Origin of the sequence: Streptomyces sp. NPDC053755 (genome assembly GCF_040677675.1) — a bacterium.
Classification (GTDB): Bacteria; Actinomycetota; Actinomycetes; order Streptomycetales; family Streptomycetaceae; genus Streptomyces.
Window position 1 is genome coordinate 51,992 of sequence record NZ_JBFASK010000012.1, and the last position, 113,860, is coordinate 165,851.

Genomic DNA, 113,860 nt, shown 5'->3' on the forward strand with positions numbered 1-113,860 from the left:
CCCAACGGCTACCCGTACTGCGTCCAGGGCAGCGCCTCCGACCCCGACGGCGACGGGTGGGGCTGGGAGAACAGCCGCTCCTGCGTCGTCCGCGGCAGCTCGGCGGACACGGGCTCCGGTGGAGGAAACACAGGCGGCACGGCGCCCAACGGCTACCCGTACTGCGTCCAGGGCAGCGCCTCCGACCCCGACGGCGACGGATGGGGCTGGGAGAACAACCGCTCCTGCGTCGTCCGCGGCAGCTCGGCCGATCGCTGATCCCGACGCGGCCCTCCCGCACGCGCGGGAGAGCCGCGTCGCCCTTCCGGCCCGTGCGGGCGGATGGGCGACGTCCTGGCGGGACGGCCACGGGCCGCGCCCTCCCGGCCTCCGGAGCCGGGTGAAGGGGACCCCATCCGCAGGCGGCCGCAGGACGCCTCCCGCTCCCCGAATCAGGCGAGTTGGGTCGCCTGCAGACGGGCGTAGGCCGCCCCCTTCGCCAAGAGTCCGGCGTGGGTACCGGTTTCCAGGACGCGGCCCTGGTCCAGTACGACGATCCGGTCCGCGTTCTTGACGGTCGAGAGCCGGTGCGCCACGACGAAGACCGTCCGGCCGGCCACCAGACGGGCCAACGCCTCCTGCACCGACGCCTCGGAGCGCGCGTCGAGCGCGGAGGTCGCCTCGTCCAGGACGAGGACGCGGGGGTCGCGTATCAACGCCCTCGCGATGGCGAGCCGCTGACGCTGCCCTCCGGAAAGCCGCGCTCCCCGTTCCCCCACGACGGTGTCGAGGCCGAGCGGGAGCGCGTCGACGAATGCGGTGGCGTTCGCGTTCCGCAGGGCGCGGCGGACGGTGTCCTCGTCGACGTGCGGCATTCCGTACGTGACGTTCTCCCGCACGCTTCCCTCGAAGAGGACCGACTCCTGGGGCACGACGGCCACGAAACGCCGGTAGGTCCGCAGGTCGAGCTCGCTCATGTCGCGTCCGTCCAGAAGAACGCGTCCGCTCGTCGCCCGGTGGAATCCGAGTACGAGGTTCAGGAGAGTCGATTTCCCGGCCCCGGATCCGCCGACGATCGCCACGGTCCGGCCCGCCGGAACCACCAGGTCGATGCCGCTCAGCGCGGGGCCGTCCTCCCGCTCGTACGACAGGCTGGCGTTCTCGAACCGGAACTCGCCCACCACCTCGTCCACGTCGACCTTGCCGTCGTTCTCCTCGAGGTCGGGGGCCTGGAGGATCTCTCCGACGGACTTCAGCGATTCCACGGACTTGCCGACGACCGGCGCCAGCGTCAGCAGGCTGGTCACCGCGCCCGTAAGCGTGGAGAAGTAGGCGCTGAGCATGACGACTTCGCCGGGGGTGACCGACGTCCACCCGTGGTACGCGACCAGCGCCGCGCCTGTGAGGCAGCCCATTCCGAGGCCGTTGAAGACGACCCACGAGAGCGAGCCGAAGCGGGCGTTGAGCAGGTCGAGCCGGGAGCCCTCGGCCAGGACGGCGTCCAGGTCCCGTCCGACGCGCCCCAGGGCGGTGCGCTCCAGGCCGTGGGCGCGGGTGATCGGGATGAGGGTGGTCATGTCGCTGACGCTGGCCGACATCTGTTCGACGGACCGCCGGTAGGAGGCGTTGCCCTCCCCTAGGCGGGACCTCAGCGCTGCGATGAGGAGCACGGAGACCGGGACGAGGACGAGGAAGACCGGCAGGAACACCGGGGTCACGACGGCGATGACGCCGAGCCCGCCGACGAGTGTCGCCACGGCCGTCAGACCGTTGTCGGCGGTCTGCTGGAGGCCGCTCTCGACGGTCTCCACGTCCCTCACCACCTTGGTGTGGAGCACCGAGGAGTTGGTTCGGCTGTGGAATCCGATGGAGAGCTGCTGCATGCGGTGGACCAGGGCGGTCCGCAGGTCGCGTCCGGTGCGGCGGATCGCTCCGTGCATCCACCGCACGTACACGAGGTGCAGGGGCGGGTTGAGGAGGAGCACGGAGAACATGACGGCGCAGTTCCACCACAGCTCCACGAGGGGGCGGTGTTCGACGACGACGTCGATGACGTTCGCCGTCACCGGAGGCAGCAGCCATACGGGCGCGTGCTTCGCGAAGAAGACCGCGACGGCGCCGGCGATACGCAGCCGGTCGGGGTGGAGGAGATAGGCGAAGGTGCGGAGGGGGTGTTCTCCGCGGTAGCGGTGGTCCAGCGGGTTCTCGGGCATGGACATGATCGACTCTTCCTCATCGTGTCCTGCGTTAACCGGTTCACTGCGCGGCGCCCGGGCACCGTAGCCGAGCCGGACCGTGGCCGGCAACGCACCATCGGCCAGGCCGACTTGTGGTCCGCTCCGCCTCCCCGGCCTCCCGCCCGGCCGAGACGGAAGCGCGCCCGAGGCGCTCCTCGGACACCGCGGGGCGCCCGCCCGCACGGCTTCTCGTGGCGCCGCGGACGGGCGGTAAGGTCTACACCGCCGAGGAACCGGAAAAGGACAGAGGTGGCGCGTGAAGCGACCGACCATGGCGGACATCGCACGCCGCGCCGGCGTGTCCAAGGTGGCGGTCTCGTATGCGCTGAACGACCAGCCGGGAGTGTCCGACGCGACGCGCGCGGCGGTCAAGAGCATCGCCGCGGAGTTGGGGTGGCGCCCCAGCAGCGCCGCTCGCGCCCTGACCGGCGGCCGGGCGCAGGCGGTGGGTCTCGCGGTGCGTCGCCCCGCACGGACGCTCGGCGTGGAGCCGTTCTTCATGGAGTTCATCAGCGGTGTGGAGAGCGCCCTCTCGGAACGGTCCTACGCGCTGATGCTTCAGATGGTCGGCTCGCAGGACGGCGAGATCGAGGTGTGCCGGCGCTGGTGGGGCGAGCGGAGGGTCGACGGCGTCTTCCTGATGGACCTCCTGGGCGAGGACGCGCGTGTGCCGGCGATCGAGGCCCTCGGCCTGCCGGCCGTGGTCGTCGGGCCGCCCGAGGCGGCCGGCTCGCTGCCGGCGGTCTGGTCGGACGACGGCGCGAGCGTCCACGAGATCGTGCGCTATCTCGCGGTGCTCGGCCACCGGCGCATCGCCCGGGTGGCGGGCCCGGCCGAGCTGTCCCACACGAGGATCCGTGACGCGGCGCTGCGCGCCGCCTGCCGGGAGGCCGGGATTCCCGAGGCGGGCGTGGTCCACACCGACTACACCGGTGAGGCCGGGGCCCGTGCCACCCGGGCGCTGCTGATCGCGCCGGAGCGGCCGACCGCCATCGTCTTCGACAACGACATCATGGCCGTGGCCGCGCTGTCGGTGGCGCAGGAGCTGGGTCTGTCCATCCCCGCCGATCTGTCCCTCGTCGCGTGGGACGAGTCTCCGCTGACGCAGGTGGTCCGGCCCGTGCTGTCGGCCGTGACACGGGACATCCCGGCCTACGGCGCGCGGGCGGCGAACGCGCTGCTCGCCCTCATCGCCGGCGAGACGGTCGGCCACATCCGCGAGGGCTATGCGCACTTCGCCCCCCGAGGCAGCACGTGTCCGCCGCCGGGCGGGCAGGCGGAGGCGCTCCAGGGCGCCTCCCCGACGTAGCGCGTCAACCGTAGGCAGGGGTTTTCGCATCCTTTCCCCACCCGGCCCGCCCGCCCCGGAGGACGGCTGTCGCCCTATTTGGTGGCTCCCTGGGAGAAGCCGTTGTAGATCCAGCGCTGGAGCAGCAGGAAGATGACGAGCGTCGGCAGGATGACGAGGATGGCTCCGGCCGAGATGGCCTCCCAGTGCGCCCCGAACGGCCCCTTGAAGCGGAACAGCGCGGTGGAGATCGTCCCGAGATCCTCGGAGTGCATGTAGAGGAACGGGATGTAGAAGTCGTTGTAGGTGGTGATGCCCTTGATGATGACGACGGTGGCGATCGCCGGCTTGAGCAGCGGGAAGATGATCTTCCGGTAGATCGTGAAGGCGTGGGCGCCGTCGAGCCGGGCCGCCTCGTCGAGCGAGACCGGGATGCCCCGGATGAACTGCAGGAAGATGTACACGGAGACGATGTCCGTGCCCATGTACAGCAGGATCGGGGCCCATCGGGTGTCCACCAGGCCGAAGCTGTTGATGACCTGGAAGGTGGCGACCTGGGTGGTGACCGCGGGGACCAGGGTGGCGACCAGGAAGAGCGCCATGACCGGCCTCTTGGCCCGGAAGTCGAAGCGGTCGATGGCGTAGGCCGTCATCGAGCCGATGACCACGGTGCCGCCGATGGAGAAGACGAGGATGAACGCGGTGTTCCAGAAGGCCGTGAGCATGTTGCCGTCGGTGAACGCCGTGACGTAGTTGTCGAGGTTCAGCCAGTCGCCGGGCAGCGACAGCGCGCCGCCGTCGTTGACCTCCTGCGACGTCTTGAGCGACGTGAGGAGGACGACGGCCAGCGGCAGCAGGACCACGGCGCTCGCCGCGAGCAGCGACAGGTACGTCAGCACGGTGCCGACGGGCGGACGGCGGGAGGGCCGGTGGCGGGCCGGGGCCGCGGTGAGGTCGGGGGTCATACGAGGTCCACCTTGTCGTCGGGCACGAGGCGGCGCTGGATCCAGGTGACCAGGAGGATGATCAGGAGCAGCACCACGGCGGCGGCCGAGGCCAGGCCGGTCTTGTTGAACTGGAACGCGAGCTTGACCGTCTGGATGACGAAGGTCGAGGTGCCGGTCGCGCCGCCGGTCATGATGTAGGGGATCTCGAACACGGACAGGGATCCGGAGATCGCCAGGATGATGCTGAGGCTCAGGACGGGCTTGATGCTCGGGGCGATGATGTGGCGGAACTGCTGCCACTTGCCGGCACCGTCCAGCTGGGCCGCCTCGTAGAGCTCGCCCGGGATGGACTGGATGGCGCCGAGGAAGAGGACGAAGGTCAGGCCGGTGAAGCGCCAGACGGAGACCCCGGCGAGGGAGACGTTCGCCGACGTCGGGTCTCCGAGCCAGGGGTGGTCGGTGGTGACGCCCAGCCAGGACAGGACGGAGTCGAGAGTGCCGCCGTCCTGGAAGAAGTAGAGGAAGACGAATCCGATGGCGACGCCGTTGATGAGGTAGGGGAAGAAGAGGATCCCCTTGAAGAAGTTCCGGAACCTGAGGTCGAAGCTCAGGACGGTGGCGAAGTAGAGCGCGACGGCGATCTGCACGACGGAGGCGGCGAGGTAGTAGCCGCTGACGAAGAAGACGCGGAAGAGTTCGGGGCGGGTGAAGATCTGTACGTAGTTGTCGAAGCCGACGACTTCCCGGTCCGGGCTCACTCCGTCCCAGTCGGTGAAGCTGTACGAGACCATGCTCGCCACGGGAATGTAGGTGAACGTGATCAGCAGCGCGAGCGGCGCCGCCAGGAAGAACCAGGGGGTGAGCCGGCGCAGCGGGGAGTGCCGCCAGGAGCGCGGCGTGGCGCCTCCCGGGGCCCCGCGCTCGGCGGGCCGGCTCCTCCCCCGCGGGGAGCCGGCGGGGGATCGCCTCTTCACGGCGGCCCCCCGGGGGACGGTGTCGGTTGTCTCGGTCATGTCGGCCTTTCGTGTCCGCGACTGCGGGGTCCAGGGGCCCCGGCCGGTGTCGTACGGCCGGGGCCCGCTCCGCCGGTCGGTCAGGAACCGGCGGTCTTCGCCGCCTCGTCCCACCTCTTGTCGAGTTCGGCGAAGAGGTCCTCGAGGCTGCCCTTCTGGGCCCCGCGGGCGGTGTCGACCAGCCGCTGCCGGTAGTCGGGCTTGGTGAGGCCGATCTCGGCCGCCTCGTCGATGTCGTTGACCGTGGCGGTCTTCGCCTCGGAACGATCGACCAGTATGACATCGTTGTCAACGAAGTCCTTGAGGGTCGTCGGCATCGCCGCGGCCTTGACCGCGGAGACGACGCCCTCCTTCTCGGAGTAGCCGGACTTCTCGGTGAACCAGTCGATCCAGGCGCGTGCCGCGGGCTTGTTCTCGGAGTAGATGCTGACGGCCTGCTGGTAGTCGGAGGTCACGGTGGAGCAGAACACGCCGTTCTTCTGGGTCGGGAAGGGCATGAAGCCGATGTCCTCGGGAGAGACGCCCTCGTCCTTGGCCGCCCTCTGCATCTGCGCGATGGACCAGGAGCCCAGCATCATCGTGCCGATCTCGCCCTCGGCGAGCAGGGCCTTGGAGGTCTCCCAGTTCGTGGTGGTGGGGTCCTTCTCCGAAAGTCCCTGCTTCACGATGTCGTGGAGCAGGGTGTCGATCGTCCGGAGTTCACTGCCGGCCTTCCAGGGAGAGACCGGGCCGGCCAGCGCGTTGCTCGCCTGCGCGTCGCAGCTGACGGCGCCGTGGTTGGCGCTCCACTGGACGAGCGGCCAGCCGTCCTTGAAGTTCGTGTAGTACGGGATGGCGCCCGTCTTGTCCTTGATCGCCTTCAGGGCGGCGGTGAACTCCTGCGGGGTCTTCGGCCACTCGGTGACGCCGGCCTTCTTCCACAGGGCCTTGTTGTAGACGAAGCCGTTGGCGGTGCCGAACTGCGCGATGCCGTAGGACTTGCCCTCCACCTCGGTCTTGTCCGCGAAGCGGTACTTCTTCCCCAGCTCGGCGGAGGTCCCGAGCGAGGCGAAGAACTTCGGGTAGTCGTTCTTGGCCACGGCCCCGGGGATCCCGAGCACGTCGCCGTAGGACTTCGCGTTGAGGCGGATCTTCACCTCCCCCTCGTAGTCGGTGATGCCCTCGAACTTCACCTTCACCTTGGGGTAGACCCGGTTGAACTCGGCGGCATACGCCTTCATGGCGCCGTTCTGGACGAGGTCGGTCCGGTGCGTGAGGACCTTGATCTCGCCCGAGACCTCCTTCGGGTCGGCGGGAGGGGTGGCCGTCTGGCCCGTGACGGCGCCCCCTCCCCCGCCACATCCGGCCACGGCCAGCATCGCGGCGGACAGGAACACGCCCGTGAGCGCCATCGACTTCTTCCCCATTGCCCAACTCCTTCAGGGTTACGGCTCAGGTCTGCGGTGGGATGACGGAACTATGTCAGGCGGACGTGAACCGGTAAAGTGCAGATTTCCCGCGCGATACTCAATCGTTACCGTGACCGCCGGAAAGTCCCAGGACGACCCGGATCCCGCGCAATGGCGACGACCATCCGCGAGCGGCGGTCTGCTTTACCGGTTCATGGACAGCCACCTCGCGGTGCGGATAGTTTGTCGCCTCGTATCCGCACCCCGCCCCCTGCCAGGCGATTGGAGCCGCACATCATGAAGGACGTCACCCAGCTGACCGAGGGTTGGAGACTGCGCCACGAGGACGCGCTGCTCCCAGCCGCCGTCCCCGGCTGCGTCCACACCGATCTGCTCGCCGCGCAGGTCATACCCGACCCGTTCATCGGCCACAACGAGACGGAGATCGCCTGGGTCGGCCGCCGGGGCTGGTCGTACGTCACGGAGCTGAACCCCGCGGGCGGGCACGAGCGCGCCGAGCTGGTCTTCGAGGGTCTGGACACCGCCGCGGAGGTGGTGCTCGCCGGCGAGAGCCTCGGCACGACGCGCAACATGCACCGCGTCCACCGCTTCGACGTCACCGGCCGCTCGGGCCCGCTGGAGGTCAGGTTCGCCTCCGCCTACGAGGAGGCGGACCGCGTCCGGACCCTGACCGGAGAGCGGCCGAACGTCTACCCCGAGCCCTTCCAGTACATCCGCAAGATGGCTTCGAGCTTCGGCTGGGACTGGGGCCCGACCGTCGTGACGGCGGGCATGTGGCGCCCGGTCCGCCTGGAGCGCTGGTCCACCGCCCGGTTCGCCCAGGTCCGCCCGCTGGTCACCGTCGAGGGGAGGACAGGCCGGATCGAGCTGCGGGTCCGCGTCGCCCGTACCGAGAGCGGCGCCGGCCGCGCGCTCACCCTCCGCGCCGGCGTCCGGGGGGTGGAGGGCGAGGTCTCCTTCGAAGGCGACGAGGCGGCCTTGCGCCTGGAGGTCCCCGAGCCGGAGCTGTGGTGGCCGCGCGGCCACGGAGAGCAGCCCCTGTACGGACTCGACGTCGCCCTCCTCGACGAGGAAGGCCGTCCGCTCGACACCTGGGAGGGCCGCATCGGCTTCCGGACCGTCGAGATCGACCGCTCCGCGGACGAGCACGGCACCGGTTTCACCTTCGTCGTCAACGGCGTGCGGATCTTCGCCCGCGGGGTCAACTGGATCCCCGACGACGTCCTGCCGTCCCGCGTGACACCCGAGCGCTACCGGTCCCGGCTGACCCAGGCAGCCGAGGCCAACGTCGACCTGGTGCGCATCTGGGGCGGTGGCATCTACGAGGACGACGCCTTCTACGACGTCTGCGACGAGCTCGGGCTCATGGTGTGGCAGGACTTCCTCTTCGCCTGCGCGGCCTACCCGGAGGAGCAGCCGCTGCGCGGCGAGATCGAGGCAGAAGCGCGTGACAACGTTGTCCGCCTGATGCCGCACGCCAGCCTGGTCCTGTGGAACGGGAACAACGAGAACCTCTGGGGCTTCCGCGACTGGGAGTGGGAGCCGGCCCTCGCGGGCGACTCGTGGGGGGAGGGGTACTACCTCGGCCTGCTCCCCCGCATCGTCGCCGAACTCGACCCGACCCGGCCCTACACCGCGGGCAGCCCCTGGTCCGGCTCCTGGGACCACCACCCCAACGACCCCGCCCACGGCACCCACCACTCCTGGGAGGTGTGGAACCGTCAGGACTTCGCCGACTACCGGGCGGACGTGCCGCGCTTCGTCGCCGAATTCGGCTGGCAGGCGCCCCCCGCCCTCGCGACGCTGCGGCGCGCCCTGCCCGGCGAGGACCTCGCCCCCGACTCCCCCGGCATGCTGCACCACCAGAAGGCGGAGGACGGCAACGGCAAGTTGAACCGGGGGATCGGGCGCCACTTCGAGCTGCCGGAGGGCGACTTCGACCGCTGGCACTACCTGGCCCAGGTCGTCCAGGCCCGCGCCGTCGCGGCCGGCATCGAGCACTGGCGGGCCAACTGGCCGGTGTGCGCCGGCACCGTCGTGTGGCAGCTCAACGACTGCTGGCCGGTGAGCTCGTGGGCCGCGATCGACGGCGACGGGCACCTCAAGCCGCTCTACCACGAGCTGCGCCGCGTCTACGCGGACCGTCTGCTGACCTTCGTACCCGGCGAGGACGGGCCGGTGCTCGTGGTCGACAACCAGTCCGCCACCCCGTGGCGGACGGCCCTCACCCTGCGGCGCACCGGAGCGGACGGCACCGTCCTGCGCCAGGCCGTCGTGGAGGTCGAGGCGGGCCCGCGCTCGGTCGCCAGGCCGACGCTGCCGGCCGAGGTGCTGCCCCCGCCGGGATCGGCCAAGGAGTTCCTCGTCGCCGACGCCGACGGACTGCGCGCGGTCCACTTCCCCGTCCCCGACAAGGAGTTCGCCTACCCGGCCGCCGCGTACGACGTCCGCCTCGAAACCCTTTCCGGGAGCGACACCGTGGACGTGGTGGTCACGGCCCGGACCCTGGTGCGCGACCTCCTCCTGCAACCCGACCGGCTCGCCCCCGGCGCCCGCGCGGACCGCGGCCTGCTCACCCTGCTCCCTGGCGAAGAGGCGCGGATCGTGGTCAGCGGCTGGAGCGGAACCGACGTGGCAGCCGTACGGGACGCGTTGTTCAGCGTGGAACCGGCGTGACCGCCCCAGCCGCTCGCGTCACCATCAACGACGTCGCCGCACGGGCCGGGGTGTCGAAGAGCGCCGTCTCCATGGCGTTCAACAACCGCCCCGGAGTGTCGCGGGCGACACGCGAGCGCATCTTCGACATCGCCCGGGAGCTGGGCTGGACCCCGCACCAGTCCGCCCGGAGCCTGTCGAACCGGCGCACGGGCATCGTGGGCCTGGCGATCTGCCGCCCGGCCCGCATGCTCGGCCTCGAACCCTTCTACATGGAGTTCATCTCCGGCATCGAGGACGTGCTGGCGGAGCGCTCGTGCTCGCTGCTCCTGCGGCTGGTGCGGGATCTGGACGAGGAGGCGGCCCTCTACGAGGAGTGGTGGCGGGGCCGGACGATCGGCGGGGCCATCCTGGTCGACTTCCACCGCGACGACCCGCGCATCGCGCCGCTGCGGGCCCTGGGCATGCCGGCCGTCGCGGTGGGGCACCCGTCGCTCACCGGAGGCTTCCCCTCCGTGTGGACGGACGACGCGTCCGCGGCCGCGGACGCGGTGCGCTATCTGGCGGCGCTCGGCCACCGGCGCATCGCACGCGTCGGCGGCCCCGCGGGCCTCGGGCACAGCGGCATCCGAGCCGCCGCGTTCGAAGCCACCATGGCCGAACTCGGCCTGAGCGACTGCCGTCAGGTCGCGACCGGCTTCGTGGGAGAGGAGGGGGCCAGGGCGACGAGGAGCCTGCTCCTGTCCCGCGACCGCCCGACGGCGATCGTGTACGACAACGACATCATGGCCGTGGCGGGGGCGGCGGTGGCCTCGGAGATGGGGCTTGTGGTGCCGGACGACGTGTCGCTGCTCGCCTGGGACGACTCGCAGTTGTGCCGGCTCACGCACCCGCCCCTGTCGGCCATGAGCCATGACGTGCACCAGTTCGGCGAGGCGGTCGCGCGCGCGCTGTTCGAGGTGATCCAGGGCACCTACGACGGGAACCACCAGGTGCCGACGCCGGCTCTGGCACCGCGTGGTTCCACGGGGCCGCCACGGCGCGCATGACACCCGGAAACGGCGAAGGGGCTGTACCTCCACGGGGTACAGCCCCTGTCGGTTCCGGCCCCGCCCCTCTACCGCTCCGCGGGGGCGAGCCCGTGCCGACGCAGCCAGCGCAGCTGCTCGACGGCCGTCGCTCCCTTGCCGCCGGCGTGGTCGGCGAAGTGCCACTCCCTGATGTCCTTCTCCCCCGCGTAGTTCCGGTACGCCGCCAGGACGGTGGAGGGGGGACAGACCGGGTCCATGAGGCCGGCGCTGAACAGGGCGGGCGCCGTCGCCCGACGGGCGAAGTGCGCGCCGTCGAAGTGGGCCAGGGTGGCGAAGGCCCGCTCGGCCTCGTAGGGGGCGTGGTGACGCAGATAGGCGACGAGCTCGGTGTAGGGCCCGTCGGTCGCGGTCTCGGCGCCGCGCCGGATGTGACACAGGAAGGGCACGTCGGGAAGGGCGGCGGCGACACGGTCGCCGGCGAGCCCCGCCACGGCGAGGGCAAGACCGCCTCCCTGACTGGCGCCCTGCACCACGATCCGGTCGCCGTCCACGTGAGGGATCGCGCGCGCGGCGTCGACGGCGCGCACGCAGTCGGTGATCAGGCGACGGTAGTAGTGGGCGTCCGGGTCCTCGATGCCCCTGGTCATGAAGCCGTGCACCCACTGGGTTCCCGCGTCCGGATGCGGGTCCGGGGTGTCGTGGCCCTGGCCCCGGCTGTCGACGACGAGGTGGGCGTAGCCGGCGGAGGCGTAGAGGAGATGGTCCGTCACCAGCCCCCGCCCGCCGCTGTAGCCGAGGTACGTGATCACCGTCGGCAGGGGCCCCTCGGCCTCCGAGGGCACGATGAACCATGCGGCGACGGGATGGCCCGCCCAGCCGGGGAACCGTACGTCGTAGGCGTCGAGGGTCTTCAGGAGGGAGTCGCGCACGGGGCGGAGTTCCGGAGCGCCGCCCGCCTGTCGGGCTGTGCGCAGGGTCCCCTCCCAGAAGGCGTCGAAGCCGTCCGGTTCGACGGGGGGCCTGTCCAGGGTGGCCGGGTGGTCGGGGGGCAGATCGGCGTACGGCAAGAGAGGTTCCTCCAGTTCGCGTCCGCCCGCCCGGGGACGCTCGGCCCCGGGCGGGCGGGAGTGCGGTGATGCCTGACACGGGTGGCGTGGCTCCCGGGTCCTGACGAGGCCGCGGGAGCAAGCGGGACGTGCCCGTCGGAGGATCACTCCCGCTGCCGCGACTGCCGGGACCGCCGCGACGGGTTCCGTTCGTCGCTGGGTGACGCTGTCGGAGTGGGAAAGGCGATAGGCGATCGCAGGGGATGGCGCGCGCATTCCTCGGCGGTCGCCCCGACGGACATCGAGATCACAGGGGGCGCACGCCCCGGACAAGAGGCGAGCACGGAACCGCTTAAGCGCGGTCGGCGGTTCGGCTGTCCGCGTACGTTCGGTCCTGCTTCCCGGCGCCGCCCATGCCCACGGTGGCCCGGAAGACCGTCCCCGCGCCGGTGAGCGAGACCTCGGACGCGGCGGGGACGTAGACGGAGCGACCGGGCCCGATGCGCACGGCGCCAGAAGCCGCGGTCACCTCTGCCTCGCCGTCGACGCAGAGGAGGATCTGCGGAGCGCCGGCCGGGAGCCGCCGGGCCGGCTGGTCCGGTCGCAGCCGGAACCGCGACAGGCGGAAGTCGTCGACGGGGGCCGGGTAGGCCTCCTCGCCGTCCTCCTCGCGGGGCGTGAGCACGCGGGTGGGCATCGCCGTGAACCGTACGACCTTGACGAGTTCGGCCGCGTCGACGTGTTTGGACGTCAGCCCGCACCGCAGGACGTTGTCGGAGCTCGCCATGATCTCCACCCCCAGGCCGGAGAGGTACGCGTGCGGGATCCCGGCACCCAGGAAGAGGGCCTCACCGGGCTCCAGCACGATGTGGCGCAGCATCAGGGCGGGCAGCAGGCCCGGGTCGCCCGGGTGGGCGCGGGCGACGCCCGCGTAGGCGACGAAGTCCGCCTGGTACGGGCCGCCGCGGCCGGCCGCCGCCTCGACGGCCCGGGTGACGGCGTCGACGAGACCGGCGGGAGGGGCCAGGAAGGCCGTGAAGACCTCGGCGAGAGCCCGCGCCTCGGGCAGCGCGCGCAGCGTCGAGGCGTGGGGGTCCAGTGCGGGTACGCGGAGGGTGTCGAGCAGGTCGGCGCACTGCCGTGGCGCCCTGAAGCCGCACAGCCCCTGGAACCGGTCCAGGGCCACGAACATCTCGGGTTTGTGGTGGGCGTCCCGGTAGTTGCGGTGGGGGGCGGTCAGGGGGACGCCGAGGGCGTCCTCGAGTGCGAATCCGGCGCGGGCCTGCGCGAGGTCGGGATGGACCTGGACGGAGAGGGGCGCGTCGGCGGCCAGCAGTTTGAGCAGGAACGGCAGCCGGGGCCCGAACCGGCGCAGGGTGTCCGCCCCCAGCTCCGCGAGCGGGTCCGCGGCGATGACCTGGTCCAGGGGCAGCGGTTCGCGGGCGCGGGGGACCCGGGACGGCGCGGCGGGGTGGGCTCCCATCCACAGTTCGGCCTGGGGGTGCCCGCTGGGTGCGGTGCCCATCAGGCGCGGCAGGGCGGTGACCGAGCCCCAGTCGTAGGACTGGACGGTGTTGAGCAGCAGATCCACGATGACTTCCTGGGATGGGGGAGGCGAGGGGGCGGCGCGAGGACGCCGGAGGAGGAAGGCGAGGGAGAGCCCCTCAGGTCACGGGCCCCGGGGCCGGGCCGGCGGGCGCCTGGGCAGCCGGCGGCAGACCGCCGCGCGGCGGCGCTCCGGCCCTCTGCGGCGCTCCCTCCGCATACGACTCTCCCGCCGCCTTCGCCGCTCCGGCCGCCTGCGGCACTCCGACGACCGACGACGCACCGGCCACCTGCCGCACTCCCGCTGCCGCGGCGCCCGCGGCGGCGGCCCCGATCAGGCCCGCGTCGAGGCGGAGGCCGGCGGGCACCACCCGTACACCCCGGGTGAAGTCGAGGACCGCGTACGAGGCCAGGTGATGCCGGAGCGGCCCGAACAGCGTCTCGCCGGACTCGGCGACGCCGCCGCCGACGACCACGAGGTCGAGCTCGACCAGGGCCGTCGCCGCCGCGATCCCCGCGGCAAGGGCGCGGCCCGCGCGGTCGAACGCCGCGAGGGCACGCGGATCGCCCGCGCGGGCGGACGCCGCGACCTCCTTCGCCGTCGCGGGGGCCCCCGCCGGAGGGGTCCAGCCGGATTCCAGGGCGTGGGCCGCGATCGCCGTACCGCTGGCGAAGCGCTCCACGCAGCCCCGTGCCCCGCAGGGGCACAGGGGGCCGTTCTGGTCGACGGTGATGTGCCCGATGTGGCCCGCGTTCCCGGACGCCCCCGCGTGGAGCGCCCCGCCGAGGACCAGCCCGCCGCCCACGCCGGTGGAGACCACCATGCACAGCACGTTGTCGACGCCCCGGGCCGCACCCAGCCAGTGCTCGGCCGCGGTCATCGCCACGGCGTCCCCGACGAGTACGGGCCGTATCCCGGCGGGCATCGCCGGGTGCGCCCGCACCCGGTCCACGAGCGGGAAGGAACGCCAGGCGGGGATGTTCACCGGGCTGACCGTGCCCGCGACCGTGTCGACGGGACCCGCGCTGCCGATGCCCATGCGGGTCAGGGATGCCCACCGCGGGTGCGCCGCGAGGTCGTCCACGACCGCGGAGACGGCGGCCATGAGTTCCTCCGCGGAGCCCTGCGCCGGAGTCGGCCGCTGCGAACGGGTCAGAAGGCGCCCATCGGCATCGACGAGGGCCCCGGCGATCTTCGTGCCCCCGACGTCGAGTGCTCCGTACACCATCGTGTCCAACCTTTCCGTGACAGCTTCGTGGCGGCTTCGTGGCCCCGGCTTCCGGCATCCGCGGCCTTCACTGTGCCCAGCCTTGACAACGTTGTCTAGTAAACTGGTTCAGTAAAGCCCCGGTTCAGTAAAACCACGGGCGAGCCCGGCGCCCGCTCGACCGCCTGTCGCCCACCGCGCCTGCTCCCCTACAGTGCGTGATGCCCGTATGCGGTCCTCGCCGACGCACAGACGCCGATCAGGAGCAGCCCCGTGGCCACCCCCACCACCCCCGGTTCCCTTCCGCCCTCTTCTCCGCCTTCTCCTCCGGCGGCCCGTCCGGTCCCCGAGCTGGACCCCGCGGCCGTCGAGCGGTGGCGGGCCGACGGAGGGGAACCCGTCGACCTCTTCACCCAGGCACGCGAACGGCTCGGCGGCGTGGCCGCGTTCCGGCTCGGGCCGCGGCCGACCGTACTCGTCACCGCCCCCGAGGCGGTGCGACACGTGCTCGCGCTCCACCACGGGCGGTACGTCAAGCGCTCCCACCGCGCCCGGCTGCTCGTCGGCGACGGCGTCCTGGCCGCGACGGGCGAGGCGTGGCAGCGCCAACGCAAGCTCCTCCAAGCCCAGTTCACCGGGCGCGGCATGCTCCGCTACGAGCAGCGGATCATCGGCGCCGCCCGGACCACCGCGGCGCGCTGGGCCGCCTGCGCGCGCACCGGCCAGGTGCTCGACGTCGGTGCCGAGATGCGCCGTTTCGCCCTGGACACCATCTGGCGGTCCCTGACCGGGCACCCTCTCGACTCCGGAACGGAACGCGAACTGGCCGCCGTGGAGACGGTCATGGCCGCGTTGCCCCGTCTGCCCGCCGACGGCGCCGCCCAGGGTCCGGTCGCCGCCGAGTCGGCGGCGATCGACGCCGTGGCGCACCGCGCCGTCGCCGCCGCCCGGGACGGTGGAGCCGGTCCCGACGGCCCGGGTCTCCTGCACGTCCTGCTGGAGGCGCCGGACCCCGAGTACACCGACCGGCTGATCCGCGACGAGCTGGTCACTCTGCTGGTCGCCGGGCACGAGACCACCGCCACGACTCTGACCTGGCTCTTCCTCCTCCTCGACCACAACCCGTGGGCCCGCGAGGAGGCCCTGGCCGCGGGCGCGACGGGCTCCCCCGAGCAGCGGCGGGCGGTGTCGGCCCTCGTCCACGAGACCCTGCGCTTGTATCCCTCCGCCTGGGTGCTGCCGCGCTGCGCCGCGGAGGACGACGTTCTCGCCGGACACGAGGTCAAGGCCGGTACGGACGTCCTCGTCTGCCCCTACCTCACCCACCGGGATCCCGAACTGTGGGAGGAGCCCGACCGGTTCGACCCCGGGCGCTTCACCGTCCCCGGGCGGCGCCCCGCACAGGCAGGCAGCTACCTTCCGTTCGGCATCGGGCCCCGGGCCTGCCTGGGCTCGCAGTTCGCCCTCCGGGAGTCCACGGTCCTCCTCGAGCACCTGCTGCCCGCCCACACCCCTCGCTTCCGATCCCGGCCCACCAAGGCCGTCTACGGCATCACCGTCCGTCCGGACGGTCCGACCCCGGCGACGCTGGACGGTGCGACGGCCGGCAGACCCGCTGACCCGCTGGCGGGCTGACCGGGATCCGGACCCGTGCATCCGCCCATCCGTACGGCGCTCGGACCCGCTCACCCGCCGTCGGACGGAAAACGCGTGGACCGGACGGGCATCGGCACGGGACACTCCCTTTGCTCACCTTTCGGTCCGAGATCATAGGGTTGGGATGGATACAGGACCATCGCGCGACGGCTTACCGAGCAGGGGTTCGGTGCGCCTCGCCCTGCGCCATTACGGGCGCGAACTCCTCCGGCTCCGGTGGCTGACCGCCCCGGCGATGCTGCTCCCGGCGCTGGGCAACATCGGCATCTTCTACATCGCCCCGCTGGTCGTCGCGAAGCTCGTCGGCCGGATCGCCGGCGACGACGGCCCGTCCTCGGGCGCCGGTCCGATGCTCCCGTACGTCCTGGGCTTCGCCGGCGTCCTGCTGCTCGCCGAGGCCCTCTGGCGCGTCGGACTGCACTGCCTCAACCGCCTCGACGCCCGGGGCATCGAGAACCTGTACGTGATCGGCATGGACGAGCTGTATGCCAAGGACGCCGCGTTCTTCCACGACAACTTCGCCGGGTCGCTGACCAAACGGGTGCTGAGCTTCGCCTCCCGCTTCGAGGAGTTCGTCGACACGCTGACGTTCTCGGTCATGGGCAGCTTCGTCCCCCTGGTGTTCGCCTCGGTGGTCCTGTGGCAGTACGACCCCCTGCTCGTCGTCGGCCTGCTGACGCTGATCGCGTTCACCGGGTTCTGCGTGACCCCGTTGATCCGACGCCGCCAGCGGCTCGTCGCCCGCCGCGAGCAGGCGATCGCCCGGGTGGCGGGACACGTCGCCGACAGCCTGATGAACATGGACACGGTCCGGTCGTTCGCCGCCGAGCAGCGCGAGGCCGCCGAACACCGGACCCGTGTCGCCGCGTCGCGGCGGCTCACGCTCCGGTCGTGGGACTACGGCAACCTGCGCATCGACACGCTGGTCGCCCCGATGTCCGTCCTGACCAACGTGCTCGGCCTGCTGCTCGCCGTCGCCCTCGGCGGAGGTGAGCACGGCGTTGAGGCGGTCGTCGTGGCGTTCACCTACTACGCCAACGCGACGCGGATCATGTTCGAGTTCAACCAGATCTACCGCCGCCTGGAGAGCGCGATGACGGAGGCCGCGCAGTTCACCGAACTGCTCCTGGAACCGCCCACCGTGGTCGACCCGCCGGCCCCGGAGCCGCTGCTCTCCAAGGGATCCGACGTGCGCTTCGAGCGGGTGGAGTTCGCCCACGCGGGCGCGGGCCCGCTCTTCGAGGGCCTCGATCTCGCCGTGCCCGGCGGCGCGAAGATCGGTCTCGTCGGCCGGTCGGGCGGCGGCAAGACCACGCTCTCCCGTCTGTTGCTGCGCATGAGCGACATCGACGGCGGGCGGATCCTGATCGGTGGGCAGGACATCAGCCGGCTCCGGCAGTCCGACCTGCGCAGCCTCATCGCGTACGTGCCGCAGGACCCGGCCATGTTCCACCGCACCCTGCGGGAGAACATCGCGTTCGCCAGGCCGGACGCCACGGAGGCCGAGATCCGGCGCGCGGCCGAGGCCGCGCACGTCACGGAGTTCGCCGACGCGCTCCCCGACGGCTTCGACACGATGGTGGGCGAGCGGGGGGTGAAGCTGTCCGGCGGGCAGCGCCAGCGGGTCGCGCTCGCGCGGGCCATCCTGCGCGACGCGCCCATCCTGCTGCTGGACGAGGCCACCAGCGCCCTGGACTCGGAGAGCGAGATCCTCGTGCAGGACGCCCTGTGGAGGCTGATGGACGGACGGACCGCGCTCGTGGTGGCGCACCGGCTGAGCACGGTCGCGACGATGGACCGGCTCGTCGTCCTCGACCGCGGGCGGATCGTCGAGCAGGGCACGCACCAGGAGCTCCTCACCGCGGACGGGGCCTACGCGAAGCTGTGGCAGCACCAGTCGGGCGGCTTCCTCGACGACACCACCGCGCGGGCCGACGTGCGCTGAGGGCGGGCCGCCGTGTGCCGAGGGCGGGCCGCCGTGCGTCGCGCTCCGGCATCGCCGACGGGAGCCCGACGCACGGCCGGCCACGCGCCGGCGTCCCGGGCGAGTACGGTCTCGCCTCGCGGGCGCGACACCCCGCGGGCCGGTCCGGGGTGTGGCCTCAGCGGCGCGGGAGCGGCGGCTGGGCGAGACGGACGAGTTCCAGCGCCTGCTCGGGGAACCAGTCGCCCGCCGCGGGGTCGACGGTGCCGCGCTCGGGGTCCTCAGGACCGGCGGTGCCGCGCAGGCACAGGCCGTCCGACTCGCCGGGGATCTTGATCCAGAGCTTGGCGTCGTACAGCGGGTCGCCGGTGACCGTGGTCGGACGGTCGCCGAGGCCTCGGCCGGGAGGGTTGCACCAGTCCTGGGCGTCGGTGTACTTGCCGGCGGGAGCGGTCCACGGTCCGAGGCCGTTGCGGCTGGTGTCCGTGACGAAGTGCTTCATCCGGGACAGGGGCGTCTTCACGTTGTCCGCGATCCAGGCCTGGGCGTCGGCCCGCGGCCAGTACTGGTCGGGGCAGTCGGCCGCGGCGCCGCCGTCCTCGGCGTATGCGATGCAGGAGGAGATCAGCGTGCCGTACCAGTGGCTGTCCTCCTCCGTACGGTAGTTGGAGGCGTTGGTGAAGAAGCCGGTGGCCTCGGCGACCCCGCCGCGGACCAGGCGGGGCACGATCGACGTCACGCTGTGCCAGCCCGGGTGGCCGGTGTCGAGGTAGACCTTGGTGCGGGCGAGGGATTCCAGGGTGTCGACGGCGTAGTTGACCTCGGTGTAGCGGGCGGTGGTCCTGGTCCCCCGTTCGTCGTCCTGGCCGCAGTCGGCGGGCAGGAGGGCGAGCGAGTCGGGTTCGAGGACGATCATGGCCGCGTGGCCCCCGATGCCTCGCGCGACGGCGTCCACCCATGCCTGGTACTCGGCCGTGGTCGACGCGCCTCCGCCGGAGTAGTTCGAGCAGTCGCGGCCGGGCACGTTGTACAGGGCGATGACGGGCACGGCACGCTTGCGGGCGGCGTCCCGGACGACCGCCCGGGCCTGCCGCTCGACCTCGGCCGGCGTCTGGTCGCCGTACCAGACGGCCTGCGGCGTGTGGGCCATGGCGAGGATGCCTGCGGCGTCCGCGTACCGGCCTTCCCGCACGAGCCCGGCGGCCTGCCGGTACGCGTCCGGGTTGGCCTTCGGGGTGTAGAGACGAGTCCCGTGCGAGCGGGAGGAGCCCGCCGGGTCTTCGGCGGCGGCGGGCTAGAGGCCCGCCAGCAGGGCGGCTGCGAGAGCCATGGGCAGCGCGAGCACGTGGGCGGCGGTTCTGCGGCGCATGAGCGAGGGCCTCCGTCGACGGTACGTTTCCCTGAACGCCCCCTGCCATATGGGAGCGCTCCCATGATGCTTGTGGGTCCCTGGCGCCCCGTCAAGCTCCTTGCACGGCACAGCCGGAGAAAAGCCGCGGCTTTGCGGCGGGCCCGCACCGCACCCCTCTTGGATCCGTGCGCTCCGGGCGCATCCGGAGCGCACCGATCGGCGGTATTGCCTGACAGAGTCCCCACCTCCTGCACGTCGGCGGAGGTGGGGACTCGCCGGCACGGGCCGCGACGGACGCCGCGCCTCGTCGTTGACCGGCGCGCGAGCCGCCGGCCGACCGCGGCACCGGGCGGACGGGCGGACGGGCGGCACGAGCTGGACGAGCTTCACGCTCCGCACGGCACGGGCCGACTGACCCGGTGCCGACGCCCCGGGTGCCTGGCCCCCCGGCGGGCGGGCCGATCGCCCCGGCGGGGTGGGTGGTGCGTCACGTCGACAGGCCGGACGACCGTCAGTCCTGTTCCGCTTCGGACAGAGCTGTCGTGATGAGACGGGTGGCGAAGTCGCGGTCGTCGGTGAGGCGGTTGATGTGCTCGGCGAGCAGGAAGGCGGTGGCCTCCAGAGGGTTCATCTCCTCCTCGGTCCAGTCCCCGTACTGCCGGCGCCACAGACTGGGGCTCAGGCCGGTACCCGCCGCGACGACCAGGCCGGCCATCGTGGGGATGGCGTCGGGGTGGACGCTCTTCGGCATCATGCGCAGCGCGGCCACCAGGTCGGACACCACGGACGCGAGGGCGTCCTTGCCGTGGTCCTCGTAGGCCATCCGCAGCCACTGCGTGAACATGAAGATGATCGTGCAGGCGCCGTCGAGCAGGTCGTGGGCGCCGGTGGGGCCCAAGGACGCGGTGAACTGGGCGGTCAGCCGCTGCTGTTCGGGATCCGGCTGCGCCTGGCCGTCGTAGATCGACTTGAGCCGGGAGTCGATCATCATGAGCGCCGCGCCCACATCACCGGCGGGCGCGTGTCGGGGGTCGCAGGACGATGCCACAGGGTCCTCCTCACGTGACCGCGGCAGGCGGCGCGGCATGTCCGTACCGTAGACCGCCGACCTGCCGCCGCGGGCGGATCCCGGCGAAAGGCCGCCTCACGGGCCGCCGACGGTCCGCCGTGACCCTCACCGCCCGGCGGGGCGGCCAGAGCGGTCGGCCGTACGGGAGTCGCCCGATGCGCCCAGGCGGACGGTCGTGGGGTCGTACGAGGTCCAGGCACGACCCGCCTGTAGCCGCGTCCTCATGACGCGTGCGTGGCTCTTGCCGGTACTCCTTCTCCGGAGCGGATCGGCCGTCACGAGCGCCGTGACCTCGGGCGGAGCCCGGGGGAGGCCGCCGCGCTCCTGCCGCGGTTCGGGGTGCTCGCCGCCGTGAACTCACCGTCGGCCTTCCCCAGGCCGGTCGGCGCGTCGGAGGCCCAGCGCCGCGGCGCCGCCGACGGCCGGCCGGTCATCTCCTGGCGGCCGGGCGGCGCGGACCGCATGCGCACGCGCCTTCGGCTGGGGCGGCGGAACGCACGCCGGTGCGGAGCGCACGCGGGCCGTGCCGGGTCGGCCTCCGGCGGGATCCGGCGGGAGCGGCGGCGGTTCGAGCGGTCGACGACGACAACGGTGACGGTGACGAGATCGTGCCGACCGTGGGGGGCGAGCGCACGTCATCCACGACCCGGCGTGGGTACGCCCTCAGGTGCGGACTCGCGCGTGATCGCGTACCCACGCCAGGTCGGTGCCTCCGCCCGGCAGGCATCCGCCCGGATCGGCCGGGCGGCTGCCCCGCTGCCGTGGCTAGATGTGCGGCTGCCCGTAGTAGCGGCCGAACTGCTCCAGATCGCTGGGCTCCCCCGCCCACTTCGCGTCGTCGAACTCCGGGGCGTCCTTGATCTGCTCCTTGGTCCGCGTGACGTAGACCTTCTTCTCGGCGGGGTCGATCCGCTCGACCGTCCCGGCGGGCAGCAACACGTGTCTGCCGAAGATCCACTTGCCCGTGTCCACCACGAGGTAGGAGGCGCCCACGACATCGGAGTGCTTGTCGATCGTGCCGATGGCTCCGTCGAGGGCCTCGACCTTGTACCCGACGATGTCGCCGCCTTCCTCATGTCCGGCGTCCGGGTGGTAGCCCCACATGTCCCTGTCACTCACAGTCATGCCCTTTCCCTGTTCCACGGACAAGACGGCCCAACGCCCACCGTGCGAGACCGGCGTACGCCAGGACCGCGATCGCCGGGCCTTCGATCCGCAGGGTCGTGAGGGATCCCGTCGACGCGGCGAAGACCGCGTGGTGCAGCCGCAGACGCACCGGCCCCAGGCGGACCCGCCACACCCACCGCCGCCGTTCCTCGTCGACCGACTCCACGACGAACCGTGCGGTGAGACCGAGCAGGGAGACCACCTCTCCCCTCGTACCCGGGGTGATCCGGTCACCGGCCACGCGCACCGCCCTGATCTGGGGCGACCACGTGGGCCAGCAGGCGGGCCTGACGTAGCGCGCCCACACGTCTCCGGCCGCCGCCCCGCCGGCCGCTCGCAGCGTCATGACCGCCATCGAGCGCTCACCGGCCCGGCCGCCCCGACTGCCGGGGTCCGCGCTCGCCCGCCACGACGTACGTGCCCTCGTCGCTCACTCCGGGCCTGTCCACCGAACGCGACCTCCTCGACGACGGATGCTCCGCGCGATGGCGCCGACCGCTCCGACCACGCTCCATCGTGGCACCGCCGTGACCGGTCGGCACACCGGCTCCGGGCGCCCCGCACCCTCGCGGCGAACGAAGCAGGGAGCGGGCGCCGCGCCGGCGTGCGGAGGGCCGGTCGCAGGGGTCACGCCGGCAGGCTCAGGACAGGCCTAGAGGTCGATCATCCGGACGAGGAAGAAGGCGCCGACCAGGATCGCGCCGGCGACGATCAGGCCCAGCCAGAACATGGGGTGCTCCCATATCCCGCCGTCCTTGCGTTCCTCGTGCGCCTCGGCCGTGGAGCCCTCCACGGGGGGCGTCTCTTCTGGAGGTACAAGTGGTTCGCTCATGACTTCAGGGTCTGTCGTCGGCGATCATCACGCACGTCGGCGCCGTCGGCCGGGGCCGTCGGCGGGCCGGGTCAGGTGTCCGGGAGGCAGAGCCAGACCTCGGAGAGGGTGAGTCCGTGGTCGTCGGTCACCACGCCGCACGGGCAGCCCAGCGCGAGCAGGCGCCAGTCGCAGGTCACCGTCCACGGTCCTGCCGCGCCTTCACACCCCGGGCAGCGGAAGGTCGTGGCAGTCCATACTCCCGGGGAGGGTCTGCCGTAGTGACGGAACCGCCCGAGTGCCGGACCCGCCATGGCTCCATCAGGGGTGCGGGCGCGGGCGAACGACCGGCCCGTCGCGGTGCCGCCAGGTCGGTGAACAGGGCGATCAGGTCCGGAAGCAGGGCCTCTCCCGCCCCGGTCGGCGCCTCCCCGGGCGCCGTCCCCCGCTCGCCCCCGTATCTCGGCGCCGCGGCCGCGGCCGGTGGGTTGGGGACGGCGTGCCACGGCAGGAGGGCACGGGCGACCGCGGCGAGCAGGGCGGCGGCCGGAGGGTCGACGGCGCCCGCGTCGAGATGGTGCACGGCACTGCGCAGCACGCGGTGGAGCCGCCGGTCCCGATCCGTGAGCCGCGTTCTCCCCGAGGGGTGTTTCCGCGTCGGGAGCGGCGCGGCGAGACGGGCGAGGACGGCGGCCAGCGCGTGGGTGTCCGCCGGAGCGGGATGCCAGTGGCCGGCGTCCAGGAGTCGCCGAGCCCGCTCGGACTCACGGGTGAGAGCGCGTGTCGGCAGCGGTCCGGCGCCGGTGGCGGCCGAGCCGTCGTCCCCTGTGTCCATGACCGGTCTGTCTCCCTGGTCCCCACGGTGACGTCCGCCCCCGCCCGCCGTGGCCGGCGGACCTGTCATGGGCACGGTCGATGATCGTCACGGTACCGCGCCTGGTGGCGTGCACGGCGAGGGGCGGGGAGCAGGAGCCCGGCCAGGTGCTCGACCGGTTCGTCGGGCCACGGCACCAGGGCGTTCGGCCGTGCGGCGTCCTCCCGGGGCCGTTTACCACTCCCCCGGATGCGCACGGGGCCACTCGCCACCCCGGGGGACACGTGTGAGCGCCGCACTCCGTCAGGTCGCACGGGCCGCCAGACGGGCCCCCGTCGCCGACGTGCCGAGGGTGCCGCGTCCGACGCCGGGGCCACACACCCGGAGCCGTCGCGCCGCTGCCGCCTCGGTGCCACGCCAGTGGAGCCGTGCCGCCCCGGTGCCACGCACCCCGGGGAAGTACCGCCGCTGCCGACCCCGGGCTTCTGCGTCCGCTCCGGTGAAATCGCCGCCCCGCCACGCGCGGCCGAACGGCGGAGGTCTCCGGAGGCTGATTGGCTGCGGATCTCTGCACATCACCTCGCAAGGAGCTCCGCCGTGGCGTCACAGCAACCGGGTGTCTCGTACACCGTGCCGGGAATGAGCGCGCAGGACAGCGGTGAGATCATCACGCTTCTCCAGATGCGTCTGCACTCCCTCAACGACCTCGCCCTGACTCTGAAGCACATCCACTGGAATGTCGTCGGCCCGCACTTCATCGCCGTGCACGAGATGATCGACCCGCAGGTGGACCAGGTCCGCGCGATGACCGACGACCTGGCGGAGCGGATCTCCACGCTCGGGGGCGAGCCGAACGGCACCCCTGGTGCGCTGGTCAGGGACCGCACCTGGAACGACTACTCGATCGGCCGGGCCGAGTCGATCGCGCACCTCGGCGCCCTCGACCTCGTCTACACGTCGATCATCGAGGATCACCGCGAGGCCATGCAGGCCACCGAGACCACCGACCCGGTCACGCAGGACATGCTCATCGAGCAGCTCCGCGGCCTGGAACTGTTCCAGTGGTTCGTACGGGCCCACCTCGAGTCCACCGGCGGCCGGCTGAGCACGACGGGCGCCAAGACGGAGGCCGCCGCCGCCGACCAGGCGACCGACCAGGCGCGCAAGCAGCCCTGACCGGACGCCGGTCGCACGGCTCGCCCGCGACGACATGATCGTGCTCCTCCGCCGACCGCTTGCGGCGTCGGCGCGCGGGGAGTGCCTTCCCGTCGTGGCGGGATCGCCCCGGGCGGCCGCCTTCGCGCGCCGGCCGGGGCGGACCCTCCGGGCGCTCAGGCGATGCGAGCGCCCGCGCCGCTCACCCGTACCCTCCGGTCGCCCTCGCGCAGCTCCACCGTCAGCACGCCCGGCCGGCCCATGTCGGCGCCCTGGTGCAGGGTGAGGACCGACGCGGCCTCGACAAGGCCGAGTTCACGGGCGTACGCCCCGAAGGCACCGGCCGCCGCTCCCGTCGCCGGGTCCTCCACGACCCCGCCGACCGGGAAGGGGTCGCGGACGTGGAAGACGGCCGGCGACTCGCGCCACACGAGCTGAACGGTGGTCAGGTCCAGCCGGTGCATCAGCGCCTCGAGCCGCGGGAAGTCGTACGCGAGGTCGGCGAGCCGCTCCCGGGTCGCCGCACCGATGACGAGGTGGCGGGCCCCCGCGAAGGCGATGCGCGGCGGAAGGGCGGGGTCGAGATCGGCGGCGGGCCAGTCGAGGGCGGCGAGCGCCTCGGCGAGGTCCGCGTCGGCGATGGGCTCGACGCGCGGTTCGACCGTGGTGAGCGTGGCCCGCAGGGCGCCGTCGTCCCGCGTCACGCTCACCGGCACCGTCCCCGCCCGGGTCGCGAACACGAGGTCGCCGGGACCGATGCGCTCGCCGAGGGCGACGGCCGCGGCGACGGTGGCGTGGCCGCAGAACGGGACCTCGGCCTTGGGGCTGAAGTACCGGATGGTGAAGGCACGCCCGTCCGCCCCACCCAGGCCCTCGGGCGGCGCCGTCAGGAACGCCGACTCGCTGTATCCGAGGTCCGCGGCGATGGCGAGCATGGCGTCGTCGTCGAGTCCGGCCGCGTCCAGGACGACCCCCGCGGGGTTGCCGCCCTCGGGGTCGTCGGAGAAGGCGGTGAAGCGCAGAACTGCGGGCTGTGTCGTCATGATCGACGCAACTCCGCCGTGCGGCGGATTGTTCCTGCCACGAGGAGAAGGGGCAGCGCCTCGGCCCGTCGCCGGCACCGCCTCTTTCTATCTCCAACCTGCGTTGTTCCTAGAATGGCGGGATGAAGGACATCGACGCGATCGCGGTGTTGCAGGATCCGGTGCGGCGCCGCCTGTACGAATACGTCGCCGCACAGGGCCGCGAGGTCGGGCGCAACGAGGCCGCCGAGGCGACCGGGGTCGCCCGCACGCTCGCCGCGCACCACTTGGACAAGCTGACCGAGGCCGGGCTCCTGGAGAGCGGGAGTCGTCGGCTGACGGGCCGCTCGGGGCCGGGTGCGGGTCGGCCCGCCAAGGTCTACACGCGAGCGCGGGCCGAGCGGTCGGTGTCGCTGCCCGGCCGCGACTACCGCACAGCCGCCGAACTCCTGGCCGAGGCGGCCGAGGAGGCGGGGCTGGACGCCGGGCTCTGCGCGGCCGCGCGCCGTCGGGGTGAGGCCCTCAGGGCCGCCGAGGCGCCCTGCGGCAGCCTCGACGAGGCCATGGCACTGCTGGCCGCGCGCGGCTATGAGCCGCGCGTGGAGGGCACCGGGTCCGCGAGCGGGACGGCCACGCCCGTCATCCGTATGCGCAACTGCCCCTTCCATGCGGTCGCCGAGCGTTTCCCGCCTCTCGTGTGCGGCATGAATCTCGCGCTGCTGGAAGGGCTGCTCGGCGAGGACGGTCCTCTCCGCGCTCGCATGGACGCCCGGCCGGGCGAGTGCTGCGTGGTGATCGAACCTTCTAAAAACAATGACCATTGACATAGAAAAGCGGCCCGTGCTGGGATGAGGTCATGACCGCATCCGCGCACGCCGCTCATCTCGCCCAACTCAACGTCGCCACACTGCGGCACCCCCTCGACGACCCGCGCATCGCGCCGTTCGTCGAGATGCTCGACCCGGTCAACGCCGCCGCCGACGGCGCGCCGGGCTTCGTGTGGCGACTCGTGGAGGAGGGGGCGGCCGACGCCACCGCACTGCGCCCGGCAGGCGAGAACGTGATCGTCAACCTGACCGTGTGGGAGAGCCAGGAGGCCCTGTGGGACTTCAGCTACCGCAGCGGCCATCTGGAGGTCATGCGTCGGCGGCGCGAATGGTTCGAACGGCACGTCGAGGCGCACCTGGTGCTCTGGTGGGTTCCCGCGGGACACCTTCCGACCGTCACCGAGGCCCTGGAGCGGCTGGCGGACCTGCGGACGCACGGGCCGTCGCCGCGGGCGTTCACCTTCGCCTCGTCCTACACCGCCGCCGAGGCCGCCAGGCACGTCGACGCCTTGCCCTTGAACACCCCCGCGGCCACCGGGCACCTCGACGCCTTGCCCTTCAACGCCGCCGTGGCCACCGGGCACGCCGAGGCGACACCGTCCGCCCGGCCGGAGTGACGGGTCCGGGCGGCACGGCCGGACGCCCCTACGGCTTGGTCGCGATCTGGATGAGGTTGCCGCAGGTGTCGTCGAGGACGGCGGTGGTGACGGGGCCCATCTCCAGGGGCTCCTGTGTGAAGCGGACACCGAGGGCGCTCAGGCGCTCGTACTCCGCCCTCACGTCGTCGACGGCGAACTGGGCGAGCGGGATGCCGTCCTGGACGAGGGCGTCGCGGTAGGGCTTGACCGCCGGGTGGCCGGAGGGCTCCAGGAGGAGTTCGGTCCCCTCGGGCTCGTCGGGCGAGACGACGGTCAGCCACCGGTCCTGCCCGCCCACCGGGACGTCGTGCTTCTTCACGAAGCCGAGGATCTCGGTGTAGAAGTGCTCGGCCTTGGCCTGGTCGTCGACGAAGACGCTGGTCAGGTGGATCTTCATGGGGTTCTTCTCTCCGGTCCGGATGGGTCGGGCGTGAGCCATCGCTCGGTGATCTGCCGCAGCGGGGCGGTGTTCAGGTCGTGGAACTTGTAGCGGCCCTCCCGCCTGGTCTCGACGAGTCCGGCGGCCTCCAGCACGGCGAGGTGCTGGGAGACTCCCTGACGGGACAGGCCGAGCTGGTGCTTCATGCTCAGTCGCGAGCAGATCTCGAACAGTGTCTGCCCGGACTTCTCCGCCAGCTCGTCGAGAATGGTGCGGCGGGTGGGGTCGGCCAGGGCTTTGTACAGGTCGTCTGCCACGACCTCAGCTTAGGCAAGTCTGCACTTGCCTATCAAGCGGAGGCGCGAGAAGCCGGTTACTGCGCTGCCTCGAACCAGATCCGCCCCGCCGCCGCCCACCGCCTCGGCGGCGAGGCGGGCCGAGGGGCCGTCCACCGCATCAGAGGCGCGAAGACGCCCTGGAGCGCAGCCGGTGGGGCGATGGGGCGGTCCGCCGTATCGGAGACATACGCGGGCGTCGGTCCCGGCCGGACTCCCGGTCCACGCCGAGGCGGGTGAGCGCGGACCCCACCCCGGGGTCGCCGGGGTGGGGCCCGCTGGGGGACGCCGGGCGCTCAGCGCCGGAAGAAGTCCCTGCCCCGGTCCTTCCCCTTCTCCTTGGCCTCCCGGGCCCTGCCGCGCGTCTCCAGGGCCGCACCCTTGGCGGCCGTCGTCTCCTTGCCCCACGCATAGGCCGTCTTCCGCACGGCCTTGCCCACGACCTGCTCCGCCTTCGCCTTGACCTTCTCCTTGGCACTCATGCCGGTCCCTCCTCGGACGCTCACACGCAGCTCCTACCCGCCCCTCGGAAGGGGAATCAGGGACTGCCCGTGACCTGCGCCGGGGCGAGGGCCGGCGGCCTGGTCGACCGCGTCCCCCGCCACGACCACCGGTGCGCCCCCGCCGGACACCACGGCACCGGGCTCGTCGTCTCGGACACCTGCGAGGCCTGGCTCCGCGTCGAGTGACGGCCGCGGACCCGTTTCGGCGCCCTCGCCCGCTCGGCGCCTGATCCGCCGTCGACATGCGCTGTGTGACGCACGGGTTCAGATTGGAGGTATTCGGCCCGGCGTCGGAAACGGCTGCGGGCAGGCCCCACGACAGGAGGAACCTGTCATGACAACGCACGCGAGGGAAGCCGGCACGAGAGAGTCGGGACACGGGAGCGGCTGGCTCGTGTTCGCCGCCGTCATGATGGTCTTCAGCGGCATCATGACGCTGCTCGGCGGCATCTCGGCCATCGCCGAGGACGATGTGTTCGTCCGGACCGGCGACTACGTGTACAAGCTCAACCTCACGGGATGGGGCTGGATCCATCTGATCCTGGGCATCGTGATCGCCCTCGCGGGCGTCGCCCTGTTCAAGGGCGCCACCTGGGCCAGGGTCGTCGGTGTGGTGCTGGCCGGCCTGAGCATGATCGCGAACTTCATGTGGCTCCCCTACACCCCGTGGTGGTCGCTGCTCTTCATCGCGATCGACGCCTTCGTCATCTGGGCGCTGTGCGTGGCTCCCAAGCCGCGATGGGACTGACGTACGCCGTACCACCCCAGGGGGTGCTCGTCGCCGGGTCGCGCGCGCGGACCCCACGCACCCGTCCACGCCCGGCCGACGACCCGCGCGTGAGCGGCCCGGCACGAGCGCGCCCTGCCCGTCGACGCGTGTTCCGGGCCGGTCACCGGTCCGTCGCACCCGCCCGAGGAGTCGTCCGTGCCGTCCCTTCCGACCGGTGAGCACAGGCGGGCGCACCACGTCCGACGGAGCGCCCAGGCCGCCCGGCCGGGCGCTCCGGCGCGGGTCCGCGGGGCCGAAGACCTGCGGTGCCTCGGCGAGTTCACCACCAGCCCCGTCCTTCGACGGGATCTCCCGCGATGGGGGCCCAGGTGAACGGCTCGCCCGGCCGCGCGTCCGGCCCCCGTGCCTCCACCCCGCGCGCGGCCGTCGGCCGCCCACTCCCCCGCATGGACGAGGGCGCGTTCCGCGCGCTCCGTCAGCGCCTGCGGGAGCGGGCCGCGGCGGCCGGGGCCGGCGAGCGCGGAGCGCTCGACCACGTGACGCCCGAGCGCGTGACGGCGGCAGCGGCCGAGGTACGGCTGGGTCGCACGGTGTCGCTTGCGGCACGGATCGAGACCCGCCAGGGCCCGGACAACCCCGACCCGGCGGGCCACTGGATGACCGGCCCGCTCGGCGACGGCGGTCCGGGGGAGGCGGTGCGGTTCGCCACCGACCGCTTCGCCATGAACGTGCACGGGGACGCGGACAGTCATCTCGACGCGCTCTGCCACGTGCTCTTCGACGGTGAGATGTACGGCGGAACCCCCGAGGCCGCCGTCACGTCCGAGGGAGCCCGTACCCTCTCCGTGGACCTGGTCGCCGACGGGGTCGTCGGCCGTGGCGTCCTGCTGGACATCCCGCTGCTGCGCGGTACGGACTGGCTGGAGCCGGGCGACGAGGTGACCGCGGACGACCTGAGGGCCGCCGAGTCCTCCCAGTCGGCCCGGGTGGGCGCGGGGGACATCCTCCTCGTCCGGGTGGGTCACCGCCGCCGCCGTCGGGAGGCCGGAGCCTGGAACGCGGCCGAGGCACGCGCCGGTCTCCACCCTTCCGCCATGGAGTTCCTGGCCGACCGCAAGGTCGCCGTCCTCGGCGGGGACGGCAACAACGACACCGCCCCCAGTGCGGTGGAGGGCGTCGCCTTCCCCGTGCACGTCCTGGCCGTCCAGGCCATGGGCGTGCATCTGATGGACTATCTGGACTTCGAGGAGCTCGCTCCCGTGTGCGCAGCGGCCGGGCGCTGGAGCTTCCTGTGCGTGCTCGCCCCGCTGCGGTTGCCCGACGCCACTGGGTCCCCCGTCAACCCGATCGCCGTGCTGTGAGCGGCGCGGACCCGCGTCGAGGCCCCCGTCGTGCGGTCGCCGGGCTCCGGGAACGCGGTTACGTTCGAACGGAGCGGCCGCTTTCCCGGGGCCATGTGGGGGAACAGGCTCCGACGCCAGGTCAGGGCCGAGAGCGCGAGGACGGTGGTCGTCGTGGGCGACTTCCCTCACTACGACGTCATCATCATCGGCACCGGTGCCGGCGGCGGCACTCTCGCCCACCGGCTCGCCCCGTCCGGCAAACGCGTGCTGCTGATCGAGCGCGGCGGCTACCTGCCCCGTGAGCGGGACAACTGGGATTCGACGGCCGTGTTCGTCAAGGCCAAGTACCGTGCGCCGGAGTTCTGGCTCGACCGGCACGGTACGGAGTTCCCGCCGGAGGTCAACTACTACGTCGGCGGCAACACCAAGTTCTACGGGGCCGCGCTCTTCCGGCTCAGGCCGCAGGACTTCGGCGAGATCCGGCATCACGGCGGCCTCTCCCCCGCCTGGCCCCTCACGTACGAGGCGCTGGAGCCGTACTACACGCGGGCCGAGCACCTGTACCTCGTGCACGGGCGGCACGGGGAGGACCCGAGCGAGGGGCCGGCGAGCGCCCCGTACGCGTACGGGCCGGTGGAGCACGAACCGCGCATCCAGCAGTTGAGCGACGATCTGGAGCGGCGCGGCCTGCACCCCTTCCACCTGCCGATCGGGGTGAACCTCAGCCAGGACGGCGGCGGCCGTGCCCTGCACTCGAGCGTCTGCATCCGGTGCGACCGGGTGGACGGCTTTCCCTGTCTCGTGCGGGCCAAGTCCGACGCCGAGGTGATCTGCGTGGAGCCGGCCCTGCGCCACCCCGGCGTCGAGATGACCACCGACACCCAGGTGGTCCGGCTGGAGACCGACACGACGGGACGCACCGTCGACGCCGTGGTGGGACGGCTCGCCGACGGCTCGGAGGTGCGGTTCACCGCGGACGTGGTGGTCGTCTCCTGCGGCGCGGTCAACTCCGCGGCCCTGCTGCTCGCGTCGGCGAACGACCGGCATCCGCGCGGACTGGCCAACAGCTCCGACGTGGTGGGGCGCTTCTACATGCGCCACAACAACCTGGCCCTGATGGCCGTCTCCAAAGAGCCCAACGACACACGGTTCCAGAAGACGCTGGCCCTGCACGACTGGTATCTGGGCGCGGACGACTGGGACTACCCCCTGGGCGGCATCCAGATGCTGGGCAAGTCGGACGCGGCGCAGATCCACGGCGAGGCCCCGCGGTGGGCTGGTGCGGTCGCCCCCGACATGCCGTTCGAGGTGCTGGCGCACCACGCCGTCGACTTCTGGCTGTGCGGCGAGGACCTGCCGGCGGCCGACAACCGGGTCACCCTCGACGGCGACGGCCGGATCCGGCTCGCGCTCGACGAGAAGAACAACATCGAGGGCCTGAAGCGGCTGAGGCACAGGCTCCAGGGCATGCTGGGACACCTGGGCATGCACCCGCACCGGCTGCTTTCCCGCAGCATCTACCTGCACAAGGGCATGCCGATCGGGGCGACCGCCCACCAGGCGGGCACGGTCCGCTTCGGCACCGACCCGGCCTCCTCCGCGCTGGACGTCGACTGCAAGGCGCACGACCTCGACAACCTGTACGTCGTCGACACGAGCTTCTTCCCGAGCATCGGCGCGGTCAACCCGTCCCTGACGGCCATTGCCAACGCCCTGCGGGTGGGCGACCACCTGCTCTCCCGGCTCGGCTGAGGTCGGGGACCGCTCGGCCGTCCGGACGAACATGGTCGGCCGGACGGTCCAACGCCGACCGGCCGCACGTGCCGGTGCGCGCCGCCGGTGATTGCGTGACCTCCGTGCCGGACCGCCGGACGGCGGTCGCGCCCGCCGCGCAGCTGAGGAGACAGGGTCATGAGTACCAGCGAAGCGCCCCAGGTCGTTCCGGCGGATCTGCTGAAGGGCCAGAAGGCACTGGTCACCGGGGCCAATTCGGGCATCGGCATGGCCACCGCGATCGGTCTGGGGCGGGCCGGAGCGGACGTGGTCGTCAACTACGTCGCGGACCGCGACGCCGCCGAGAAGGTCGTCGAGGAGATCACCTCCCACGGCGTGCGCGCCGCGGCCTACGAGGCGGACGTCTCCCAGGAGGACCAGGTCACCGCCATGGTGGACCGGATGGTCGAGGAGTTCGGGACGATCGACATCATGGTCGCGAACGCGGGTCTGCAGCGCGACGCGCGGTTCACCGACATGACCCTGGCGCAGTGGCAGAAGGTGCTGGACGTCAATCTCACCGGCCAGTTCCTGTGCGCGCGGGAGGCGACCAAGGAGTTCCGGCGCCGCGGTGTCGTGCCCGAGGTGTCCCGCGCGGCCGGGAAGATCGTCTGCATGAGTTCGGTGCACCAGCTCATCCCGTGGGCCGGGCACGTCAACTACGCGTCCTCCAAGGGCGGTGTGCAAATGATGATGCAGACCCTGGCCCAGGAGCTGGCGCCGGAGAAGATCCGGGTGAACGCGGTCGCGCCGGGCGCGATCAGGACGCCGATCAACCGCAGCGCCTGGGAGACGCCCGAGGCCCGCAAGGACCTGCTGCGGCTGATCCCCTACGACCGGATCGGTGACCCGGAGGACATCGCCCACGCCGTCGTCGCGCTCGCGTCCGACCTCATGGACTACGTCGTGGGCACGACGCTGTACGTGGACGGAGGCATGACCCTCTTCCCCGGCTTCGCGACCGGTGGCTGACCTTCCCTCCGTACGCCACGAACGGTAAAGGCGTCGATGCACACCTCTGTCCGGCTGGCGGACTCCCCAGGGTTCGCGTTCCGCGAGCCGGCCCGTCGGCCGGCCGGGCGGCGCCTGTACGGTGCCGTGTTCGCCGTCGCCTCCCCCGTCACACCGTTCTCCCTCGGCGCCGCCGTCGGGGTGGTCGCCTGCGCCGTGTTCGCCTGGGGCATGGCCCAGCGTCCCTACCTCCTCCCCACGTCGTCGACCGTGGCCGACGGGGCCGGCGCCCCGGCCACGCTGACGTGGCTGATCGTGGTCACGGCGGTCGCCGTGGTCGTCGTCTTCCCGGCGGTCGCCCTCCTGTACCGGCTGGACGCCCGTGGCGAGCCGGAGGAGCTCAGGGACGCCGACCTGCTGCGGGGGGCCGCGGATCCGCCGGACGGGGCGGACGGGGCGGACGGGGCGGACGGGGCGGACGGCGAGCATCCCACCGGTACCGCGTGACCTCCGAACGCCGGATCGCCGGCGCACCTCGATTCGGACGAAGGGAAGGGCCGTGACGGACGACGAGATCCTCTTCGGCATCGCTCTGCTGGTGACGCTCGCCACCGGATCCCAGATCCTGGCGAACAAGCTGCGGGTGCCGGCCCTGATCATCCTGCTCCCGGCGGGATTCGCGGCGGGGGCGGTCACGGATGTCATCCATCCGGACAGACTGGCGGCGCAGAACTTCTCCGCCCTCGTCTCGATGGCCGTCGCCGTGATCCTCTACGACGCGGGCCTCGGGCTCAACCTGCGCAAGCTGACAGGGCGGACGCGGTGGCTCGTGGGCCGGCTGCTGCTGCTCGGCGTGCTGCTCACGTTCTTCGCCACGTCGGCGGTGGCGCCCGCGATGTTCGACATGCCGCTGCGGGTCGCCGCGATGCTCGGGGTGATCCTGGTCGTCTCCGGCCCGACGGTCGTCGGTCCCCTGCTCGACTTCGTCCGGCCGAGCGACAAGGTGCGGCGCATCCTGATCTGGGAAGGCACGCTGACGGACCCGATCGGCGGCATCCTGGGCGCGCTCGTGTTCCACGCCATCGCCTCGACCCACCAGGTCGACATCGGCCGGGGCTACCAGCTGGGCCAATTCGCCCTCAGCCTGGCCGTGGGTCTGGCGGGCGGGGCGGTGGGAACGGCCCTGTTGTGGCTGACCCTGCGCGTCATGCGGCTCGGCGAGACCCTGGGCACGCTGGCGCAGCTGGCCACGGTGGTCGCCGTGTCCGCGCTGTGCGACATCGTCCGGGACGACACGGGGCTCATCGCCGCGATCGTCGTGGGTCTGGCGGTGAGCAACATCCCCGGCTTCGACATGCCGGCCCGGCGGCCCTTCTTCGAGACCATGGCCCAACTGATCATCGGGCTGCTGTTCGTCTCCATCTCCTCCAGCGTCACGCCGGCCTCCCTGGTCCCCGTGCTGCTGCCGGCGCTGGCTCTCATCGCCCTCCTCGTCCTGGTGGTACGGCCGCTGGTGGCCTTCCTGTCGACGACCGGTTCCGGTCTGTCCACCGGGGAGCGGGCCTTCATCGGGTGGATGGCCCCGCGGGGCATCGTCGCCGCCGCGACGGCCTCCGCGTTCTCGGCCGGGCTCGTCGACCGCGGGGTGGCCGGGGCGTCCCGCATCCTTCCCGTCACCTTCCTGGTCATCGTGGGAACGGTGCTGTTGTACGCGCTGACCGCGGCGCCGGTGGCGCGCCGGCTCGGCATCGCCGAGCCCTCCGGGGCCCGGATCCTGCTGGTGGGCGGGCAGCCCTGGGTGGTGGATCTGGGCAGGGCGCTGCGGGGCGCCGGTCTGGACGTGCTGATGTGGGCGGGTTCCGACGCGGAGCGGGAGCGGATCGGCGACGCGGGCGTCGAGCTGGCCACGGGCGACCTGCTGGCCACGGCCACCAACCCCGGGGCCCGTCTGGAAGGGGTGACGGCCGTGTTCCTCGCCACCGACGACGACGATTTCAACGCCCTTGCGTCAGTGGTGATGAAGGACAGCGTCGAGGGACACGTGTACCGCGTGGGACCGCCGCACGGAAGCCACGGGGTCGTGGCCCCGTACACCGGCGGCGAGGTCCTCTTCGGCGGTGCCCTGGTGCGTCACGTCCTGGCGGAACGGTACGAGCGGGGGGCCCGGTTCACGGTGCTGCCCGCCTCCGCCCCGCTGCCGGCCGCCCACGACACCCTTTTCGTCGTGCGCGCCGACCGCTCCGTGGAGCCGGTCACGGACCGGCAGAGCGCCGAGCCCGAGGAGGGTGACAAGGTCGTGGTGCTCGGCTCCGCCGACGGCGCGGTGTGACCGGGGGACATCCCGCGGCGCCGGCGCCGCTGCGGAGGGGGTCAGGGCATCGTGCCGTGCGGTCCCCGGTTGAGCGTCCTGTCGAGGGTGATCGCCGCGTCGATGAGCGCGAGGTGGGTGAAGGCCTGCGGGAAGTTGCCGAGCTGGCGGCCCGTCAGGTCGATCTCCTCGGAGTACAGGCCCAGGTGGTTGGCGTAGGTGAGCATCTTCTCCAGCACCAGTCGCGCCATGTCGGTGCGGCCCGCTCGCGCCAGGGCGTCGACGTACATGAAGGTGCACAGGGAGAAGGTGCCCTCGGAGCCTGACAGGCCGTCCGGTGACGCCTCGGGGTTGTAGCGGTAGACGAGGCTGTCGCTGACCAGCTCGCGGTCGATGGCGTCCAGGGTGGTCTGCCACATCGGGTCCTCGGGCATGATGAAGCCCACCGTCGGCATGCGCAGGAGCGACGAGTCCAGCACGTCACTGCCGTAGTGCTGCACGAACGCCCGCTTCCCGGGATCCCATCCCCTGGCGAGCACCTGCTCGTAGAGCTTGTCGCGCTCGGTCGTCCAGCGGCCGCGGGCCGCGGGGCGGCCGTCGTCGTAGGCGATCCGCAGGGCGCGGTCGAAGGCCACCCAGGACATCACGCGGCCGTAGGTGAAGTCCTTCCGGCCGCCCCGGGTCTCCCACAGCCCTTCTCCCGGCTGGTCCCAGTGGCCGGCCAGCCAGTCGAGGAGAGTGTGCAGCGCGGTCCAGCCCTTGTGGTCGAGGTGGATGCCGCGCTGGTGCGCGAAGTAGATGCTGTCCAGCGCCTCGCCGTAGATGTCCAGTTGGAGCTGGTCGGCGGCGCCGTTGCCGATGCGGACGGGAGCGGAGCCGCGGTACCCCTCCCAGTGGCTCAGCTCCTCCTCGACCAGATCGGTGGATCCGTCGACCCGGTACATGATGTTCAAAGGGCCGGTGCCGTTGCCCTGGCCCGCCTCCTCCTTGACCCGGTCGTGCAGCCAGTTGATGAACGCCGCGGCCTCCTCCTTGAAGCCGAGGCCCAGCAGGGCGTACACCGAGAACGACGCGTCACGGATCCAGGTGAAGCGGTAGTCCCAGTTCCGCTCACCTCCCAGCTGTTCGGGCAGGGCCGTCGTGGGGGCGGCGACCAGGGCGCCGGTCGGGGCGTAGGTCATGAGCTTCAGGGTGATGGCCGAGCGCTCCACCGCCTCGCGCCAGCGGCCCGAGTAGGTGGACTGGCCGAGCCAGGAGCGCCAGAAGCGGACCGTCTCGTGGAAGAGCTGCTGGAACTCCTCCACCCGGACCTCGTGGGGCGGGCCGTCGGGAGAGGACTCCATCACCAGGCCGCGCTGCTGGCCCGCCTCCAGGGTCAGGGTGAAGCGGAGGTCCCGGTCGGCGGAGACGATGCTGAGCAGCCGGTCGTCCCCCGGCTCCCGGACGGGGTGCACCGCCAGGTTCATGCTCTCCGACGTGAACAGGGCCCCGTGCGGGGTGAGATGGACCTGGTGCGGCTGACGGCCGTAGTCGAAGCGCGGCGCGAGTTCCCCTACGAACGTCATGGTGCCGCGCACACAGCGCAGCATGCGGACCAGGCGGTGCCGGTCCGTGGCCGTCGTCCCGGTCACGGGCATGAAGTCGACGACCTCGCCCGCCCCCGCCTCGGTCATGAACCGGGTCACCAGCACGGCGGTGTCGGGGTGGTACAGCTGCTTGGTCGAGTAGGAGTCGACGGACGGTCTGACGCTGAAGTGTCCGCCCTCGCGCCGGTCGAGCAGGGCGCCGAAGACGCTGGGCGAGTCGAAGCGTGGACAGCAGAACCAGTCGATCGTCGCGTCGGTGCCGACGAGCGCGGCCGTCTGCAGGTCACCGATCAGCCCGTGGTTCTCGATGAGGGGATAGTCGTCCATCGGGAGCCCCTTTCCGCCCGGCCCGGCCAGGGATCCGCCCCGTGCGCCGGATGCGGCTCGCACGAGAGGGCGGATCGCGCCGGTCGCACCGCGCACAGGGCTGCGTTCGGTGCCGTCTCGTCAGCTTAGGCCGCCCTCGGCACGCCGTCCTGCCGAGCGCCGCCCGGCTACCCGAGAGGGCCGGGACCCGCCGCGGGGCGTACTGGGGGCGGCCGAGCACCCTTCGCACGCGGGACGGTCGGCACGGCTGTCGGCGGGTGTACTGCGGACGGGCGAGAGGCCGTCGACGTGGTACGGGACCGGGCGCGCGCTGCCGCTGCGGCCTGTGGTGAGCGGCTTTACCGTGGGGGGGACACGGCGGGCCCCGCGGACGGACGGAGCCGGATGCGTCCCGTGTCCCGGTATGCCGGGCCGGGCCGGGCGAAGGACGTGAGGTGGGTGTCGTGACGTCGTGGGCGGCGAGGTTCCGGGCCCGGCAGTACATCAAGGCCAGCCTCTGGATCGTGCCGCTCTTCGGACTCGTCCTGGGCGGGGTGCTCGCCGAATGGGCCCTGGCCGCCGACCGGACGGGCCGGCCGCCGAGCGGCTGGCACTACTCGGCGAGTACGGCGAGCGGGGTCCTCACCGCCATCGTCGGGGCGATGGTGGCGTTGCTCGGGTTCGTCGTCACGATCGGCGTGCTCGTCGTCCAGCAGGCGACCGGCACCCTCTCCCCCCGGTACATGCGCCTGTGGTATCGCGACCGGCTGCAGAAGGTGGTCCTCGCGACGTTCACGGGGACCTTCGCGTTCGCCTTCTCGCTGCTGCGGAGCATCGAGGACGATTCCGTGCCCGACCTCGGTGTGACGCTGGCCGGCGCGGCGGTGGGCGTCAGTCTCGTCCTCCTGCTCATCTATCTGAACCGGTTCACGCACAGCCTGAGACCCGTGGCCATCGCCGAGCTGGTCGTTCGCATGGGGCAGGACGTCTTCACCAAGGGAGCGGCGGCGATCCGCGACGCGGCGCCGCATCCGAGCGAGGTCGTGCCGGCCGGGCCCCCGGCGCTGCGCATCCGTTCCGAACACGGCGGTGCCATCCAGGCGTTCGACCTGCGCCGACTGGTGGCCGAGGCCGTGCGCCACGACTGCGTCCTGGTCGTCACCCGGCTGATCGGTGACTTCGTACCGCCCGGGGCCGTCCTCGTCGAGGTCCACGGCGGCACGTCACGGCCCGCGCCGGACCGGGTCACGGGTCGCGTCGCCCTCGGGGCCGAGCGCACCATCGAGCAGGATCCCGCCTTCGCGCTGCGGATCCTCGTCGACATCGCGATCCGGGCGCTCTCCCCGGCCGTGAACGATCCCACGACCGCCGTGCAGGTGCTCAACCACATCGAGACCTTCCTGCACAGGGTCGGCGGCGTGCGCCTTCCGGGCCGCTTCGTGCTCGCCGATCACGACGGCCACCCCCGGCTCGTGCTGCCGGGACGTGACTGGGAGAGCTACCTCCAACTCGCCGTGTGCGAGATCCGGGACTACGGATCGTCCTCCGTGCAGGTCTGCCGGCGGCTCCGTGCGCTGCTCGAGGGACTGCTGGACACCCTGCCGCCGGAGCGGCACCCCGCCGTGCGGGAGGAGTTGGGGCTGCTGCGGGAGGCGCTCGGGCGGAGCTTTCCCGACGCGGCCCGCCGCGCCATCGCGGAGCGGGCGGACCGTCAGGGCATCGGCGGGTACTCCCCCTCGCTGGACAACGGGACGTAGCCGAGTCGCTCGCCGAGCCCCGGCCGCGCCCGCCACCGCCCGCGGCGCGGGGCACCCGGGATCCGCCGACGGGGTGGGCGGCCGTAGGCTCGGGGGCATGGTGGGCAGGGAACCGCGCGACACGGTACGAGGACCAGGACGACCGCGAGAGGAGCGGGTCACCGGCGCCGTCCTCCGCGCCGTCGTGGACCTGGTCACCGAGCAGGGGATCGGAGCGGTCACGATGGACGCGGTCGCCGCCCGGGCCGGGGTGAGCAAGCCCGCCATCTACCGCCGGTGGCCCACCAAGCAGGACCTCATCATCGCGGCGGCCGAGACCCGGATCGGCGCCCTGTCGGTGCCCGACCTGGGCGACTTCCGCGCCGAGCTGCGTTTCGTGCTCACCGCCCGCCTGGAGACGTACCGGCTGCCGGGTTCGGACCGGCTGATCGCGGGGCTGATCGGGGCGGCGGCCGAGACGGGCGCGGTGCGCGGCCAGTACGCCGACTACACCGCGCGGATCACCAGCGAGACGCGGCGCGTCCTCGAACGCGGCATCGCCCGCGGCGACGTGGCTCCGCACACCGATGTACGGGCCGCGGCCACGCTGGTCGCGGCGCCCCTGCTGTTCCGTCTGATCGGTGAGCAGGAGATGCCCGACGACCGTTTCGTGGACGCGCTGGTCGACCTGGTCGCCCGCGCGGTCGGCCCGGTCGCCTGACGCTCTCCTCCGGCGTCCCCCGGCCCACTCGACGGCCCGTTTGAGGGCCGGCCCGAGGACCCGCTTCACGGCCTGCGGCCCGACGTTCTCCGTCATCGTTCCCGGGAGCCCGGACCACGGCTGCGCTTCCGACGCCGCGCCCCGGGCCCCGGCTTCGAGCGCCGCCCATCGGCCCCGCCCTGGGACGCCGTTCGACGGTTCCGCATTTCCTGCGCTCCGGCCCCTTGCCTCGGCACCGCCCAATAACGATACTTCCGGTAACGATTTTCCGGCCGCCTCACACGGAGGACCCATGGACAGCGTCGTCACCACCCCCGCCCCCGCGCTCGACAAGCCCCTGATGCACTACGGCAAGCGCACCCTGACGCGTGTCGCGCCCGGGATGGACCAGCCCGACTACCGGCACCTGGACATCTCCCCGCTCACTCCGCACATCGGGGCCGAGGTCGACGGCGTCGATCTCTCCCTGCCGATCGGCGACGAGGCGGCGGACGAGCTGCGCCAGGCCCTGCTGGAATGGAAGGTGCTCTTCTTCCGCGACCAGCACGGCTTCGCCCCCGACTCCCAGCTCGCCCTCGCCGGTCTGTGGGGCGATCCGGAGCCCAACCCCTTCTTCCCGAAGGGGGGCACGGTCGGCGTCTCCCGCCTGGCCAAGGACGCCATGACCATCGGCACCGAGAACATCTGGCACAGCGACCACTCGTTCATGGCCGCGCCCGCCCTGGGCTCCGTCCTGCGCGCCGTGGAGATCCCCTCCGCCGGCGGCGACACCCTGTGGGCGGACATGGCGGCCGCCTACGACAACCTCCCGCAGGCGCTGAAGGACCGCGTCGAGGACCTCACCGCCGTGCACGACTGGGTGCCCAGCTGGGGCTCGATGATGACCGAGGCCCAGGTCGCCGCCCACCGCGAGAACCTGCCCGCCGTCGAGCACCCGGTGGTCGTCCGCCACCCCGCCACCGGGCGCCGGCTGCTCTACGTCAACGAGCCCTTCACCACCCGGATCGTCGGCCTCTCGGACCGGGAGAGCCGCGAGCTGCTCGACGAGCTCGTCCTCCAGGCGCGCATCCCCGAGTACCAGGTGCGCTTCCGCTGGCAGCCGGGCTCCGTGGCGATCTGGGACAACATCGCCACCCAGCACTACGCGATCAGCGACTACTTCCCGCAGCGTCGCGTCATGGAGCGCATCGCGATCGCCGGCGTCCCGCTGTCCTGACCGGTTACCGCCCTCTTCCCTCTCCAGCCCCCGCGGAGCCCCTGTGACCGACACCGACGTCGCACCCGCTGTGCCCGCCCGTCCCCCGAAGGCGCCGAGCCGTTCGAGACGCCGCGCGTGGAGCGTCACCGCGCTCCTCGTCGTCTTCATGATGATCAACTTCGCCGACAAGTCGGTACTCGGACTCGCCGCCGACCCGATCCGCGAGGACCTCGGCCTCTCCGCGTCCGCCTTCGGGCTCGCCAACAGCGCCTTCTTCCTGCTCTTCTCGCTCTGCGGGGCGGCGGTGGGGCTGCTCGCCGACCGCGTCCGGCCCAAGTGGCTCCTGCTGACCATGGCCGTGCTCTGGTCCGTCTCCCAGGCGCCGCTGGCGCTCGGCGGCGGGCTCGCGGCGCTGATCGCCTCACGGATCGTCCTGGGCGCGGCCGAGGGCCCCGCCTTCCCCGTCGCCCAGCAGGCCACGCTGTCCTGGTTCCCGAACCACCGCCGTAACCTCCCCGGCGCGCTGATCGTGATGGGGACGACGTTCGGCGTGGTCCTCGCCGCCCCCGCGGTGACATGGCTCGTGGAGCACCACGGCTGGCGTTCGGCGTTCGCCGCGGTGGCCGTGGTGGGAGTCCTCTGGGCCGCGCTGTGGGTCGTGCTGGGCGCGGAGGGTCCGTACGCGGCCGATCCCGCCGCCGCCTCGCCCGACGTTCCGGCGACCGGTACGGCGCCCCGGCGCGTGCCGTACCGCCGCATCCTCGGGACACGGACCTGGATCGGCTCGACGGCGGCGTACTTCAGCTCCTACTGGGTCGCCGCCTTCGTCCTGGTCTGGCTGCCCTCCTACCTCCAGGAAGGCCTCGGCTACTCCTCGGCCTCCTCCGCGCGACTGCTGGTCCTGGTGTGGGGGCTGACCGCCGCCGTCATCCTGGGACAGGCCGCGCTGACCGGCTGGCTCATGCGCCGGGGGGCGACCAGCCGGTGGGCTCGCGGGAGGGTCGGCGGCATCCTGCTGCTGGTGGCGGCCTCGGCCTGTCTCGCCCTCCCGTCGGCACCGTCCGGTACGGCGACCGTGCTCCTCCTGGTCACCGGCTTCGGCTTCGCCGGCGCGATGGTCAGCGTCGCGGTGACCACGGTCACCGAGATGGCGCCCGCCGAACGGCGCGGCGGCGCCCTCGGCTTCATGAACGCCGTCGTCACGACCGCGGGTCTGATCGCTCCGGTGCTCGTCGGCCACCTCGTGGACCTCCACGGCCCGTCCGGATACGACCAGGCCGTCCTGATCACCGGCGCCCTGCTCCTGATGGGCGGCATCGCCGCGGTCACCCTGATCGACCCGCGGCGCGACGGGCACCTGCTGTCCCTCTGACCCCGCGCGGGTCCGGCCCTGTCCGGTCCCCTCCGGTCCTGGCCCTTCTCGCCCGCGTCCTACCGCGTCCCGGGTCTGCCGGCCCCGCGCACCCCTCGTCGTTCCCCCGGCACCGCCGCCGTGGGGAGCGACACCCCGCCCGCTCCCCCGCCTTCCGTAAGGGACGCCGTGAACACCCACACCCTCGACACCACCGCCCTCGACCACGTCGTGGCGGGGGCACGGGCCAGGGCAGAGTCCTGGTCCGCCACCCCGCTCGCCGAACGCATCGCCCTCCTGGAGCGGCTCCTTGCGCGCATCGCCTCCCACGCCCCCGAGGTGGCCGCCGCCGGAGCCCTGGCGAAGGGGTACGGCCCCGACTCCCCCTGGGCTGCCGAGGACTGGATCGGCGGGCCGTGGGCACTGGCGCAGAACGCCTCGGCGTTCCTGCACGTCCTGCGGCGCCTCGCCGCCGGCAAGGAGCCGGTGGAGACGAAGGCCGTCCACGAGGACGCCGGCCGGACCTGGGTCGACGTCTTCCCGGCCACCGGCTGGGACGTCCTGCTGCTCAACGGCTACTCGGCCCGGGTGCGGATGCGTCCCGGCGTCACCGCCGACCAGGTGCTGACCCGCGCGGCGGGCGAGTACCGGGGCAGGCCGGGTCCCCCGTCCGTCGCCCTGGTGCTCGGCGCCGGGAACGTCGCCGCCATCACCGCGCTGGACATCCTGCACAAGCTCTACGCCGAAGGCCAGGTCGTCATCGCCAAGATGAACCCGGTCAACGCCTATCTGCGGCCCCCTTTCGAGGACGTCTTCGCCGAGTTCGTCGAGCACGGCTGGGTGTCGTTCGTCGACGGCGGGGCGGCGGAGGGCGGTTACCTCGCAGGTCACGAGGGTGTCGACACCATCCATGTCACCGGCAGCGACCGCACTCATGACGCCATCGTCTGGGGCACCGGCGAGGACGCCGAGCGGCGCCGCCGCGACGACCGGCCGCTGATCGACAAACCCTTCAGCAGTGAACTCGGGGGTGTCAGCCCCTGCGTGGTGGTGCCCGGACCATGGAGCGACGCCGACTTCCGCTTCCAGGCCGAACACATCGTCACCAGCAAGATGAACAACTCCGGCCACAACTGCATCGCCAGCCAGGTGCTGGTCCTGCCGCGCGACTGGGACGGCACCGACCGGCTCCTGGACGAGATCCGGCGGGTCCTGCGCGTCCTGCCGCCCCGCACCGACTACTACCCGGGCTCCGCGGAGCGCCTCGCCTCCGTCCTCGCGGCCCATCCGGAGGCGGAGACCCACGGCGAGGGCTGCCGCCTGCTCGTCCCCGACCTCACCGACCACGCCGGCCCGCTCATCACCGGCGAGGTCTTCGGCAGCGCCCTGGGGGTCGTCCGTCTCCCCGGCTCCACTCCTGCCGGGTTCCTCGCCCACGCCGTGGACTTCGCCAACGAGACGCTCCCCGGAACCCTCGGCGCCACCCTGATCGTCCATCCGCGGACCGAGAAGGCCCACGCAGAGGCGGTCCGCGCCGCCGTCTCGGAGCTTCGCTACGGCACCCTGGGCGTCAACTGCTGGTCAGCGGTCGGCTTCCTGCTGGGCTTCACCCCCTGGGGCGCCTTCCCCGGCCACACCCGCCAGGACATCGGCAGCGGCGCCGGGTTCGTGCACAACGCGTTCATGCTGGAGGACGTCGAGAAGACGGTGGTGCGCGCGCCCTTCACGCCCGCGCCGCGCGGCCTGGTCACGGGCGACCCGTCCCTGTCACCCCGTCCCCCGTACTTCGTCACCCATCGCACCGCGCGGGCCACGGTGCGACGCCTCACACGGTTCACGGCCGCGCCGAGCCTCGCCAAGCTGCCCGCCCTCCTCGCGTCCGCGCTGCGCGGCTGACCCGTCGCGCGCCCGCACCGACCGACACGTCCCCAGGGAGACCTCATGCTCAACCTCGCCATGGTGCTGGAGACCAGCGCTCGTACCGTGCCCGACCGCACCGCGATCGTCCTGGGTGACCAGCGGCTCTCGTACGCGGAACTCGACGCGGCCGCCCGCCGCGTGGCGAACCTGCTGCGTTCACGCGGCATCGCACCGGGCGACAAGGTGGCCCTGTCCTGCCCCAACCTGCCGTGGTTCCCGATCGTCTACTACGGCATCCTCAAGGCCGGCGCGGTGGTCGTCCCGCTGAACGTGCTGCTCAAGAGCCGTGAGATCGCGTATCACCTGGCCGACTCGGACGCGAAGGCGTACTTCTGCTTCGAGGGCGGTCCCGAACTGCCGATGGGGCAGGAGGGCCGGGCCGGCTTCCTCGACACGCCGGGCTGTGAACACTTCTTCCTGATGACGGCGACCCCCTCCGCGGTCTCGCCGATCGAGGGCGCGCAGACGCTGACGGCGGCGCTGGCCGACCACAGCTCGGACTTCGAGACGGTCGCCACCGAGCCCGGTGACACCGCGGTCATCCTCTACACCTCCGGCACCACCGGAAGGCCCAAGGGTGCCGAGCTCACCCACTCCAACCTGACGCTCAACGTGGTGACGTGCCACAAGCTGTTCGGCGAGGTCGACCACGACGTGCACCTGATCGCGTTGCCGCTGTTCCACTCCTTCGGCCAGGTGGTCCAGATGAACGCGGGCCTGGCGTCCGGAGCCACCCTGGTCCTGCTGCCGCGCTTCGACGCCCGATCGGCCCTCTCCCTCATGCAGCGCCACGCCGTCACCTTCTTCACGGGCGTTCCCACCATGTTCTGGGCCCTGCTGGAGGCGGACGCGTCCGAGGTGGACCTGTCGCAGATCGCCGCGAAGCTGCGCATGGCGGGATCGGGCGGTTCGGCCCTGCCCGTGGAGATCCACCGCCGCTTCGCCGAGCGGTTCGGCGTCACCATCCTGGAGGGGTACGGCCTGTCGGAGACCAGCCCGGCCGCCACCTTCTCGCCTCGGGGGGAGCAGGCGCGCCCCGGCTCCATCGGGCGCCCCGTCTGGGGCGTGGAGGTGGATCTGGTCGCCGAGGACTGGACACCGGTCCGGGGGCCGGACGCCATCGGGGAGATCGTCGTCCGCGGGCACAACGTGATGAAGGGCTACTACAACCGGCCCGAAGCGACCGCCGAGGTGATGCGCGACGGCTGGTTCCGCACGGGTGACCTGGCCCGCCGGGACGCCGACGGTTGGTTCCACATCGTCGACCGCGCCAAGGACATGATCATCCGCGGAGGCTTCAACGTGTATCCGCGGGAGGTCGAGGAGGTGCTGCTCACGCACCCCGCCGTGAGCATGGTGGCCGTCATCGGTCTGCCGGACGAGCGCCACGGCGAGGAGATCAAGGCCTGCGTGGTCCTCGCCCCGCGGGCGAAGGTCTCCGAGGAGGAACTGAGCGAGTGGTGCAGGGATCGAATGGCGGGTTACAAGTACCCCCGCCTGGTGGAGTTCTTCGACGTCCTGCCCACCAACGCCACCGGCAAGATCCTCAAGCGGGAGCTGCGGGAGACGAGCGCGGGTGGCGAGCGCTCCACCGCCGGTCGTGGGCAGGCGGAGGTCGCGGGGACGCACTGAGACGGGCGCGTTCAGCCGGACGGCCGTACGCCGCCGCCCGGCCTCGCCCTGACGGCGCGTCTGCCGAACGGGGGACAGACGGCATCGCTCCGGTCGCGGGACGCGGTCGGAGCGCCTTTGCTGGACTGGCGGCGGGTGCTCCGCCGCTCGCGACCCCGCGGTCCGCTCTCGCAGGAGATCCGTATGGAACCCCAGCCACGGCAGCCGGAGCCGTCACCCGGCTCACCCCCTCCCGCCGGGAGCGGAACCGAATTGGCGGATCTGCGGCGCCGTATCGCGGAACTGGAGAACGGCGGCAGGCCACGCCGTCACCGGTGGCGGTCGGTGCTGTCCGCCCTGCTCGTATGTCTGGCCACGGTGCTGTCCGTGCTGTCGGTCGTCGCGGTGTGGGCCGACAGCATGGTGGCGGACACCGACCGCTACGTCGACACCGTCGCACCGCTCGCCTCGGACCCGGCCGTCCAGACGGCGGTGACCAACCGGGCGACGACGGCGATCCTGGACCGGATCGACGTGAAGGCCCTGGTGACCGAACTCTCCACGGCCGCCGAGCGGGAAGGGGCGCCGCCCGCCGCCGGGAAACTGATCAAGGAACTCAGCGGCCCCATCGAAAGCGGCCTGAAGGAGCTGGTGAGCAGTACGGTCCACCGGATCGTGACCAGTTCCGCCTTCGAGACGCTGTGGCGCGAGGGCAACCGGGTGGCACACCGGTCGTTGGACAAGGCGCTCACGGGCAAGGGCGGCGGCGCCGTGGAGCTGAAAGGCGATCAGGTGGCGATCGACGTCGCCCCCGTCATCGAACGAGCCAAGGACGAGCTGGTGAAAGCCGGTTTCTCCCCGGCCGCGCGCATCCCCGACGTGCACACCGACTTCGTGGTGTTCTCCTCGGACGAGCTCTCCAAGGTCAAGACGTACACCCGGATCCTGCAGATCGTCGGCTCGTGGCTCCCGGTGGTCACCGTCCTGATCGCGGCGGCGGCAGTCCTTCTGGCGGCCCACCGGCGGCGCGTCCTGGTGGCGACGGCGCTCGCCGTCGCGTTCGGGATGCTGGTGCTCGGCGTGAGCCTGACCGTCTTCCGCGGCATCTACCTCGACCGTCTGCCGGCCGAGGTGTCGCAGGACGCGGCGGCGGCCGTGTTCGACGCGCTCGTCAAGTTCCTGCGGGCCACCGTCCGTGCGGTCGCCGCGGTCGCTCTGGTGACGGCCTGCGGTGCCTTCCTGGCCGGTCCTTCGCGCCCCGCCGTCACGATCCGGCGGGCCTGCGCCGGCGGCATCGCGGCCGCGCGGGACGCCGCCGCCTCGGGCGGCCTGCGGCTCGGTGCGGTGGGGCGCTTCGTCCACCGCCACAAGCGGTGGATCGGCGCGCTCATCCTGGTGGCCGCCCTGATCGTCCTCGTGACGTGGTCCTATCCGAGCACGGCGGTGGTGCTGTGGATCGTCGTCGCGGTCCTGGCCGCCTTCGCCGTACGAGAGTTCCTCGACGACGCCGGCCCGGCGGACGCTGCCGGCCGACGGGGCGGCGAGAGAGAACCGCGGCCCTCATGAGCGCCCCGCGGGCGGACGGCAAGGGGCGGTCGCACCGGGTGCTTCTTCTCCTGCCCCTCCTGCGTGCCTCGGCCGTGGTGGCGGTGGCCACCACGCTGTACTTCCTGCTCCCCCTCGACCGCGATCTCGATCAGAACACCGCCACGGTGCTCGCCCTGGGCCTTCTCGGCATCGGCGCGCTGCTCGGCCTCCAGGCCGTCAGCATCGTCAGCTCCTCCCACCCCCGGCTGCGCGCCGTCGAGGCGCTGACCACCGCCGTCCCCCTCTTCCTGCTGCTGTTCTCGGCCACCTACTTCCTGTACGGGCGCGAACAGGGAGCGCACACCTTCTCCGAGCCGCTCGACAGGACCGACGCGCTGTACTTCACGGTGACCGTCTTCGCCACGGTCGGCTTCGGCGACATCGTGCCCCTCTCCCAGACGGCACGGGTACTGACGACGGTCCAGATGGTGGCCGACCTCATCCTGGTGGGCCTGATCGCGAAGGTCATGGTGGGAGCGGTACGGCTCGGTCTGGAGCGACGCCAGTCCACCCGGCCGCCGGAGAGGGGCGAACCGTGACCCCTTCGCCCCTCCCCCCTCGTCAGGAGAGACCGCGCCCATGACGGCGTCCTCCGCCCGCCCGGCCGCGCCCCCGGAGTCCGAGGAGTCCGCCGAGGCCGATCGTCTCCGGGATCTGCTGCGCACCCCCGGATACCGCAAGGTCCTGTTCTTCAGCTCGCTGATCGGCATCCCCGTCTCCCTGGCCGCGTTCTGGTTCCTCGCCGCGCTGCACGAGGCGGAGCACGCGCTGTGGGCGGACCTGCCGAAGGCGTGGGGCTGGGCCACCCCGCCGGCGTGGTGGCCGCTGCCCCTGCTCGCCGTCGCCGGGGCCGTCGTGGGGCTTGTGGTGGCCCGCCTGCCCGGTGCGGGCGGTCACGTGCCCGCCTCCGGACTGCACCCGGGCGGGGCATCGGCGGCCGCGCTGCCCGGAGTGGTCGTCGCCGCGGCCGCGAGCCTGCCGTTCGGTGCGGTCCTCGGCCCCGAGGCGCCTCTGATCGCCCTCGGCGGGGGGCTGGCCCTGCTGTTCCGGCGGCTCGTCCGGGCCCCCGCCACTCCTCAGAGCACCGCGCTCCTGGGGGCGGCCGGAGCGGCGGCGGCGATCGCGGCCATCTTCGGCAATCCGCTGGTCGCCGCGGTGCTCCTGATCGAGGTGGCGGGCGTGGGCGGACCGCGGCTCTTCGTCATCCTGCTCCCCGCGCTCCTGTCGAGCGGCATCGGCGGGATCGTCTTCACCGGCTTCGGACGCTGGACGGGTCTCGAGACGGCCGGTCTCTCCGTGCGCTTCCCCACAGCGCCACCGCGCCTGGACACCGGGGACGTGGTGTGGTCGATGGTGCTGGCGGTGGGCATCGGCGCGCTGGTGCACCTGATGATCATCGGAGGCCGACTGGCCGCCGTCTTCGTGGCGGCGGCCCCGCTCGTCCGGACGCTGCTCTGCGCGGTCGGCGCCGGCGGCTGCGCGGCCCTGTACACGGTCGTGACGGGCCGCTCCCCGGTGGAGGTCGCCTCGTCCGGGCAGGCCGCCCTGACCCAGCTGGCGGCCGACCCGCATGCCTGGAGTGTGGGCGCCCTGCTGGCCGTCCTGCTGTTCAAGTCCGTCGCCTACGCCCTGTGCCTGGGCAGTCTGCGCGGTGGGCTGGTGTTCCCGGTGCTGTTCCTGGGCGCGGCGGTCGGTGTCCTGCTCGCTCCGCTCCCCGGGCTCGGGGTGATCCCCGGAGCCTCCGCGGGCATGGCCGCCGCCGCGACGGCCGCTCTGCGGCTGCCGGTCAGCAGCGTGGCCCTGGTGGTCCTGATGCTCGGCAACTCCGAGACGATCCCGGTGGTGATCCTGGCTGCCGTGACGGCCTTCGCCACCTCCGAGCTGCTGCCCCGGGGGCCCGCGGCCGCGCCCCGCCCGCCGGAGAAGACGGCGGACGGGGCGGCCTGACGGATCCGGGCCGCCGCCGTGTGGGACGGGCGGCGCCCGAAGCGGGAGCGGCCGGAGCGAAGAGCCGGACGCGCCGCTCGGTTCAGTATTCGAGGAGGCGGCGCTTCTGGGCCTCGAACTCCGCCTCGGTGAGCACACCCTGCTCCTTGAGCTGACCGAGCTCCTTGAGCTGGGCGATCTTCGTCTCCATCGACGCCGCGGCCGGGGGCGGAGGCGGCGGAGGAGGAGCGCTGTACGCCTGCTGCGGCGGTGCCGCGGCGGGTGCTTCCTCGGCCTGTTGCGCCCAGCGGCCGGCCTGACGCCGCGACACCCGGTTGGACACGGCGGTGGCGGTGCCGGAGATGACTGCGGTGCGGGCGACCCCGCGGAGAAGTCCTGGCATGAGAGTGGTCCTTGTCGCAGGGCGGCGGGGTGGCCGCTAGGGGGTGGACTCGACGGCCTCCAGAGTCGCCAGGAGGGCGTCGGCGGGAATCCTTCCGCCGGCCACCATCCGGGCACCGCTGCGCCGCAGGGCCGTCGCCAGAGGTGCGGCCCACAGGTTCTCGTACACGAGCACGCCCGCCGAATTGCCGGGTTCGAGGACGGCGGCGGCCTCCTGGAGGTCGTCCTCGCCGAGCAGGCCGGAGGACGCCCCTTCGAAGACGGCCAGGTCGAGCTGCCCGTCCCCGTCGAGGTCGGCGATCTGGAGCGCGCTGACGGATCCGTCCGCGTCCTTGCGGACGAAGGACAGATCGAGGATCCGGATGACGTGCCGGTCGACCAGGTCGAGCAGCAGACGCAGGCCTTCGCCGGTCATCCGATTGCCGGGGAACTCCAGGACCAGGTAGTCGACAGGTCCCATCTCCGTGACTTCGTCGCCGCTCATACCGACTCCTCGCCTGGCGGTCCGCTTCTTCGATGTGCGACGACGGTCGCCCCCACCGACCTCACCGGCACCGCCTTCAATTCCAGCACCGCGGGACCGGAACCGCACCTGCACCTTCGGACCGCCCCGTCGCGGCGGCGGGGGTCTCCCGGCTCAGACGAGTTCGTAGAGGGTTCTGCCGACGACCCACAGGCCCGCCCCCAGGCACAGGACGACGAGCGCCTGGTCCTGGTGGCCCGTGATCGTGCGCATGAGGGACTGGAGCCGGGCGGTGGCGTGGGCGGGCCGGAAGGCCGCGTACAGCTCCATCGCCAGGAGACTCGACGAGGCCAGCAGGACGTAGAGCATCAGGGTCAGCCAGGTGGCCGGGTGGGACAGGTCGGCCTTCATCACGGTCGTCGCTCCCACGGCGACGAGGCCCCACGGCTGGAGCAGGACGGCCATGCCCGCGGCCGACCATCCCGATGCGTGACGCACCCGGCTGAGCCAGCTCGGTTCCCCCTTGGGACGGCGCGCTCCGTGGTGGCGGTGGAGGCCGTAGGCCACGAGTCCGACGCCGATGGCCAGCTTGACGGCGAGGACGGCGGTCGAGGGCGAGGTGCGGGCCCTGGGGGGTGAGCCTCCGGTGAAGAGCAGGACGCAGGTGATCACCACCACCAGACAGGCGAGCCATCCGAGGATGAAGGCGAGTCCCTTGCGCACGCCCCCGTCGGCGGACAGGAGCAGGATCAGGGCCATGCCGGGGAAGGGGATGAGGGTGATCGCCAGGCCGATGAGGATGAGGTCGAGTGTCATCGGCGTACGTTCCCTCCGTGCGTGCGGGGCGAAGCACCGCCTGTCGTTCCCAGCCAGTCACGAATCCATGCGACGCGCGATGAGGAGACCCCCGTTGGGGCGACGAGCAGGCATCCCCGCCGCTCCGCCCGGCGTACGGCCGCGAGACGGTCGCCGGTTCGGCGCGAGGCAGGGCGACCGGCCCGATGGGGGGCAGGGCTCACCGGCGACCGGCCCAATGAGAGGCGGGGCTCACCGGCGACCGGCCCAATGAGAGGCGGGGCTCACCGGCGACCGGCCCGATGGGAGGCGGGGCTCACCGGCGACCGGCCCGGCCGTCGTCGGGGCCGCGCCAGGCGGGTGGGCTGCCCAGGCGTCCCGCCAGGTGGGTCTCCTGCGCGATCACGGCGCCTGCGGTGATGCCCACGGCGACCGCCGCACAGAGCACGATCAGCCACGAGAGCAGCGTGAAGATCGGACCCAGGGCGCCGTATTCCGCGAGCGTCCGGTTGAGCGCCGCGGGCATGTAGAACTGCGCCCCGATCGACAGGACGGTGACCGCGAACGCCGTGAGCACCGCTCCGGGCAGGAGGGGCGACCATCCGAGTGCGCCCGCCAGGAGGAGGTGCTGGCTCCACCACCACACCGCCGTCTGGTACAGCAGCGTCAGGGGGATCCCCAGCCACAGCCCGGCCCCGAAGCCGTCGCGCAGCGGAGCCTGGAGCACCAGGATGGCCAGCCATACGACGATCCAGACGACCCACCGCCAGGGGGCGACCTTCGTCGTGCCTTTGGGCACCTGCCACGCCCGTCGGCACAGCCGCTGCATCGCACGGCTCACCGCGGTGGCGGAGATGATCACGAGCAGGGTGCCGACGACGCCGGTGACTTCCTGCAGGGAGTCGTCACCGGGCTGGTACACCTTCTCCAGCTGCTCGTTCACGGCCCCGCTCAGCCCGAACACCGCCCGCAGGGAGGAGAGGAGCTGGTCCTGCACGCTCTGCGGTGCGAAGGAACCGAAGACGAAGAGGAGCGGGACCGCGGTCAGGAAGCACTGCGCGGCGAGCCTGGTGGCGTTGTCCAGGATGTTGACCGACAGCATACGAGCCGTCAGATGCGTGATCACGGGAAAACGGCGTTCGGCACCGCGCCGCAACCGTCGGCCGGTCTCCGTCAGGGCGCGCGACTTCGCCCGCCACCAGGACGGCCCCAGGACCCTGCCGCGGCGCGCCCCGTCCCCGGGGCTCCGCGCGCCGACGCCCTCGCCCGCCGCGTCCCCGCCCGTCCCGCCCGGGTGACGGTCGCCGGGCTCCCTGGCCGCCATCAGGAGGGTCGCGGGGCGTCCACGTCCCGGGGCGCGCGGCCGTCGCGTACCGGGGGCGGTCCCGCAGATGTCGCCATGGTGCGCCTCCCTTTCCTCGTCCAGCGTGCGGGACGCCGCCCCGGGCGGCACCTCGGGCGGACCACGGTGGTGAAGGACGGCGGCCCGCGGGTCACTCGCCGGGCGGCGGCGGAGCGGAAGCGGGACGGACGGCGGAAACGGGACACGGCCGGCCACCCGTCAGGGCGGCCGGCCGTGGGCTCGGGTGCGGGAGCGTCAGATCTCGCCCCGCCACGAGCCGGTCTCCGTCCCCCGGGACTCGATGTACTGCTTGAAGCGCTTGAGGTCGCCGGTGACCTGGCGCTTGACGAAGCCGAGCTTGTCGCCGACGTTCTCCTTGAACCCCTCGGGGTCGAAGTCCATCTGCAGCATCACCTTGGTCCTGGTGTCGTGCAGACGGTGGAACGTCACCACCCCGGCCTGCCTCGCTTCGCCGTCGACGGTCGTCCAGGCCACTCGTTCGTCGGGGATCTGCTCGGTGATCTCGGCGTCGAACTCGCGCTCCGTCCCGCCGACCTTGGTCGTCCAGCGGGTGAGGGTGTCGTTGACCTGAGTGATCTTCTCGACGCCGTCCATGAAGACCGGGAACGTCTCGAACTGCGTCCACTGGTTGTAGGCGGTGCGGACGGGGACGTCGACCTCGATGGACTCTTCGACCTGCGACATGAATCTCCCTTTCCTCGTACGGTGTCGCCAACAGGGCTCCGTCGTCAGGGTGCTGACGGGGCGCCCCGTCACATCGCCTGCCCCCGGAAACACGAACCATGACTCACCGGAGGCGATGCGTACGAGGAGACCCCGCAGCCGGGGGCGGGGAGAGCGCGCGGTCTCGTTCAGGCAGGGCTCGCCCCGGTCCCGTCGTCGGCTCCGGGGACTCGGTGCGGCGCCCCGGCGGCGCCCTCCGGGCGCGGCCACGGCAGCCCGTGGAGACGCTCGATGCCGGAGTCGAAGCGCCGCAGATGGTCCGCGAGGGCGGCGATGTCCTCTTCCGCCGGGCTCGCCGTCAGGCGGTCGGGGCTCGGCACGAGGCCCGAGCGCTCCCCGTGAGCGCCCGCCCCCTCCCGGAGACGGCGGCGGCCGACGGGTTCAGCCTCTGGTGCGGTCGCCGGGCACTACCATCGGTTCGGCGGTGATCGGCGTCGTCCTCGAGCGGATGACGACCAGCGCGAGCGGGGTCGCCTTCACCTCGGAGGACGGGCTCCGGACCGGCCTGCTGATCGGCTGCGGCGTTCGTGTCCGCCGCCGCCGTCGCCGCGGCAGTTCCCGGCCTCGGGGACGGACAGGCGGAGCCGGGCAGGGGGGCCGTCGGGGCGCCGGCCGCCCGCGCCCGCCCCGCGCACGCACGCCCGTCGGCGCCGACCTGGCGGGTCGGCGCCGACGGGCGTCACGGGTCTCGCCGGCCGGCGCCGGCGAGGACGTCAGCGCCGGTGGTGGTGGTGGTGGCCGTTGCCCCACGACTCGGTGTCGACGGTGCGGCCGCGGTCGTCGCGCAGGGTCGCCTTGTCGGAGCGGTTGTCCCAGATGTAGTCGCCGCGGTCCTGGAAGAGGTCGGTACGGGAGTCGCGGCCCTCACCGGTGTGGATCCGGACGGTGGCGCGACCGGCGAGGCGGAAGTCGCCGAAGCGGTAGCGGTTGCCGTCCTCGTCACGCAGCGTCCAGCCGCGGAGGTTGACGGCGTGGCGGGTGGTGTTGGTGATCTCGACCCATTCGGCGTTGAGCGACCGGTTGGACCGGCTCTCGCGTCCGGGGCTGTCGGCCTGGACGCGGCTGATCTCGACCCGCGGCTTGTGGTGGTGGCGTCCGTCGTCGTGGGCGGCGGCCGGCAGCGCGGCCGCACAGACGACGGAGCCGGCGGCCAGCACGGTGGCCGCGACGCGGCGGGCGGTCGAAGAAGCAGACATGGGTGATGTCCCCTCAAGAACATGCCCCACCGGCCGACACGAGCCGGTGGGAGCGATGGCGGATCTCGGTTCTCGGTCCGGTGCGGGCCGAGGACCTCGACTCTGGCCACTGCCCGGCGCCCTCGGTGCGCCTGCCTGACCCCGTTACCGAACACGGACATTTTCGTAACTTTCGCCCGAACAGCCCCGGCGTACGCGGCGGGCGTGGCCCTGACATCCACTGACCGCTACACCGACCCGCCCCGGAAGCACCCACCGCGCCCCCGCAGCCCCACGCCCGACACCGGCCGGGGAGACGCCCCCGCTGCGCCGACCGGGGGACGCGGCGCGGTAACGGCCGTTCTGCGCGTTTCCTCGCACGCCCGATCCCGCTTCGTACGCAGGGGCGACCTCAGGTCAGCGGCCCTCCGGCCGCGGGCGCAGCACGGCGTCGTAGCGCGGACCGCTTCCACGGACTCGCCGTGGCGGGGACGCCGTGCGGCGGGATCCCGCTCCGGACCGCAGTGCCGGTCACGTCCCCGACGGCCGCGGCTGCTCCGGCGGAACCGAGCTCTCGGCGTCGGCCATCCACTGGTCCAGGTCGGCCTGGGTGAACTCCTCCCACGGCGGGATTCCGGGCAGCTGCCGGAGGAGGTCGTAGGCCTCGGGGATCTGGGGTCCGCGAAGGACCGGGCAGTGGCAGCCGGCGATGACCTCGGCGTCGAGCTGCTGGAAGGCGGTGACCACCGCCCCGAACTTCCGGGGGTCCAGCAGGCCGACCCAGGGGGAGACCAGCCTTCCGCCGAAGAGCTGGCCGTCGCGGAATTCGTCCGGCGACAGTGCCCCCGTTTCGGGCATGGGGGCCGGCACGTTCGTCGCGAAGGTGTCGACGGCCCACAGGACGTCGGTCTTCGGGTCGAAGAGGGCGCGGGTCGTGGGGTTGTCGTACAGGGGCGGCCGCTTGGCGACCAGGGTGCGGTCGCCCGCGTCGATCGTGTCGCCGTCGGTCATGAAGCGGCACCGGTTGACGGGAATCTCCCACTCCTCGGCCATGCGGCCGATGGAGAACCACGTCGTCAGCAGGGTGGCGTTCGGGCAGGCCGCGAGGACCGCCAGGAGGTTGCCGGCGTGGTCGCGGTCGTCGTGGGTGAGGAAGATCCACCGCACGTCCAGGGGGTCCACGACGGACCAGGCCGCCTCCAGCCACTGGGAGCGCACCGCGGGCGCACCGGTGTCCACGAGGACCGGTTCGCTCCCCCGGATCACCATGGAGTTCATCGGGAAGTGGCCGACCGGCGGGGCCTCGAGGGCCCACGGGATGACGAACGTCTCCTCGGCGACCTTGTACGGCTGAAGAAGGTCGAAACTCTCCGTGGTTGCCATCGCTGCTCTCCCTGGGGCGTGATCGCAGCGCCCATGTATCCAGTGCAGCCCCGTGCCGGGCCGTCGTCAAACGCAGCCCGCGCGACGACGGTCGCCGCCGGCGGGCAGCGCGGTGCGCGCGGGGACGGGCGGGCGGCGGGGTCGACCGCGCGGGGTGCCGCCCGGGGCTCCGCGAAGGACACCCGCCGGACTCGCTCGCAGGCCGGTCGGACAACTCCCGTCGCGTCCGGCCGGGCGGGCCGGACGCGACGGGACGGGGCGGACAGGCCCGGAGCACCTACGGCCGGCCCGTCCCGTCGGGCACCGGCGTGGCCTGGTGGTAGTAGAGCCGGAACTCCCCGGCGGCGTCGCGGCGCCAGATCGACGAACGGCGGGCGTGCCGGTCCTCGATGCGGGTCTCGTAGGTGAGGTGGACGATCCCGGGGGCGAGGACCGTGCCCTCGAAGTGCGTTGCGGTGATGGGGATACTGCTCTCGGCGCCGCCGTGGAGCGTGGGCAGGGCGGCGACCATCTCCGCGTGCGTCCACCGCCGCCCCGAGGCGCCGACCTCGATGAAGTCGGCGTCGAGAAGGGCTTCGGCGAGGGGACCGGAGAGTCGGACGGAAGGGTCGTGGAGGCGTCGCTCCCGGACGATCGCCTCGGTGACCTCCGGATGCTGCGGGAGCGCTTCGGGCGCGTGCCGGTCGTTCTGGATCATGGCGCCATGATGCCCGGCCGCGGCCGGCGGGGCTCCCGGCGGCCGGGCGGTTTTCAGCGCGGCCGGCGCCCGCGTGAGAAGGGCTCCCCCTGCACCACGACCACGCGTCCGGCCCCGCCGCTGACGGGGCGGGGCCGGGACCCGGCATCCTCATCAGTCTTCTGGGGGCGTGGTGCGGAAGTAGCGCCGTCCGCCCGAAGGGCGGGCCCCGCGCCGTCTGTCGCGTACGCGCGCAAGGCAGAGGATCGTCCTCGTACGGGCGTACTCGGACGATCACGACAGCGCAGCGAGCGGGCGTGCCAGGCGTCGCGGGACAGGCGGGACCTTCACCTCACGCCCTAGGTCGGCATGTTCTGTTCGGCCCAGACCACCTTGCCGGTGACCGTGCGGCACGAACCCCACCTGCGGCACAGCATGTTGATGAGCTGAAGTCCCCGCCCGCCCTCGTCGCTGAGGTCGGCGTGCTGGATCTGGGGCAGGTCGGGGCCGGTGTCCGAGACCTCCACGACGAGGCGTTCGCCGCGCAGCAGGCGCAGTTCACCGGGGCCGTTGCCGTAACGCAGCGCGTTGCCCACGAGTTCGGAGACGACGAGCTCGCAGACGTCGGCGAGTTCCGTCAGGCCCCACGCGGCGAGCTGTCCGGTGACGAGGCTCCGGGCGGCGCCCGCGGCCCTTCCGTCCTGCGGCAGGTCCCACACCCGCAGGTCGTCGGGCGGGAACGCGGAACTCTTCCCGATGAGGAGGACGGCCTCGTCGAACCGGGCGGCGCCCGCCGGGGCCTTCTCCACCAGGCCACCCGCCTCGAGGACACCCGGAGCGAGTCCGAGCGCCGCCGAGCGGAGCCGGTCCAGCTGCACGTCGAGGTTCTCGAACCGGGACTTGACGAGCCCGTCCGTGTACATGACCAGGTGGGCGCCGTCCGGTACGCGCAGCCGCAGGGGGTCGTACGGGATCACGCCGGCGCCGAGAGGCGCGCCGGTGGGGACGGGCACGAACTCGGCCGAGCCCCGCCCGTCGACGAGCAGGGGCGGCAGGTGTCCGGCGCTGGCCAGCGTGTAGGTCGAGTCGGCGGGGTCGTAGACCGCGCAGAGGCAGGTGGCGACCTGTTCGTCCTCCAGGTCGCGGGTGGCGAGGTCGAGTCGCGCCAGGATGCGTTCGGGGGCCGTGTCGAGGGTCATCAGCGTGCGGGCGACGGTGCGCAGGCGCCCCATGGTGGCGGCGGCGGGCAGTCCGTGCCCCATCACGTCCCCCACCATCAGGGCCGTGCGCCCGCTGGGCAGGGCCATGACGTCGTACCAGTCGCCGCCGACCCCGTGGCGGGCGGTGGAGGGCGCGTACTCGGCATGGATCCGCAGTCCCGGCGTCACCGGTGTCACGCGGGGCAGGAGGCTGCGCTGCAGCGAGATCACGTGCTCGCGCTCGCGCCCGTAGAGCCGGGCGTTGTCGATGAAGACGGCGGCCGTGGAGGCGAGTTGTTCCGCCAGGGCCAGGTCGATGGTGGAGAACGGCGGCGTGCCCGGGCCGCGGACGAAGTCGGCGCTTCCGAGCAGCACCCCGCGGGCGATCAGGGGCACGGCGAGGTAGCTGTGCACCCCGGCGGCACGCATCTTCGCGGCGGCGCTCTCGGTGGGCGCGACACGGGCGAAGTCGTCGTCCCGTATCCGGCTCAGCAGGACCGGCTTGCCCTGCCGTAGGCAGTACCGGTGGAGCAGGGTCTCGTGCGGCGTCTCGGCGTGGACGAAGGTCTCGCCCACGGGTGTGGGCTCCAGGGAGGAGAGTTCCTCGATGGCGCACAGGGCCGTGGCGCGCATGGCGGGGATGCCCTCCCCCGCCCACTGCGAGATCTCGTCGCCGCGCAGCACGCTCTCGAGGATGTCCACGGCGGCCCCGTCGGCGAACCGGGGCACGGTGAACTCGGCCAGCTCCTGCGCGGTGCGCTCCAGGTCGAGGGTGGTGCCGATCCTGGAGGTGGCGGAATTCAGCCAGGCCAGCCGACTGCGGGTGGTGATGCGGTCCGGCGGCAGGAGACCCCTGCCCCGGCGGAACCGCGCGCCCGCGCCGGCGGAGTGGTGCACCGCCGGGTCCCGTCCGGCCGCTCCCCGGCCGGTCAGGCGTCGCCTGCCGCTGCCGCCGTTCACTCTTTCGGCCCCCAGACAGGACTCGACGCCTCTTGGTGCACAGTCTGCACCGGAAGCGGGCCGTACGCACGTGAAGTCGCGAGGTCACAGCCCTCCCGACGTCAACCAGCATTGACACCCGCCGTTTGTCAACGTAGATTGACAGTCATGACGGAAGCAACGGATCTGGCCGAGCGGGCGGGCGACCGGGACCCCCGAGTGGGTCTGCGGGCGGTCGCGGCGTTGCGCAGGCTGCTGGAACAACTCGAGGCCGTCCAGGTCAGGAGCGCCCGCAACCAGGGCTGGTCGTGGCAGGAGATCGCGGCGGAGCTGGGCGTGAGCCGCCAGGCCGTCCACAAGAAGCACGGGAGGCTGTGATGTTCGAACGGTTCACCGAGGACGCCCGCGCCGTCGTGATCGGCGCCAAGGCCCGTTCCGCACGGTCCGCCGCGTCCGAGGTCACCAACGAGCACCTGCTGCTGGCCCTCCTCGACCTCGAAGGAGCGGCCCGCACCGGCTTCGCCTTCCACGCGCTCGGGGTGCTGGACCGGCGGTCCTCGCTCGAGGCCTCCCTCGCGGAAGCGCGTCGGCACGGCGGCATGACGCAGTCGGACCGGAAGGCGCTCGCGGCGCTGGGGATCGACGTGGGCAGGATCGTGGCCAGCGTCGAGCAGACGCACGGCGCGGGGGCGCTGGCCGGCGACCGGAGGGACCGGCGCCGGTGGTCCGGCGGCCCCTCCTTCGCCCGCGAGGCGAAGACGACCCTGGAGAAGTCGCTGCGGATCGCACTGGGCAGGCGCGACCGGTTCATCGGCGCGGAACACATCCTGCTGGCCCTCACCGCGCAGGACGGCGTCGTCGCGGAGGCCCTGGCCGACCACGGAGCGACGTACGCGGCACTGGAACGCGCGATGTTCGGGGAGCCCGCGCAGGGGCCGGGCTAAGGGCTGCCGCCCACGGGGGGCTGCCCGAGCGAGACCATGCGGACGTGGGAAGACAGCCCGGCCGACAGCCCCCGACCGTGGATCGGGCCGGGGCGCGCGGAAGACGGCGGACAGGCGATAGACCGTCGGGCAGCCCGGCGGGGGCCCGCCCGTACCGGGCGGGACGGGCCTCCCGCCGCCTTCGCGGCGCGGGGGTGACGAGGACACCGGGGGCGGCAGTCGGCCATGGGGGATCCGGCTCCCGCCCCCGGAGTCAGGCCAGGACGTGCAAAGCGCCCGGGCAGACCCGGACCGTCACCGGCAGCGTGGCGTCCACCTCGCCGTCCGCGCCGTACGGCAGGGGGCGGTCCGCCTCGATGCGCACCTCGCGGCCGCGCAGGATCTCGACCTCGGGCCGGTGCACGTGCGCGCCGGTCTTCAGTTCGTTCATCGTGGCGAAGAAGTGCCGCTTCGGGGCGGTCTTGATCACCACGACGTCCAGCCGACCGTCGTCCACGCGCGCGCCGGGAGCGACCTGCCGGCCGAATCCGTAGTAGCCGGAGTTGGCGGCGACCACGGTGTAGCCGGAGCGCTCGTGCGGGACCCCGTCGACGGTGATGCGGTACGTGGCGGGTTTCCAGGCCGCGACCGCGCGCAGGCCGCCGACGTAGTAGGAGGCGGCGCCGCGCAGCAGACGCGAGGTGTTGGCGTACCGGTTGGCGACGGCGTCGACGCCCGCGTACACGCTGCCCAGGACGTGGGTGCCCGGGTGCACGGCGGACCGCACCTCGATGGTGTCGACGGCCCGCGGGGCGCCGTGGAGCAGGATCTCCGCCAGGTCGGCGGCCTCGGTGGGCAGGCCCAGGGCACGCGCGAAGTCGTTACCGCGGCCGGCGGGAACGAGCCCGAAGAGGGTGTCCGTCCCCGAGAGCGCGCCGCCCACGCGCCCGGCCATGCCGTCGCCGCCGACGGCGAGCACGACCCGCCCCTCCGCCCCGGCGGCCTGGGCGAGTTCCTGGGCGTGGGCGAGGCTGCGGCTGTAGACGGTGTCGAAGCGGGCACCCCGCTCCCGCAGCAGCCGGGCGAGCGGGAGCAGGCCCGCCGTCCCGCTGGAACCCCCAGCGGTGGGGTTGACGACGGCGGTGAAGTGGCGCATCGATCGGCCTCCGGGCGGCGGGACGGTGGTCAGCGGACGGGAACGAGGACGCCGGGGTTGAGAACGCCTGAGGGGTCGACCTCGGCCTTGACCGCCTGGAGCATACGGATGCCCAGGGGGCCGACCTCCCGGAGGTATCCGTCGCGGTGGTCGGTGCCGACGCCGTGGTGGTGGCTGATCGTGCCGCCCGCGGCCAGGATGGCGTCGTTGGCGGCCCGCTTGGCGGGCTCCCAGTGCGCGACCGGGTCGGCGCCCTGCGCGGAGACCACGGTGAAGTAGAGCGAGGCGCCGTTCTCGTACGTGTGGGAGATGTGGCACATCACCAGCGGCGGGGTGCCGGCATCGGTGAGCGTGGTGGTGAGCGCGTCGCGGACGGCGGTGTAGAGGCCGGGCAGCGCGGACCAGAACGCGGCGGTCTCCAGCGTCTCGGCGAACGCCCCGGCGTCCAGCAGCGCGTCGCGGAGGTAGGGGGCGTTGTAGCGGCCGTGCTCCCACCGGTCGCCCGGTTCCTCACCCGCGTACTCCCCGCCGCAGGCCAGCAGGACCTCGCGGGCCGCCGCACGCCGGGCCTCGGTGTCCTCGGCGGTGCCTTCGTAGCCCACGACGGCCATGCAGCCGGAGGCGGGCGGGGTGCCGGCGGAGCCGATGGCGTCCGGCTGGGCGAGCCCGATGAAGGTCTCCGTCTCGTCGGACAGCCGCAGGACCGTGGGGCGCGGGCCGTCCTGGGCGAGGCGGCGCAGGGCCGCGGTGCCTTCGGCGAAGGAGGGGAACCGCCAGCCCTCGTAGATCCGTTCCGCGGGCAGCGGCCGGATCCGGACGGTCACCGAGGTGATGACGCCCAGGGCGCCCTCGGAGCCCAGGACCAGCTGGCGCAGGTCGGGGCCGGCGGCCGAGCGGGGGGCGCGGCCGACCTGGAGGGTGCCTTCGGGCGTGGCGACGGTGAGGGCGAGGACCATCTCGTCGAACCGGCCGTACCCGGCCGAGGCCTGGCCGCTGGAGCGGGCCGCGGCGAAGCCGCCGACGGACGCCCACTCGAAGGACTGCGGGAAGTGGCCGAGCGTCCAGCCCTCGGCGTTGAGGAGCGCCTCGACCTGCGGGCCGCGCAGGCCCGGCTGGAGTGTGGCGGTGCGGGAGACCTCGTCGAGGTCGAGGAGCCTGTCGAGGAGCCGGAGGTCCAGGGCGACGAAGGGCCGCTCGGTGGTAGGCGCCAGGCCGCCGACGACGGACGTGCCCCCGCCGAACGGGACGGCGGCGAGGCCGTGTTCGGCGCAGGCGCGCAGGACGGCGAGCACCTGGTCGTGGTCGGCCGGCAGGGCGACGGCGGCCGGCAGGGCGTCGACCTCGCCGGAGCGGATGCGCAGGAGGTCGGGGGTCGACTTGCCTCGGGTGTGCCGGACGCGGCTCTCGGCGTCGTCGCGCAGGCGCTCCTCGCCGCCGAGTGCGGCCACCAGCGCCTTTCGCGCGCCGTCGGCCAGGTCCGGGGCGGGGACGTCGAGGTCGGCGAGGGTCGAGGGGCCGCTCGCACGGGGCGTCACGCCGAGCAGGTCCCGCAGGAGGCCGGTCACCGTGTCGGGCAGGGGTGCCGCCTTGGCCGGGTCGCCCCAGCCGCTCCACAACATATCCACGTCGAGTCGTTCCTCACGGTGTGTTTCGGGATGGCACTGACGCTGTCCCCGCTCTGGCATTACACTGTGACAGATGACGCCCATTCGTCACAACCACTCGGACACGGATTCCGTTCTCGACGCCGCACGCGACTGCGTCCTCGCCGTCGGTGTACGCCGCACGACCCTGACCGACGTCGCCCGCCGTGCGGGCGTGTCGCGCATGACGCTGTACCGGCGCTGGCCCGACGTCCGCACCCTGGTCGGCGACCTGATGACCCGTGAATGGATCGGCGTCGCCGCCGGGGCCATGCCGCCCGCGGACGACGGCCGCCCGGCACGCGCCCGCATCGTCGACGGGCTCACCGCGGGCGCCGCCGCCTTCCGCGCCCACCCGCTGTTCCACAAGATCCTCGACGTGGACCCCGAGCTGCTCCTGCCCTACATCCTCGACCGCAGGGGAGCCACCCAGGACGCCCTGCTCAACCTGCTGCGCACCGCGCTCGCCCAAGGACACGAGGACGGATCGGTACGCGCCGCCGGGCTCGACCTCCAGGCCCGCTCGCTCCTCCTCGTCGTCCAGTCCTTCACGCTGTCGCTGCGCACCATGGCCGACGAGGGCGACCCCGGGCTCGACGAGAGCGCCTTCCTCGGCGAACTGCGCATCCTTCTGGAGAGGACCCTCACCCCGTGAACGCCATCGCCCCCGCGGGCATCCCCGCCCTGCACGGATCCTCCCTCGACGCCCGCCGCCGCGGCCGCGAGCTGGCCGAACTCGCCGACGGCATCCGGGTCGACGTCCTGGTCGTCGGCCTGGGCGCCACCGGGGCCGGCGTCGCCCTGGACGCCGCCACCCGCGGCCTGACCGTCGCCGCCGTCGACGCCCACGACCTGGCCTTCGGCACCTCCCGCTGGAGTTCCAAGCTCATCCACGGCGGCCTGCGCTACCTCGCCACCGGTCAGCTCGACGTCGCCCACGAGAGCGCCGTCGAACGCGGCGTCCTCATGGAGCGCACGGCCCCCCACCTGGTCCACGCCCAGCCCTTCGTGCTGCCCCTGACCCCTCTGGTCAGCCGGCGCCAGGCCGCCCTCACCCGGGCCGGTCTCCTCGCCGGCGACCTGCTGCGCGCCTCCGCCCGCACCTCGCGCGGCACCCTGCCGGCCCCTCGCGCGCTGTCCGCCGTCGAGACCCGCCACCTCGCACCCACCCTGCGGGCCACCGGGCTGCGCGGCGGGCTGCTGTCCTGGGACGGGCAACTGTCCGACGACGCCCGCCTGGTCACGGCCATCGCCCGCACCGCCGCCGCGCACGGCGCCCGCGTCCTCACCCACACCCGTGCCCTGAGCCTCACCGGCGACGGGGCGCTCGTACGGGACGAGACGACCGGCGCCGAGCTGCGCATCCGGGCCCGCGCCGTCGTCAACGCCACCGGCGTATGGGCGGGGGGCCTGGTCGACGACATCCGCCTCCGGCCCTCCCGGGGCACCCATCTCGTGCTGCGCTCCGCGGACCTCGGCAACCTCACCGCCGGCCTGCACATCCCCATCCCCGGCGAGACCAACCGCTTCGCCCTCGTCCTTCCCCAGCACGACGGGCGCACCTACGTCGGCCTCACCGACGAACCCCTCGACGGCGAGGTTCCCGATGTGCCCGAGGCCCCCGAGACCGACATCGGCTTCCTCCTCGACGTCCTCGGCACGGCTCTCGACACCCCCATCGACCGCGGCCACGTCATCGGGGCCTTCGCCGGCCTGCGGCCCCTGCTCGACACCACGCGCGCCGACGGCCGGACCGCGGACATCTCCCGCAAGCACGCCGTGCTCACCTCGCCCGACGGCGTCACCACCATCGTCGGCGGCAAGCTCACCACGTACCGCCGCATGGCCCAGGACGCCCTCGACCGGGCCGTCGCCACGCACCGCCTCCCGGCCGCCGCATGCCGCACCGCTTCCGTCCCCCTCGTCGGCGCGTCGTCCCCCAGGCGACTCGCGCACCTGGACGCCCCGGCCCGCCTCGTCCAGCGTTACGGCACCGAGGCCCCCGCCCTGCACGCCCTGATGCGGCGCCACCCGCACCTGGCCCGGCCCGTCACGCCCGACCACCCCACGACCGTGGCCGAACTGCACTGGGCCGTCCACCACGAGGGCGCCCTCACCACCTCCGACCTCCTCGACCGCCGCACCCGGATCCATCTCGGCACCGAGCACCGCGACACCGCCGAACGGGCCGCCCAGGACGCCCTCTCCGCGAGCGTGGCCGAAACGGCGTAGGACCTCCCGGCCGGGCGCGGGGGCCGGGGGGCGGTGGGTGGCCGCGACCGCGCCGGCAGCCCCAGCCGGGCTTTGGGGCCCGGGCCGTTGGGTGGCCCCGCGAGGCCCCGGGGTGGCCGCTCTCCGTCCGGCGCTGGCGTGGCCGGCCTCCGCCCGGCCGTTCCGAACGGGCGGCACGGTGGCGGTCAGGAGGTACGGCGATGGACGAGCACGACCTCCGTCGGGGGAAGCCTCGGGGCCGAACCGGTCTCGATCAGTTCGTGCAGGGCGTCGGCGATCCGCGCGGGCGACGCCAGGTCCAGGCGGATCGTGCTGAGCGGAGGCTCCTGGTACGCCGAGAGGACCAGGTCGTCGGAGCCCACGATCGCGACCTCGTCCGGCACCGCGAGGCCCTCTGCCCGCAGCGCGTGCAGGAGCAGGGCGGCGTATTCGTCGTTGTAGGCGAAGACGGAGTCGAGGCCCAGGCTCGCCCAGCGCCGCGCGAGCGCGGTCGCCGACTCCCGGGTGTAGGCGAGCTCCAGCGGGGTCACGGTGGCCGTGTGACGGGCGGCGACCGTCTCGGCTCCCGCGAGACGCGGCCGGGCGAAGGCGTCGAGGCCCCGCTCCGGGGGCATCACGACGCCGATGCGCGTCCGGCCGCGGGCGATGAGGTGCTCGGCGGCCGTGGCGCCGATACGGGCGTGGTCGAAGGCGATGGTGTGAACGCCGGGCAGGGGGCGGGACGCGAAGGCGAGAAGACCGCGCACGCCCGCGCGCCGCAGTAGGTCGGCGGCCTGCGGGGAGAGGCGGTCTCCGTCGAGGGCGACGACCGCCGCCGGCCGGAGTTCCGCCCAGGCACGGGCGGCCTCCAGCGGGTCGGCGAAGCGGCCCGCGTGGAGGACGACCGTGTATCCGTGGCGGTCGAGTGCGCTGTGCAGGTCGTCGACCCAGTCACTGACCAGCCGGCCCATCGCGGAGACGGACGCGGGCATCAGCACGAGGTCGCTGCGGCCGGCGCGCAGGGACCGGGCCGCGGCGTGGGGGACGTACCCGAGCCGGTCGGCCGCCTCGAGTACGCGAGCGCGGGTGGTGTCACTCACCCGATGGCCCTGGGTGTCGTTGAGGACGAAGGAGACGGTGGCCCGCGACACCCCGGCGAGACGTGCCACGTCGGAGCTGGTGATCGAGGCGGGCCGGCCTTGGGCTTCTGCCATGACGTCTCCCGACGCTCCTCGCGATGCGTGCGGCGTGTGCGCGGTGCCTGCGCACCCGGTTCCTGTGTACGGGCCGAATCTGTACGCGCTTTCCCTTCCTCGCACGTTACACGAGCCACTCCGGGCGGGACCCGTTTGCGCCGGTCAGTCGGCTCGCAGGGTGGTTACACGTGCCCGCCTCGCAGTATTCCCCTCGGTCACGAGCTGCCCGCCGATCCTGCGCAGACTCTGGCCGAGGCCGGAAATGGGTGCTACACAGTGTCCCAGCGCCGTTGGTGACACGTGTAACAACATCGTGTCACCGGCAGCCGTCCGCAGGGGCGACCGGTGACACCACCGCCCCGGCGACCGCTCGTTCGGCGCCCCTCACCCGCGTACCGCCGCCCTGGATCCGGGGCGGCGCCCCACCGCTCGGCACCCGCCCGGCCCCGCGCCCCGCCATCTCCCCGCCCGTCCCCCGAGGAGCCGTCATGGCCACCAACGAACTCACCGATCCCGTCGACCCACCCGCCACGACCGCCACCGCCTCCGCTCCCCCGGAGCCGGATGCCCCGCGCCAGAGGGGGCTCATGCTCCTGCTGCTGGTCGCCAACTCCGCCATGATGGCCGTCTACATGGGCGTCGGCTCCGTCCTCCTGCCCACCCAGGTCGCCGCGATCGCCCCCGATGACAAGGTCGCCGTCCTGGGCCTGATCGGCGGTGTCAGCGCGATCTTCGCGACCGCCTTCAACCCGATCGCCGGCGCCCTCTCCGACCGCAGCGGCCGCCGCAATCCCTGGATCCTGGGCGGCGCCCTCGGTGCGCTGCTCGCCCTGGCCTTCCTCGGCAGCGTGTCCACCGCCCTGCTCGTCGGCATCGGCTGGTGCCTGGTCCAGGCCACGATGAACACCTACCAGGCGGCGGTCACGGCGATCGTGCCCGACCGCGTCCCGGCCGCCCGTCGCGGCACGGCGTCCGCCCTGGTGGGTCTGGGCATGCCGATCGGAGGGACCGTCGGCGTGCTCCTCGCCTCGCAGACCGCGACACACCTGCGCACCGGATACCTGCTCTTCGGCGCGATCGTGGCGGCCGCCGCCCTGCTGCTCTCGCTCCTCTGCCGCGACACGCCCCGCGCCGGAGAAGGCGCCGGCACCGGCACCGGCGCCGCCGCCAAGCCGCCCAAGGGATCCCCCCTCGCCGCGTTCCTGTCGGCGTTGGCGAACCACGACTTCCGCTGGGCCTTCATCGGCCGTGCCCTGATGGTGCTGGGGTACTTCTCCGTCGTCGGCTACCAGCTGTACATCCTGGGCGACCACATCGCACTGCCCGGCGGACTGACCCCGCCCGCGGCGATGGCCGTCCTGACACCGGTGTCGATGGTCGCCGTGGCGCTGTCCACCATCGTGGGCGGGCTGTTGTCCGACCGCTGGAACCGCCGGAAGGTGTTCGTCGGCGTATCGGCCGCGCTGGCCGGACTCGTCATGGTCATCCCCGTGGTCAGCCCGTCATGGACCGGCATGCTGGTGTTCAGCGCGCTCAACGGGCTCGCCTTCGGCTGCTTCATGGCGGTCGACACCGCCCTGGTCACCCTGGTCCTCCCCCGCGCGGAGGACGCGGCCCGCGACATGGGCGTTCTCAACATCGCCAACGCAGGCCCCCAGATCATCGCCCCGTTCGTCGCCTCCGCCATCGTCACGGCTCTGGGCGGGTACACCCCGCTGTTCCTGGCCGGCGGCGCGCTGTCCCTCATCGGCGCGCTCGCCATCCTGCCGATCCGAAGCGTGCGCTGACCCCCGACGGGCCGCCGCTCGTGGCCCGCGCCGAGGCGGCCGCCGACCGTACTCCGGCGGGTGCGCGTCGAGGGTCGCGCACCCGCCGGCCTCCCGGCGCCCCACCCTCCACCGCCCCACCGCACCCCCCGCGCCTCCCGCACGCGTGCGCGCACGGAGCCTCCGCGCCCCGAGGGCACCTCGCCCGCCACACCGTCGCCCCGGCCCCGTACGGACCGCATCACCGATTCCCTGTTCCCGCACCACTCCCCCAAGGAGATACCCGTGAGACGCAAGCTCGTTCTGCCCCCGGCCGTGCTGCTCCTGTGCGCCGCGGCCCTCGCGGGCACCGCGCCCGCCGTCGCCTCGCCGCAGGCGGCCCCGTCCCCCACCCCCGCGTCACCGCTGCGGATCCTGCTCACCAACGACGACGGCTACGACGCCCCCGGCATCCGCAAGGCGTTCGAGCGGCTCACCGCCGCCGGGCACGACGTCACCATCGTCGCCCCGCTCACCAACCAGAGCGGCACCGGTACGAAGACGTCGAGCGCTCCCACCCTCACGGTGAAGCACCCCGCGCCGAAGGTCTGGGCCGTCGACGGCACTCCCGGTGACTCCGTCGCCTTCGGCCTCTCCGAGGTGTTCGCGGACCGCGCCCCGGACCTGGTGGTGTCGGGCACCAACTTCGGGCCGAACGTCGCCGCCCTCGCCACCCATTCCGGCACCGTCGGCGGCGCCCTCACGGCCGTGGAGTCCTCGGTGCCCGCCATCGCCCTGAGCACCGGCGGGATCTCGGTGCCCGATCCCGTCACCACCGTCAACGCCATGGGCCCCACGCTCGACTTCGCCGTCAAGCTCATCGACCGGCTGCGCGTACGGGCGAAGTCCGGACCGCTGCTGCCGGAGGGCGTCGGCCTGAACGTGAACCACCCCGTCGTCGGCCCCGACGGCAAGGGCACCGCCGCCGGCGTGACCACCACCTTCCAGGATCCGCAGACGCTCCTGGACCTGGACTTCACCGACTCCGGCGACGGCACCTGGAAGGTCGGCGTGAAGGTGGACCTACGCCCGGCCGCGAAGGGCGGGGACGTCGAGGCCGTCGGCAAGGGCAGGATCGCCATCAGCCCGATGAACGCCGACTGGAACACCGGGCCCGCCGACCGCGCGGCGACCTCCGCCCTGCTCGTCGGCCTGCGTCCCTGAGCGCTCCCCCAGCGCCGAACGCCCGCCCTTCGGGGCGGGCGACCCCGGCCGGTGCCACCGGGGTTCACCGGCTCAGCACCCTCCCTCGCCGCCGGGGGCGCAGAGGGCGGCGAGGACGCGCTGGAAGCGCGCGTTCATCTCCTCGGCGGTCTGCTCGGGGTGGTGGCGCCACCAGCCGACCACAGAGCTCACGGTTCCGTACCAGAGGTGCGTGACGAGGTCGGCGTCGAGCGGTCGGGTCGCCCGGGAGGCACCGAGGACATCGGCCACGCCTGCCGCGCCCATGCGGTTGAGCTCCCGCCGGTAGGTGGCGGCGGCGGCGTGGAGGCCGCTCTCGTACGGCACGGTGGTGTCGTAGACCAACTCCCAGTCGTGCAGACGCGATTCGATGGCCCGGAAGATGGCCTCCATGGTGCGGGCCGCGCGGGTGAGGTCCGGTGGCCCCTCCTGCGCGGCGGCGACCGCCGCCACCAGGCGGGAACCCGCGCGGTCGAGGCAGGCGAGGTAGAGGCCGTCCTTGGACGCGAAGTACTCGTAGATCATCGGCTTGCTGATCCCGGCCCGCGCCGCCACGACCGCCGTCGACCCGCGTGCGTAGCCCTTGGTCCCGAACTCCTCCGCCGCCGCGTCCAGGATGAGCAGCTCACGCTCCTTGCGGGGCATGCCCTTCGTGCCCGCGGCGCGCGTCGCCCTCTCCCGCGCCCCCTGCCGCCCCTGCTTCTCGTGCTTGCTCACGGATCCCTCCTATGGAATCTTACCGAAAGGTAATTTACCCAGCGTTCAGATCGGTGGTGCCGGGCGATGCGAGGCATGACGCGCTCATGGTGGGGTTGGGGCAACACCGAGGACGCCGTGGTCGGCCGGGAACGGGAAGCGCTGTCCCGGAGAGTCGCGGAACTGCTGCCGGGCGCGGACCCGACCGTGCACGAGGCACCGCCCGTCGAGTCGTTCGGCACCGCCGCGAGCCGGATCAAGGCGCCGTCGGCCCTGGCGCCGATCGTCTCCGACGACGTCCGCGACCGGCTGGCTCACAGCCACGGGCAGGCGTTCCGGGACGTGGTGCGGGCGCTGCTGGGAACACTGCCGCACGTGCCCGACCTCGTCGTACGGCCCACCCGCGAGGCCGAGGTCGTCCAGGTGCTGGACTGGTGCGGCGACGCCGGCGTCGCGGTCGTGCCCTTCGGCGGCGGCACCTCGGTGGTGGGAGGCGTCGAACCGCGGGTGGGGGACGACTACGCGGGGACGGTCAGCCTGGACCTCACCTCGATGAACCGGGTCCTGGAGGTGGACCGCACCAGCCGGGCCGCGCTCGTCCAGGCCGGGGTGCTCGGGCCCGACCTGGAGGACCAGCTCAGACCGCAGGGGTTCACGCTCCGGTTCTTCCCCCAGTCCTTCGAGTTCTCCACGCTCGGCGGCTGGCTGGCCACCCGGGCCGGTGGACATTTCGCCACGGCGCTCACCCACATCGACGACCTCACCGAGTCGCTCCGGGTCGTCACCCCCGCCGGGGTCGTCGAGTCCCGCCGGCTTCCCGCGTCGGGGGCGGGCCCATCCCCGGACCGGATGTTCCTCGGCTCCGAGGGGTCGCTCGGTGTCATCACCCAGGCGTGGGTACGGCTCCAGGACCGTCCCCGGTGGCGAGCGGGTGCGTCGGTGGGCTTCGCGGACCACGCGCACGGTGTGGACGCCGTGCGGGCGCTGTCCCAGTCGGGGCTCCACCCCGCCAACTGCCGCCTCCTCGACCCCGTGGAGGCGTTTCTCAACGCCGGCTCCCCGACGGCGGTCCTGGTCCTCGGTTTCGAGTCCGCGGACCACCCCGTCACCGCCCGGATGGAACGCGCCCTCGAACTCTGCCGGGATCACGGGGGCACCCTGTCCGAGCCGCCGCGCCACACGGACACGGCCGACCGTTCCGCGCGCGGCGGGGCGGCGGACACCTGGCGCTCGTCCTTCCTGCGGATGCCGTACCAGCGCGACGCGCTGGCGGCCCAGGGCATGATCGTGGAGACCTTCGAGACCGCCTGCACCTGGGACCGGTACGACGGCCTCCGTGCGGCCGTCGAGGAAGCGGCCCGGGACGCCATGCGCCGGGTCGGCGCCACCGGCGTGGTGACCTGCCGGTTCACCCACGTCTATCCCGACGGTCCGGCGCCGTACTTCGGGATCTACGCCACGGGCTCGTGGGGCAGGACAGTGGAGCAGTGGGACGAGATCAAGGCGGCGGTCTCCGAGGCGCTGCTCGCCTCCGGCGCCACCATCACGCACCACCACGCGGTGGGCCGCGACCACCGGCCGTGGTACGACCGGCAGCGCCCCGACCTCTTCGCCGCCGCCCTCCGGGCCGGGAAGGCCGTGCTCGACCCGGCGCACGTCCTCAACCCCGGGGCCCTGCTCGACCCTCTGCGCGGCACATGACCCGGCCCGTCCCCGAGTTCGGGCTCCGGCCGGGGATCACACGTCCTGGATCCGCCGGAAGGGCCGGTCGGCCTCCAGCTCGAACGCGACCTCCAGCAGGTCCCGTTCCCTGCCGGGGCGGCCGGAGAACATCACGCCGACGGGCAGCCCGCCCTCCGTCGCGGTCGGGGCCGGCACCGAGATCGAGGGAGTGCCGACGACGTTGTTCACCGGTGTGAAGGCGACATAGGCGAGGATCCGCTCGATGAGCGTCGCGTAGGGCACGTCCGGGCCGAGGTGACCGATCGGCGGCGTCGTGTGGGCGAGCACCGGGCTGAGGACCAGGTCGAGCCCGCGGTACGCCGCCGCGTACGCCTCCCGCGTGCGCTTCAGTCTCCGCAGCACGCCGGGCGTGCGCCGCCACTCCTTCACGTACGCCTCGCGCAGGCCCCGGCTGAGGCCGTCCATACGGTGCCGGTCGAAGTCCGCGCCGAGGGTCCGGCCCGTGACGCCGAGAAGGAAGGACAGCATCCCCCAGTAGACGAGGAAGTCGCCGGTGAAGCGGGGGTCGAGGTCCAGGTCCACCGGTGTCACGGCGTGGCCGAGCCGTTCGAGGGTCGCGACGGTCCGCGTGACCGCCTCCCGGGTGGCGGCGTCGGTCGGGACTCCGTTCGGCGAGTCCACGAGGAAGCCGATGCGCAGCCTACGGTCCGAGGGGCCCTCCACCAGACCCACCGGCGGCAGCTTCGGGTTGCGCCAGTACGTCTCGGCGGCGGCGAGGAACGCGGCGGTGTCCCGCACGGAACGGCTCACGATGCCGTCGGAGACGATGTCGAGCGGTAGTCGCCGGCTCTGCGCGTTCGCCACGACCCGTCCCCGGGTCGGCTTGAGGCCCACCAGTCCGCAGCACGCGGCGGGAATCCGGATCGACCCGCCGCCGTCGTTGGCGTGCGCGATCGGCACCGCTCCCGCGGCGACGAGGGCCGCGCTGCCGCCCGACGAACCACCCGCCGAACAGCCGGTGTTCCACGGGTTGCGCACGGGCTCGGCGGTCTCGTACTCCGTCGTCGGGCTGAACCCGAACTCGGGGAGCCGGGTCTTGCCGAGCACGGTGACCCCGCTGCTCAGGAGCTGCCGGGCGAACGGGGCGTGCCGCCGCGCGGCCCGCGGGGTGAAGGCCGCGCTGCCGTGGCCGGTGGGCAGCCCCTGGAAGTCGGTGTTGTCCTTCACGAAGGTCGGCACGCCGCAGAAGGCGCCGCCCGCTTGCGCAGCGGGCACCGGAGCGTCGACGTGCGTCTGGACCGCGCGAAGGCGCGCCTCGACCAGCCGCACCCGCTCGGCCGCGTCCCGGGCCGCCTCGGCGGCGCCGACCTCGCCCCTGCGGATCGCCGCGGCGAGACCGACGGCGTCGTGCTCGCCCAGGGCGTCGTCCCGGAAGGCGTGCACCGTGGTCCGTTCGTCGAAAGTCGTCACCGCTACCCCAGTCCCAGCCGTGTTGATGGTCGCCCGCCATCATTCCCTACCCGTAGGTAACACGCACGGGCCGCGACGGCCTCGGTTGACGGACGAGTCGCGGGCCGTATCGGGCGGTTCGGCCGCGGGGCGTCAACGCGCCTGTTCCACGGGGCCGGTACCGGGCACGGGGATCCGGCGGCCGGCGGCGCGCGCCTCTGGGGTGCGCGCCCGGGAGCCGGATGGCCCGGCGGGCTCCGGAGTGTCCAGGAAGGCGCGGGTGGTCGCCACGAAGCGTTCCGGATCGTCGAGCCAGGGGAAGTGAGCGGCGCCGTGCTGGACCGCCACCGTGCCGTACGGAAAGAGTGCGGCGAGTTCGGCCATGGCGCGGGGAGGGGCCGCCGGATCGGCCTCACCCGCCAGGACCAGGACGGGCGACACGAGCCGTCCGAGTGCCGTGCGGGTGGTGGCCGGGTCGAAGGCTCCGGCCCCGGCGAAGATCTCCGCGGCCTGCGCGTTGCGCTGGGTGTCCTCGGCCGCCCGGTGGGCTCTCGCCGCGTCGTCCCAGCGGCCGTACGCGAACGGGGCGATGGCCCGCCACGCGTCGGCGGTCGCCCGGCCGGCGACGATCGTCTCCAGGGCGGCGAAGGCGCCCGCGGACCAGGGCTCGTGCGCCCGGAGTCGCGCGGCCCTCAGGCGGTCTTCCCCGCTGATCGTCACGCCCGCGGCCATGACGCTCGGCGTGATCAGGAGGAGCCGGTCGACGCGTTCCGGGTGGGGCGGCTCGCGTACAGCGTCGCCAGGTTCGCCCCGGCGGAGTGCCCGAGCAGGTCCGTCCGGTCGATGCCGAGGTGCTCGCGCGGGGCCTCCACGTCGGCGACGAGCCGGTCACAGCGGTACGACGCGGGGTCGGCAGGCCGTGCGGACCGGCCGGTCCCCCGCAGGTCCGGCATGATCAGCCGGTGGTGCGCGGAAAGCCCGCCGAGGTCGCCGAGGTAGGCGGAGCCCTGCATGGGCCCCCCGGGCAGGCAGATCACGGCGGGACCGTCCCCGCGCACGTGGTAGGCGAGTTCGGTTCCGTCGCGGGACGTGAAGAGGTTCATGCCGTTCAGCCTGCGGGTGGACCGACAGGACGGCCTATCGTTCGGCTACTGCTACATGATGGGGACGGATGGCGGTCGAGATCAGGTTCACCGCGGCGTCGGTCGCGCGGGTGCGGCTGACGACGCCGGCCCTGGCCGCCCGCCTCGGTGTCACCCCGAGCGCGGTCTCCCAGCATCTGGGAGCCCTGCGCGGCGCCGGCCTGGTGTCGACACAGCGCCAGGGCCGCAACGCGCTGCACCTGCTCACGGAGCGGGCGACCCGCCTGCTCGAAGGCCCCTCCCCCTGAGACGCTCGCGCCGACGGCCCGCCGACCGGGCGGGCCGGTGCGGGGCCCCGGCCGAGCGGGGCCGCACGCCGACAGGCCGGTGCGGGGCCGCGGATCCCCCGAGCGTGGCTCGGGAGCCGCGGCCCCGCCCGTCGTCGGCCGGTGGTCACCTCATCAGCGGCCAGGGGTCACAGACGCTGCCACAGGGCGGGGACGGCGGACGGCTCCCACCCGGTCTGGGCCTGGTGACCCTGCAGGCAGCGGTAGCTCGCCCCGCCGTACGTGACGACGTCACCCGCCGCGTAGACCTTGCCGGCCGCCCACGTGCCACCCGGCTCGGGCTCTCCGGGCCCCGGGCCGGGGTCGGTGCCGGTGGTCTTCAGGGTCAGGCCGTAGTTCTGCAGCAGCGGGTTCAGCGGCTGGAAGAAGGTCGTACCACCGCTGGAGCAGTTGCCGGAGCCGCCCGAGGTCACTCCCTGCGCCTGGCTGCCGGAGATGTACGCGCCACCGGAGTCGCCCGGTTCGGCGCAGACGGTCGTGCGGGTCACGCCCGAGATGGTGCCCTCGGGGTAGGTGACGCTGGTGTTGTGCTGCTGGATCGTCCCGCAGTGCCAGCCGGTGGTCGAGCCCGAACGGCACACGGACGAGCCGACCGGCTGCAGGACCGAGCCGGTGACCTGGATGTTGGCACCGCCGGCGCCCTTGACGTACGGAACGGCGGTCCAGTTGGTGTTGGTCGCCACCCAGGCCATGTCGTTGCCGGGGAAGACGGAGCCCTGGAAGCTGCCCTGGGCGACCTGGTTGTAGCCGCTGGTCGCCGTACCGGCGCGGCCGCAGTGCCCGGCGGTCGCGAAGCCCTGCGTGGTGCCCCGGGTGACGGCGAAGCCGACGGAGCAACGGCCCCCGCCGCCCATGTAGTAGGCGTCTCCGCCCCGGATGTCGTACAGCGGGCGGGGCGCCTGCGCGGTCCGGACGACCCGCACGAGGTCCCGGCGCACTCCGGTGTCGGCGAGGAGTCGCGCGGCCGCTCCGGGCGCGGCCTCCTCGACGACCAGGGCGTTGGCACGCACGTCGACGTAGCGGACCGGCGTTCCGGCGGTCGCCGCGCGGTCCAGGGTCGCCTTGGCCTGTTCCAGGGCGGTCAGGCTGTGCGGGACGAGTCGGACGTCGGCGCCGGCGGCCCGTATCGCGGCCGTGTCGGCGGCACGGGTGGTGGCCACGGTCAGCGTGCCGGCGTCGGCGCCGCCGACCCAGGCCCCGGCGTAGGCGGTGCCCAGGCCGTGGCGGAGCCGGGCGGCGGTGGCCCCGGCTTCGGCCTCGTTCGCGAGACGGGCCCGGGCCTGAGCGGGTGTCAGGCCCAGGTCGCGCTGGAGGGCGCGCAGCAGCTCCGGCTGGGCCGCGGCGGCGCCGAGCGCGTCGGCGGCGGAGCGGACGGGCGCTGCCGACGCCTGGCCGGCGGCGGCTGTGCGGACCTCGTTGTCGGTCGGTCTCGGCGGGGCCGCGGCGGCGGACCCGGCCTGGAGGCCGGCCAGCGCCAAACCGGCGGCGGCCAGGGCGGTACACGCCGCGCGAGCGTGTCGTCGGAGCATGGGGATGTCTCCTCGGTCTCGGTGGGGGTTCTGCCGGAACCGTAGGGAGTGCCGAGGGCGTACGGCAGATGCCGTTCCTCCCCTGGCATCGCGTTATGGCCCCCGCTCCGCGCGCGCCGGCCAGGGAGAGCCTCGGGCCCGGGCCCTCGCCGCCGTCCGCCGCTTTCTGCGCGCCGGTTGACGCGCGGGCGCTCGGCCGCGGCTCCGTGAGAGGACGAGCCGGCGCGGCCGCGGCCGCCGTCTGCCGGGGGCTCAGGGGTGCCCGGCTCCGTCAGAAGACGAGCCCCCGCGCGAGCGCCCTGTCGTGCCGGTCGTCCCGGGCGGCGACGGGCCCGTCGCCGGGGCTGTGCCAGGCGCTGCGCGCCAGGGCCTCGGTGTGGGCGTCCCGGGTGTGCCGGAGGACGGCGGGGGCCCGGCCGGCCGCGCGCCCGTCGGGGTGCCAGCCCAGCAGATGCCGCCAGACGAGCGGGGCTCCTGCCAGAGGGCGGGTCACCAGGCCCGGAGTCGCGGGGAAGGAGGCACGGCACAGGCCGACGGCACGCCCCACCTGGACGAGGTGGACGCAGGAGGCGGTGTCCGTCTCGTACACCCGGGCGGGGGTGAAGCCGGCTCGTACGCACGCGGCGGCGAAGCAGTCCCCGAAGCAGCCGTCACCCGGGACGTCGGTCCACGCCTCCCCCGCCAGTTCGGCCAGTTCGAGTTCGGCCCGGCAGGCCAGCGGGTGGCCGGTGCGGAGCATCACGTACACCGGGTCGCGCGCGACCTCCGTCCAGGTCAGCCGGTCGGCGTCGAAGGGGCTGCTCTCGCCGCAGACCCCGAGGAGGGCGAAGTCGAGCCGCCCCGCGCCGACCGCGCGGGCGATGTCGCGCTCCGACCACGAGGTGTACGTGGTGACGGCCGCCTCGGGTTCGGTCCGTGCCAGCCGGTCGACCAGCCCGCCGAGCAGCGGGCCGTGCGTACCGCCGAGGCGGTAGCCGTCCGCTCCGTCGCGGGCGAAGCGCACCGCCTCCTCCTGCAGCTCGCACACGGCGGGGAGGACCACGCGGGCGCGTTCGAGCACCAGGTCACCGAGCGCGGTGGCCCGCACACCGTCCCTTCCACGCTCGAACAGCATGCCGCCGAGGGCCCGCTCGATCCGCTTGAGCTGGGCGCTGAGCGCGGGCTGCGCGAGCCCGAGCGCGGTGGCGGCCCGCGTGAGACTGCCCGCGTCGGCGATGGCCCGGATCGTCTTGAGGTGCCGCAACTCCAAGTCCATACGCAGAGCTTGCCGCCCCTCCCCGGACAGGTCCAGACCAAAAGCGAGGATGGGGTCGACCGGGCCGAAGGCCGCCGAAGGCCGGCCGGTCGCCCCGCTGGTGGGACGTCAGCGCCAGTTGGGGTGCCCCTCGGCGGCGGTTCCCGCCGTCAGGGAGCGGGGCTCGGTGCCGTCCGCGCGGACGGCCCAGATCCAGGGCTTCGCGTAGGGGCCGCGGACGAAGGCCAGCCAGGCACCGTCCGGGGACCACGTGGGGTCCATCTCGTGGGCGCCCGTCGCGATCACGGCGCGGTCGCCCCGGCCGTCGACGCCGACCACGCGGATGTCGCCCTGGGAGCCCTTGCCGTAGGCCCCGGCCGTGTAGGCGAAGGAGCGCCCGTCGGGCGACCACACCGGGTCCAGCGCCTGGTGCGGGAGCCGGGTGACCTGCCGCGGGGCGGTTCCGGGAGCGCCCGGATCCGCGAGGTGGATCTGCCAGTTGCCCTTCCCGGCCTCCACGCAGACGGCGATCCGCTTGCCGTCCGGCGACCAGGCGGGGTCCTCCACCCGTGTCGAGCCGGTGGTCACCTGCTTCGCGGTCCCGTCGGCGGTTTCCACCGTGAACAGCTGCTGGACTCCGCTCACCTTGCGGAGCACCGCGAGTCGTGTCCCGTCGGGGGACCAGGACACCCGGCCGCCGGCGATCGAAGCGAGCCGCCGCGGGTTGGTGCCGTCGGCGTTGGCCGTCCAGACGGCAGCGCCGTCGGCGGTGACCCTCGTGAACGCGATGAAGCGCCGGTCCGGGGACCATTGGGGGAGGATCGAGCAGGTGTCGTCGGTGAACAGGCGTACGGCTTCGCCGGGACCCGCATCGCGGCGGGCGATGACGCCGTGGCACTTCCCCGGCCAGCCCGGGGCGGTGTCCTGCCGGATCAGCATGGGCTGGGACGGGAAGGGGGCCGGGGTGGCGGAGGGGGACGGGGAGGCCCCGCCGCCCTTGTCGTTCCCCTCGGACCGGCCGTACCACGGCTGCCACACCAGGACACCGGCCACGGCGAGTGCCGCCAGCACACCGATCGCGACCGGGACGGCGCGGCGCCGGCCCGGCCCTGGGACGGCGGGCTCGTCGGCGATCCGGACGGGTTCGGTGAGCAGGGAGGCGTTTCGTCGTGCTTCGGTGGGCTCGGGCCCGGTCCGTACGGGCTGGGGCGGCTCCGGCTCCCGTACCGGCTGCGGCAGCCCGGGCCCGGCCGCCGGCTCACGTGGCTCGGACGCGCGCTGTCCGGGCTCCGCCTTCTCCAGGCGCATCTGCGGCTGGGGCTGGGTCTGGGGACGCGTGGTGGGCGTACGGGGATCCTCCGCGACGGCAGGCGTGCGCGGGTCGGTGGCGGGCGCGGGCGAGCGCGGGTCGTCCGCGAGGACGGGCGTGCGCGGTGGTTCCGGCGCCGGGTCGCGGCGGGGCAGCAGGGCGGTCGCCGCGTCCGGGAGCCAGGCACCGCCGTCGCGGTGGCGGACCGTCAGGCGACGCAGGCACTCCGCCGGGGTGGGCCGGTCCGCCGGGTTCTTCGCGAGGCAGTCGGCGACCAGCGCGCGCAGCCCGTCGGGGACGGCCGTGAGGTCCGGGTCCTCGTGCACGACCTGGTACAGGCGGGCCGCGGACGGCCCGTCGCCGAACGGCGAGCCGCCCGCCGCCTGGGCCAGCACCACGCCCAGGGCGAAGACGTCCACCGCCGGCGTGACCGTGCCGCGCGTGAGCTGTTCGGGAGAGAGGAATCCGGGGGTGCCCACCTGGAATCCGGTCCGGGTCAGCGTCGTCCCGTCCAGGGCCCGGGCGATGCCGAAGTCGATGACCCGGGGCCCGTCCTCGGCGACGATGATGTTCGCCGGCTTGAGGTCGCGGTGGATCACACCGGCCCGGTGGATCGCCTCCAGCGCCTCGGCGAGCCCGGCGGCCAGCACCGTGAGGGTGTCCTCCGGCAGGGAGCGGACGCGCGCGAGGACGGCGGCCAGCGTCGGGCCCGGCACGAACGCCGTCACCAGCCAGGCGGGATCCCCCTCGGGGTCGGCGTCGACCACGGAGGCCGTGTGGAAGCCGCCCACCCGTCGGGCCGCGGCCACCTCGTCGGCGAAGCGGCGCCGGAACCCCGGTTCGGTGCTCAGCTCGGGCCGGACGACCTTCACGGCCACCGCCCGGCCGGACGGGGAACGGCCCAGGTAGACCACGCCCATCCCGCCCTGACCGAGCCGGTGCGTCAGCTGGTAGCGCCCGTCACCGACCGTCGCGGGATCCCCCGGTTCCAGTGGCTTCATCCCTATGTCCCCCGTTCCGCCCCTGAACAGGCGCAGGCCATTGACTACCCGCCGAGGCGTACGACAGTCAAGCCGGGCCCCTGCGGAACGACGGACGACGGCCGAGCCCCCGGGGGTGCGCCGGGAGCTCGGCGCGGGTTCCCGGCGGGTCTACCAGATCGCCTCGACCCACTCCGGGTGGTCGATGAAGGGATTGCGGTTGCCCTGGTAGGTGGCGTACACGATGTTGTTGCGGCGCTCCTCGAAGGCGCTCGGCGGGTCCTGCTCGTTCCACTGCTTCAGGACGGAGAGGCGGCCGTGGTAGGGCACGCTGCCGTTGGTGGTCGAGTCGTTGGGCTCCAGGTCGGCCCAGGCGTCGTCGCCCTCGTAGCGGACGGCCATGTAGAGGATCATGCGGGCCACGTCGCCCTTGTCGGCGTCGCGCGGCTCGAAGGAGTTGCTGTCCGTGTAGCTGCCGGAGGCGCCGCTGACCGGGCTGCCGCCGTTGTCGAAGTCCTTGTTGCCCCGGATGCTGTTGACCTGGACGTCCGCCGCCCGGAGGTGGTGCAGGTCGGTGCCGGGGCCCGCGGAGGTGCCGAAGCCGCCGTGGGACTGGGCCCACACGTGCTCCCGGTTCCAGTCGCCCACGTCACCGCCGTTGAGGGTCTTGCTGCGCGAGGTGCCGCTGTACAGGAGCAGGACGTTGGCGCTGTTGCCGGGGTCCTGATCGGTCGCCTTCAGCGCGTTCCACACGGCGTCGTACGAGATCTTGGTCTGGCTGCTGACGATGGTGTGCAGCGAGCTTTTCAGGCTGGTGCCGGTCTTGCCGATCGCGTTCTTGTAGTACGTGCTGTCGTACGCGGTGGTCGTGGCGCTCGCGGGAGACGCGGTGACCGAAGGAAGGGTGAGGCCGACGAGGGTGGCGGCTATGCCGGCCGTCCACACCTTCCATCTGCCTGTCTGCGCAACGGACATGGGGGGCCCTTTCCCGGGGACGGCACGCGCCGGAGCGCCGCCCCCGTGGGGACGGGGCGGCGCTCTACGCGTGTTGACTTCGTGTCATCGGGAGAGTGGCACGGGAGCGCGGACGTGGACGTAACGGGGAGAAGGCTTTTCCGTGACGTTCTCGCATAGAGCGCGCCGGCCCGCGCGACCGGCGCGCTCGGGTCAACGGGCGCGCACCGCCGTGACGGTGAAGCGTTCGACCTCGGCGACGTGACCGCCCGTGGACGCGACGACGGTGAGGATGGGGTCGCGGGCACCGGAGAAGGTGACCCGGGCGTTCCAGGGCTGGTCGGTGCCGCCCGCGGCGGTGCAGCAGGGCGACGTGCCCAACGGCGCCTCGGACGAGGGCTGTCGCACCTCGACACGGATGCTCTCGTCCACCCCGGTGATCCTTCCGCCGACGTGCAGCGGAGACCCGGTGGGCGAGCCGTACGCGGGAGTGGTGAGGGAGAACGTCGTGTCGTCGGTGCCGACGACCTCCCAGGGGGCGTCCGCGCCGGTGCCGAACCGTACGAGGTGGATCACGGCCGCGGTGCCGCCCTCCGGGCCGCCGGGTGCGACACCGATCCGCGCGTGCCGTCCGCTGACCGCGCGTGAGGTCACCTTGTCGACGTCCGTGAAGCCGAGGTAGTCACGGGTGAAGGCCAGGGCGGTCTGCTCCGGGTCGCGGTGCCAGGGCTGGTGGCCGCCGGAGCGGTACGCCCGTTCCCACGCCTGCGCCTGGGCCCGCGTGGTGAACGGCCACAGCGGCTGGAGGCCCTGGACGTCCGGCGGCGGTGTGCTCCGCGGGGTCTTCGGTGCCGGCGCGGCCGGGCTCGCGGTCGCCGACGGCTCGGAGGCCGAGGGGGCCGGGGACACGGTCGTCGGTCGCGCGGTCCCGGACGTCGCGGATGCCGCGGTCGCCGGTCTCGAGGCGTTCGGGGAGGAGCCGCCGGAACCACCGCACGCGGTGAGCGACAGGCCCAGCACGGTCGCCGAGGCGAGGAGTCGGAGGGGGAGCGAGAGGTTCATGAGTGCCCCAGAAGGTGGTGGTACCAGCCGTCGACCGGCCTGTCCGGCCATCGTGCCACCAGTCCCGGGCCCGCCACAGGGGTATGCCCGGATTGTCACTCCTGATCGTGATCGGCCCGGCTCAGGGCGCCGACGGCGTCAGGATGTGCTGCAACAGGGCGCCATAGCGCGAGATGAGGGCCTTGCGGTCGGCGCGCAGCAGGGTCTCGTCGCGGGCGATCCACAGCGAGTACAGCAGGCCGGAGCACAGGGAGGCCGCCATGCGGGCCATTGGAGGGCTACGTCGGTGAGGCGCCGGCCGTCCGCAGGGATCGCACGGCCTTGGCCAGCCGGGCCCGCCGGCTCTCCGGGGTGACGGCCTGGAGCAGGGGGAGGATCACCTGGTAGCGGCCGGTCCGGTCGAGGGACTCGAAGGAGCGCCGGGCCTCCGGGTCCGCGTCGAGCGCCGCCGCCAGGTCGGGCGGGACGGTGGCCGTACGCTGCGACTCGTACGCGGCCGCCCACCGGCCGTCCGCCTGGGCCCTGCGCACCTCGGCCAGGCCGGGCTCGCGCATCCGGCCGGCGGCGGTCAGCGCGTCGACCTTCTCGACGTTCACGCGCGACCAGAGGCTACGGGGCCGCCGGGGTACGTACTTCTGGAGGTAGTGCCGTCCGTCGAGAGACCGGCGCTGGCCGGAGATCCAGCCGTAGCACAGGCCGATGTCGACCAGTTGGTCAGCGGTGACCGAGGGGATCCCCGACCCCTTCTTGGCCACCTTGATCCACACTCCCTCGTGGCGGCCGTGGTGCTCGGCGAGCCAGCTCTCGAAGGCCTCGCCGTCCGCGCAGGCGATGATCTCCACCCCGTCGATGTGGTCCATCGCCCCAGGCTATCGCCGCGAGGTGCCCGCACCCGCGCGTGGTCGGTCCGGTCGCCGTCGGAGCCGGCTTCCCGCGGCGGCTCATGCCGACGCCGACGAGCACCACGGTCATACCCACGGCGATCCGGAGGCCGAAGGGTTCGCCGAGGACGACGGCGCCCAGGCCGATCGAGACCACGGGGAGCAGATAGCCGACGGTCGCCGCGTCGGTCGCGCCTTCGTCGGCGATGATCCGGTAGGTGAGGTGGAAGGTGATCCCGGTGGCGAAGACGCCCAGGATCGCCACCGCGACCAGGAGCGTCCGGTCGAGGTGCACCGGCGACAGGCCGCCGGCCGGCAGGCTCAGGGCGGTGAGACCGGACGCGGCGAGGAGCTGCGCCGCGGAGAGGGAGAGGGTCGCGTGTCCCTTCCCGACGAGGTGGCGCCCCATGAAGGCGAAGCCGATCGCGTAACTCACCGCGGCGGAGAGGATGGCGAGGGCGCCCCAGCCGACGGTCCCCGTCCCCTGCCACGGAGCGAAGATCAGCACCACACCGGCGAACCCCAGCAGGAGACCGCCGAAGCGCACCGGTCGGACACCGCGCTCCGTACCGTTGGCGATGCCGACCAGCAGGGACCACAGCGGGGTGGTCGCGTTCAGGACCCCCGCGACACCGGAGTCGACGGTCTGCTGACCGACGCTGAACAGCGCGAAGGGCAGGGCGTTGCACCAGAAGGCGGCCACGAGGACCCGGCCCCAGACGGCTCGTTCACGGGGCAGGCGGTCCCCGGTCCTCAGGCACAGCGCCAGTAGGGTGCCCGTGCCCAGCACGCAGCGGGCCAGGGTCACCTGCACCGGGGAGAGCGCGTCCAGGGCCAGCTCGATCCAGAGGAAGGTGGAGCCCCACAGCAGGGCGAGCACCACGACTCGGGCCGAAGCCCTCAATCTGACAGCACCGTTCACGCTCGCTTCTCCTCCCGGTTCGTGCCTCGGTCGGAACGATGCCCGGGGCCGGACCTCAGCACAATCGAACCTTTCCGCATGACCGTTAAGCTGCGCTACATGCTCGATCTGAGGCGGATGCAGGTGCTGAGGGCGGTCGTGACCAGCGGCTCGGTGACCGCGGCGGCGGCGCACCTGGGCTACACGCCCTCGGCGGTGAGTCAGCAGGTGGCGGTGCTGGAGCGGGAGACCGGGATCGCGCTGCTCGAACGGGTGGGTCGCGGCGTGCGGCCGACGGCCGCCGGCCGGCTGCTCGCCGAGCGCACCGCACTCATCAGCGAGAGCCTCGCCGAGGCGGAGACGGCACTGGCCGACCTGCGAGCCGGGCGCACCGGCAGGCTGTCCGTGCGCTACTTCTCCTCGATCGGGCCCACGCTCGTCGCGCCCGCCCTGGCCCGGCTCCGCCGCGACCATCAGGACGTGCGGGTCGACCTCCGGCTCATCGACCCCGCAGACCCGTTGGCGGAGGTCGAGCGGGGCGAAGCGGACCTGGCGATCGTGGTACGCCCCCAGCGCGGCGGCCGGGAGGGGATCCATCCGGTCCACCTGCTCGACGACCCCTACCTCGCCGCGCTGCCCGCGGACCACCCGCTCGCGTCGCGGCGCGTCCTCGACCTCGCCGATCTCGCCGGGGAGCCCTGGATCGGCAGCGAACCGCCCGGGCCCTGCCTCGACATCATGCTGGACGCGTGTGCAGCCGCGGGCTTCACTCCCGCCTTCGTCGCGAGCAGCGAGGACTACGCCACCGCCCTGGGCTTCGTCGCCGCCGGCCTCGGCGTCGGGCTGGTCCCCCGCCTGGGAGCGGCGGGCCGCCGCAACGGCGTCGCCCTCCGCAGGGTCCGGCGCCCGGAGCCGGTCAGGACCGTCCACGCGGCGGTCCGGGAGGGCACCACGGCCCAACCGGCGCTCCGTACCCTGCTCGACGCGCTGAAGGAGGCCGCCGGGCGTTCCGCGACCGGGTCATCGGCCCGCCGGCCCGGGAGTCTCTGAACGCCGGACGTCGCCGCGGTGCGGAGGCGGCCGCGAAGGTCGAGCAGCCCTTCGCCCGACTCCGGCATCGAGGGGGCGACTCGATTCCGGCCGCCCCTGTCCGCACCCCCTTCAGCGAGGACGAGGGCGACCGGCTGCCGGCGGTGGCCTGGTGGGCACGGCCCGGGGAGCTCGTCACCGAGCACGTACGGTCGCTCAGTCGGGCCGCATCACCGCCCCGGAAGCCCCAACCCCGAACACCCCGCGGGTCTGACGCGGGGGCGAGAGGAAGAAACCGTGGAGGACACCCTCGACCTGTGGCGTCGGGAACTGGGACACGTGCCCCCGTCGGTCTGGCGACAGACCGGGCTGCGCGTGCTGATCCTTGCGGACAACGGTCTCCGGACCCTCCCGCCGGAGATCGGACGACTCACCCGGCTGCACACCCTGGACCTGGGACACAACGCCCTCACGTCGGTGCCCGACGAACTGGGTGGACTGACCGGACTGAGCCGCTGCCTCTACCTGCACGACAACCGGCTGTCGCGCTTGCCGGACTCCCTGGGAGACCTGACGCGGCTGCGCTACCTCAACGTCGGCGAGAACCCCCTCACCGCCCTCCCCGGGACCCTGGGCCGCATGACCGGTCTCGTCGAACTCCGGGCACAGCACGCCCGGCTGACGACGTTGCCCGACTCCCTCGGCGACCTGCGCGACCTGCGCGAGCTGTGGCTTCGGGGCAACACGATCGAGCGACTGCCGTCGTCGACCGCCGGACTGCGCGAACTGCGCCACCTGGACCTCCGCGAGAACGCGGTGGCCGAGGTGCCGGACTCCCTGGCCGGCCTGCCGCTGCTGCGCTGGATCGATCTGCGCGGCAACCGGCTCCGCCGTCTGCCGGGGTGGCTTGCCGAGATGCCGGCGCTGGAGAAGCTCGATCTGCGCTGGAACGGGATCGACCCCTCCCTTCCGGTGCTGTGCGCACTGGAGAGGAAGGGGTGCGTCGTCCTGGCGTGAGCGCGCCACGGTGACCCGCGGCGACGTCCGACGGCGGGGACGCCTCCGGCCGGAGGCGGTCCCGCCGTCGGACGCGGGTCCCGCTGTCAGCCGATCTCGGCGCCGAACGTCGAGAGCGCCTCGGTCACGGGCTGGAAGAACGTCTCCCCACCCGACGAGCAGTTGCCGCTGCCGCCCGACGTGAGGCCGATCGCCGTGTCGCCGGCGAAGAGCGAGCCGCCGCTGTCGCCGGGTTCGGCGCAGACCGACGTCTGGATGAGGCCCTCGACCACATCACCGTTGCCGTAGTTCACGGTCGCGTCGAGTCCGGTGACCTCGCCCTCGTGAACCTGGGTGGTCGAGCCACTGCGCCGCACCTTCATGCCGACGGTGGCGTCCCCCGCCTTCGTGATGGGCTGCGCGCTGCCGTCGTAGAGGTTGACCTCGCTCGGGTGCGGGGTGTCGCCGCTGTACTTCACCAGCGCGAAGTCGTTTCCGGGGAACTGGGAGTCGACCATCGAGCCGATCGCCGCGCCGCCCGCCGAGTCCGACCACTCGCTGCCGGTCTCGCCGCAGTGCCCGGCGGTGATGAAGTGCGGCTCACCGCCCTTCACCACGTTGAAGCCGAGCGAGCAACGCCCACCTCCGGAGTGGATCGCGTCGCCGCCCGCGGCGAAGGGCTTGAACTCGCCCGCAGTGCGCTTGAGTTCCGCCTTGGATCCCAGGCTCTGCACGACCTGCCGCAGCTGCGTGAGACGCGCGCCGGAGACCGTACGGTCGGCCGTGACCACCACCTTGTTGGTGACCGGGTCCGTCGCCCAGGCCGTGCCCGGGATGGTCGCCCTCTCGGTCAGGGTCTGCCGGGCGCCGGTCAGTTCGGCGAGGGTGTGCTCGACGACGCGGGCCTCGGCGCCCGCCTCGCGTACGGACCGCGCGGCGTCCTCGGACACCACGTTCACGACGAGCGCCTTGGCGGCGGCGTCGTAGTAGGCGCCCGCCTCGGACGCGCCGAGGTCCGCCTTGAGGGAGAGAGCGAGCGTCCCGGCGGCCGGCGCCGTCAGCGCCTTGACGGAGAACCGATCCGTGCTGTCGGTGGCGTTCGCACTCTGGAACGAGATGCCCGCGATGACCAACGCGGCGACCGCTCCGCCCGCGACGGCGGTCCTTCGCCTGGTTATGCGACGGTGCTTCAAAATGACCTCCTGTGGGGGGCCGTGCCCGGACGATGTGGGGTCGCCGGTACGGAGGATGACCCGCCGCACTATTCCGATGCGTCGCAGTCGCACACAAGGCCGCCTCCCGTACGCACACGCGACAACTCGCGTGCGTTCACGAGTCCTTCACGGACGGACCCCGCCCGGGACGCCGGACGGGAGATCTGGCACGGACCCGGAGGAGACGGGGCGGACCTCTCGGCGGACCCGCACCCCTGGCTCAGACCTGCCCCCGGCCCTCTCCCGCACCCCGCGCGGACCGGCACGGCGGCCGGACCGCGCCTCCGGGGCGCCGGGGACCGGGGCAGGGGTCGGTGCACGTGAGGTGTGCCACACGAGCAGCGGGTGGGCGATCGTCCCGTGGCCGCCGCGCGGGGGACACCGTCCTCAAGTGCGCCCGCGGACACCGCTGTCGACCGGGCGGCCCATATCGGCGTGCTCACGCCGCTCATGGCCGCCCCCTGAGACCCCCCCCTTCCGTACCCGGCGCCCCCTCTGGTAGACGTGGCGAAACCTGTTCGATTCCGCCGAAAGCACCGCCATGAGCCAGGGCACCGATCCCGACCATCTCGTCTTCACCATCGACCTCACCGCCGAGGAGGCCCGCAGGCAGGCCGAAGTCGTCGCGGCGCTGGGTCCCGACTGGGACCCCGTGGCCGTCCTGCGAGGCGAGGACGAGGCGCACGCCCTGCTCTACTCGGGGCTGGACGACGAGCAGCGGCGGATCCACGCCGTGCTGGTCGAGGCGGGGGTTCTGCCAGGACGTGAGCCGGGCCGTGCGGCTTCCCATTGATCCCCACGCCGACCGGGCCCGACGCGCCTGGGTCGCCTGTCCCGGGTGTGACGACGCCCGCGACTGCGCGACCTGTACGCAGCGCCGCAACTGTCCGGAGCACTGGCGCTACCTGATCTCCAACAAGGGGCCGAGGGTCCACCTGCAGTGCCCGAACTGCACCCACACCTGGACCCTCGACACCGCTCACGGCCGTGACCGCGGCGCGCGGGGCTGACCCTCAGCAGATCCGCGGCAGCTGCTCGCCGAGCGGCATGTCGACCACCCGCGTACCACCCAGGCCGGTGCGGGCGACGACCATTCCCGGGTGCGCCTCGACGGCCTCGCCGATCACGGCCGCCCCGGCGCCCAGCGGATGCGCGCGCATCGCGGCCAGTACGGCGTCGGCGTGTTCCCGCGGGACGAAGGCGACCAGCTTCCCCTCGTTGGCGACGTACATCGGGTCGAGACCGAGCACCGCGCAGGCGTTGGCCACCGGGGCGGGGACGGGGACGGCCCGTTCCCGGAGCACGACACCGGTCCCCGAGGCGGCCGCGATCTCGTTGAGCGAGGCGGCGAGCCCTCCGCGCGTGGGGTCCCGCAGCACGTGCAGGTCCGGCGTGACCGCGAGCATCGCCTCGACGAGGCCGCCGAGGGGTGCGCAGTCGCTCTCGATCTCGACCCCGAACTCCAGTCCCTCGCGGACGCTCATGATCGCCACCCCGTGGACGCCGACGGGGCCGCTGACGATGACCACGTCACCGGGCACGACGCGCTCCGGCCGGAGGTCGACCCCGGGCGGGATCAGTCCGATCCCGGAGGTGTTGATGTAGACGCCGTCGCCGTGGCCGGCCTCCACCACCTTGGTGTCGCCGGTCGCCACCTGCACGCCCGCCGCCCGGGCCGCCGCGCCGAGGGCGTTCGCCACCCGGGTCACGACCTCGGTCTCCACCCCCTCCTCCAGGATGAAGCCGCAGGAGAGATAGGCCGCTCTGGCCCCGCTCATGGCGAGGTCGTTCACCGTGCCGTTGACGGCCAGGTCGCCGATGCTGCCGCCGGGGAAGAACAGGGGGCGCACCACGAAGGAGTCGGTGGAGAAGGCGAGCCGGACGCCGCCGAGTTCGACGGCCGCCGCGTCGGTGGTGACCGAGAGCGCGGGTCCGCCGAAGGCCGGCGCGAAGACGTGCTCGACCAGTTCGGCGGAGAGGGCGCCGCCCCCGCCGTGGCCCATCACCACGCGCGGCTGGTCCCGCAGCGGCGCCGGGCACGTCCAGGCCAGCATGTCGGGTGCCTGCTCCGGAGCGGTGACGCGGGTGAGTTCAGACAACGGAACTGCCCTCCAGGGCCGTGGACGGGGCCGTGGCGTCCTGTGCCGGGGACGCCTGCGACGGGGATTGCCGAGACGGAGTGCCGAGATCGAGCCGCCGGTAGAGGTAGTAGGCGGCGCACGCCCCCTCGCTGGAGACCATGGTGGCCCCCAGCGGCGAGCGGGGAGTGCACGTCGTCCCGAAGGCCTCGCACTCATGGGGCTTCAGCAGCCCCTGGAGCACCTCGCCGCTGCGGCACTCGGCCGGCTCGCGCGTCTCGATCCCCTCGACGGAGAACCGGTGCTCGGCGTCGTACGCCCGGTACCGCTCCGACAGCCGCCAGCCGCTGTCCGGGATGACGCCGATGCCGCGCCACGCGCGGTCGGTGACCTCGAAGACGTCGTCCAGCATCGCCCGCGCGGCCGCGTTGCCCTCGGGCAGCACCGCGCGAGGGTAGGCGTTCTCGACCGTGTGCTCCCCGCGCTCCAGCTGGAGCACGGTCCGCCGTACGCCTTCGAGGATGTCCAGCGGCTCGAACCCGGTGACGACGATCGGTACCCGGTGGCGTGCGGCGAGATCCGGGTACTCCGCCGTGCCCATCACGCTGCACACGTGGCCCGCGGCGAGGAATCCCTGGACCCGGCAGTCCGGCGACCGCATGATCGCCTCGATCGCCGGGGGCACCCGGACGTGGGAGACGAGCAGGCTGAAGTTGCGGATGCCGAGCTTGCGGGCCTGGTGGACCGTCATCGCGTTCGGCGGCGCCGTGGTCTCGAAGCCGATGCCGAAGAAGACCACCTCGCGGTCCGGGTTCCGCTCGGCGATCCGCAGCGCGTCGAGCGGCGAGTAGACGACCCTGACGTCACCGCCCTGCCCGCGTACCTGGAAGAGGTCCCGGCCGGTGCCGGGCACCCGCAGCATGTCGCCGAAGGAGCAGAAGATCACCCCGGGACGGGAGGCGATCTCCAGCGCCTTGTCGATCACTTCCAGCGGCGTCACGCACACCGGGCAGCCCGGCCCATGGATCAACTCCACCTCGGACGGGAGCAGCTGGTCGATCCCGTGCCGGATGATCGTGTGGGTCTGGCCGCCGCAGACCTCCATCAGCGCCCAGGGCCGCGTCACCGTCGCGCGGATCTCGTCGAGCAGCCGCCTGGCCAGCTCGGGGTCCTGGAACTCGTCGATGTACTTCACCGCCGCACCTCTCCGGCGACGCCCTCGTGCGCCGGCCGCTCGTCTCCCGTCGCTTCGGCGGCCGACTCCCACGGGTCGCCGAACTCCTCCTGGAGCATGCCGAGGGTCTCGAACAGCTCCAGGGTCCTCCTGGCCGACTCCTCGTCCAGCCTCTGCAGGGCGAACCCCACGTGGACGATGGCGTACTCGCCGGGCTTCAGGTCCGGCAGGTACTCCAGGCAGACCTCCTTGACCACCCCGCCGAAGTCGACCGTGGCCATCCGGGTGCCGTCCCGGTCCTCGACGTCCAGCACTCTTCCGGGTACCGCCAGGCACATGGGTGTCTCCTCACTGTCGCTCTCGTCGTGGGGTGCCGGGGGACGCGCCCTCGGTGCGCCGGGCGGCCACGACGAGCTGGCCGAGGGCCAGTCCGCCGTCGTTCGGCGGGATCCGGCGGTGGCGCAGCACAGTGAAGCCGTCCTCCCGCAGACCGTGGGCGCAGGCCGAGGAGAGCACGGTGTTCGCGAAGACTCCCCCGCTCAAGGCGACCGTCTCCACCCCGGTCCCGCTCCTGGCGGCGGCGCAGACCGTGCGGACAAGACGGGTCACGGCGTGGTGGAACCGCGCCGCGACGACGGCCGCGGGCCGGCCGTCGAGTACGTCCTCGGCCACCGCCGTCAGCAACGGTGCCGGGTCGGCGGTGAGCGCATCACCGGCCCTTCCCGCGTCCAGCCGGAACGCGTAGCGCCCATCCTCCGCCGTGGCGGGTGCGCGCAGCGCCGCCGCCTCCAGCTCGATCGCGGCCTGTGCCTCGTAACCCGCGTGGTGGCAGACTCCGGCGAGGGAGGAGACGGCGTCGAAGAGGCGCCCCATGCTGGACGTGGGGACGCAGTTCAACCCCCGCGCCAACTGCCGCTCAAGGAGCGGAAGTTCCTGCGGGGGACAGGCGCGTACGCACGGCAGGCGTGGATCGGCGGCGATGCCCGCGGCCCGCAGGTGGGCGAGGGCCATCCGGTAGGGCCGCCGGACGGCCGCGTCACCGCCGGGCAGGGGTGCGTAGGCCAGGTGCGCGAACCGGGTGAACCCGGCGTAGTCCGCGATCAGGAACTCGCCTCCCCATACGGCGCCGTCGAGACCGTGGCCGGTGCCGTCGAAGGCCACACCGATCACGGGACGGGTGCCGTCGAGACCGTGCTCCGCCATCGCCGCGGCGACGTGCGCGTGGTGGTGCTGCACCGGGACGACGGGCCGCCCGGCGGCATGCCGGCGGGCCCAGCGCGTGGACCGGTAGCCGGGATGCAGGTCGGCGGCGAGCAGGCCGGGCCGAACGCCCGTGACGGACTCCAACTGACGCTCGGCGGAGGCGAGAGCGAGCTGGGTGGCGAGGTCGTCCATGTCGCCGACGTGGGCGGAGAGCCATGCCTGACGGCCCTCGCCGAGGCAGAAGGTGTTCTTCAGGTCCCCTCCCACGGCGAGGGCGGGGGCGACGTCGACGGGCAGCGGGACGGGCAGCGGGGCGTACCCCCGGGAGCGGCGCAGCGTCAGCTGCTCGCCGTCGCAGACGCGGACGACGGAGTCGTCGCAGGGCACGTGGATGGGCCGGTCGTGCAGCAGCCAGGCGTCCGCCAGACCGGCGAGCCTGGTCAGCGCCTCCACGTCGTCGGTGACGATGGGTTCGCCGGAGAGGTTGCCGCTGGTCATGACCAGCAGCCGGGGGCCTTCCCGGCCCGGGGCGCCAAGGCCGAGGAGCAGGTGGTGCACGGGGGTGTACGGGAGCATGAAGCCGAGGTCCGGACTGCCGGGGGCCACCGCCCGCGCCGGCTCGGCGCCGTGACGCGGGCGGGCGTCGTCGCGGCGCCGCAGCAGTACGACGGGGCGGACGCCGCCGGCGAGCAGCTCGCGTTCGAGCGGGCCGAGGTACGCGAGGGGTTCGATGTCGGCGATGTCCGCCGCCATCATCGCGAACGGCTTGTCACCACGCGCCTTGCGCCGCCGCAGCTCGGCCACCGCGTCGGGGTTCGTCGCGTCGCAGGCCAGGTGATAGCCCCCGAGACCCTTGACGGCGAGGATCGCACCGGCCGCGAGCATGCGACGGGCGGCGAGCACCGGGTCGGGACGGCTACCGGCGGCGGCACGGGCTCCGGCGCCGCCGGTACGGAGTCCGGCGGCGGTACGCGGCTCGGGCCCCGACGCCTGGTCGGCCGTGAGGGTGCCGCCGGCCGCACGGGGATCGCCGTCGGCACCGGGCCCGGGCCACGTGCCGCCCGGGGCGGTGACCAGGCGCAGCCGGGGGCCGCAGTGGGGGCAGGCGACGGGCTGGGCGTGGAAGCGCCGGTCGGCCGGGTCCGCGTACTCCCGGGCGCAGTCCGGGCACATCGGGAAGCCGGCCATCGTGGTGTGCGCCCGGTCGTAGGGCAGCCCGGTGACGATGGTGAACCGCGGGCCGCAGTGCGTACACGTGATGAAGGGGTGCAGATGGCGCCGGTCGGCCGGGTCCGCGAGCTCCGCGAGGCAGTCGGCGCAGGTGGCGGTGTCCGGGGGGACGAGGGTGCGGACGGCGCCGCCCCGGCGGGAGGGCACGATGACGAAGCCGCTGCCGCCGCTCGCCGCCACGTCGGCCGTCTCGACCGATTCCACCCGGGCCAGCGGTGGCGCCTCGGAGGCCACACGCGCGCAGAAGGCGGCCACGTCCGCGGGGTCGCCCTCGACCTCCGCGACGACGCCGTCCGACGTGTTGGTGACATGCCCGCACAGGCGCAGCCCGGTGGCGAGGGCGTAGACGTAGGGCCGGAACCCGACGCCCTGCACGACACCGCGCACGACCACCCGGCTGCGCCTCGGGGCGGTCTCGGGTGCGGTCGCGGGCCGCGCGGTGGTCACGCGCCGACCTGGGCCATCACCGGGGTGTGGAGGCCGGAGCCCTCGGCCGCGGCGAGGGCGCGGTCCACCAGGACGCCGGCGCCCCGGCCGTCGCGCACCGAGGTGAGGACGACCTCGACGCCGGGGTTGACCTGCTGCACGTTGTGGCGGAAGGCCGTCTCGTCGAATTCCGCCGCCTCGGCCATGTCGGTCTTGGTGACGACCACCAGATGGGCGAGGCCGAAGGCGGTGGGGTACTTGAGGGGCTTGTCCTCCCCTTCGGTGACGGAGGCGAGGGCGACCCGGAGGGACTCGCCGAGGTCGTAACCGGCGGGGCAGACGAGGTTGCCGACGTTCTCGACGAACAGCAGCCGGGTGGACTCGGGAAGCCAGTCGTGCAGGTGCCGGGCGACCATGTCGGCCTCCAGGTGGCACAGGCCGTCGGTGAGCACCTGCTTGACGGGGACTCCGGAACGGGCGAGCCGTACGGCGTCGTTCTCCGTGGCCAGGTCCGCGGTGAGCGCGGCGGCGCCGACGCCCCGCTCACGGGCGAGCCGCAACTCGCGTTCCAGCAGGGCGGTCTTGCCGCTGCCCGGGCTCGAGAGCAGGTTGACGAGGGTGGTGCCCCGGGCTGCCAGTTCGGTGCGCAGGATCCCCGCCGCGGCCTCGTTCTTGGCGAGGACGGCACGCTGGAGGTCGACGGCTCGGCACATGCTCAGCTCTCCTCGGAGATCGGTTGACGGCCTCGTTCGCGTACCGTCGCGGGGTCGGCCCAGCGGACCTCCCGGATCCGCAGTTCGCGGCCGGAGACGAGCTCGGCGGCCGCGGCCCCGCAGCCGGGACAGAGCAGTCGCGGCGGCATGCCGACCGCCCAGGACGTGGCGCACGGTTCACAGCGCGCGGTGCCGGGGACGGTCCGGGTGATCAGTTCGGCGCCCTCGACGACGGTTCCGGCGCAGGCGAGTCCGAAGCAGAAGGCGAGCGCGTCGGCGACGACGCCGGCCAGCTCGCCCACGTCCAGCCGGATGCTGGCGACCCCCACGGCGCCCCGCGACCGCGCGGCCGTCTCGACCTGGTCGACGACGGCCACCGCGACGGACATCTCGTGCATCGGGCTCCGTCCTGGACGCGGGGGTGTCTCTCGGGCGCCATTAGAGGACGGACGGGCGGTGGGGAGCCGCCCGCCGCGCCGGTCCGCGCGGCGGTGTCGTCCGTTCGGTGGAGCACCCCGGCGGACGGGCCGAAGCGCGGACGGGCTGCGCGGGGGCGGCCTGCGGCGCGGTGGTGCTGCCGGGCGGGCGGTCGGGCGGTCGGGCGGTCGGGCGGTCGGGCGGTCGGGAACGACGCCTACGACTCCTGGTGCACGCGCGCCCGCGGGTCGTCCCCGGGCCGCTCCCGGGGCGTGCCGCCCGGGCGGCCTACCCCCACGCCGCCCCGCCCTCCTCGGCGGGGACGGCGGCGTGCGCGGCGGCGATGGCCGTACGGGAGGTGACGTTCAACTTCCGCATGACGCTGGCGACATGGTGCTCGACCGTCCGGGTGGACAGGACGAGGCTCTCGGCGATCTCGCGGTTCGCCCGGCCGCGGGCGACGAGCACGGCCACCTCCTCCTCCCGGGGGGAGAGACGGTCGCCGTAGCCGAGGCGCCCGCGCCGGTGGGTGGTGACGACGTCGTGGCGGCGCAGGAGCCGGTGGCAGCGGGCCACGTCCCAGCGTGCCCCGAGCTCCTGGTAGGCGGTGATCGCGGCTCGTACGGTCGCCGCCGCCTCCTCCCGCCCGTCGTGGAAGAGGCACCGCCCGCGGGCCTCCGCCGCGCGGGCAGCGTCGAAGGGGCGGCCCAGCCGCCGCCACGCGGCCTCCGCACCGCCCAGCATCGCGGCGGCCTCGGCGGGGCGGCCGTCCGCCTCCGCCAGCAGGGCCCGGCCCACGGCGAGCGCGGCCGCTGCGGCCGGGGCGTCGCAGTCGGCGGTCCCGGCGGCGAAATCCTCGACGAGCCGGTGCGCCCGCGCGCTCTGCCCGCTGCCGTGCAGCGCCTCGACGGCGGTGGGGACGACCTCGGTGGCCCACACCCAGCCGCCGGTCCGGCCGAGGTGGTGCAGCGCCGTCTCCACCGCGTCGCAGGCCCGTCCGGGCCGCCCCGCCTCCAGGTGCAGACGGGCGAGGGCCGCGGCGGAGGCGGTGAGGATGAACCCCGTGTCGTAGCGGGTGGTACGGGCGGCCTCGGCGAGGTCGCGGCGGGCGGCGAGCACGTCGCCGAGGGCGTGGAGCGCGGTGAGTCCGCGCACGAGCATGGCCTCGGCGGTCAGGTCGGGGATGTCGCGGTACGAGCGGGTGGCACGGTCGGCGGCTTCGTACAGCTCGGCCCACCGCCCCTCGTGCCAGTCGACGACCAGGCGCGCGGTCTGCGTCAGCCCCTCCAGATACGGGCTGAACGTGGCGGCGAGTCCGGCACGGGCACGGTCCAGGAACTCCCGGGCCCGCGCGGTGTGCCCGAGAGCCGTGGTCGCGTGCGCCAGGTTGGCCCACCCCCGGGCCTGTTGGGCGGCCTCCAGGGCGGAGGCCGGCGGACGGCGCAGTTCGTCGGCGCATGCCCATGCGCGCCGGTCGCCGAGGAGCATCAGGGCCGTGACGCGGTTCGCGGCGACCGCTGCCCGGGTCACGGGATCGGTCAGCGTGTCGCCGACGGCCTCGATCTTCTCCAGCCAGCTCCGGTGGCGGCTGACCGGCCACCCCTTGATGGAGGGGATGGCCGCCACGGACATCGCTCGGGCGGCGGTCTGCGGATCGGACGCCTCCAGATCGGGGATGGCGCGGGCGATCTCGTTCAGGCTGTCGAGTGGCGCGGCGCTCTGGTTGCGCAGGACGACGCTCAGGTGGAGCCGGATCTCCCCGCGCAGCCGGGGCGGCGGCGCGTCCTCCTCCAGGACGCGCCGGACGGCGTTCACCACGTCGTCGCCGGCGCGGGCGAGCTGGGCGGTGCGGGCCAGCTTCGCGGCGGTGCGGATGCGGGTGGCTGCCCGGGGCTCCTCGGCGATGGCCGTGGTGTACCGGGCCGTCGCGGCGGCGTAGTCGCCCTCGGCAGCGGCCCGGTCGGCCGCCGCGACCAGGTACCGGGCGGCATCGCCGGGCCGGCCGGCCGTGCCGTACAGACGGGCCAGGTCCGCCAACGGCAGGGGCCTCTCCACTCGGTGCAGCGCCCGTGCGGCGCGCAGGGCGAGCCGCTCCAGCCGGGGCCCGGGGATCTCCTCGTACACCGCCTGACGGTCCAGGGGGTGCCGGAACCCCGTCCGGCGTCCGTCGGTCCGCAGCACCGCGCACCGGACGGCGAGGGCCACGGCCCGCTCGGCGTCCCCGGCCGGCACCCCCGCCGCCTCGGCCAGCACGTCCACGGCGACCGGCCGGTCGAGCAGCGCCGCCGTCTCCACGATCCGGTCGGCGTCGTCGGTGAGCGGCCCGCGCCGACGGGCCAGGTCCCGCCGGAGGATGGGCGGCACCCCGGCGGCGTGCACGTCCGCCATCCCGGCCTGCCCGCCGTCGACTCCGGTCGGTTCGCCGCGTCCGACCTCCCTCAGCAGGGCCTCGACCGCGCCGGGCAGTCCGCCGGTACGGCCGTGCACCAGCTCGGTGAAGCCGGGTTCGGCGGTCCGCCCGCCGAGCCGCCTCCGGACGTACTCCCCCGTCTCCCGCACGGTCCACGGCCGGACGACCACCTCCTCCGTCGGGACCCGGCATCCGACTCCGATGCCGAGGACGGGCAGACCCGGGGCGGCGCGCTCGGTGACGACCAGCCGGAGGGCCGACGGCATGGACGCGGTGAGGTGGCGCAGTACGTCGAGGGTGCGGGCGTCCGCCGCGTGCACGTCCTCCACGACCAGCACGGCCGGGCCCAGAGCGGCGAGCAGGGCCCGTACCCCCCGTGCGAACAGGACCTGCTCCAGCGCCGGGGCGAACTCCCCCGGCGGCGGCGGCAGTCGGTCCGCGAGTTCCGGGACCATCGTCCCGACGATCCCGGTCACCGGCGGCAGTGCGAGGTCCGGCCGGTACGGGAGTGCGGCCAGCGCGTCGACGACGGCGGAGAGGCACTGCTCCCCCGCGGGGTCGGGGCAGGTTCCGCGCAGGTGCGTCCAGTCCGCGCACACCGGGTCGGCCAACAGCGCGTCCACCAGGCGGGAGGCGCCCGCCCCGGCCTCCCCCCGCACGATCGCCAGGCACGGGCCCCGCCCCATCGCCGAGCGGAGGCGACCGAGCTCGGCGTCCCGGCCGACGAGACCGGCAGGACCTTCCACTGACTCCTCCTCCACGCCTGACGACGCCCTCACCCGACACCGTTCACCCGACACCGACCCGACGGTGTGCGCCCGACGCCGTAAGCCCAGACCGCACGCCTTCCGCGTCCGCCGTCCGCTCCCGCCGGTCGTCGGCGTTCGACTCCCGCTGCCACACCTGGCACTCCCGGCCCTCCGCGTGAGCGGGTGCTGGGTGGTCTACCGGCTCGCCACCCCCGACGCAATAGGGGTTCGCCACCCAAGGATTGACGGGGTCGCCGGACCGTGGCTCCCCCACCCGGCCGCGGATCGCGGCGCTCCCACTCTTTGGGTAGCGCTACGGATTGCCCGGTTCCCCTCCCTCGGCCGAAGCTCTGGGCGGTCGGACGACGTCCTCGCCTCGCCCCTGCCGGTCCGTGGCCGGCGGGACCGGGTGTCCGGGGGGCGGCTGCACCCCCACGCAGCCGTACGACGCGGTCCGCCCCGGTGCCGCACGGAGTCCCGTTCCGTGCGGCACCCACCCCACCGCTCGCGAACGTCCGACACCACCGGCCACTCCTGTCATGAGCCCGACAGGCGTGTGCTCCTCCGGATCGCTCTCAAGGGAGAACCCATGCGTTTCGACGCGCTCGCCGTCCGGCGACTGCTCGCCGCCGGCGCCAGTGCCGCCCTGCTCGTCGGGGCCGCCGCCACCGCCGGGGCCGCCGAGGCCGCACCCGTACCGCCGGGCGGCGAGGGCCGCATCGTCGGCGCGGACCGCCCCGGAGCCATCGACGGCTCCTACATCGTCACCTTCCGGGACTCGGTCGCCCGCACCGACGTACCGACCGCCGCGAAGGCCCTGGCCAAGCGGCACGCGGGCAGCGTGCGGCACACCTACACCGCCGCCCTGCGCGGCTTCTCGGTCACCATGACCGAGGAGGAGGCGAGGGAGCTGGCCGCCGACCCGTCCGTCGCCCGCGTGGAGGCCGACGGTGTCGCCTACGCCGCCGACACCCAGACCGACCCGCCGTCCTGGGGCCTGGACCGCATCGACCAGCGCTCCCTGCCGACGGACGCGCGCTACACCTATGCCACCACCGCGTCCAACGTCACCGCGTACGTCCTGGACTCCGGTGTCCGTCTGAGCCACCGCGACTTCGGCGGCAGGGCGGCCAGCGGCTACGACTTCATCGACAACGACTCCAACGCCTCCGACTGCCACGGCCACGGGACCCATGTCGCGGGGACGGTCGGCGGCAGCTCGTTCGGCGTCGCCAAGGGCGTGAAGCTCGTCAGCGTCCGGGTGCTGAACTGCCAGGGCAGCTCCGGCAGCAGCTGGGCCCCCGTGCTCGCGGGCATCGACTGGGTCACCAAGAACGCGGTCAAGCCGGCCGTGGCGAACATGAGCATCGGCGGCGGCAAGAACCAGTCCGTCAACGACGCGGTGGCGTCGTCCATCGCGTCCGGGGTCACCTGGGTCGTCGCGGCGGGCAACAACAACGCCGACTCCTGCCAGTACTCACCGGCGTCCACGCCGACGGCCCTCACGGTCGGCGCCACCACGAGCAGAGACGCCCGCGCCACCGGCTGGTCCAACGGCCAGGGGTCGAACCACGGCTCCTGCCTGGACATCTTCGCCCCGGGCGACTCCATCGTCTCCACGTCCCACTCGGGCGACACCGCCTCCCGCTCCGACAGCGGCACCTCCATGGCCTCCCCGCACGTGGCGGGCGCGGCGGCGCTGATACTCGCCGCGAACCCGACCTGGTCGCCCGCCCAGGTCCGCGAGAAGCTGGTGGCCGACGCCACCGCCGACAAGGTCACGGACGCCCGCACGGGCTCCCCGAACCGTCTCCTGTACACGGGCGCCGGCACCACCCCGCCGCCCACCGGGCCGCGCTTCGAGAACACCGACGACCTCGCCATCCGCGACAACGCCACCGTCGACTCCCCCATCGCCGTGACCGGCGTGGGCGGCAACGCCCCGTCCGGCCTCGCCGTCGCGGTGGACATCCGGCACACCTACCGTGGCGACCTGCGGGTGGAACTGATCGCCCCCGACGGCTCCGCGTACCTCCTGAAGGACTACAACGGCAACGACAGCGCGGACGACGTCCGGGCCACCTACACGGTCGACGCCTCCGGTGAGACCGCCGACGGCACGTGGAAGCTGCGCGTCACCGACAACTGGACGAACGACACCGGGTACGTCAACGCCTGGTCGCTCCAGTTCTGAACCGCCGCACCCGACCCGGCCCCGCCGGCGCCGGCCTCCCGCTCCTCCGGGAGGCCGGCGCCGGCGGGCTTCGCGGTCCGGGCGACCGGGCGGGGCCAGGGTGTCGTCAGCGGCCGGCGAGCAGGACCGCGTCGCCCCAGGCGCCGTACGGCGTGTCCGACGTCCCGCACGTGCCCTCCACCTTCTCGGCGGTCAACTGCAGGGTCTGCACGCCGGTCAGGTCGATCTCGATGCCCGCCGTCGTGGCGCGGGTGACCCGGACCGCGGTCCGGCGCTCGCCGTCCGCCACGACCACCATCTCGGCCGTGATGCCGTCCGGGGTGTGCGGCTGGAGCCCCGCCTTCGCGACGAGGGCGGTGAACCGGCCGTTCAACGCGTAGGTCACGCCGGCCGGTTCCCCCTCACACCCGACCCAGGCCCCGGTGGAGCGAGGAAAGCCGTCGCCCGCCAGGACGGCGTCCACGTGCTGCCCGGAGGAGCCACCGCCCCGGTCCGTCGGCGTGAGGTCGAACAGCGGCATACTCCTCACCACGGCGTCGTGGCGCCACCGCACCGAGAGGTCCACGAGTGCCGCCTCCGGGGTGCCGTCGTTCACCAGGAGGTCGCCGGCCTGCAGGGACCACTCGGCCACGCCCAGGAAGTACAGGTAGCGAAGTGCCTTCACGGCGCCCAGCTGCTCCGGTGGAAGCCGCAGGCTGTCCGCGGACTGGTGGATGGCCCGTGACGGGTCCACCCCCCACGCCCTGACACCCGTCTCCAGCGACCGCGCCAGGCACTCGCGCAGTCCGCCGAGTTCGGCCGCCGCACCCGCCGCGTCGGCCTCCGCCGCGCGGCCGGTGGTCGCCCACACCGACGTGGACGTCTTCGCGAGGCAGTCCGCGTTCGCGAGGCCCAGGGTCTTGCCGGCCCCCACCGGGACGTCGCCGCCGGCGGCGAGGAACACCTCCGTGGTCAGCCACAGGGCGAGCGCCCCGGCGTCACGCCGGGCCCACCCCTGGATGACACCGGCCTGCCGCGCGGGGCGGTCGAAGACGACCGTGGCCGAGCCGCCGCTGATCAGCGGCACGCGGTTGCTCGCCCGCACCGCCGCGACCTGCTGGAAGACGCCGGAGACCCCGTCCGTCCACGACGAGGACGTCATGCCGTCGTAGGGCCGGTCGAAGACGACCGACACCGGATATCCCCGGTTGTTGGCGATCTCCAGCACCAGCTTGTCGCCGTCGCCGTGACCGCAGGCGAAGATCTGCGCGTTGTCGTCGGTCACGGTCGTCACGTCCTTGACCCACTCGGGGACCTTCGGGCGCCCCGAGCAGTCCGGCTTGGCGGCACGGGTCCCGAGCAGCCGTCCCGCCTGGTACTCCGCCCAGGAGGCCGCGCCCGCCACGCCCTCGACGCGGTCGACGATCCAGGTCTTCCAGGAGAAGCCCTCGAGGGTGGCCGTCAGCACACGCGCGCCCGCGTCGGCCTCGGTCGCGACCGGATACCACCTCTTCGTCTCCGGGTCGTACGTGACGACCCGGGCCGTGGCCCCCTCGGGTACCGCCTCGGGGTCGTACGGCATCGTCAGCGTCACCTCCCCGGACGGCGGCGCGTCCGCGTGGACGTCCCACACCGGCGCGGAGCGGGCCAGCGTGCCCAGCTGCTCCACGGGCGCGCCGGACGCCTCGGCGACGTCCACCCGCATGCCGACGGGCAGCGCTCCACCCGCCACGCGCACCCCCAGTCCCCGCGGGCCCTTCAGCGTCAGACCGTCCGCCGCGACGGTCCCCGACACGGCGGACGGCGAGGCGGAGGCCGTCGCCGGCTTTCCGCCCGACGTCGTCCTGTCGTCGGAGCCGTTGCCCGGCGAACAGGCCGCGAGGGCCATGAGCAGCCCGAGGACGAGGAACCCGCGGGTCCTCGTCGAGCCACCCCGTCCGCCCCGTGTCGCTGCGGACGTCTTTCCGTACGAGATTCCCGGCAAAGCCCCTCCTTTGTCCCGAAGTCACGCACCTTGGCACAGAGCGCCGGAGCGGCGGGGGGTCTTGGCGGAATCGCAACACGGCCGTTCCGGGCAAACGCCCCCGGAATCCGCCGCGTGTCCCGTACCCGCCGCCCGGTCAGCGCGCGGCGCCCGTCCCATCGGCCTCCACGTGGCGGGTCCGTGCCGCCGTGGTGCATGCGGTGCCCGTCGTGAGGGCGTGACGAGGAGGGGGCAGGACCGTCCGGTTCACGGCCCACCGCCGAAGCGTCGAGGTGACGATGGCCGGAGAGAAGGCCGCCCCGGAGAGGCGGGGCGGCCGGGGGACGTTCCGTCGCCCGCGAGCGGTCCCGCGACCGGCGGGACCCGCCGCGGCGCGGCGGGTCCTCCGGCCGGGGGAAGCGGGACGCGGGCCGGCCCGCGGGCGGGCGGCCCGCGCGTGTCACATCCTGCTCATGCGCAGGTAGCGCCGGACGTCGGGCAGGACTCCCCTGACGACGGCCACGACCGCCAGGGCGGCGGTGCCGACGGCGGCGGCCGTGCCGATGACATTCTTGTTCGTGTGCTTGCGCTTGGTCATGGTCACTCCCTGGGGGGCTTCATACGACGGCTTCCTGGCGGACCAGTTCGGTCACCATGCGGACCGCCCCGGGCACCGCGGCGGCGACCGGCGGGCTGAGGCCGATGCCCTCGTCGAGGCAGGCCGGTTCGCAGCCGACGACGAGGATCCGCCGTGGCGCTGTGGCCCCGGTGCCCGCGCACAACGTGTCGAGCAGGGCGAGGACGGCGTCGGGCGTCATCCTGTGGCCGTCGAGCGGTGCGGGCTGCCGGTCGGCGGTCCGCTCGCCGGCCGTCGAGGCGTCGATCAGGTACAGCGTCCCCGGTGCGCCACCGCGGGCGGCGACGTCGACGAGGACGAGGGTGTCCCAGTCGTCGAGGAGTCGGTAGGCGAGGTGGACACCGCGCACTCCGACGTCGGCCACCTCGACGTGCGGCGGAAGGTCCTCCTGGGCCAGGCGCCGCACGGTCTCGACCCCGAAGCCGTCGTCGCCGAGGAAGATGTTGCCGACTCCGGCCACGAGGGTGCGGGACGGTCCGGCCCCGGGGGCCCCGGCGGGCTCCGACTCGGACGCCCCGGCCGGTTGCGGCGCGAAGGCCCCGGCCTCGCCGGGTGCGGGGCCGTTCACGCGTCCTCCAGGACGGCGACCTCGTCGGGCTGGAAGTAGAGGAACCGGCCCTGTTCGCGGCGGATGTCGGCGCCCGGGTCGTCCTCGACGGTCACGGCGATGTGCACCCCGCCGTCGACGTCGTGCAGGACGGCCTCGACCAGGGCGGCGCGGCCGTCGAGGAAGAGGTCCTGGGCATCGCTGCGGTGCAGCCTCGGTCGCAGCACGACCCTGCTGCCGGCGCGCACCGCGCGGCCGTCGACGAGGACGTGGTCGCGGCCCGGGTCGACACCGGTGTCGCCGCCCGGGTCCCACCACGGGGTGTCCGGTTCGAGGATGCCGCCGAGCGAGTCCTCCGGCGGTCCGGTGACGCTCCGGAGGCTGCGTACGGCCCCGTGAAGGCGCTCCAGCACCTCGGGTGGCATGGTGTCCGCCAGCTCGATGACGGCCGCGGCGCGCGCGTCGGTCCCTCGCGCCTCGCGCTTCTCCTCGTCGGTGAGGGCGGCGGTGCGCAGGGCGAGGATCTCGTCGATCTCAGTGGAGTCGTAGAGGGCTCCGGGGCTCTCCGGCGCGATGGCCGGGTGGTCCTCCAGGATGATCGGCGACGAGAGCATCAGGTCGTCGCGTCCGGGTTCGCCGGCCAGGACGGGCCAGGTGTGGAGGTTGCGGCAGGCGGCGACGGCGCCCTTGGCCCACTCCGGCGGGTCGGTCATCGACAGGAACGACCCCCCGTCGAGGCGGAGCAGCGTGTGGGTGGCGACCAGGGAGTACGGCAGCGCCGCGTGGCGGTCCGCGCCGTGTTCCGCGGTCCAGGTGCTGGTGTTCTCCACCGTGACCGTCAGGCGTTCGACGCGGTACGGGCCGTCGAGTTCGGCCGTCGAGACCCGCAGGACGCCGTGGATCTCCTCGCGGCGGCGCACGAGCCTGCCGAGGACCCGCCCGGCGGCGTCGGTGACGTCCTCCGTCTCCTCGGTGGCGGGGCGGGTGAAGGGCAGGGCGACGCCGTCGCCGCGCAGCTCCCCGACGGGGGCGGCGAGCGTGACGCGCTCCTCGACGCCTTCGTCCCAGGCCACGAGGACCCGGTCGGCCAGGCGGAGTTCGTTCGTCGGAGCGAACGTCCCGTCCTCGCGGAGCTCCTCGACGGTCCGCCGCTGGGCGCGCAGGAAGCGGACCTCCACGGCGAGTTCGGCGCCGGTCCGGGGCTCCATCAGGCACTCGGTGTGCTGGAAGTCGTGTTCCTCGGCGGCGGCGGTCCAGGACGGGGGCACCAGGACGCCGAACTGCCAGCGCAGCCGGTTCTTGGCGGCGGACGCGCGGTACGGGTAGAGGACGTACCCCTCGAAGAGGACGGCGTCGGCGACGTGCCGGGCGACGGCGAACCGCGCCTCGGTGCCGGCGGTGAAGGCGACGGTGGTCATCGTGTCCTCTCCCCCGCCGCTTCGAGCAGGGTCTCGACGGTGGCCTGCCAGGACGGCAGGGCCTGCCGCGACCGGTAGGCGAGCAGGGCGTCCATGGTGTCGCCCGGGAGCCGGATCCATCCGCACCCCGGGAAGTGCTGGTCGATCATCTCCCGCCAGACCTTCACGGGCATCCGGTGGGAGACCTCCTTGTCCCAGGGCACGGGCTCCACATGGAAGCCGCCCGCGCCGGTGAAGGCGGTGCCGGAGAAGAGGAGGAGGAGCGGGACGTCGCCGTCGCCCAGCGCCCGGAAGTAGCGGGACGCGGCGATGTCGGTGTCGTAGGTGCACGGCACGACGAGGTCGGTCTCGATCTCACCGGTGAAGCCGGGCACCATGACGGAGGCCTGGGCGAACTGGACGGGGTTGAGGCTGCTGCCCCAGCGTGCGCGCTCGCCGAAGAGGTCGCCCAGTGCCTCGGCCTCGGCATCGTCGTATCCGCGCCGGGCGGGTTCGATGCGGATCTGGCAGCGCAGGGCAAGGGCGTGGACCCGGGTGCCGCCGGAGGCGGTGATCCGCAGCCGGAACACGAGGGTGGGTCCCGCCGCGTAGGCGTCGGCGCGGACGTCGGTGCAGCTGAAGGAGAACTCGGTCACGGCCGGCTCCCCTGCGGCTCGCGCGCCTGGCCGCGTACGCGGGTGAAGAGGGCGTCGAGGTCCGCCCGCGCCTCGGCCCCTCCGTCGAAGCCCTGCCAGTGCAGTCGCATGCGGCCCACCAGTTCGTAGCAGAGGTCGATGGGCACGAGGAAGCACTCGGTGCGGCCCTCGTGGCGGCGCAGCAGCAGGGCTTCCACGTCGGGTTCGAGGTGGGCGGCGAGCCGGGTGGCGTCGAGGACCGACTGCCAGGACGACTCCTCCAGTTCGCTCTCGGTGGCGCCCGCGGGGCTGGGGTAGAACGCCACCGGCCGCTCGAGGGCGGAGTTGCGGAAGAGGAAGGCGACCGAGACCGGGATCCGCAGGGACTCCCAGGCACGGTCGTCGATGCGGTGCGCGGGGTCGGTCAGGATGCGTCCGGGGACCGCTCGGAAGCGGCTCCGCGTGCCGCCGGAGCGGTCCATGAGCTGCGAGCACGGGCCGCAGGCGCAGACCATGGCCCGCTTCTCGACGTCGACCAGGTGCTTGTGGTGCTCGTCGGGCAGCCGGACCCCGCACAGTTCGCAGCGCTCCTCGCGGGGCGGGCGGGGGGTGGTGAAGCGGCGCAGGCCGGTGGGTCCGGGCGCGCGCACCGCGCCGGTCGGGACGCCGTTCACGAGGCCGTCGCCGGGGAGCGGCCGTCGGCGCCCGCGTGCGGCGGACGGGTGCCGATCTGGAGCAGCGCCGGCTCGCGCGGAGCGGCGGGTTCCAGCTCGATGCCGGTCACCTCGGGGGCGAAGCAGGCGAGGGCGTCCGCGGCGGCCTGCCGGACGGATTCCCGGGTGCTGGGGCAGCCGCAGCCGGACGAGGCGGTGACACGGAGCCGGAGCACCCCCTCGGCCGGGTCGAACCCGGCGTTCTCGACGGGCTGCGGCAGCGCGGACAGGGCCCGGTCGATGCGGGTCGGCGTGTCCTCGGGATGGAGGCCGTGGAGATTGAGGAGGCCGGCCACGAGTTCGTCGGCGAGCAGCGGGCTCAGCGGGTCGGCGGGCGGGCGGGCGGCGGGGCGGCCGAGGAGGTCGACCACGCGGGCGAGCCCGCTGCCGTAGAACTCCATGAGGACGCGCACGATCTCCTCCGCCGCCGCGACGGCGTCGGCGTCGCCGGTCTCGGCGAGTCGGTCGAGGACCTCCTCGACCCGGCGGCCCGCCTGTTCGGCGGTGGTCGCGCTCATCCGGCCAGGCCGCTCAGGCCGGTGGGGACGTGCATCTGCTTCACGGTCCTGCCGTCGCCCGTGTACATGTGGACGCCGCACGGCAGGCAGGGGTCGAAGCTGCGCACGGCGCGCATGATGTCGATGCCCTTGAAGTTCTCCGGGGTGTTCTCCTCGAAGATCGGGGTGTTCTGCACGGCGTCCTCGTACGGGCCGGGGGTGCCGAACGTGTCGCGGGTGGAGGCGTTCCACGGGGTGGGCGGGTACGGGTGGTAGTTGGCGATCTTGCCGTCCCTGATGACCATGTGGTGGGAGAGGACGCCGCGGACGGCCTCGGTGAAACCGACGCCGATGGACTCGTCGGGCACCTCGAACTTCTCCCAGGTCTGGGTGCGTCCGGCGCGGACCTCCTCCAGACCCTTCTCGGCGCAGTGCAGGGCGACGGCCGCCGCGTACGCCTGGAAGTACGTCCGGGCGCGGTTGCGCTCCAGGGCGTTGCTCCACTGGGGGATCTTCCACTCGAAGGTGGTCTCCGGCTTGGTCATCGTGCGGGGGAGGTTGATGACGACGCTGTGCCCGGTGGCCTTGACGTAGCCGATGTCGACGAGGCCGGACAGGGCGGTGGACCACAGGCGCGCGATGGGGCCGCCGCCGGTGTCCAGCGCGAGGTGGTCCTTGCCGTCGAACCAGCGCGGGGACATGACCCAGCTGTACTTGTCGTCGAAGTTCCGCTTCTGCGGGGCCGGGATGGTGTGCTGGTTCCACGGGTGACGGGGGTCGACCGGGTTGCCCAGCGGGTCGTGGGTGACGAACTGCTCCTGGCCCTGCCAGTCCTCGTAGTACGAGCTGCCGAGGAGGATGCGGATGCCGAGGTTGATCTCGGTGAGGTCGTTGGTCACCAGCTTGCCGTCGACGACGACGCCCGGGGTGACGAACATCTTCCGTCCCCAGTCGGACATGTTGGCGTAGGTGAAGTCGCAGTGCTCGGGGTCGTTGAGCGCGCCCCAGCAGCCGAGCAGGACACGGCGGCGGCCGACCTCCTCGTATCCGGGCAGTGCCTCGTAGAAGAAGTCGAAGAGGTCGTCGTGGAGCGGGACGACGCGCTTCATGAACTCCACGTAGCGCATCAGGCGGCTGAGGTAGTCGGTGAAGAGCTGCACCGACGCGATCGTCCCGACGCCGCCGGGGTAGAGCGTGGAGGGGTGGACGTGGCGTCCCTCCATCAGGCAGAACATCTCGCGGGTGTAGCGGCTGACCTGGAGCGCCTCGCGGTAGAACTCGCCTTCGAGGGGGTTGAGGGACCGCATGATGTCGGCGATCGTGCGGTAGCCGTGCTCGCCGGCGTGCGGGGCCTCGGTGCGCTCGGCGAGCTCCAGGACGCCGGGGTTGGTCTCGCGGACCATCTTCTCGCAGTAGTCGACCCCGACCAGGTTCTCCTGGAAGATGTTGTGGTCGAACATGTACTCCGCGGACTCGCCGAGGTTGATGATCCACTCGCCGAGGTGGGGCGGCTTCACGCCGTACGCCATGTTCTGCGCGTACACGGAGCAGGTGGCGTGGTTGTCGCCGCAGATGCCGCAGATGCGGCTGGTGATGAAGTGCGCGTCGCGGGGGTCCTTGCCCCGCATGAAGACGCTGTAGCCGCGGAAGACGGAGGACGTGCTGTAGCACTCCGCGACGCGCTTCTGCTTGAAGTCGATCTTGGTGTGGATGCCGAGACTGCCCACGATCCGGGTGATGGGGTCCCACGCCATCTCCACCAGTCCGGAACCGTCACCCGTCGTCTTCGCCGGAGATGCCATGGTCGTTGTGATGCCCTTCGTGAGCGCTGCGACTTCGCGAACAGTGCGGTGGATGGGGGGTCGTGCGGGGGCCGGCCCGAAGGCGGGGCGGTGGTGGTACGGCTACCAGGGCGGCCGGTATCCGGTGGTGATGCTCTCGCCGGTGTGCCGCCACTTCGGCTCCTTGTCGACGGTCTTGGCCGTCATGGTCCGCAGGCGGCGGATGACGGAGCCGTAGACGCCGCTGGCGGTGCTGGAGACCTTGCCGCCGGGAGGCTCGTCCATGAACGGCATGAACTTGTCCGGGAAGCCGGGCATCGTGCACGCGATGCAGATGCCGCCGACGTTCGGGCAGCCGCCGATGCCGTTCATCCAGCCGCGCTTGGGGACATTGCACTTGACGACCGGCCCCCAGCAGCCCAGTTTGACCAGGCACTTGGGAGAGTCGTACGTCGTGGCGAACTGGCCCTGCTCGTAGTAGCCGGCCCGGTCGCAGCCCTCGTGCACGGTCGCGCCGAAGAGCCACGTCGGTCGGAGCTTGTCGTCCAGGGGGATCATGGGCGCGGAACCGACGGCCTGGTAGAGCAGGTACGTCAGCGTCTCCGCGAAGTTGTCGGGCTGGATGGGACAGCCGGGTACGCACACGATCGGGATGCCTGCCTGGGACTTCCAGTCCCAGCCGAGGTAGTCCGGCACGCCCATCGCGCCGGTGGGGTTGCCCGCCATCGCGTGGATGCCGCCGTAGGTGGCGCAGGTGCCGATCGCGACCACCGCGAGCGCCTTGGGCGCCAGCCGGTCGATCCACTCGCTCGTGGTGATGGGCTGGCCGGTCTCCGGGTCGTCGCCGAAGCCGCACCAGTACCCCTCCTGCTTGATGGCCTCGTTCGGGATCGATCCCTCGACGACCAGCACGAACGGGTCGATCTCGCCGCGCTCTCCCTTGAAGAACCACTCGATGAAGGTGTCCGCGCCGCCCACCGGGCCGCACTCGAAGTCGATCAGCGGCCAGTGGACCGCGATCCTGGGCAGGCCCGGGAGCCCGGCCAGGGCGATCTCCTCGATGCTGGGCTGCATCGCGGCGGTCAGGGCCACCGAGTCGCCGTCGCAGCTCAGACCCGCGTTGATCCAGAGGATGTGGATCGGCTTCTCTTCGCTGCCGGGGGCGGCACCTTGTTCCTCGGCCGGGGCCGGAGTTACTGCGCTCATGAGTCGCCTCCTGAGGAGGGATCGGCAGGGCCGCCTGTCGGGCCCACGTCTTGCTTAACAGTCGGCCGGGACGGCCGCGCCCGCACCTGGGCCGTCCGGGGACGGCACGCGGGGGGCCTCCTTCCGGACGAACGCCCGGCGCAGCGCGTGATAGGACGCGGCGGGATCGTCGAAGATCCGCCGCATACGCGAGAGCTCCTCCCGACGATGGGCCGCAAGGGGGCTGTGGGACTCCCGGCGCTCGTGTTCCGCCTTCTTCGCCGCGACGCGCAGTTCGAGTCCGGGACGCGACGCCAGGTGGGCGGCCAACCGGGTGACCTCGTCGGCGAACTCGCCGGGCCCGCGGTCGACGACCCTGTCGACGAGCCCCATGTCGAGCGAGGCCGCCGCGGAGACGGGCCGGGCGTCGTCGGTGAGCCGGGCGGCCAGGGCCGGGCCCACCCTGCGGGGCAGGGTGTACGTCCAGTACTCCGACCCGTACAGGCCCATGCGCCGGTAGTGGGGATTGAGCACCGAGCCCGACCGGCACCAGACCTCGTCGGCGGCGAGGGCGAGCATCACTCCGCCGGCGGCGGCGTTGCCGGCGATCGCGCTGACGACCAGCCGGTCGGTGGTGGTGAGAACGGCCTCGACCAGGTCGTCCATGGCGTTGATGTTGGCCCAGGACTCGGCCGCCGGGTCGGCGGCCGCCTCGATGACGTGGAGGTGGATGCCGTTGGAGAAGAAGTCGCGCTGACCGCCGAGGACGAGCACCGAGGTGGGACGGGACAGGGCCGTGCGGTAGGCGTCGAGCAGGCGGCGGCACTGGTCGGTGCTCATCGCTCCGCCGGGGAACGCGAACGACAGGACGCCGACGGGCCCGTGCTCCCGGTAGCGGATGTCGGACCAGGTCCGCCCGTCGCCCGTCGGCTCCAGGGGCGCCGGGAGTTCGGGCAGCCTGGGCAACCGCCCCGCGAGCGCCGTGGTGGCGGGGAGTCTGCAGGCACGCGGCCGGCCGGCGCCGGTGCGGGCCCGCAGCTCGGGGATCCACACCGCGCCGTCCGCCGTGGCCCGGCAGACGGCGCCCGCCCGCGTGGCGAGCAGCGCTCCGGGCCGGCCGCGCAGGCCGTCCTCGGCGTGGCCGCCGTGCAGGAACCACTCGGCGCCGAGCAGATCGTCGCGGACACCGGGCTGCGAGTCGGCGGCCCGCAGGATGCGCAGCACGGTCTCGGTGGTGTCCTCGTCCCAGGAGATCCGCCGCTGGTCCTGCCGGAGCGTGGGAAGGGCCCGGACCGGGCCCGTCTGCGGACGCGGCGCGGCTCCGGAGGCGACCCGCTCGACGGCGAGGAGCACGGCGGTCACGGCGGCGTCGGACAGCTCGTTGCGATACAGATCGCTCTTGCCGACCTCCGGGACGCGGAAGCCGGCGGACGCCCAGACGTCACCGGCGTCGAGCTCCTCGTCGGCCTGGAGGACGGTGACGCCCCACGAGGTGACACCCGACTGGACCGCCCGGTCGAGCGAGGACGGGCCACGGTCGCCCACCGGCCCCGGGTGCACGATCAGGCACCGGTACGCCGTCCACACGTCCCGGGGCACGACGGCCTTGAGCATGGGGGCCACGATCAGGTCGGGCGCGTGGCGCGAGACGGCGGCGCGCACGGCGGGGCCGTCCGGCGTGACCTCCACGGGGACGGTGTGCCCGCGGTCGCGCAGTTCGACCTGGACGCGTTGGGTGAGGCTGTTGAAGCTGCTGGCGATGAGCAGGATGCGCATGGCGGCCCTTCCGGGGTGCGGTGGTCGGCACGGCCCCGGGGAAGGCGTTCCACCGACCGCCAGCGATCCTCGGGCACGGGGCGGCGCGGACGCGGGCGGCGGAGCCGTACCTCACCCGTTCGAGTCGCCCACGCCACCGATTGGCGGGCGGACAGCGGCGCGGGGGCCCGGACGGGCGCCGCGGGCGAGGAGACGCGGAGGGCCCGGACAGGCGTTGCGGGCGAGGAGACGCGCGGGAGGTTCGGCCGCTTCGGCGCGCAGAGGGGGAGGGCTTCGGGCGGGCGCGAGCAGGGCCTCGGACGGGCGGATCCGGGAGGTCGCTCCGGGGGCGCCGGGGCGCGGCCGAGGTGACGTGCCGTGCGGCCCGTGGGAAAATCGGAGGTCCCAGGGGTATGCGGAGGCGTACCTCCCGCACGGACAGGCAGGTCGGCTGATGGCCGAGAAACCGAAGTCATCCGGGCCCTCTCGCGGCGGCGAGCCGCCCCGCGACCGCATGGCCGGGCACCACGGGTGGTCCCCCGATGTCGACGAGACCCGGCAGCAGGACAATCCGAGCGCCTCGCGGTCCTTCCACCCGCAGGAACACGCGCCCTCGCGCGGCAAGGGACGGAAGACCTCGGAAGAGGAGGAGCGGGGCGTACCCGGCGACACCGTCCACAGCGACACGAGCCGCGGTGAGAAGCGCGGCGGCACACCGGAGAAGGGCATGCACGAGACGGGCCGCAAGGGCCGGTCGCAACGCCCCACCGGCACCAAGAAGGACTCCGCGTTCACCGGCGTGGACGCCGACGACGACGCTTCCGGCCCTCGCCCGGGCTGACGCCGCAGGGACAGCGGCCGCGCGAGGGCGGCGGCAGCCGCGGCTGCCGGACTCCGCCCGGCTTGGCCGATCGCCCTCCCCGACGCCCCCGTACGGCATGCGTAGGGGGTGTCGGGGTGGGTCAGACGCGGCGGGCGGCCCACACGGTGCGCTCGGTGCGCACGCGGAGGTCACCCCGGCGCAGGATGCCGTGCGGGCCGTCGGCGTCGAGCAGCCGGTCGAGCGCGACCAGGTCCCCGGACGGCAGGGCGGAAGCGGCTCCCTCACGCAGACGGCGCAGACTGGCGAGGGCGTAGCGGCCGACCGCGTCCGTGGTGGGCGCGCCGATGTCGACGGTCAAGACTCGTTCGGCCTCGACGGCGAAATCCGCGTCGGCGAGCTTCGCACCCCAGTCGGCGCCTCGGTGGGGAGCGTGCTCGGCATGGTGGCCGGCGAGCGCGGCATGGCAGCGCTCCTCTAGACCGGGCGCGTCCTCCGGGGCGTCCTCGGGGAGGAACCGGGGGAAGCCGGCGAGCTCGACCACGGCGAACAGCCCGCCGGGCGCCAGCAGGTCGCGGATCCGGCGCAGCGTGCGGTCGGGGTCGGCCATGTGGTGCAGGGAGGCCGACGCCCAGACGAGTTCCGGCCTGCCGAGGTCGGGCCACTGGGCCGCGTCGAGGTCGGCCCGGACGACGCGTACGCGCTCGGTCGCCCCCACCGCGGACACCTTCGCGCGCAGGCGGTCCAGGTGGGCCGCCGAGGAGTCGACGGCCGTCACCTCCGCCTCGGGGAACCGCTCGAGCAGAGCGAGGGTGCCGGCTCCGGTCCCGCAGCCCAGGTCCACGATGTGGCGCGGGCTCGTCGCGAGGGGCAGCCAGGCCGTGATGGAGGCGGTGTGTGCGGCGAGCACCTCCGCGTCCAGGTCGAGCAACTCCGCCTGGTCGCCCGCGTCGGGGCCGTTCGCCCGGCCGGTGGGGGGTGCGTGACCGGGAGCATGGGCGTGGTCGTGGTGCGGGCCGTGGGCATGGGGCGGCCCGTCGTGATGCGCTGGGTGCGAGGAGGGGTGGTTCATGCGTCCACGCTAGGCGGGCCGCCCGCCCGTGACCGTACGGCTTCCGGTATGCGCAAGACGTTGGGGGGCGTTGTTGCGGAACGCGCAAACGGTCACGGTGCCGGGCGGTTCGACGTCCCGGCGCCCTCGCCGCGCTGGTGGCCCCGGCGGGCGTCACGGTCGAAGATGCCCAGGACCTCGCAGGGTCCCCCCTCGGCGCCGATGGCGTGCGGGAGCATCGTGGGGAACTCCGCCGCCTGGTTGGTCTCGACGCGGATGCGGCGGTTGCCCAGGAGCAGGATCGCCGTGCCGGAGAGGACGACGAGCCATTCGCGGCCGGGGTGGGCGCGCATGCGCGACGGGCTGTCGGGCGGCGGGTCGGTCATCCGCTGCCGTACGACGGTCATGCCGGGTTCCGCCTTGATGGGCCAGCGCATCGACCCGCGGGCGGCGTCGATCATGGGGTGGGAGACGACGTCGTCGGCGGCCGTCTCGACGAGCTGGTCCAGCGAGGTGTCCAGGGCTCGCGCGAGGGTGACGAGCTGGTCCAGGGCGAGGCGGCGCCGGCCGTTCTCGATGCGGCTGAGGGTGGACTGACTGAGATTGGCCCGGGCGGCCAGCTCCTCCAGCGACCAGCCCTGGGCCAGTCGCAGGGCACGGATGCGCTTGCGTACCAGACTGTCCAGATCACCATTGTCTTGCGTCATAGGCAACACTGTATGCCGCATCCGCATCTCGCCGCCGTCTCGCCGACGGTGGCCGACGACCGGCCGGGGCGTCTCGACCGTCCGCCAGGTGCCGGAATGGTGCCGACAGACCGCCCGTCGAGCGGGCGCGGGCACGCAGGGGTGTCGTGGACCAGGCGGGTCCGCCCGGCACGGCCGAGCGGGGCGGCGGATGGGAGCGACGCCAGCCTCCAGGACGTCCGAAAGCGGCGTTGTACGGATCACTCCGCGCGGACGAGACTGTCGCGCGGTACACGTGTACGGCGCGGGGCGGGAGCGCCCGGTGAAGACGGGAACGCTCGATGAAACGGATCCACTTCACGGCTGACGACCTGGCGCGGACCCGAGTGATCCCCACGGTCGGCGCGGCGGCGGAGACGCTCGACAGCTTCAGGCTCCTCGGCGAGCGCGACGACAGCCTGGCGTTCCGCCGGTGGCGTGCGGCGTTGGCTGCGCCGCTCGGCCGGCGGACCGGACCCCTGGCGGCGCTCGTCCCTCCGGGAGGGGGCGGTGTGGACATGGCGAGCCTCGCGGGGCACTCCCCGTGCATCGAGGAGGCGGCGGACACGTTCCTGAGCGCACCGCGCGAGCTGTTGCGCGTCGAACTCGCCGCCGTCGACGTCCGTCCGGCGGACCGAGCGTGGGCCCGGCTGCTGGCGGACGGCGACCGGGACGCCCGGCTCCAGGTGGCCGCCGCCCTGCGGGCCTGCCATCGCGTCACCGTCGCCCCGTTCGCGACCCGGGTGCGCTCCCACCTGGACGCGATGCGCTCCGCGTGGGCACGGGAGTGGGCCGAGGGCGGGGTCGAACGTCTGCTCGCGGAGGTGGGCGGCCCGCTGGCGCGCTGGCGGGCACCCGTCCTCGAGGTGCGCCACGTCCACGACGAGGACGTCCGGCTGGGCGGCCGCGGTCTCCTCATCACGCCGACGATGTTCTTCTCGCGGCAGGTGGAGCTGCTGCGCTCGCCGCTCGACCCCGACCGGCCCCCCGTCCTCGCCGTGCCGACCGCCGGCGACGCCTCGGTGGGAACGGTGCGGTGGGACGCGGGAGAGGACGGCGACGAGTCCCTCGGCGAACTCCTGGGCCGCACCCGGGCCGCCGCCCTGCGGGCCACCGCCGAGGGGTGCAGCACGACGGAACTGGCTCGCCGTCTCGGCATCTCGCTCGCGGCGGCGAGCCGTCACACGGCGGTGCTGCGCCGGGCGAACCTGATCACCACGAGCCGTCAGGGCAAGGCGGTCCTGCACGTCGTCACCGCGTTGGGCACCGCGCTCCTGCGGTCGCACCACCCGCCCGCCTGACCGGCCGTCCCGGCCCGCTCCGCGCTCCGCCGGAGCGGGCCCGGCGCCCGAGCGCGCGGCGCGGGCGTCCCTCCCCCGTGGAGGGGCGCCCGCGCGTCTCGCCGGATCACCCGATCCAGGAGCCCCAGGCGCACTCGCCGTCGGTGACCCACTTGTGGGCCATGATGTTGTCGTTGACCAGGGCACCGTTGGTGAACGTGTTGTCCCGCAGGTCGTCCGCGAAGTACTCCGTCGGGTCGAGGCAGGCGTAGGAGGCGGCCTCGTACTGCGGCACGAAGAAGAACTTCACGACATCGCGCCCGCCGGTGTACCCCGCGTTCATCACGGAGCTGGCGTTGTTGGCGTCCAGTCCGGTGAACGGGCCGTAGGCGTCCCCCCAGTGGTCGTCGGATCCGGCGGTGTTGCCCAGCAGCCCGACGCAGTAGATGTCCCGCCAGGCGTACATGTGGCCGTTGCGGCCCGGCCAGGCCGAGTTGCAGCCCCCGGAGGCCGTGGCCTGTGCGGTCGTGGTCGTGGTCGAGGTGACGGCCCCGGTGAGGGCCAGCACCAGCGCGGCGACGGCGGCGCCCGATTTCCTCATGTCTCTCCTGATGTCGGTGTCCGGAAGGTGGTGTCCTCCGCCCCCGTGGACGGAAGTCGGGGTG

102 protein-coding genes and 1 pseudogene are annotated in these 113,860 nt (G+C 73.3%); 40 read left to right on the top strand and 63 right to left on the bottom strand.

Annotated features, from left to right (window positions below):
• The coding region (locus tag AB0K65_RS14470; protein WP_365716175.1) for a carbohydrate-binding domain-containing protein at positions 1 to 258 on the top strand (258 nt) is incomplete at its 5' end.
• 173 nt (positions 259 to 431) lie between these two features.
• Here the strand turns inward: AB0K65_RS14470 and AB0K65_RS14475 are convergent.
• On the bottom strand, positions 432 to 2,198 hold the full coding sequence (locus AB0K65_RS14475; protein ID WP_365716177.1) for an ABC transporter ATP-binding protein: 1,767 nt from the start codon (positions 2,196 to 2,198) through the stop codon (positions 432 to 434).
• 274 nt (positions 2,199 to 2,472) lie between these two features.
• On the opposite strand from AB0K65_RS14475, the gene AB0K65_RS14480 reads away from it, so the two are divergent.
• Complete coding sequence (locus tag AB0K65_RS14480) at positions 2,473 to 3,525, top strand: LacI family DNA-binding transcriptional regulator (RefSeq protein ID WP_365716179.1); 1,053 nt, start codon at positions 2,473 to 2,475, stop codon at positions 3,523 to 3,525.
• Positions 3,526 to 3,599: 74 nt separating this feature from the next.
• Here the strand turns inward: AB0K65_RS14480 and AB0K65_RS14485 are convergent, their stop codons facing one another.
• The 3 genes from AB0K65_RS14485 to AB0K65_RS14495 all read right to left on the bottom strand — a co-directional run bounded on the left by AB0K65_RS14485 (position 3,600) and on the right by AB0K65_RS14495 (position 6,870).
• Positions 3,600 to 4,469, bottom strand: a complete 870-nt coding sequence (locus AB0K65_RS14485; RefSeq protein WP_365716181.1) for a carbohydrate ABC transporter permease — start codon at positions 4,467 to 4,469, stop codon at positions 3,600 to 3,602.
• A complete protein-coding gene (locus tag AB0K65_RS14490) occupies positions 4,466 to 5,464 on the bottom strand; it encodes a sugar ABC transporter permease (RefSeq protein ID WP_365716183.1) in 999 nt (332 codons plus the stop codon). Before AB0K65_RS14490 ends, AB0K65_RS14485 begins: the two co-directional genes overlap by 4 nt.
• Before the next feature lie 80 nt (positions 5,465 to 5,544).
• Positions 5,545 to 6,870, bottom strand: coding sequence for an ABC transporter substrate-binding protein (locus tag AB0K65_RS14495; protein ID WP_365716185.1), 1,326 nt, complete (start codon positions 6,868 to 6,870; stop codon positions 5,545 to 5,547).
• A 279-nt stretch (positions 6,871 to 7,149) separates the two neighbouring features.
• Between AB0K65_RS14495 and AB0K65_RS14500 the strand changes: the two genes are divergently transcribed.
• Together AB0K65_RS14500 and AB0K65_RS14505 are read left to right on the top strand one after the other, a co-directional pair.
• Positions 7,150 to 9,549, top strand: a complete 2,400-nt coding sequence (locus AB0K65_RS14500) for a glycoside hydrolase family 2 protein (RefSeq protein ID WP_365716187.1) — start codon at positions 7,150 to 7,152, stop codon at positions 9,547 to 9,549.
• Positions 9,546 to 10,577 carry a LacI family DNA-binding transcriptional regulator gene (locus tag AB0K65_RS14505; RefSeq protein WP_365716190.1) on the top strand — a complete coding sequence of 344 codons (1,032 nt, stop codon included), beginning with the start codon at positions 9,546 to 9,548 and terminating at the stop codon, positions 10,575 to 10,577. The genes AB0K65_RS14500 and AB0K65_RS14505 overlap by 4 nt, the downstream gene beginning before the upstream one ends.
• Before the next feature lie 68 nt (positions 10,578 to 10,645).
• Here AB0K65_RS14505 and AB0K65_RS14510 read toward each other — a convergent pair whose 3' ends face one another.
• The 3 genes from AB0K65_RS14510 to AB0K65_RS14520 form a co-directional block, all read right to left on the bottom strand.
• Positions 10,646 to 11,626 (bottom strand): acetylxylan esterase, encoded by a 981-nt coding sequence (locus AB0K65_RS14510; protein WP_365716192.1) that lies wholly within the window; start codon positions 11,624 to 11,626, stop codon positions 10,646 to 10,648.
• Between the two features lie 331 nt (positions 11,627 to 11,957).
• Positions 11,958 to 13,196, bottom strand: coding sequence for a mannose-6-phosphate isomerase, class I (gene manA / locus AB0K65_RS14515; RefSeq protein ID WP_365716194.1), 1,239 nt, complete (start codon positions 13,194 to 13,196; stop codon positions 11,958 to 11,960).
• A gap of 73 nt (positions 13,197 to 13,269) precedes the next feature.
• On the bottom strand, positions 13,270 to 14,379 hold the full coding sequence (locus AB0K65_RS14520) for an ROK family protein (RefSeq protein ID WP_365716195.1): 1,110 nt from the start codon (positions 14,377 to 14,379) through the stop codon (positions 13,270 to 13,272).
• Between the two features lie 252 nt (positions 14,380 to 14,631).
• Between AB0K65_RS14520 and AB0K65_RS14525 the strand changes: the two genes are divergently transcribed.
• Positions 14,632 to 15,993: a cytochrome P450 gene (locus tag AB0K65_RS14525; protein WP_365716196.1), complete on the top strand. Its 1,362-nt coding sequence runs from the start codon at positions 14,632 to 14,634 to the stop codon at positions 15,991 to 15,993.
• A gap of 145 nt (positions 15,994 to 16,138) precedes the next feature.
• A complete protein-coding gene (locus AB0K65_RS14530) occupies positions 16,139 to 17,959 on the top strand; it encodes an ABC transporter ATP-binding protein (protein WP_365716198.1) in 1,821 nt (606 codons plus the stop codon).
• Between the two features lie 157 nt (positions 17,960 to 18,116).
• Here the strand turns inward: AB0K65_RS14530 and AB0K65_RS14535 are convergent, their stop codons facing one another.
• The 6 genes from AB0K65_RS14535 to AB0K65_RS14560 all read right to left on the bottom strand — a co-directional run bounded on the left by AB0K65_RS14535 (position 18,117) and on the right by AB0K65_RS14560 (position 23,171).
• Positions 18,117 to 19,088 (bottom strand): glycoside hydrolase family 6 protein, encoded by a 972-nt coding sequence (locus AB0K65_RS14535; RefSeq protein WP_365716201.1) that lies wholly within the window; start codon positions 19,086 to 19,088, stop codon positions 18,117 to 18,119.
• Between the two features lie 712 nt (positions 19,089 to 19,800).
• Entirely contained in the window at positions 19,801 to 20,337 is a 537-nt protein-coding gene (locus AB0K65_RS14540; RefSeq protein ID WP_365716203.1) for a hypothetical protein, read from the bottom strand.
• 786 nt (positions 20,338 to 21,123) lie between these two features.
• A complete protein-coding gene (locus tag AB0K65_RS14545; RefSeq protein WP_365716386.1) occupies positions 21,124 to 21,477 on the bottom strand; it encodes a PRC-barrel domain-containing protein in 354 nt (117 codons plus the stop codon).
• A complete protein-coding gene (locus AB0K65_RS14550) occupies positions 21,470 to 21,880 on the bottom strand; it encodes an SRPBCC family protein (protein ID WP_365716205.1) in 411 nt (136 codons plus the stop codon). Before AB0K65_RS14550 ends, AB0K65_RS14545 begins: the two co-directional genes overlap by 8 nt.
• A 297-nt stretch (positions 21,881 to 22,177) precedes the next feature.
• Positions 22,178 to 22,357, bottom strand: a complete 180-nt coding sequence (locus AB0K65_RS14555; protein ID WP_365716207.1) for a DUF6480 family protein — start codon at positions 22,355 to 22,357, stop codon at positions 22,178 to 22,180.
• A gap of 175 nt (positions 22,358 to 22,532) precedes the next feature.
• A complete protein-coding gene (locus AB0K65_RS14560) occupies positions 22,533 to 23,171 on the bottom strand; it encodes a hypothetical protein (RefSeq protein ID WP_365716209.1) in 639 nt (212 codons plus the stop codon).
• 618 nt (positions 23,172 to 23,789) lie between these two features.
• Here AB0K65_RS14560 and AB0K65_RS14565 point away from each other — a divergent pair.
• Positions 23,790 to 24,326 (top strand): DNA starvation/stationary phase protection protein, encoded by a 537-nt coding sequence (locus AB0K65_RS14565; RefSeq protein WP_365716388.1) that lies wholly within the window; start codon positions 23,790 to 23,792, stop codon positions 24,324 to 24,326.
• Between the two features lie 155 nt (positions 24,327 to 24,481).
• Here AB0K65_RS14565 and AB0K65_RS14570 read toward each other — a convergent pair whose 3' ends face one another.
• Positions 24,482 to 25,348 (bottom strand): PhzF family phenazine biosynthesis isomerase, encoded by an 867-nt coding sequence (locus tag AB0K65_RS14570; protein ID WP_365716211.1) that lies wholly within the window; start codon positions 25,346 to 25,348, stop codon positions 24,482 to 24,484.
• 122 nt (positions 25,349 to 25,470) lie between these two features.
• Here AB0K65_RS14570 and AB0K65_RS14575 point away from each other — a divergent pair, with 122 nt between their 5' ends.
• Together AB0K65_RS14575 and AB0K65_RS14580 are read left to right on the top strand one after the other, a co-directional pair.
• Entirely contained in the window at positions 25,471 to 26,151 is a 681-nt protein-coding gene (locus tag AB0K65_RS14575; RefSeq protein ID WP_365716212.1) for a helix-turn-helix domain-containing protein, read from the top strand.
• A gap of 32 nt (positions 26,152 to 26,183) precedes the next feature.
• Positions 26,184 to 26,771: a DUF3291 domain-containing protein gene (locus AB0K65_RS14580; protein WP_365716214.1), complete on the top strand. Its 588-nt coding sequence runs from the start codon at positions 26,184 to 26,186 to the stop codon at positions 26,769 to 26,771.
• A gap of 28 nt (positions 26,772 to 26,799) precedes the next feature.
• Here AB0K65_RS14580 and AB0K65_RS14585 read toward each other — a convergent pair whose 3' ends face one another.
• The 3 genes from AB0K65_RS14585 to AB0K65_RS14595 form a co-directional block, all read right to left on the bottom strand.
• The gene (locus tag AB0K65_RS14585; RefSeq protein WP_365716216.1) at positions 26,800 to 27,189 is read right to left on the bottom strand and encodes a VOC family protein; all 390 of its coding nucleotides are present in this window, start codon (positions 27,187 to 27,189) and stop codon (positions 26,800 to 26,802) included.
• A complete protein-coding gene (locus tag AB0K65_RS14590; protein WP_365716218.1) occupies positions 27,186 to 27,488 on the bottom strand; it encodes a metalloregulator ArsR/SmtB family transcription factor in 303 nt (100 codons plus the stop codon). The genes AB0K65_RS14585 and AB0K65_RS14590 overlap by 4 nt, the downstream gene beginning before the upstream one ends.
• 314 nt (positions 27,489 to 27,802) lie before the next feature.
• Positions 27,803 to 27,988 carry a hypothetical protein gene (locus AB0K65_RS14595; RefSeq protein ID WP_365716220.1) on the bottom strand — a complete coding sequence of 62 codons (186 nt, stop codon included), beginning with the start codon at positions 27,986 to 27,988 and terminating at the stop codon, positions 27,803 to 27,805.
• A gap of 69 nt (positions 27,989 to 28,057) precedes the next feature.
• Here AB0K65_RS14595 and AB0K65_RS14600 point away from each other — a divergent pair, with 69 nt between their 5' ends.
• The 7 genes from AB0K65_RS14600 (at position 28,058) to AB0K65_RS14630 (ending at position 35,135) form a co-directional block, all read left to right on the top strand.
• Complete coding sequence (locus AB0K65_RS14600) at positions 28,058 to 28,195, top strand: hypothetical protein (RefSeq protein ID WP_365716222.1); 138 nt, start codon at positions 28,058 to 28,060, stop codon at positions 28,193 to 28,195.
• A gap of 148 nt (positions 28,196 to 28,343) precedes the next feature.
• Complete coding sequence (locus tag AB0K65_RS14605; RefSeq protein ID WP_365716224.1) at positions 28,344 to 28,757, top strand: hypothetical protein; 414 nt, start codon at positions 28,344 to 28,346, stop codon at positions 28,755 to 28,757.
• 428 nt (positions 28,758 to 29,185) lie between these two features.
• Positions 29,186 to 30,100 (top strand): cyclase family protein, encoded by a 915-nt coding sequence (locus tag AB0K65_RS14610; RefSeq protein ID WP_365716226.1) that lies wholly within the window; start codon positions 29,186 to 29,188, stop codon positions 30,098 to 30,100.
• Between the two features lie 153 nt (positions 30,101 to 30,253).
• Positions 30,254 to 31,834, top strand: a complete 1,581-nt coding sequence (locus AB0K65_RS14615; RefSeq protein WP_365716228.1) for a GMC family oxidoreductase — start codon at positions 30,254 to 30,256, stop codon at positions 31,832 to 31,834.
• 159 nt (positions 31,835 to 31,993) lie between these two features.
• Positions 31,994 to 32,827, top strand: coding sequence for an SDR family oxidoreductase (locus tag AB0K65_RS14620; protein WP_365716230.1), 834 nt, complete (start codon positions 31,994 to 31,996; stop codon positions 32,825 to 32,827).
• 36 nt (positions 32,828 to 32,863) lie between these two features.
• Positions 32,864 to 33,313 carry a hypothetical protein gene (locus AB0K65_RS14625; protein ID WP_365716232.1) on the top strand — a complete coding sequence of 150 codons (450 nt, stop codon included), beginning with the start codon at positions 32,864 to 32,866 and terminating at the stop codon, positions 33,311 to 33,313.
• 52 nt (positions 33,314 to 33,365) lie between these two features.
• Positions 33,366 to 35,135: a cation:proton antiporter gene (locus AB0K65_RS14630; RefSeq protein WP_365716234.1), complete on the top strand. Its 1,770-nt coding sequence runs from the start codon at positions 33,366 to 33,368 to the stop codon at positions 35,133 to 35,135.
• Between the two features lie 41 nt (positions 35,136 to 35,176).
• Here AB0K65_RS14630 and AB0K65_RS14635 read toward each other — a convergent pair whose 3' ends face one another.
• Positions 35,177 to 37,027 (bottom strand): glycoside hydrolase family 15 protein, encoded by a 1,851-nt coding sequence (locus AB0K65_RS14635; protein WP_365716236.1) that lies wholly within the window; start codon positions 37,025 to 37,027, stop codon positions 35,177 to 35,179.
• Between the two features lie 434 nt (positions 37,028 to 37,461).
• Between AB0K65_RS14635 and AB0K65_RS14640 the strand changes: the two genes are divergently transcribed.
• The 9 genes from AB0K65_RS14640 (at position 37,462) to AB0K65_RS14680 (ending at position 49,077) form a co-directional block, all read left to right on the top strand.
• A complete protein-coding gene (locus tag AB0K65_RS14640; protein ID WP_365716238.1) occupies positions 37,462 to 38,763 on the top strand; it encodes a DUF2254 domain-containing protein in 1,302 nt (433 codons plus the stop codon).
• Between the two features lie 97 nt (positions 38,764 to 38,860).
• Positions 38,861 to 39,463: a TetR/AcrR family transcriptional regulator gene (locus tag AB0K65_RS14645; protein WP_365716240.1), complete on the top strand. Its 603-nt coding sequence runs from the start codon at positions 38,861 to 38,863 to the stop codon at positions 39,461 to 39,463.
• Positions 39,464 to 39,755: 292 nt separating this feature from the next.
• A complete protein-coding gene (locus tag AB0K65_RS14650) occupies positions 39,756 to 40,679 on the top strand; it encodes a TauD/TfdA family dioxygenase (protein ID WP_365716242.1) in 924 nt (307 codons plus the stop codon).
• 43 nt (positions 40,680 to 40,722) lie between these two features.
• Positions 40,723 to 42,033 carry an MFS transporter gene (locus AB0K65_RS14655; protein ID WP_365716244.1) on the top strand — a complete coding sequence of 437 codons (1,311 nt, stop codon included), beginning with the start codon at positions 40,723 to 40,725 and terminating at the stop codon, positions 42,031 to 42,033.
• 168 nt (positions 42,034 to 42,201) lie between these two features.
• Entirely contained in the window at positions 42,202 to 43,908 is a 1,707-nt protein-coding gene (locus AB0K65_RS14660; protein WP_365716246.1) for an aldehyde dehydrogenase family protein, read from the top strand.
• Between the two features lie 45 nt (positions 43,909 to 43,953).
• Complete coding sequence (locus tag AB0K65_RS14665) at positions 43,954 to 45,564, top strand: long-chain fatty acid--CoA ligase (RefSeq protein ID WP_365716248.1); 1,611 nt, start codon at positions 43,954 to 43,956, stop codon at positions 45,562 to 45,564.
• 183 nt (positions 45,565 to 45,747) lie between these two features.
• Positions 45,748 to 47,109: a hypothetical protein gene (locus AB0K65_RS14670; protein WP_365716250.1), complete on the top strand. Its 1,362-nt coding sequence runs from the start codon at positions 45,748 to 45,750 to the stop codon at positions 47,107 to 47,109.
• Entirely contained in the window at positions 47,106 to 47,669 is a 564-nt protein-coding gene (locus tag AB0K65_RS14675; protein WP_365716252.1) for a potassium channel family protein, read from the top strand. The genes AB0K65_RS14670 and AB0K65_RS14675 overlap by 4 nt, the downstream gene beginning before the upstream one ends.
• Positions 47,670 to 47,709: 40 nt before the next feature.
• Entirely contained in the window at positions 47,710 to 49,077 is a 1,368-nt protein-coding gene (locus AB0K65_RS14680; RefSeq protein WP_365716254.1) for a chloride channel protein, read from the top strand.
• A gap of 82 nt (positions 49,078 to 49,159) precedes the next feature.
• Here AB0K65_RS14680 and AB0K65_RS14685 read toward each other — a convergent pair whose 3' ends face one another.
• From AB0K65_RS14685 to AB0K65_RS14730, 10 genes are all read right to left on the bottom strand, one after another.
• Positions 49,160 to 49,459, bottom strand: coding sequence for an SHOCT domain-containing protein (locus AB0K65_RS14685; RefSeq protein WP_365716256.1), 300 nt, complete (start codon positions 49,457 to 49,459; stop codon positions 49,160 to 49,162).
• Positions 49,460 to 49,495: 36 nt separating this feature from the next.
• Positions 49,496 to 49,942 carry a DUF6325 family protein gene (locus tag AB0K65_RS14690; protein ID WP_365716258.1) on the bottom strand — a complete coding sequence of 149 codons (447 nt, stop codon included), beginning with the start codon at positions 49,940 to 49,942 and terminating at the stop codon, positions 49,496 to 49,498.
• Between the two features lie 153 nt (positions 49,943 to 50,095).
• Entirely contained in the window at positions 50,096 to 50,737 is a 642-nt protein-coding gene (locus tag AB0K65_RS14695; RefSeq protein ID WP_365716260.1) for a GAP family protein, read from the bottom strand.
• 295 nt (positions 50,738 to 51,032) lie between these two features.
• A complete protein-coding gene (locus tag AB0K65_RS14700) occupies positions 51,033 to 51,842 on the bottom strand; it encodes a YhjD/YihY/BrkB family envelope integrity protein (RefSeq protein ID WP_365716262.1) in 810 nt (269 codons plus the stop codon).
• Between the two features lie 471 nt (positions 51,843 to 52,313).
• Positions 52,314 to 52,763: an SRPBCC family protein gene (locus AB0K65_RS14705; protein ID WP_365716264.1), complete on the bottom strand. Its 450-nt coding sequence runs from the start codon at positions 52,761 to 52,763 to the stop codon at positions 52,314 to 52,316.
• 167 nt (positions 52,764 to 52,930) lie between these two features.
• Positions 52,931 to 53,122, bottom strand: coding sequence for a hypothetical protein (locus AB0K65_RS14710; protein WP_365716266.1), 192 nt, complete (start codon positions 53,120 to 53,122; stop codon positions 52,931 to 52,933).
• Positions 53,123 to 53,515: 393 nt separating this feature from the next.
• Complete coding sequence (locus AB0K65_RS14715; RefSeq protein WP_365716268.1) at positions 53,516 to 53,998, bottom strand: lamin tail domain-containing protein; 483 nt, start codon at positions 53,996 to 53,998, stop codon at positions 53,516 to 53,518.
• Between the two features lie 510 nt (positions 53,999 to 54,508).
• Positions 54,509 to 55,360: an MBL fold metallo-hydrolase gene (locus tag AB0K65_RS14720; RefSeq protein ID WP_365716270.1), complete on the bottom strand. Its 852-nt coding sequence runs from the start codon at positions 55,358 to 55,360 to the stop codon at positions 54,509 to 54,511.
• A gap of 277 nt (positions 55,361 to 55,637) precedes the next feature.
• The gene (locus AB0K65_RS14725) at positions 55,638 to 56,057 is read right to left on the bottom strand and encodes a DUF4440 domain-containing protein (protein ID WP_365716272.1); all 420 of its coding nucleotides are present in this window, start codon (positions 56,055 to 56,057) and stop codon (positions 55,638 to 55,640) included.
• A gap of 338 nt (positions 56,058 to 56,395) precedes the next feature.
• Positions 56,396 to 58,195, bottom strand: coding sequence for a SpoIIE family protein phosphatase (locus tag AB0K65_RS14730; protein WP_365716274.1), 1,800 nt, complete (start codon positions 58,193 to 58,195; stop codon positions 56,396 to 56,398).
• Between the two features lie 147 nt (positions 58,196 to 58,342).
• Between AB0K65_RS14730 and AB0K65_RS14735 the strand changes: the two genes are divergently transcribed.
• Together AB0K65_RS14735 and AB0K65_RS14740 are read left to right on the top strand one after the other, a co-directional pair.
• A complete protein-coding gene (locus tag AB0K65_RS14735) occupies positions 58,343 to 58,552 on the top strand; it encodes an HTH domain-containing protein (protein ID WP_005312042.1) in 210 nt (69 codons plus the stop codon).
• Positions 58,552 to 59,118 carry a Clp protease N-terminal domain-containing protein gene (locus AB0K65_RS14740; RefSeq protein ID WP_365716276.1) on the top strand — a complete coding sequence of 189 codons (567 nt, stop codon included), beginning with the start codon at positions 58,552 to 58,554 and terminating at the stop codon, positions 59,116 to 59,118. The genes AB0K65_RS14735 and AB0K65_RS14740 overlap by 1 nt, the downstream gene beginning before the upstream one ends.
• Before the next feature lie 253 nt (positions 59,119 to 59,371).
• Here AB0K65_RS14740 and AB0K65_RS14745 read toward each other — a convergent pair whose 3' ends face one another.
• Both AB0K65_RS14745 and AB0K65_RS14750 read right to left on the bottom strand, forming a co-directional pair.
• Positions 59,372 to 60,253 (bottom strand): YegS/Rv2252/BmrU family lipid kinase, encoded by an 882-nt coding sequence (locus AB0K65_RS14745; protein ID WP_365716278.1) that lies wholly within the window; start codon positions 60,251 to 60,253, stop codon positions 59,372 to 59,374.
• Between the two features lie 29 nt (positions 60,254 to 60,282).
• Positions 60,283 to 61,878: an FAD-binding oxidoreductase gene (locus AB0K65_RS14750; protein ID WP_365716280.1), complete on the bottom strand. Its 1,596-nt coding sequence runs from the start codon at positions 61,876 to 61,878 to the stop codon at positions 60,283 to 60,285.
• Between the two features lie 73 nt (positions 61,879 to 61,951).
• On the opposite strand from AB0K65_RS14750, the gene AB0K65_RS14755 reads away from it, so the two are divergent.
• A complete protein-coding gene (locus tag AB0K65_RS14755; protein ID WP_365716282.1) occupies positions 61,952 to 62,551 on the top strand; it encodes a TetR/AcrR family transcriptional regulator in 600 nt (199 codons plus the stop codon).
• Positions 62,548 to 64,128, top strand: coding sequence for a glycerol-3-phosphate dehydrogenase/oxidase (locus AB0K65_RS14760; RefSeq protein WP_365716284.1), 1,581 nt, complete (start codon positions 62,548 to 62,550; stop codon positions 64,126 to 64,128). The genes AB0K65_RS14755 and AB0K65_RS14760 overlap by 4 nt, the downstream gene beginning before the upstream one ends.
• Before the next feature lie 185 nt (positions 64,129 to 64,313).
• Here AB0K65_RS14760 and AB0K65_RS14765 read toward each other — a convergent pair whose 3' ends face one another.
• Positions 64,314 to 65,321, bottom strand: a complete 1,008-nt coding sequence (locus AB0K65_RS14765) for a LacI family DNA-binding transcriptional regulator (RefSeq protein WP_365716286.1) — start codon at positions 65,319 to 65,321, stop codon at positions 64,314 to 64,316.
• 470 nt (positions 65,322 to 65,791) lie between these two features.
• Between AB0K65_RS14765 and AB0K65_RS14770 the strand changes: the two genes are divergently transcribed.
• Positions 65,792 to 67,090, top strand: a complete 1,299-nt coding sequence (locus tag AB0K65_RS14770) for an MFS transporter (protein WP_365716288.1) — start codon at positions 65,792 to 65,794, stop codon at positions 67,088 to 67,090.
• Between the two features lie 264 nt (positions 67,091 to 67,354).
• Positions 67,355 to 68,272, top strand: coding sequence for a 5'/3'-nucleotidase SurE (gene surE, locus AB0K65_RS14775; RefSeq protein ID WP_365716290.1), 918 nt, complete (start codon positions 67,355 to 67,357; stop codon positions 68,270 to 68,272).
• Between the two features lie 72 nt (positions 68,273 to 68,344).
• On the opposite strand, the gene AB0K65_RS14780 is transcribed toward surE, so the two are convergent.
• Positions 68,345 to 69,007, bottom strand: a complete 663-nt coding sequence (locus AB0K65_RS14780; protein ID WP_365716292.1) for a TetR/AcrR family transcriptional regulator — start codon at positions 69,005 to 69,007, stop codon at positions 68,345 to 68,347.
• Positions 69,008 to 69,082: 75 nt separating this feature from the next.
• On the opposite strand from AB0K65_RS14780, the gene AB0K65_RS14785 reads away from it, so the two are divergent.
• Complete coding sequence (locus tag AB0K65_RS14785; RefSeq protein ID WP_365716294.1) at positions 69,083 to 70,687, top strand: FAD-binding oxidoreductase; 1,605 nt, start codon at positions 69,083 to 69,085, stop codon at positions 70,685 to 70,687.
• 36 nt (positions 70,688 to 70,723) lie between these two features.
• Here AB0K65_RS14785 and AB0K65_RS14790 read toward each other — a convergent pair whose 3' ends face one another.
• Positions 70,724 to 72,139, bottom strand: coding sequence for an amidase (locus AB0K65_RS14790; protein ID WP_365716296.1), 1,416 nt, complete (start codon positions 72,137 to 72,139; stop codon positions 70,724 to 70,726).
• 132 nt (positions 72,140 to 72,271) lie between these two features.
• Positions 72,272 to 73,221, bottom strand: a pseudogene (locus tag AB0K65_RS14795) (alpha/beta hydrolase).
• Positions 73,222 to 73,289: 68 nt separating this feature from the next.
• On the opposite strand from AB0K65_RS14795, the gene AB0K65_RS14800 reads away from it, so the two are divergent.
• Positions 73,290 to 73,508 carry an ArsR family transcriptional regulator gene (locus AB0K65_RS14800; protein ID WP_365716298.1) on the top strand — a complete coding sequence of 73 codons (219 nt, stop codon included), beginning with the start codon at positions 73,290 to 73,292 and terminating at the stop codon, positions 73,506 to 73,508.
• Positions 73,509 to 73,675: 167 nt separating this feature from the next.
• On the opposite strand, the gene AB0K65_RS14805 is transcribed toward AB0K65_RS14800, so the two are convergent.
• The 8 genes from AB0K65_RS14805 to AB0K65_RS14840 all read right to left on the bottom strand — a co-directional run bounded on the left by AB0K65_RS14805 (position 73,676) and on the right by AB0K65_RS14840 (position 82,400).
• Complete coding sequence (locus AB0K65_RS14805) at positions 73,676 to 75,076, bottom strand: carbohydrate-binding protein (protein WP_365716300.1); 1,401 nt, start codon at positions 75,074 to 75,076, stop codon at positions 73,676 to 73,678.
• A 271-nt stretch (positions 75,077 to 75,347) separates the two neighbouring features.
• Entirely contained in the window at positions 75,348 to 76,331 is a 984-nt protein-coding gene (locus tag AB0K65_RS14810; protein ID WP_365716302.1) for a LysR family transcriptional regulator, read from the bottom strand.
• Positions 76,332 to 76,439: 108 nt separating this feature from the next.
• Positions 76,440 to 78,620: a protein kinase gene (locus AB0K65_RS14815; RefSeq protein WP_365716304.1), complete on the bottom strand. Its 2,181-nt coding sequence runs from the start codon at positions 78,618 to 78,620 to the stop codon at positions 76,440 to 76,442.
• A 150-nt stretch (positions 78,621 to 78,770) separates the two neighbouring features.
• Entirely contained in the window at positions 78,771 to 79,574 is an 804-nt protein-coding gene (locus AB0K65_RS14820; protein ID WP_365716306.1) for an endonuclease, read from the bottom strand.
• Between the two features lie 192 nt (positions 79,575 to 79,766).
• On the bottom strand, positions 79,767 to 80,615 hold the full coding sequence (locus tag AB0K65_RS14825; protein WP_365716308.1) for a hypothetical protein: 849 nt from the start codon (positions 80,613 to 80,615) through the stop codon (positions 79,767 to 79,769).
• A 121-nt stretch (positions 80,616 to 80,736) separates the two neighbouring features.
• Complete coding sequence (locus AB0K65_RS14830) at positions 80,737 to 80,886, bottom strand: hypothetical protein (RefSeq protein ID WP_365716310.1); 150 nt, start codon at positions 80,884 to 80,886, stop codon at positions 80,737 to 80,739.
• Positions 80,887 to 80,893: 7 nt separating this feature from the next.
• Entirely contained in the window at positions 80,894 to 81,448 is a 555-nt protein-coding gene (locus AB0K65_RS14835; RefSeq protein WP_365716390.1) for a YdeI/OmpD-associated family protein, read from the bottom strand.
• A complete protein-coding gene (locus AB0K65_RS14840) occupies positions 81,330 to 82,400 on the bottom strand; it encodes a DMT family transporter (protein WP_365716392.1) in 1,071 nt (356 codons plus the stop codon). The genes AB0K65_RS14835 and AB0K65_RS14840 overlap by 119 nt, the downstream gene beginning before the upstream one ends.
• Positions 82,401 to 82,535: 135 nt before the next feature.
• On the opposite strand from AB0K65_RS14840, the gene AB0K65_RS14845 reads away from it, so the two are divergent.
• Positions 82,536 to 83,447, top strand: a complete 912-nt coding sequence (locus AB0K65_RS14845; protein WP_365716394.1) for a LysR family transcriptional regulator — start codon at positions 82,536 to 82,538, stop codon at positions 83,445 to 83,447.
• 276 nt (positions 83,448 to 83,723) lie between these two features.
• Positions 83,724 to 84,443, top strand: a complete 720-nt coding sequence (locus tag AB0K65_RS14850) for a leucine-rich repeat domain-containing protein (protein WP_365716312.1) — start codon at positions 83,724 to 83,726, stop codon at positions 84,441 to 84,443.
• 86 nt (positions 84,444 to 84,529) lie between these two features.
• Here the strand turns inward: AB0K65_RS14850 and AB0K65_RS14855 are convergent, their stop codons facing one another.
• A complete protein-coding gene (locus AB0K65_RS14855; RefSeq protein WP_365716314.1) occupies positions 84,530 to 85,615 on the bottom strand; it encodes a S1 family peptidase in 1,086 nt (361 codons plus the stop codon).
• Positions 85,616 to 86,177: 562 nt separating this feature from the next.
• On the opposite strand from AB0K65_RS14855, the gene AB0K65_RS14860 reads away from it, so the two are divergent.
• Together AB0K65_RS14860 and AB0K65_RS14865 are read left to right on the top strand one after the other, a co-directional pair.
• Positions 86,178 to 86,429: a DUF6400 family protein gene (locus AB0K65_RS14860; RefSeq protein WP_365716316.1), complete on the top strand. Its 252-nt coding sequence runs from the start codon at positions 86,178 to 86,180 to the stop codon at positions 86,427 to 86,429.
• Positions 86,413 to 86,646 (top strand): hypothetical protein, encoded by a 234-nt coding sequence (locus tag AB0K65_RS14865; protein WP_365716318.1) that lies wholly within the window; start codon positions 86,413 to 86,415, stop codon positions 86,644 to 86,646. The genes AB0K65_RS14860 and AB0K65_RS14865 overlap by 17 nt, the downstream gene beginning before the upstream one ends.
• A 3-nt stretch (positions 86,647 to 86,649) precedes the next feature.
• Here the strand turns inward: AB0K65_RS14865 and hypE are convergent, their stop codons facing one another.
• From hypE to AB0K65_RS14900, 7 genes are all read right to left on the bottom strand, one after another.
• Entirely contained in the window at positions 86,650 to 87,690 is a 1,041-nt protein-coding gene (hypE, locus tag AB0K65_RS14870; RefSeq protein WP_365716396.1) for a hydrogenase expression/formation protein HypE, read from the bottom strand.
• Between the two features lie 37 nt (positions 87,691 to 87,727).
• Positions 87,728 to 88,909 carry a hydrogenase formation protein HypD gene (hypD, locus tag AB0K65_RS14875; RefSeq protein WP_365716320.1) on the bottom strand — a complete coding sequence of 394 codons (1,182 nt, stop codon included), beginning with the start codon at positions 88,907 to 88,909 and terminating at the stop codon, positions 87,728 to 87,730.
• Entirely contained in the window at positions 88,906 to 89,226 is a 321-nt protein-coding gene (locus tag AB0K65_RS14880) for a HypC/HybG/HupF family hydrogenase formation chaperone (protein WP_365716322.1), read from the bottom strand. Before AB0K65_RS14880 ends, hypD begins: the two co-directional genes overlap by 4 nt.
• Before the next feature lie 10 nt (positions 89,227 to 89,236).
• Positions 89,237 to 91,768: a carbamoyltransferase HypF gene (gene hypF, locus AB0K65_RS14885; RefSeq protein WP_365716324.1), complete on the bottom strand. Its 2,532-nt coding sequence runs from the start codon at positions 91,766 to 91,768 to the stop codon at positions 89,237 to 89,239.
• Positions 91,765 to 92,460: a hydrogenase nickel incorporation protein HypB gene (gene hypB / locus AB0K65_RS14890; RefSeq protein ID WP_365716326.1), complete on the bottom strand. Its 696-nt coding sequence runs from the start codon at positions 92,458 to 92,460 to the stop codon at positions 91,765 to 91,767. The genes hypF and hypB overlap by 4 nt, the downstream gene beginning before the upstream one ends.
• A gap of 2 nt (positions 92,461 to 92,462) precedes the next feature.
• Positions 92,463 to 92,858, bottom strand: coding sequence for a hydrogenase maturation nickel metallochaperone HypA (locus AB0K65_RS14895; protein WP_365716328.1), 396 nt, complete (start codon positions 92,856 to 92,858; stop codon positions 92,463 to 92,465).
• A 307-nt stretch (positions 92,859 to 93,165) separates the two neighbouring features.
• Positions 93,166 to 96,033, bottom strand: a complete 2,868-nt coding sequence (locus AB0K65_RS14900) for a LuxR C-terminal-related transcriptional regulator (protein ID WP_365716330.1) — start codon at positions 96,031 to 96,033, stop codon at positions 93,166 to 93,168.
• A gap of 592 nt (positions 96,034 to 96,625) precedes the next feature.
• Here AB0K65_RS14900 and AB0K65_RS14905 point away from each other — a divergent pair.
• Entirely contained in the window at positions 96,626 to 98,230 is a 1,605-nt protein-coding gene (locus AB0K65_RS14905; RefSeq protein ID WP_365716332.1) for a S8 family peptidase, read from the top strand.
• A 106-nt stretch (positions 98,231 to 98,336) separates the two neighbouring features.
• On the opposite strand, the gene AB0K65_RS14910 is transcribed toward AB0K65_RS14905, so the two are convergent.
• The 10 genes from AB0K65_RS14910 to AB0K65_RS14955 all read right to left on the bottom strand — a co-directional run bounded on the left by AB0K65_RS14910 (position 98,337) and on the right by AB0K65_RS14955 (position 109,340).
• Positions 98,337 to 100,193: an NPCBM/NEW2 domain-containing protein gene (locus AB0K65_RS14910; RefSeq protein ID WP_365716334.1), complete on the bottom strand. Its 1,857-nt coding sequence runs from the start codon at positions 100,191 to 100,193 to the stop codon at positions 98,337 to 98,339.
• 439 nt (positions 100,194 to 100,632) lie between these two features.
• Positions 100,633 to 100,770, bottom strand: a complete 138-nt coding sequence (locus AB0K65_RS14915) for a hypothetical protein (RefSeq protein ID WP_365716336.1) — start codon at positions 100,768 to 100,770, stop codon at positions 100,633 to 100,635.
• A 19-nt stretch (positions 100,771 to 100,789) separates the two neighbouring features.
• Positions 100,790 to 101,269 carry a hydrogenase maturation protease gene (locus tag AB0K65_RS14920; protein ID WP_365716398.1) on the bottom strand — a complete coding sequence of 160 codons (480 nt, stop codon included), beginning with the start codon at positions 101,267 to 101,269 and terminating at the stop codon, positions 100,790 to 100,792.
• 104 nt (positions 101,270 to 101,373) lie between these two features.
• Positions 101,374 to 102,774 carry a hypothetical protein gene (locus AB0K65_RS14925; RefSeq protein WP_365716338.1) on the bottom strand — a complete coding sequence of 467 codons (1,401 nt, stop codon included), beginning with the start codon at positions 102,772 to 102,774 and terminating at the stop codon, positions 101,374 to 101,376.
• On the bottom strand, positions 102,771 to 103,409 hold the full coding sequence (locus AB0K65_RS14930) for a DUF6084 family protein (protein WP_365716341.1): 639 nt from the start codon (positions 103,407 to 103,409) through the stop codon (positions 102,771 to 102,773). Before AB0K65_RS14930 ends, AB0K65_RS14925 begins: the two co-directional genes overlap by 4 nt.
• Positions 103,406 to 104,062, bottom strand: coding sequence for a DUF5947 family protein (locus tag AB0K65_RS14935; protein WP_365716343.1), 657 nt, complete (start codon positions 104,060 to 104,062; stop codon positions 103,406 to 103,408). Before AB0K65_RS14935 ends, AB0K65_RS14930 begins: the two co-directional genes overlap by 4 nt.
• Positions 104,059 to 104,619, bottom strand: coding sequence for a hypothetical protein (locus AB0K65_RS14940; protein ID WP_365716345.1), 561 nt, complete (start codon positions 104,617 to 104,619; stop codon positions 104,059 to 104,061). Before AB0K65_RS14940 ends, AB0K65_RS14935 begins: the two co-directional genes overlap by 4 nt.
• Positions 104,616 to 106,400, bottom strand: coding sequence for a nickel-dependent hydrogenase large subunit (locus AB0K65_RS14945; protein ID WP_365716347.1), 1,785 nt, complete (start codon positions 106,398 to 106,400; stop codon positions 104,616 to 104,618). The genes AB0K65_RS14940 and AB0K65_RS14945 overlap by 4 nt, the downstream gene beginning before the upstream one ends.
• 102 nt (positions 106,401 to 106,502) lie before the next feature.
• Positions 106,503 to 107,585: a hydrogenase expression protein HypE gene (locus AB0K65_RS14950; RefSeq protein ID WP_365716349.1), complete on the bottom strand. Its 1,083-nt coding sequence runs from the start codon at positions 107,583 to 107,585 to the stop codon at positions 106,503 to 106,505.
• A 54-nt stretch (positions 107,586 to 107,639) separates the two neighbouring features.
• Positions 107,640 to 109,340: an enoyl-CoA hydratase-related protein gene (locus AB0K65_RS14955; protein ID WP_365716351.1), complete on the bottom strand. Its 1,701-nt coding sequence runs from the start codon at positions 109,338 to 109,340 to the stop codon at positions 107,640 to 107,642.
• A 433-nt stretch (positions 109,341 to 109,773) separates the two neighbouring features.
• Between AB0K65_RS14955 and AB0K65_RS14960 the strand changes: the two genes are divergently transcribed.
• Positions 109,774 to 110,160: a hypothetical protein gene (locus tag AB0K65_RS14960; protein ID WP_365716352.1), complete on the top strand. Its 387-nt coding sequence runs from the start codon at positions 109,774 to 109,776 to the stop codon at positions 110,158 to 110,160.
• Between the two features lie 121 nt (positions 110,161 to 110,281).
• Here AB0K65_RS14960 and AB0K65_RS14965 read toward each other — a convergent pair whose 3' ends face one another.
• Positions 110,282 to 111,211, bottom strand: coding sequence for a class I SAM-dependent methyltransferase (locus AB0K65_RS14965; RefSeq protein ID WP_365716354.1), 930 nt, complete (start codon positions 111,209 to 111,211; stop codon positions 110,282 to 110,284).
• Positions 111,212 to 111,303: 92 nt separating this feature from the next.
• A complete protein-coding gene (locus tag AB0K65_RS14970; RefSeq protein WP_365716356.1) occupies positions 111,304 to 111,897 on the bottom strand; it encodes an XRE family transcriptional regulator in 594 nt (197 codons plus the stop codon).
• A gap of 320 nt (positions 111,898 to 112,217) precedes the next feature.
• On the opposite strand from AB0K65_RS14970, the gene AB0K65_RS14975 reads away from it, so the two are divergent.
• On the top strand, positions 112,218 to 113,216 hold the full coding sequence (locus AB0K65_RS14975) for a helix-turn-helix domain-containing protein (RefSeq protein WP_365716358.1): 999 nt from the start codon (positions 112,218 to 112,220) through the stop codon (positions 113,214 to 113,216).
• A gap of 106 nt (positions 113,217 to 113,322) precedes the next feature.
• Here AB0K65_RS14975 and AB0K65_RS14980 read toward each other — a convergent pair whose 3' ends face one another.
• Positions 113,323 to 113,796 (bottom strand): hypothetical protein, encoded by a 474-nt coding sequence (locus AB0K65_RS14980; protein WP_365716360.1) that lies wholly within the window; start codon positions 113,794 to 113,796, stop codon positions 113,323 to 113,325.
• Positions 113,797 to 113,860: the final 64 nt, after the last annotated feature.

Coding starts and splice junctions, on each gene's coding strand:
- AB0K65_RS14475 (WP_365716177.1), bottom strand. CDS start 2,198: ATGTCCATGCCCGAGAACCCGCTGGACCACCGCTACCGCGGAGAACAC.
- AB0K65_RS14485 (WP_365716181.1), bottom strand. CDS start 4,469: ATGACCCCCGACCTCACCGCGGCCCCGGCCCGCCACCGGCCCTCCCGC.
- AB0K65_RS14490 (WP_365716183.1), bottom strand. CDS start 5,464: ATGACCGAGACAACCGACACCGTCCCCCGGGGGGCCGCCGTGAAGAGG.
- AB0K65_RS14495 (WP_365716185.1), bottom strand. CDS start 6,870: ATGGGGAAGAAGTCGATGGCGCTCACGGGCGTGTTCCTGTCCGCCGCG.
- AB0K65_RS14500 (WP_365716187.1), top strand. CDS start 7,150: ATGAAGGACGTCACCCAGCTGACCGAGGGTTGGAGACTGCGCCACGAG.
- AB0K65_RS14520 (WP_365716195.1), bottom strand. CDS start 14,379: ATGGTGTACGGAGCACTCGACGTCGGGGGCACGAAGATCGCCGGGGCC.
- AB0K65_RS14530 (WP_365716198.1), top strand. CDS start 16,139: ATGGATACAGGACCATCGCGCGACGGCTTACCGAGCAGGGGTTCGGTG.
- AB0K65_RS14535 (WP_365716201.1), bottom strand. CDS start 19,088: ATGGCCCACACGCCGCAGGCCGTCTGGTACGGCGACCAGACGCCGGCC.
- AB0K65_RS14550 (WP_365716205.1), bottom strand. CDS start 21,880: ATGGCGGTCATGACGCTGCGAGCGGCCGGCGGGGCGGCGGCCGGAGAC.
- AB0K65_RS14555 (WP_365716207.1), bottom strand. CDS start 22,357: ATGAGCGAACCACTTGTACCTCCAGAAGAGACGCCCCCCGTGGAGGGC.
- AB0K65_RS14560 (WP_365716209.1), bottom strand. CDS start 23,171: ATGGACACAGGGGACGACGGCTCGGCCGCCACCGGCGCCGGACCGCTG.
- AB0K65_RS14565 (WP_365716388.1), top strand. CDS start 23,790: ATGAGCGCGCAGGACAGCGGTGAGATCATCACGCTTCTCCAGATGCGT.
- AB0K65_RS14570 (WP_365716211.1), bottom strand. CDS start 25,348: ATGACGACACAGCCCGCAGTTCTGCGCTTCACCGCCTTCTCCGACGAC.
- AB0K65_RS14575 (WP_365716212.1), top strand. CDS start 25,471: ATGAAGGACATCGACGCGATCGCGGTGTTGCAGGATCCGGTGCGGCGC.
- AB0K65_RS14580 (WP_365716214.1), top strand. CDS start 26,184: ATGACCGCATCCGCGCACGCCGCTCATCTCGCCCAACTCAACGTCGCC.
- AB0K65_RS14585 (WP_365716216.1), bottom strand. CDS start 27,189: ATGAAGATCCACCTGACCAGCGTCTTCGTCGACGACCAGGCCAAGGCC.
- AB0K65_RS14595 (WP_365716220.1), bottom strand. CDS start 27,988: ATGAGTGCCAAGGAGAAGGTCAAGGCGAAGGCGGAGCAGGTCGTGGGC.
- AB0K65_RS14605 (WP_365716224.1), top strand. CDS start 28,344: ATGACAACGCACGCGAGGGAAGCCGGCACGAGAGAGTCGGGACACGGG.
- AB0K65_RS14610 (WP_365716226.1), top strand. CDS start 29,186: ATGGACGAGGGCGCGTTCCGCGCGCTCCGTCAGCGCCTGCGGGAGCGG.
- AB0K65_RS14620 (WP_365716230.1), top strand. CDS start 31,994: ATGAGTACCAGCGAAGCGCCCCAGGTCGTTCCGGCGGATCTGCTGAAG.
- AB0K65_RS14625 (WP_365716232.1), top strand. CDS start 32,864: ATGCACACCTCTGTCCGGCTGGCGGACTCCCCAGGGTTCGCGTTCCGC.
- AB0K65_RS14635 (WP_365716236.1), bottom strand. CDS start 37,027: ATGGACGACTATCCCCTCATCGAGAACCACGGGCTGATCGGTGACCTG.
- AB0K65_RS14645 (WP_365716240.1), top strand. CDS start 38,861: ATGGTGGGCAGGGAACCGCGCGACACGGTACGAGGACCAGGACGACCG.
- AB0K65_RS14650 (WP_365716242.1), top strand. CDS start 39,756: ATGGACAGCGTCGTCACCACCCCCGCCCCCGCGCTCGACAAGCCCCTG.
- AB0K65_RS14665 (WP_365716248.1), top strand. CDS start 43,954: ATGCTCAACCTCGCCATGGTGCTGGAGACCAGCGCTCGTACCGTGCCC.
- AB0K65_RS14670 (WP_365716250.1), top strand. CDS start 45,748: ATGGAACCCCAGCCACGGCAGCCGGAGCCGTCACCCGGCTCACCCCCT.
- AB0K65_RS14675 (WP_365716252.1), top strand. CDS start 47,106: ATGAGCGCCCCGCGGGCGGACGGCAAGGGGCGGTCGCACCGGGTGCTT.
- AB0K65_RS14680 (WP_365716254.1), top strand. CDS start 47,710: ATGACGGCGTCCTCCGCCCGCCCGGCCGCGCCCCCGGAGTCCGAGGAG.
- AB0K65_RS14685 (WP_365716256.1), bottom strand. CDS start 49,459: ATGCCAGGACTTCTCCGCGGGGTCGCCCGCACCGCAGTCATCTCCGGC.
- AB0K65_RS14690 (WP_365716258.1), bottom strand. CDS start 49,942: ATGAGCGGCGACGAAGTCACGGAGATGGGACCTGTCGACTACCTGGTC.
- AB0K65_RS14695 (WP_365716260.1), bottom strand. CDS start 50,737: ATGACACTCGACCTCATCCTCATCGGCCTGGCGATCACCCTCATCCCC.
- AB0K65_RS14705 (WP_365716264.1), bottom strand. CDS start 52,763: ATGTCGCAGGTCGAAGAGTCCATCGAGGTCGACGTCCCCGTCCGCACC.
- AB0K65_RS14715 (WP_365716268.1), bottom strand. CDS start 53,998: ATGTCTGCTTCTTCGACCGCCCGCCGCGTCGCGGCCACCGTGCTGGCC.
- AB0K65_RS14720 (WP_365716270.1), bottom strand. CDS start 55,360: ATGGCAACCACGGAGAGTTTCGACCTTCTTCAGCCGTACAAGGTCGCC.
- AB0K65_RS14725 (WP_365716272.1), bottom strand. CDS start 56,057: ATGATCCAGAACGACCGGCACGCGCCCGAAGCGCTCCCGCAGCATCCG.
- AB0K65_RS14735 (WP_005312042.1), top strand. CDS start 58,343: ATGACGGAAGCAACGGATCTGGCCGAGCGGGCGGGCGACCGGGACCCC.
- AB0K65_RS14740 (WP_365716276.1), top strand. CDS start 58,552: ATGTTCGAACGGTTCACCGAGGACGCCCGCGCCGTCGTGATCGGCGCC.
- AB0K65_RS14745 (WP_365716278.1), bottom strand. CDS start 60,253: ATGCGCCACTTCACCGCCGTCGTCAACCCCACCGCTGGGGGTTCCAGC.
- AB0K65_RS14755 (WP_365716282.1), top strand. CDS start 61,952: ATGACGCCCATTCGTCACAACCACTCGGACACGGATTCCGTTCTCGAC.
- AB0K65_RS14765 (WP_365716286.1), bottom strand. CDS start 65,321: ATGGCAGAAGCCCAAGGCCGGCCCGCCTCGATCACCAGCTCCGACGTG.
- AB0K65_RS14770 (WP_365716288.1), top strand. CDS start 65,792: ATGGCCACCAACGAACTCACCGATCCCGTCGACCCACCCGCCACGACC.
- AB0K65_RS14785 (WP_365716294.1), top strand. CDS start 69,083: ATGACGCGCTCATGGTGGGGTTGGGGCAACACCGAGGACGCCGTGGTC.
- AB0K65_RS14800 (WP_365716298.1), top strand. CDS start 73,290: ATGGCGGTCGAGATCAGGTTCACCGCGGCGTCGGTCGCGCGGGTGCGG.
- AB0K65_RS14805 (WP_365716300.1), bottom strand. CDS start 75,076: ATGCTCCGACGACACGCTCGCGCGGCGTGTACCGCCCTGGCCGCCGCC.
- AB0K65_RS14810 (WP_365716302.1), bottom strand. CDS start 76,331: ATGGACTTGGAGTTGCGGCACCTCAAGACGATCCGGGCCATCGCCGAC.
- AB0K65_RS14815 (WP_365716304.1), bottom strand. CDS start 78,620: ATGAAGCCACTGGAACCGGGGGATCCCGCGACGGTCGGTGACGGGCGC.
- AB0K65_RS14820 (WP_365716306.1), bottom strand. CDS start 79,574: ATGTCCGTTGCGCAGACAGGCAGATGGAAGGTGTGGACGGCCGGCATA.
- AB0K65_RS14825 (WP_365716308.1), bottom strand. CDS start 80,615: ATGAACCTCTCGCTCCCCCTCCGACTCCTCGCCTCGGCGACCGTGCTG.
- AB0K65_RS14830 (WP_365716310.1), bottom strand. CDS start 80,886: ATGGCCCGCATGGCGGCCTCCCTGTGCTCCGGCCTGCTGTACTCGCTG.
- AB0K65_RS14845 (WP_365716394.1), top strand. CDS start 82,536: ATGCAGGTGCTGAGGGCGGTCGTGACCAGCGGCTCGGTGACCGCGGCG.
- AB0K65_RS14860 (WP_365716316.1), top strand. CDS start 86,178: ATGAGCCAGGGCACCGATCCCGACCATCTCGTCTTCACCATCGACCTC.
- hypE (WP_365716396.1), bottom strand. CDS start 87,690: ATGCTGGCCTGGACGTGCCCGGCGCCGCTGCGGGACCAGCCGCGCGTG.
- AB0K65_RS14880 (WP_365716322.1), bottom strand. CDS start 89,226: ATGTGCCTGGCGGTACCCGGAAGAGTGCTGGACGTCGAGGACCGGGAC.
- hypB (WP_365716326.1), bottom strand. CDS start 92,460: ATGTGCCGAGCCGTCGACCTCCAGCGTGCCGTCCTCGCCAAGAACGAG.
- AB0K65_RS14895 (WP_365716328.1), bottom strand. CDS start 92,858: ATGCACGAGATGTCCGTCGCGGTGGCCGTCGTCGACCAGGTCGAGACG.
- AB0K65_RS14905 (WP_365716332.1), top strand. CDS start 96,626: ATGCGTTTCGACGCGCTCGCCGTCCGGCGACTGCTCGCCGCCGGCGCC.
- AB0K65_RS14915 (WP_365716336.1), bottom strand. CDS start 100,770: ATGACCAAGCGCAAGCACACGAACAAGAATGTCATCGGCACGGCCGCC.
- AB0K65_RS14925 (WP_365716338.1), bottom strand. CDS start 102,774: ATGACCACCGTCGCCTTCACCGCCGGCACCGAGGCGCGGTTCGCCGTC.
- AB0K65_RS14940 (WP_365716345.1), bottom strand. CDS start 104,619: ATGAGCGCGACCACCGCCGAACAGGCGGGCCGCCGGGTCGAGGAGGTC.
- AB0K65_RS14945 (WP_365716347.1), bottom strand. CDS start 106,400: ATGGCATCTCCGGCGAAGACGACGGGTGACGGTTCCGGACTGGTGGAG.
- AB0K65_RS14950 (WP_365716349.1), bottom strand. CDS start 107,585: ATGAGCGCAGTAACTCCGGCCCCGGCCGAGGAACAAGGTGCCGCCCCC.
- AB0K65_RS14955 (WP_365716351.1), bottom strand. CDS start 109,340: ATGCGCATCCTGCTCATCGCCAGCAGCTTCAACAGCCTCACCCAACGC.
- AB0K65_RS14960 (WP_365716352.1), top strand. CDS start 109,774: ATGGCCGAGAAACCGAAGTCATCCGGGCCCTCTCGCGGCGGCGAGCCG.
- AB0K65_RS14965 (WP_365716354.1), bottom strand. CDS start 111,211: ATGAACCACCCCTCCTCGCACCCAGCGCATCACGACGGGCCGCCCCAT.
- AB0K65_RS14970 (WP_365716356.1), bottom strand. CDS start 111,897: ATGACGCAAGACAATGGTGATCTGGACAGTCTGGTACGCAAGCGCATC.
- AB0K65_RS14975 (WP_365716358.1), top strand. CDS start 112,218: ATGAAACGGATCCACTTCACGGCTGACGACCTGGCGCGGACCCGAGTG.
- AB0K65_RS14980 (WP_365716360.1), bottom strand. CDS start 113,796: ATGAGGAAATCGGGCGCCGCCGTCGCCGCGCTGGTGCTGGCCCTCACC.